The sequence below is a fragment of the Rhizobium sophoriradicis genome, assembly GCF_003939025.1.
Taxonomy (GTDB): domain Bacteria; phylum Pseudomonadota; class Alphaproteobacteria; order Rhizobiales; family Rhizobiaceae; genus Rhizobium; species Rhizobium sophoriradicis.
Genome location: NZ_RQIH01000026.1, coordinates 1 through 83530, shown reverse-complemented (window position 1 = coordinate 83530; position 83530 = coordinate 1). Strand labels below are relative to the sequence as shown.

Sequence of the window (83530 nt, the reverse complement as noted above, 5' to 3'; positions counted from 1 at the left end):
GAACACAAACCAGCAATCGCTAATCCGCTTGAGTTTCTTTAGAGCGAGAGACTTCGTCGCCAGCAGCGCCGCCGCCCTCGTTCAGTGAGTGGGCTTATAGAACCAACCCCTTTTCCAAGTCAACAGCCATACCAAAAGTTTTTTGACATTTTTGTAACAGGCTGAAAATCAAGGGGTGTTAGCAACCATCTCCAAAAACGACGGAATCCACCGCCCGAATGGGCGGTTTTGCAGATTCGTTTTCGCCTAATCCCGAAGAACGGCTTCGGCGAGGGAGACAAGACCTATATAGGAAGCCCGGCCCGGAATTCCAGGGCGCTTGCTTATAACGCGCCTCGCTCGCTAATTTGGCGATGAAGACGAACCGGCGGAGTGAAGAATGCTTGTCCTCGATGAACAACAGACGCGCGCGGCCCTACCCTGGCCGGAACTGATCGAGGCGATCGCCCGCATGTTCCAAAGCGACTGCGTCATGCCGGTGCGCCATCACCATGAGATGGATGTGCCTGATGAGGAGAGCGCGACGCTGCTGCTGATGCCCGCCTGGGTTCCCGGCCGCTATGCCGGCGTGAAGACCGTCTCGGTCTTTCCCGGCAATATGCGGCGCGGCCTGCCGGCGATCTTCGGAACCTATCTTCTTTCCTCCGGCGCCACCGGCGAAATGCTGGCCGCCATCGACGGCGGCGAGCTGACCGCGCGGCGGACGGCGGCGGCATCGGCGCTGGCGGCACGTTATCTCGCCCGCCCCGACGCGGAGGAGCTGCTTGTCTGCGGCACCGGCCGGCTGTCGCTCAATCTGATGCTTGCCCACGGCACGACGCGGCCGATCAAGAGGTACCGGGTCTGGGGCCGAAACGGGCAAGCTGCCGAAAAGATCGCGACTGAAGCACGGGCGCTCGGGCTGGATGCCGAGGCGGTCACCCATGTGGAAGCGGCGGCGCGAACGGCCGATATCATTTCCTGCGCCACGCTTTCCAGCGAGCCGCTGATTTCAGGCGAATGGCTGAAATCAGGCGCCCATCTCGATCTCGTCGGCGCCTTCAAGCCGAGCATGCGCGAAAGCGACGACGAGGCCATCCGCCGTGCTTCGGTTTATGTCGATACCCGCGCCGGCGCCGTCAGCGAGGCCGGTGATATCGTCCAGCCGCTGAAAAGCGGTGTGCTCAGGGAAAGCGATATCCGGGCCGAGCTCGCGGAACTGGTCAGTGGTGCCCAGGGCGGGCGCAGCCATGATGACGAAATCACGCTGTTCAAGTCGGTCGGTGCAGCGCTCGAGGATCTTGCCGGGGCGATTCTCGCCTATGAGACAGTGACGGGCCGAAAGTGACGATCAGCGCATCATTGCCGGAGCTTCCGGTTTCACACGTCCTGCCGGCCGTCGGTGCGGCGTTGGCCAATGAGGGGCGCGCCGTCCTTTCCGCGCCGCCTGGCGCGGGCAAGACGACGCTCGTGCCGCTTTACCTGCTTGACCAGGCCTGGCGCGGCGACGGCAAGATCATCCTGCTGGAGCCGCGGCGGCTGGCGGCGCGGGCGGCGGCAAGCCGGATGGCGTCGTTGATCGGTCAACAGGTTGGCGGCACGGTCGGCTACCGCATGCGCCTCGACAACCGGATCTCGGCGGCGACACGGATCGAAGTGGTGACTGAAGGGGTCTTTGCCCGGATGATCCTCGACGATCCCGAACTCACCAGTGTCTCCGCCGTGATCTTCGACGAATTCCACGAGCGTTCGCTCGATGCCGATTTCGGGCTGGCGCTGGCGCTCGACGTTCGATCCGCCCTGCGCGAGGATCTGCGCATCCTCGTGATGTCGGCGACCCTCGACGTCGAACGTGTGGCCGCCCTGCTCGACCATCCGCCTGTCATCGAAAGCCTGGGGCGCAGCTTTCCGATCGATATCCGTTACCAGGATCGACCGGGCGGCGAGCGCATCGAGGATGCCGTCACGCGGGCGATAGTCGACGCACACGCCAATGAGGCCGGCTCGATCCTGGCCTTCCTGCCCGGCCAGGCGGAAATCACGCGAACCGCCGAACGCCTGGCAGGACGATTCGGACCCGAAACACTGATTGCGCCGCTCTACGGCAATCTCAGCCAGAAGGAGCAGGATGCGGCGATCCGCCCGGCACCTGCCGGAACGCGCAAGATCGTGCTTTCGACGTCGATTGCCGAAACCTCGATCACCATCGACGGCGTCAGGATCGTGATCGACAGCGGGCTGCAGCGCCTGCCGGTATTCGAGGCGTCAACCGGAATTACCCGGTTGGAGACGGTGCGCGTGTCGCGGGCTTCCGCCGATCAGCGAGCCGGCCGTGCCGGCCGAACGAAACCGGGCATTGCCATCAGGCTGTGGCACCAGGGACAGACGGCGGCCCTGCCGGCCTTCACGCCGCCGCAGATCCTTTCCAGCGATCTCTCCAGCCTGGTGCTCGATCTCGCCCATTGGGGCGTCCAGGATCCGGCATCGCTTGCTTTTGTCGACCAGCCGCCGGAGACAACGCTTAAGGAGGCGCGGGCGCTGCTCGGCCAGCTCGGCGCGCTCGACAAGGATGGAGCGCTGACGGGGCGCGGCAAGATGATGCGCGATCTCGCTCTGCCGCCGCGGCTTGCCGCCATGGTGGTTTCATCAGGCGAATCCGGACATGCCAGGGATGCGGCGTTGATCGCCGTGCTTCTCACCGAACAGGGACTGGGCGGAACGAATATCGACATCGAGGAGCGGCTGCGGCGCTTCAAGGCCGAGCGCGGCGAAAGAGCAGAGGCCTCGCGGCGGCTGGCCGGGCGGCTGGCAAGCGGCCTCGACAGAGTTGCCGCAGCGGCGCCGGCGCTTGCGGGGCAGCTGCTGCTGCATGCTTTTCCGGATCGGATCGCGCTTCAGCGCGGCGGGCGCGGCCGATTCGTGATGGCGAACGGGCGCGGCGCCGAGCTGCCGGAAACCGAGAGGTTGGCCGGCAGCCAGATGCTTGTCATCGCCGACCTGACCGGACGGGCGGCGCAGGCGCGGGTTCTGGCGGCAGCCGAGGTAACCCGCGGCGACATCGAAGCCGAACTGCCGGGCGAGATCAAAACCGGCGATCAAATCTTATTCGACCGGCAAAGCCGGCAAGTCAGGGCGCGGCGAGCAACCCGGCTCGGCGCGATCGTCTTCGAAGAGACACCCTTGCCACGCCCCTCAGGGGCCGCGGTCACCCAGGCGCTGATGGAAGGCGTGCGCGAGCTCGGGCTCGATCAGCTTGCCTTCTCGAAGGAGGCCGTGCAGCTTCGCGAGCGGATCGGATTTCTTTACAGGACGATCGGCGATCCGTGGCCCGATGTCAGCGATGAGGCCCTGCTTTCCCGGCTGGAAGACTGGTTCGGCCCGTTTCAGACCGAAGCCCGCGGCCTCTCCGAAATTTCAGCGGCCGGGCTGTCGAACGGCCTGATGTCGCTGGTGCCGCACGCGTTGCAACGCGAGCTCAGCCGGCTTGCGCCGACCCATTTCGAAGCGCCGACCGGCCAGCGGCATCCAATCCAATATGAAGGCGAGGAGCCGGTTCTGACGATCCGCGTGCAGGAGCTGTTCGGCCTAAAGCAGCACCCGGCGATTGCCGGAGGCCGCCTGCCACTGCTGCTCGAACTCACCTCGCCGGCGCACCGGCCGATCCAGACGACACGCGACCTGCCGGGCTTCTGGGCCGGCTCGTGGAGGGATGTGCGCGCCGATATGCGCGGCCGCTATCCCCGCCATCCCTGGCCGGAGCGGCCGGAAGAGGCGTTGCCGACGACACGGGCAAAACCGCGTGGTACATGAGGCCCATTGAAGGAGCCCCTCGGCATGATTGACAAGACGGAAAGCCCCACGCTGGAGGATCGGCACAGCAGCCGCAGGCTGCGCCTGCAGACGCTGGTGCGGCTGCGCTGGCTTGCGGTCGGTGGGCAGGCGCTGACGGTTTTCGTCGTTGCCTTTTGGCTGAAATTTCCCTTGCCGCTGATCGCCAGCTCCTCGCTGATCGCCGCCCTTGCCGGGGTGAATTTCTACCTGACGATCCGCTACCCTCCGACACACCGGCTGGGACCACCGGCTGCATTTGCACTGCTCGGCTTCGATCTTCTGCAGCTCTGCGCACTGCTTTTCATCACCGGCGGCCTTGCCAATCCTTTCGCAGCGCTCGTCTGCGTGCCTGTTATTATCTCCTTTGCCTCGCAGCCGATCCGTTACAGCACCGCGCTGATCGGCGTTGCGATGGTCTGCATCACCGTGCTTGCCTTTTCCCCCTTTCCGCTGCCCTGGTTCGACGGGGCGGAGATCAACGTCCACAATGTCATGCAGTTCGGCGTCTGGTGCTCGATCGCCTCGACAATGGCGTTTGCCGCTTTCTATGCCTACCGGGTTTCGATGGAGGCCGGTCAGCTTGCCGATGCGCTGGCTGCGACCGAACTGGTGCTACAGCGGGAAAAACACCTTTCGCAGCTTGACGGACTGGCGGCGGCGGCCGCCCACGAGCTCGGAACGCCGCTTGCAACGATCAGCGTCGTCGCCAAGGAAATGGAGCGGGAACTCAAGGACGACGACCGCTTCCGCGAGGACGTGATGCTGCTGCGCAGCCAGAGCGAACGCTGCCGTGACATCCTGCGGCGACTGACGACGCTTTCCTCGGAAGACGAGGCGCATATGCGCCGCCTGCCGCTGTCTTCGATGATCGAGGAGATCGTTGCGCCGCACCGGGAATTCGGTATCCGATTGGAGCTGATCGAAAAAAGCCCGCGCAAGGACGAACCGGTGACCGACCGCAATGCTGGTATTATGTACGGGCTCGGCAACCTGATCGAAAATGCCGTCGACTATGCCCGGGAGAAGGTGACCGTGACGGTCGAGCATGATCACGACAAGGTGCGGATCGTCATCGAGGACGACGGCAACGGTTATGCGCCCGATATTCTGACGCGGATCGGCGAGCCCTATGTGACCAAGCGGCAGAAGGAGGATACGGCCGGCGGGCTCGGGCTCGGACTGTTCATCGCCAAGACGCTGCTGGAACGCTCCGGCGCATCGCTGATTTTCGAGAACCGCGACCCGGAAAGTGCCGGCGCGCGCATCCGCATCGAATGGCCGCGGATGCTGATAGATGCAAATTCGACAAAATGAAATTATGGGCATAAACAGGATTTGCGGTTGACCGAGCTCGGGCGCGGAACCGCCGGGACCGAAGACGATGACAGAACAAACTCATGAAAATCTCGCCGCCTCAGATGAAGACCATATCGGTCCCGACGCTAGCCTGCTGATCGTTGACGACGACGGGCCGTTCCTGCGCCGGCTGGCCAGGGCGATGGAGACACGCGGCTTCCAGGTGGAGACCGCCGAATCAGTCGCCGAAGGCGTTGCAAAATCGAAAGGGCGACCGCCGAAATATGCGGTGGTCGACCTTCGGCTCGGCGACGGCAACGGGCTCGACGTCATCGAAGCGATCCGCCAGCGGCGCGACGACACCAGGATCATCGTACTGACCGGCTACGGCAATATTGCCACGGCAGTGACGGCGGTAAAACTCGGGGCCGTCGACTATCTCGCAAAGCCCGCCGATGCCGACGACGTGTTCTCGGCGCTGACGCAGCGGCCGGGCGAAAAGGCGGAGCTTCCCGAAAACCCGATGTCAGCCGACCGGGTGCGTTGGGAACACATCCAGCGGGTCTATGAAATGTGCGAGCGCAATGTTTCGGAAACGGCGCGCCGGCTCAACATGCACCGGCGCACGCTGCAGCGCATCCTCGCCAAACGCGCGCCGAAATAGCAAACACGCCGCCGTCAGATTGGCGGCCTCAATCTCACTCAGGCGCAAGCCAAGCTGCGGCAGGCCGAAATAAATGAAGAAGAGCTGATGAGCTCCACATCGGCCGTTACGGCTTCAGCCGGGCCTCGCCAGGCTCCCGGGCCAGTCGCACGACCGGCCCAGCTTTTTACGGTCACAGGCTCTTGTCGAGCGGCTGGTGAAGCCACTTCATCGAGATGTCGTCCAACGTGCCGTCCTTCTTGGAGGCGGCGATGATCTCGTTAACCTTGGCCATCAGTTCCGGCTCGTTCTTGTTCATGCCGACATAGCAGGGCGAGTTCTTGATCAGGAACTTCAGTTCGGGTTTACGGGGCGGATTCTTGTCAAGAATTGCGGCGGCCACGACATTGCCGGTCACCACTGCTACGACCTGACCCGACAGGAAGGCCGAGATCGTGCCGATATTGTCCTCGTAGCGCTTGATGGTCGCATCGGCAGGCGCAACCTTCGTGAGCTCCAAATCCTCGATCGAACCGCGGGTCACGCCGACGACCTTTCCGGACAGATCGTCAAGCGATTTGATCGCCACGTCGTCTGGAGCGAAGACGCCGTTGAAATAGGGCGCGTAAGCATCGGAGAAGTCGATCACCGCTGCGCGTTCCGGGTTCTTGCCAAGGCTCGAGATTACCAGATCGACCTTTTTCGTCTGCAGATATGGTACGCGGTTTGCGGATGTTACCGGCACCATCTCGAGCTTCGCCCCGAGTTTCTCAGCGATGAGCGTCGCCATGTCGATATCATAGCCCTGAGGCTTCATGTCGGTGCCGACAGAACCGAACGGCGGGAAATCCTGCGGGACCGCTATGCGGACCGTCTTGCTGGACGTAATGTCCGACAACGTGTCGGCACGGGCTGCTGAAACAGGGAGGGCCAGGCTGAGGGCGGCGCTTCCCACGGCGGCGGCAAGGATAGCGATGAAGTGCCTCTTATGCATTGATTGTTCCTTTCCAGTTTGGCGTTCGTCAGTGGCAGGCGTGCAAATTCGACGTGCAGGGCACGTCTGCGGTGCGGCAACGAGCGACCAAGGCAGGCAAGACGAATCTTCCTTGCGCGACTGGACGGTCATGGGCTTATACGAAAGCGTGCGACGGCATGTGCAGTGCCGCGGCTCTGCCATTCATCCCAGTTCCCCTTTGGCGCGCCCATATTTTTCGGCGTCGTTCCCTGCTGGCAATTACGATACACAAATTTCAGATTGTCAACAGATCGATACTAGTGTTTTAATCCGACCACGAAATGAGGCCTTCATGACAGAAGCGACGCGCAAGCCGCGCATGCTCGAAAAACGCATCCAGAGCCAGTACGACGATCTTCCGGGCAGCGAGCGCGCGCTCGCCGATCTGATCCTGGAATTTCCCGGCGACCTCCTGGTTTATTCAGCGACGGAGCTCTCCGAGCGCGGCGGCGTCTCGAAAGCGGCCGTTACCCGTTTCGTCAAACGCCTCGGCTATCAGGATTATCGCGAGATGCAGCGCGAGGTCCGGGAGGCGCAGGAAGCCGGAGAGCCGGTTTATCTCAATACCGGCCTGCTCGGACCCGCGCCCGACAGCACCCGTCTGCAACAGCATCTCGAGCGCGATATCGCCAATCTGCGTCAGACCTTCGAGGCGGTGAGTCCTGACGATCTCGGCGAGGTCGTTCGCCGTTGCCTCACGGCTCGGCGAGTCTGGGTTCTCGGCTTTCGCAACAGCTACTTTTTCGCCGCCTACCTCCGCCGGCAACTGATCCAGGTCCGCTCCGACGTCACGCTTCTCCCGGCTGCCGGGCAGACGTTGATGGAGGAGCTGGCCGGCGCTACGCCTGACGATCTAATGATTGCCGTCGGCCTGCGACGCCGAACGCCGGCGCTGGGGCGCGCGATGAAGATCGTTCGCGATCTCGGCGTGCCCATCGCCTTTTTCACCGATCGCGTAGCGGTCACCACCCCGAAGTTTGCGACCTGGACCTTTCCCTGCCAGGTGCGGGGCATGTCGCTGTTCGATTCCTATGTCGCGGTGATCAGTCTTGCCAACTACCTCTGCACCGAAGTCGTTGCCGCGGCCGGCGAAGGAGGGCGCGAGAGGCTGAGCCGCATCGAAGATCTCTTTGCGCTGATGGAAGAGATCGACCCCAGCAATTGATGTCGCTCCGGCATTGGGGCCGGAGCAGAAGGAAATGCGATGCTGATTGATGAAATTGAGCTTTTCCACGTTGCGATGCCGCTCAAGGCGCCATGGCGGACGGCCTTTGGCGAGGAGACCACCATCGACTCGATCCTGGTTCGGTTGAGGGGAGAGGGCCAAGACGGCTGGGGTGAGACCGCACCTTATCGCCTGCCGCAGTTTTCGCCGGAATGGGCTTCCGGAGCTTTTGCGCTGCTACGCGACGTCATGGCGCCGGCACTGATCGGCAAGCGCATCGACAGTGCTGAAATTCTGCAGGAGGAACTGGCGCCGCTGAAGGGCAATCATTTCGCGAAGGCCGGCCTCGATACCGCCTGGTGGGATCTTGCCGCGAAGCTCGCCGGCGAGCCGCTCTGGAAGATGATCGGCGGAAAGGGACCGGACGCAATCGTCGGCGCCGATATATCGGTGCTGGATGATCTCGACGAACTCGTCGCAGCGGTCGGCAAGACGCAGGAGGACGGTTTCCAGAGGACGAAACTGAAATTCCGTCGTGGATGGGGGCTCGAAATGGTCGCCCGCGTGCGCGAAGCCTTCCCCGATGCGGTTCTGCATGTCGATTGCAACAGCGCGTTCACGCTTGATGATATCGCCATGTTTCGCGAACTCGACCGATTCGGCCTCGCGATGATCGAGCAGCCGCTTGCCTATGACGACCTCATAGACCACGCGCGTCTCCAAGCCGAACTGAAGACGCCGATCTGCCTGGACGAGAGCATCACAACGCTCGACCGGGCCCGAAAGGCGATTGATATCGGCGCCTGCGGCTGGATCAACATCAAGCCCGGCCGGGTCGGCGGCTTGACCAATGCAATCGCCATTCATGACCTCTGCGCTGCCCACGATATTCCCTGCTGGATCGGCGGCATGCTTGAATCCGCTGTCGGACAAGGACCGGCGCTCGCGCTGTCGACGCTCTCCAACGTCAAATATCCCTGCGACATCTTCCCAAGCGATCGGCTTTATCAGACGGATCTCTCGGAGCCGGAAATCGTCCTTAGCGGACCGGGGCGCATCACGGCATCGGATCAGCCTGGCCATGGGTTTTGGCCCAATTCAGAACGCCTGACGCGTGTTTCGCGCGCATATGCTGCCGTTTCCAATAAGGCGCGCCGCGATCCTTCCAGTTCGCGCCTTGCGCTTTAGAACTCTCTCGCATGTCGGATCGTTTGCAGGAGGGCGGATTCCTACGCCGTTAGACGTCGTCCACCGTGAACGGTTTTCCGTTCGCCCATTCGGCCATCATCAGCCTTTGGGCGGCGGCACGCGAGAAATTGAGCGTGACGGATTTGCGTGTGGCCGGCGCCATACGGTGTTCCGGCGCGTCGCGAAGCATATGGGCGCCGTAGCCGTCCGAGAGGAAAAGCCCGCACTCCTCCGGGAAGATGTCGAGCGGCACGCCTTCGTGAGTCGCGAAGAACAGCCGGTCGCAATGCAGCCTGTATTCCGGCCATTTGCGGTCCACCCTGAAATCCTCGATCGAGGTCTTGATTTCGATGATCCAGACCTCGCCCTTTTCCGAAATGGTAATCAGATCGGCACGGCGGCCGCTGGCGAGCGGCAGTTCGGGCAGCACGGCGTGGCGCATTTCATGCAGCAATATCTGCGTTCCCCGCCGCACCATCATGGCCCTGTCCGATTGCCGGCCATCGATTAACGGATTGTTATTGTAAACGCTCAAAATCGTCATGGATAACCATCCCAGGGGCTGGCGTGTTGTTGCAAAAAAACCATGCGCTTTTAATTTGCGCGGCAGACGGATTTGCCGCCCAGCAGCAGCCTTGCAAAGCGCAAGTTAATCGAAAATAAACCATAATCAACGATGGTCGAAAGACCGTTCTCCTTGCCCGAAAACTTCAAGAGTCATCTATGCGCATTCGCAATGCATTCCCTGTATTTGGCCTGCTGACGACGCTCGCACTGGCCGGCTGCTCCACGACATCAGACAGCGCATCCGTCGACGACAAGGGCGCAGGCCCGACGGTACAGACTGCTCAAATCTTCAATGACGCCTATGGCGTGACGAAGGATGCCGGATACTCCCTGCCGGCGATCCCGATCGACAGGGTCAAGCCGCAGTTCCGCCGCCAGGTCGTCAGCTACCAGACCACCGAGCGTCCCGGCACGATCATCGTCAACACGCGCGAGCGCTTCCTCTATTACATCCTGCCCAACGGCAAGGCGATGCGCTACGGCATCGGCGTCGGCAAGCAGGGCTTTGCATGGGCGGGCACCGCCTACGTCGCCTGGAAGCAGGAATGGCCGACCTGGCACCCGCCGAAGGAAATGGCCGTTCGCCGCCCCGACGTCGCCAAATATGTCGAAGACGGCATGGGCCCGGGTCTCAGCAATCCGCTCGGCGCACGCGCCATGTATCTCTTCAACGAGGACGGCAAGGACACGCTCTTCCGCCTGCACGGCACGCCGGAATGGGCTTCGATCGGCACCGCCGCTTCCTCGGGCTGCATTCGCCTGATGAACCAGGACGTCATCGACCTCTACAGCCGCGTTCGTCCCGGCAAGGGCACGTCCAAGGTCGTCGTCATCCAGTAAGGTAATTGCCTAATCGGTATAAAAAAGGCCGCCGGACCATCGTTCCGGCGGCCTTTCTTATTCTCGTCGCGATCTTCAGATTCGCTCGTTGCGCTTTAGCTCCTTGTTTTTGCGCCTGTCGTTGGCGCAAAACCGCTGCATAGTTTTGCGCGACATGCTAGGCGCTCAACCGGCCTGCTTGGCCTTGAGCTCGAGGCGGCGGCGGTGAAGCACCGGCTCGGTATAGCCGTTCGGCTGTTCCCTGCCCTTCAACACCAGCTCGAGAGCGGCCTGGAAAGCGATCGACCCATCGAAATTGCCGGCCATCGGCCGATAGGCAGGGTCCTGCTGGTTCTGTTTGTCGACAACGGTGGCCATTCGCTTCATCGTTTCGACGATCTGAGCTTCGCTGACCACCTTGTGATGCAGCCAGTTCGCCATGTGCTGGGCCGAAATGCGCAAAGTGGCGCGATCCTCCATCAGGCCGACATTGTTGATGTCGGGCACCTTCGAGCAACCGACGCCCTGATCGACCCAGCGCACGACGTAGCCGAGGATGCCCTGCGCGTTGTTGTCGAGCTCGCGCTGGATTTCCTCCTGAGACCAGTTCGGCCGCACCGCGACCGGCACCGAGAGAATGTCGGAGAGTTTGGCGCGGGCACGATCCTTCAGCCCCTGCTGGACACGGGCGACGTTGACGCGATGATAATGCGTCGCGTGAAGCGTCGCAGCCGTCGGCGACGGCACCCAGGCGGTGTTGGCGCCGGCTTTGGGATGGGCGATCTTCTGCTCCAGCATCGCCGCCATCAGATCCGGCATCGCCCACATGCCCTTGCCGATTTGAGCATGGCCGGCGAGGCCGCATTCGAGGCCGATATCGACATTCCAGTTCTCATAGGCCGATATCCAGGCGGCCTGGCGCATGTCACCCTTGCGAATCATCGGACCAGCTTCCATCGAGGTATGAATCTCGTCGCCGGTGCGATCGAGGAAGCCGGTATTGATGAAGACGACGCGCTCGCGGGCGGCGCGGATGCACTCCTTGAGATTGACCGTCGTGCGGCGCTCCTCGTCCATAATGCCCATCTTGATGGTGTTGCGCGCCACCCCAAGCGCATCCTCGACCCGCGAGAAGATCTCGACGGCGAAGGCGACTTCTTCCGGTCCATGCATCTTCGGCTTGACCACATACATCGAGCCGGTGCGGGAATTTTTCCTGCGGCCGGCCGGGCCAATATCGTAGAGCGCGATCAGGCCGGTGATGACGGCATCCATGATGCCCTCGGGCACTTCGTTGCCGTCACGGTCGAGAATGGCCGGGTTGGTCATGAGGTGGCCGACATTGCGCACCAGCATCAGCGAGCGGCGATGCAGTTCGAAGGCGGTCCCATCCGGACCTCTATATTCCAGATCGGGGTTGAGCTTGCGGATAAAGCTCGCGTCGCCCTTTGCGACTTCTTCCTGCAGATCGCCCTTCATCAGGCCGAGCCAGTTGCGGTAGGCGACGACCTTGTCCTCGGCGTCGACGGCGGCAATCGAATCCTCGCAGTCCATGATCGTGGTGATTGCCGATTCGAGCCAGACATCGGAAATATGGGCCGGATCGGTCTTGCCGATCGCCGTTGCCGGATCGATGACGATCTCGATGTGGATGCCGTTGTTCTTCAGAAGAAGATGCGTAGGAGCGGCGGCATCGCCGCGATGTCCGGCAAAATGCCCGGCATCCCTGAGCATTGCCTGTTCGCCGTCGACCGATTTGATGACAAGCGCGCCATCCCTAACGGCGAAGCTGCCGACATCCTTCCAGCTGCTCTCCTGCAGCGGCACCGATGCATCGAGGAAATCGCGCACCCAGGCGATGACCTTCTCGCCGCGCTTCGGATTGTATCGCTTGCCCTTTTCGGCGCCGTCGCTCTCGGGAATGGCGTCCGTGCCATAGAGCGCATCATAAAGCGAACCCCAGCGGGCATTGGCGGCGTTGAGGGCATAACGCGCGTTCATGACGGGAACGACGAGCTGCGGACCGGCGATCGAGGCGATCTCGGGATCGACATTCTGTGTCGAAACCTGGAAGTCCGACCCCTCAGGCAGGAGATAGCCGATTGCGCGCAGGAAAGACTGGTAGTCATCCATATCGGTCGGAGCGCCGTGCTGGCGATACCAGTCGTCGATCTTGAGCTGCAACTCGTCGCGCTTCTTCAGCAGCGCCCGATTCTTGGGCGCGAGATCATGGACGATCGCTGAAAAATCGGCAAAGAACTTGTCCGCATCGATCGCCAGACCGGGCAGAACCTCCTGGACGAGGAAATCATGAAGGACGGCTTCGACGGCAAGACCGTTCTTATCAATACGGCTCATTCGACATTCTCCCTGGCAACGACGTTGAATGCTGCCACTTTGCCCGGCTTTCATTCACAGTCAATTCCGCAATAATTCGAAAGATTTATGCCGCCTGGGAAATTATGCGTGGCGTCACGCGCATCGGTAGTCCGTTCTGCGGCTGCGTCGTCAGCTTCTGCACCGGCCAGGGGTTCGTCGCTTCCGTCTGGTCGAAGCGGAAACGGTGCATCATGACCGCAAGCGCGATCACCGCCTCCTGCAGGGCAAAGGTCGCTCCGATGCAGACGCGCGGACCGGCGCCGAACGGCAGGAATTGGAAACGGCCGATGCTGCCGCGATTTTCCGGGAAGAATCGTTCCGGCATATAGGCGCGCGGCTTGTCCCAATAGAGTTCGTGACGGTGCAGCGTCCAGGGCATGATGAGCACGGTGATGTCGGCAGGTATCCCGACCCTTTCACCCTTCGCATTGATCCAGACGTCATCTGCGATCGCGGCGCGATTGATCGAGGGTGCGGGAGGATAGAGCCGCAGCGCCTCCTCGAACGCGGCCCGCGTCACCGGCATCAGATCCAGCCATTCGACGGGGTCGGCGCCGGTTGCGAGAACAGCGTCGATCTCCGTTTCCATGGCTTCGCGAATATGCGGACTGTTTGCGACACAATAGAGCGTCCAGGCCAGCGCCCGCGCAGTCGTCTCGTGGCCGGCGCCGATGAAGGTCAGGATGTTGTCCTCGATCTCATCCTTGGTCAGGCCGTCGGGACCGGCCTGTTCGAGAAGCAGGGTCAGAAAATCGTCCGGTGCGCCGGCGCGATCGGCCTTCATCTTCGCAAGCCGCATATCCATCGTATCACGCACGATTGCCCTGAATTTCTCCAGCACCTTCTGGCCGCCGATGCGGGTAAGGCGCGGCACCCAGGAGGGCGCGCGCAACAGGTCCATCGGATCGACGCGGCCCATGCGGTGGAGAAGCTGGTTGACGTCATCGGCGAAATGGCCGCTGGAGGAGACGATTTCACCGGAGAAAAGCGTTTCGGCAAGAATCGCAAAGGTGAGATCGGTCATGTCGGCGGCGATATCGAAGACCTGGCCGGCCGGACCGGCGCCCTCGTATTTGCGGACGTATTCTTCGGATTGCCGCAGCATCTGGCCGGCGAAACCCTTTGCGTGGCGCGGCGTGAAGACGGGTGCGACCGCTTTTCGCGACCGTTTCCAGACCTGCCCCTCCGCCGTCAGCAGGCCGTCCCGCAGGATCGGCCGCAACACCAGCTGGCGAATGTCGGACATGCGATAGTTCGCTGCGTTGTCGACCAGCACGTGTTTGATCAGGCCGGGATCGTTGACGATCAGTGTGTGCTGACCGAAGAAACTCGTCTTGATCCAGGGCAGCGTGTAGGACGGCTCACCCCACAGTTCGAGCGGATTGCGCAGGATGATGCGGATGATCTCAAGCCGGCTCGGCGGCACGGTGCGCGGCAGCGGCGCCGGCGGAACGAAGGGATCAGGACGCATGTCCATCGGAAAAGCCTTTCGGGGAAGATCAACGCTTCCCGTCAGGCTTGAAGCTAGAGCAGGCCCATGAGTTCGTCCAGCTTGTCGTTGATCAGCCAGCCGTAATAATTCTCTTCGGGCCAGACGGTCGCACCGGAAGAACGGTTTTTCGCAGCAAGTGCCGCGGCGCGCTGGCGCGAATTGCCGACATTATACAGCGTCGCCGTCAGGCCGGGATTGCCCGAGATATCCATGCCGGCAATCTCCTTGTAATCGTCGATCGACCTGCGGATGGAAGCGGCGACGAAGGCGAGCGAGATATCGGGGTCCATAATCGCCCTGTAAACGGCGCCGGCATTCTTCTCGTTCAGCTTCGGATAACCCGACACGCGACTGACGAGATCGGAGAGCATCAGCGCCGTCAGCGGATTGACCTGGCCGAGGCCAAAAGTCTGGCCGGCATAAAAGGGCTGGAAGAAGACCGCGCTGAACCGGTTATTGGGGAAGCTCTGGCCGCCGACCGTCTTGCCGCGGAAATCGCTTTCCCAGACATCTTCCCGGCAGGACCAGAGCGTGTAGGAATCGCTCTTGCCCTTGCACTGAGCAAATTGCGGCCGCGCCACGAAATCATCGACGCTTTCGCCGTCATAGGCGAAGCGGAAGCTTTCTCCGGCGTAGGAGGCGGCCTTGACATAATAGGCCTGCAGCCGGTCATAGGCGTCGACATTATAGGTGTGCTCGCCGACAATCGCGCCGATGACATGGATGGGATTGATGCCGTAAGCGCCGGAAACCTTGCGGATCTTGGCCATCAGCTCGCGATCGGTCGCCAGAAGCTCATGGACCTTCTCGTATTTCAGATCGAAGCTGCTCTTGGTGCCCTTGGTGCGGCGAACGGAAGCGCCCGGAATATCGGGCTGCTCGGCGTGACGGTTGCCCGCCGGAACGGTCTGCATGGCGAAGGCCGGCGCCGAATTCACCAGGGCAGCGGCAATCAAAAGGCTTGTCAAAAGGCGTCGCACGATCCGCTATCCCGTCCGTTCATCGTCCTGTTCGCGATGCGGCTGACTGGACCAGAATCTTGGCCGAATAAAGCCGCAGCGGAAAACAAAACGGGCCTTCACTAGAAAGTAAAAGGCCCGCTGTCGAGAGTGGATTTCGTCACAATGCGGCAGTCACGCCGGTAAAGAGATGAAGCGGTGCGCCGACATCACAGAATGAAGCGCGAGAGATCGGTATTCTGTGCGAGATCGCCGACATGTTCGCGCACATAGGCTGCATCGATGGTGATGGCCGTGCCGCCGCGATCAGGGGCGTTGTAGGAAATATCGTCCAGGACCCGCTCCATCACCGTCTGCAGGCGGCGCGCGCCGATATTCTCGACCGAGGAGTTCAAATGCACCGCGACATCGGCCAGAGCGTCGATCGCGTCGTCGGTGAAATCGAGGCTCAGGCTTTCGGTTTCCATCAGCGCGCGATACTGGCGGATGAGGCTCGCTTCCGTCTCGGTCAGGATCCGGCGGAAATCCTCCTTGTTCAGCGCCCGCAACTCGACGCGAATCGGCAGGCGGCCCTGGAGCTCCGGGAGAAGATCCGAAGGCTTGGAGACATGGAAGGCGCCGGAGGCGATGAACAGGATATGGTCAGTCTTCACAGGCCCGTATTTGGTCGAGACGGTCGTGCCTTCGACGAGCGGAAGAAGGTCGCGCTGCACGCCTTCGCGGGAAACACCGGCACCCATGCCGCCGTCGCGGGCTGCGATCTTGTCGATTTCGTCGAGGAAGACGATGCCGTCATTCTCGGTCGAACGAACGGCCTCGCGCTGGATCACCTCATTGTCGATCAGCTTGTCGGATTCGTCGCGAATCAGATCGGTATAGGAGGCCTTGACCGTGGTGCGGACCTTCTTGGTGCGGCCGCCCATCGCCTTGCCGAACATTTCCGACAAATTGAGCACGCCGATATTGGCGCCCGGCATGCCGGGGATCTCGAAGCCGCCCATGCCGGTACCGGTATCTGCCACTTCGATGTCGATTTCCTTGTCGTCGAGTTCGCCGTCCCTCAGCTTCTTGCGGAAGTTTTCACGGGTGGCGGGCGACGCGGTCGTGCCGACCAGCGCATCCAGGACACGCTCCTCCGCGCTGACATGCGCCTTGGCCTGGACCTCTCCCCGCTTCTTTTCACGCACCAGGCCGATGCCGACCTCGACCAAGTCGCGGATGATCTGCTCGACATCGCGGCCGACATAGCCGACCTCGGTGAATTTGGTGGCTTCCACCTTGATGAAAGGCGCTCCGGCGAGTTTTGCCAGGCGGCGGGAGATCTCGGTCTTGCCGACGCCGGTCGGGCCAATCATCAGGATGTTCTTCGGCATGACTTCGTCTCGCAGGCTCGGGTCGAGCTGCTGGCGGCGCCAGCGATTGCGCAGCGCAATCGCAACGGCACGTTTGGCGTCATGCTGGCCGATGATGTAGCGATCGAGTTCGGAAACGATCTCGCGGGGGGAAAAGGTGGTCATTGCGTATCATTCTCCTGGCAGCACGGGGCCTTCAGCGGCGCCCGGCCGGAATTCGTCGTTGTTTCGTCAAGTCCCTGAAAGTCAATCCCGGCCCAGCGGCCGAAAAGCATAAGGTTCAGCCTTCGACATCCAGCGATTCCACCACGAGATTGTGGTTCGTATAAACGCAGATGTCGGCGGCGATTTCGAGGGCGCGGCGGGCGATCTCTTCGGCCGATTTGTCGGTGTCCATCAGCGCGCGGGCGGCGGCGAAAGCAAAATTGCCGCCGGAACCGATCGCCGTCGTACCATGCTCAGGCTCCAGGACGTCGCCATTACCCGTGATCGCCAGCGTAGTCGACTTGTCGGCGACGAGCATCATGGCTTCGAGATTACGCAGGTATTTGTCGGTGCGCCAGTCCTTGGCGAGCTCGACGGCGGCGCGCATCAGCTGGCCGGGATATTGCTCCAGCTTCTTTTCAAGCCTTTCGAGCAGGGTGAAGGCATCGGCGGTGGCGCCGGCAAAACCGGCGATCACTTCGCCCTTGCCGATGCGGCGCACCTTGCGGGCATTGCCCTTCATCACGGTCTGGCCGAGGCTCACCTGGCCGTCACCCGCCATCACCACCTTGCCGCCTTTTCGAACAGTAATGATCGTTGTCATAAAACACCTGTCTGCCCATGACGCGGGCTTTTACCTCGACCGCACATCGGCCTTGTTGAGCCCTATGTAAGCAGGCCGGAGCCGATTGCAAATGGGCCGGCTTTCTCTGCCCCGGCTTCTGGATATTTGCCGATGCGCCTGATAAGGAACGGCCTTATTCCGATGGAGGGCCAAATGGCCGAGACCGCAGCAAGCCGCACGGGCAGCGTTTCCCGCAAGACCAACGAGACCTCGATTTCCGTTTCCGTCAATCTCGACGGCACCGGCAAATCGAAGATTTCGACCGGCGTCGGCTTCTTCGACCATATGCTCGACCAGCTTTCGCGGCATTCCCTCATCGACATGGAAATCGACGCCAAGGGCGACCTGCATATCGACGACCATCATACGGTCGAGGATACCGGCATTGCGATCGGCCAGGCGATCTCCAAGGCGCTCGGCGACCGGCGCGGCATCACCCGCTATGCCTCGATCGATCTTGCCATGGACGAGACGATGACCAAGGCAGCGGTCGATCTTTCCGGCCGGCCTTTCCTCGTCTGGAACGTCGCCTTCAGCGCGCCTAAAATCGGCACCTTCGACACCGAGCTCGTGCGCGAATTCTTCCAGGCGCTCGCTCAGAATGCCGGCATCACTTTGCATATTCTCAACCATTATGGCGCCAACAACCACCATATTGCCGAGACATGCTTCAAGGCCGTCGCCCGCGCATTGCGCACGGCGACAGAGATCGATCCGAGACAGGCAGGCCGTGTTCCCTCAACGAAGGGCACGCTCGTCTGAGCCTCTCAAGGGAGCGGCGACAATGACATCCAGCTATATTTTCCTGACGCCGCCCGGCAGCGCAGGCACTCGCCTTGAGGAGACGCGGGTGATCCGCGACGCCTTCACATGGCTTGGTTTACTGTTTCCATGGGCATGGCTGCTGGTCCATCGGCTGTGGCTCTACGCGGTGGCGGCCTTTCTGATGCAGGCAATCGGCGGCGTGCTGATGGACGAACCGGGTCTCTGGCCGGCGGGAGCGGCAATCACGCTGGGCGTGAACCTGCTGGTCGGTCTGGAGGGCCAGAACCTGCGTATTCGCAACCTCGCCGGCAAGGGCTGGAACGAAGACGCGCTCATCGCGGCCGATACGATCGGCATTGCCGAAGACGTCTACTTCTCCGACAAAGCGGTCCAGCCCGATACTGACGCCGCCGTGCCGAGCTGGGACAACAAGACCCGACTGAGCAGCCCGCATGGCCAGGCCACATCGCTTGGTCTCTTTGGTTTTGATGGAGGACGCTGACGATGCGCGTCGCGATTATCGACTATGGTTCCGGCAATCTGCGCTCGGCCACCAAGGCTTTTGAGCGGGCCGCGCGCGAGGCGGGCATCGATGCGCAGATCGATCTCACCGACAAGGCTGAGGATGTTGCCGCCGCCGATCGCATCGTGCTCCCGGGCGTCGGCGCCTATGCCGATTGCCGGCGCGGCCTCGATGCCGTGCCCGGCATGGCCGAGGTGCTGGTCGAGGCTGTCGAAAGGAGGGCGCGGCCGTTCCTCGGCATCTGCGTCGGCATGCAGCTCATGTCCTCGCGCGGCCTCGAGAAGACGGTGACGCACGGTTTCGGCTGGATCCCCGGTGACGTCATCGAGATGACGCCTGACGATCCCGCGCTGAAAATTCCGCAGATCGGCTGGAACACGCTTGATCTGAAGCGAGAACATCCGCTCTTCGACGGCATTCCGACGGGAGCGCAAGGGCTGCACGCCTATTTCGTCCACTCCTACCATCTCGCCGCCGAAAATGCCGACGACGTCATCGCGACGGTCGATTATGGCGGGCCGATGACGGCTCTCGTCGGGCGCGACAACATGGTGGGCGCTCAGTTCCACCCGGAAAAGAGCCAGAAGCTCGGCCTCGCCCTCATCGCCAATTTCCTGCGCTGGAACCCGTAATACCGCCGCCTTATTTTTCCTTTATGGAAAAGGTGGAACAGGAGTGCGCTCGATGCCGGCTTCGCGGAAATCAGGCAAGGTGTTCTATACGCTGAGACCCTCCAGAGAGGGCCTGCCGCCCTTCTCGGACATCCGGCTTCCCGATGGAACGATCATCCGCCGCGTCGATGAGACCATTCACAGGAGAGCACTTTCCAATGCGGCCAAGGTGTTGACAGAAAGGCTGGACCGATGATCCATGAATTCCTTGCCGGCAACGAGAATTCGCAACTGCGCGCCAACGGCATCAACGCCAGCGACATCACTGAAGCCGTGCTGGAATTTTATATCGAAGGCGAGGACGATCTGATCGGCCTGCTTGCCTATGCCCTCTACGAGCGGCAGAAGCGCGACTTCGTGCTCAGCTACCGCAAGCGCAATGCCGGCCGTTCGCCCAACGAGGCCGAGCTTGCCGCCGTCTCCGGCAATTATCTCTCGACCGACCTGCGCAATACGCTGCGCGACCGCGCCTCGCAGATCCTTGCCAGTTATGCCGAAACCTATGTGGAGGCGATGGAGCCGGAGATCCGGCTCGCCGCCGTCAACAGCCAGGCGCTGCGGGAGGTTCGCGACATCGAGAAATCGATGAGGCGACGCCTCGGCTTCTGGCGTCAGGTTCGCGCCGGCTTGAGCATCACCCTGTTGCTGCTTCTGCTTTTCGGCGCGGCCACCATTGCCGCTGTCTTTTTCCGCTCGGATATCGTAGATGCGTGGAATGCGCTGATGATATCGACCAGTTTACGGACGTAAGACGACATGATCCTTTTTCCCGCGATCGATCTGAAGGGCGGCCAATGCGTCCGCCTGAAGCTCGGCGACATGCAGCAGGCGACGGTCTACAATACCGATCCTGCCGCCCAGGCGAAATCATTCGAAGACCAGGGTTTCGAATGGCTGCATGTGGTCGATCTCGACGGCGCCTTTGCGGGCCATTCGGCCAATGGCGAGGCCGTCGAAGCGATCCTCAAGGCGACGAAGAATCCGGTGCAGCTCGGCGGCGGCATCCGCACGCTCGATCATATCGAGGCCTGGCTCGCGCGCGGGCTGCGTCGCGTCATTCTCGGCACGGTGGCGGTCAGAAATCCTGATCTGGTCATCGAGGCCTGCCGGAAATTTCCCGGTCACGTCGCCGTCGGCATCGATGCCAAAGGCGGCAAGGTGGCGGTCGAAGGCTGGGCGGAAGCTTCCGAACTCGGCGTCATCGAGCTCGCCAAAAAATTCGAGGGCGCCGGCGTCGCCGCGATCATCTACACCGATATCGACCGGGACGGCATCCTTGCCGGCATCAACTGGGCTTCGACGCTGGAACTTGCCGGTGCGGTCTCCATTCCCGTCATCGCCTCCGGCGGCCTTGCCTCGCTCGACGACGTCAGACGCATGCTGGAGCCGGATGCAGGCAAGCTCGAAGGCGCAATTTCGGGCCGTGCGCTTTATGATGGCCGTATCGATCCCAGGCAAGCGCTGGCGCTGATCAAGGCCAGCAGGGCCAAGGAGACTGCGTAATGACCCTCAAGGCCCGCGTCATCCCCTGCCTCGACGTCAAGGACGGACGCGTCGTCAAGGGCGTCAACTTCCTCAATCTCGTCGATGCCGGCGATCCCGTCGAAGCGGCGAAGGCCTATGATGCGGCCGGCGCCGACGAACTCTGCTTTCTCGACATCACCGCCTCCTCCGACAATCGCGAGACGATTTTCGATGTCGTCTCACGCACGGCCGACCAGTGCTTCATGCCGTTGACGGTCGGCGGCGGGGTGCGCACCATCGCCGATATCCGCAAGCTGCTGCTCTGCGGCGCCGACAAGGTCTCGATCAACTCGGCCGCGGTCAGCAATCCCGACTTCGTCACTGAAGCGGCCGACAAGTTCGGCGACCAGTGCATCGTCGTCTCGATCGACGCCAAGCGCCGGCGCACGCAGGCGGTCGGCGGCGACAATCTCAGCGCCTGGGAAATCTACACGCATGGCGGCCGCAACGCGACCGGCATCGACGCCGTCGAATTCGCCCAGAAGATGGTGGCGCGCGGCGCGGGAGAACTCTTGGTCACCTCGATGGACCGCGACGGCACCAAGGTCGGCTACGACCTGGAATTGACCCGGGCGATTGCCGACGCGGTGCGCGTGCCAGTCATTGCCTCCGGCGGTGTCGGCGACCTCGACGACCTCGTCGCCGGGGTGAAGGAGGGTCATGCCAATGCGGTGCTCGCCGCCTCGATCTTCCACTTCGGCACCTATTCCGTGGCCGAGGCCAAACACTATATGTCGAAGTGCGGCATCGATATGCGTCTCGACTGAAGCTTGAAAGCGAACATATGAGCGGATTTTCCCTTTCCGATCTCGAAAGGATCGTTGAAGAGCGATCGAAAGCCTCGCCGGAAGAATCCTGGACGGCAAAGCTCGTGAACGCCGGCCAGCCGAAAGCGGCAAAGAAGCTCGGTGAAGAAGCGATCGAAGCCGTGATGGCGGCGGTAACCGGCGACCGCGACAATCTGACCTATGAAGCCGCGGATGTGCTCTATCACCTATTGGTCGTATTGAAGATTGCTGAAATACCGTTAGAGAATGTCATGGCCGAACTCGAGCGCAGAACCGCGCAGTCCGGTCTCAAGGAAAAGGCCAATCGGCAGAGTTCATGAGTATCGCGACTGAGATTATCGGGGTGCCGGAAACATTGGATCACTTCCAGTCGGAATCCTATTCGCCCTACCACTTCTTCTCTTCCGAACAATGGGCGAAGTTCCGCGCCGATACGCCGCTGACGCTGACGAGCGACGAGGTCAAGCGGCTGCGTTCAATGGGCGACCCGATCGATCTCGACGAGGTCAGGCGCATCTATCTGTCGCTGTCGCGGCTGCTGTCAGCGCATGTCGAATCCTCGCAAATGCTGTTCGAACAGCGCAACCGCTTCCTGAGCCTCTCCGACGTGACGAAGACGCCCTTCGTCATCGGCATCGCCGGCTCGGTCGCGGTGGGAAAATCGACCACCGCCCGTATCCTCAAGGAACTGCTGGGGCGCTGGCCCTCCAGCCCGAAGGTCGATCTCATCACCACCGACGGCTTCTTGCATCCGAACGCCGTGCTGCAGCGGGAAAAGCTGATGCAGCGCAAGGGTTTTCCGGAAAGCTACGACACGGCCGCGATCCTGCGCTTCCTCTCGGCGATCAAGGCCGGCCGGCCGGACGTGCAGGCGCCCTGCTATTCGCATCTCGTCTATGACGTGCTGCCGGACGAATACAAGATCGTCGACCGGCCCGATATCTTGATCTTCGAGGGCATCAACGTGCTGCAATCGCGCGACCTGCCGGCCGGCGGCAAGATCGTGCCGATGGTGTCCGACTTCTTCGACTTCTCGATCTATATCGATGCCGCGGAAGATCAGATCCACAACTGGTACGTCACACGCTTCATGCGGCTGCGCGAGACCGCCTTCCGCGATCCGAACTCCTATTTCCATCGCTACGCTTCGATCAGCGACGCGGAAGCGCTCGACATTGCCGGGGATCTCTGGGCGAACATCAACCTGAAGAACCTGCGCCAGAACATCCTGCCGACGCGGCCGCGCGCCGATCTCATCCTGAAAAAAGGCAAGGATCATCTGATCGAGCAGGTGGCGCTGCGAAAACTATAGCAGGCCATCATATCAGCCTATCAGTTCAGGGATTGACGCGGCGCAGCGTCAGATTGATGCGGCCGCCGTTCTTCAACAGCGTCGATGTTGCCGGATGAATCCGGTCGACGCCGTGGAAGCACAGCCTTCCCTCGCCGCCCAATACGACCAGATCACCGCTCGACAGTTTGAAAGATAGCGTGCGATCGTTACGGCTCAAACCACCGACGCGAAAGAGGCAGCTGTTGCCGAGCGAGATCGACACGACAGGCGCCTGCAGATTGCGCTCGTCCTTATCCTGGTGCAGGCCCATGCGCGCGTCGTCGGAATAGAAGTTGACGAGGCAGGCTTCCGGCGGTTTTTCATAACCCGATACGTCATTCCAGATATCGAGCAATGGCTGCGGTATGGCTGGCCAGGGCCTGCCGGTGACAGGATGCGTCGGCTGATAGCGATAGCCGTGCTCCTTGTCCGTCACCCAGCCGAGCGGCCCGCAATTGGTCATGCGCACCGACATCGGCTTGCCGGTGCCTGGCATGACGGGCACGAAGAGCGGCGCCTCGGCGACCACGGCACGGACCACCTCGACCAGCGCTTCCTGACGCGACCGGTCGAGATATTCAGGCAGATGTCGGACGCCGTTCGAGAGTTCGGGCATGTCAGTCGCCGCCGCCCGGGCGGCCGCGCATTTTCTTGACTTCCGAGCGGCCGGACTTTTCCTTCAGACGGCGCTCGACCGAACCCTTGGTCGGCTTGGTCTTCTTGCGCGGCGGCGGCGGCGGTTTGGCGGCCTGCAGAATCAGCTCCTTCAGCCGCTCGCGCGCGTCCTCACGGTTGCGATCCTGGCTGCGAAAGCGGCTCGCCTCGATCATCAACACGCCATCCTTCGACAGGCGCCGGCCGGCAAGCCTGATCGCATTGGCCTTGACGCGGTCATTGAGGGAGGGCGAATTCGCGACGTTGAAAAACAGCTGGACCGCCGTCGAAACCTTGTTGACGTTCTGACCGCCGGGGCCGCCTGCCAGAACGAACTGTTCCGTCAGCTCCCATCCTGAGATGGTGATCCTGTCGTCGATATAGAGCGCGTCGCTGGCCATGCGGCGTTCTATCTCATATCGGCAGCCGGTTGAAAATATCGGCCGTCAACGGAAAAACCCGGCAATCCTGTGATGCCGGGTTTCACGTGAGTCAGAGATCTGTTGTTCTATTCGGCTTATTCGGCAGCGACCTTGACGCCGGGTGCCGCATCGCGGACGCCGCCGTCGACGTGATTCTCGAACTTGGCGAAGTTGGCGATGAACATCGAAACCAGCTTTTCGGCCTGCGCGTCATAGGCCGGCTTGTCGGCCCAAGTCGAGCGCGGATCGAGAATGCCGCCATCGACACCGTCGACGGAAACCGGCACGGCGAAGCCGAAATTCGCATCCGTGCGGAATACGACCTGGCCGAGTTTGCCGCTGAGGGCGGCGGCGAGCAGCGCGCGCGTCGCCTTGATCGGCATGCGCTTGCCGGTGCCGTAGGCGCCGCCGGTCCAGCCGGTATTGACAAGCCAGCATTCGACGCCGTGGCGGCCGATCAGATCCTTGAGCAGGTTGCCGTATTCGGCCGGGTGTCGCGGCATGAAGGGGGCGCCGAAGCAGGTCGAGAAGGTCGCTTCCGGCTCGACGACGCCCTTTTCGGTGCCGGCCACCTTGGCGGTGTAACCGGAGAGGAAGTGGTACATCGCCTGGTCCGGCGTCAGCCGGGCGATCGGCGGCATGACGCCGAAGGCATCGGCGGTCAGCATGATGATCGTCTTCGGATGCCCGGCCCGGCCCGTTGCCGAGGCGTTCGGGATGAAATGCATCGGATAGGCGCAGCGGGTGTTTTCGGTCAGCGACCCGTCGTCGAAATCGGGCTCGCGGGCTTCGTTCAGCACGACGTTTTCGAGCACGGTGCCGAAGCGCTGCGTCGTTGCATAGATCTCCGGCTCCGCTTCGGCCGAGAGGCGGATGGTCTTGGCGTAGCAGCCGCCCTCGAAGTTGAAGATGCCGTTTTCGCTCCAGCCGTGTTCGTCGTCGCCGATCAGCGTGCGCGCCGGATCGGCCGAAAGCGTCGTCTTGCCCGTGCCGGAAAGGCCGAAGAAGACCGCCGCGTCGCCGTCGGGGCCGACATTGGCCGAGCAGTGCATCGGCATCACGCCCTTGGCCGGCAGCAGGTAGTTGAGCACGGTGAAGACCGATTTCTTCATTTCGCCGGCATAGGACGTGCCGCCGATGAGGACGAGGCCGTTGGTGAGATCGCAGGCGATCACCGTTTCCGAGCGGCAGCCGTGGCGGGCTGGATCGGCCTTGAAGCTCGGCAGATCGATGATCGTCAGCTTCGGCACGAAGGTGGCGAGCGCCGCCGTCTCCGGGCGGATCAAGAGATTGCGGATGAACAGCGAATGCCAGGCGAATTCGGTGACGACGCGGGTCGGCAACGCATGGCCTTCCTCGGCGCCGCCAACGAGATCCTGCACGAAAAGATCCTTGCCGGCGGCATGCGCCAGCATATCGTCGCGCAGCAGCGCGAAATGCTCCGGCGAGAGCGGCTTGTTGTTGTCCCACCAGATTTGGTCATCGGTATTGGCGTCACGAACGACGAATTTGTCGCGCGGCGAGCGGCCCGTATGCTGACCGGTGAGAGCCCTGAGCGCCCCCTGAGCGGTCAGTTCGGCTTCGCCCCGGCGGATCGCTTCCTCATACAGCGCTGCGGCGGAAAAGTTATAGCGAACGCTGGCTGCGCCGCCCAATCCAACCGTTGCCAGCTCCGTTGCCGGGTTACGAACTCCGAACATTTCCATGGCTACTTCCCTTCACTCAGGCGCGTTGCCGTTAAAACCGATCTCGAAAATAAGGGGAGAAATTTTAAAACACAAGAGACTAAAATTGAGAAAGTTCAGCAATATCAAACAATTAATCGATTTAAATTTGTTGCGACTATTTTAAATCGTTTGAAGAGGCGGCGTTGCAACAGTTGGGCACGCTACCTGAGATTGCCGGCGAATTTTACGACAATCCTCCCCTTTATCTTTGCCACAATTTGTTCCACCTTTATCCTCCATAAGCGCATCCGGTCACTGAGACCGCCTGGGGACGACGAAAATCCGGGAGATTGCGCACTGATGACGGAGACCAACACCATGCCGACAATCGCGCTCGTTGATGACGACCGCAACATCCTCACCTCGGTGTCGATCGCACTGGAGGCCGAAGGGTATAAGGTCGAGACCTATACGGACGGTGCCTCGGCGCTCGACGGGCTGCTGGCGCGACCGCCGCAGCTGGCGATCTTCGATATCAAGATGCCGCGCATGGACGGCATGGAGCTTTTGCGCCGCCTGCGGCAGAAGTCGGATATCCCGGTAATCTTCCTCACCTCCAAGGATGAGGAGATCGACGAGCTGTTCGGCCTGAAGATGGGCGCCGACGATTTCATCACCAAGCCGTTTTCGCAGCGCCTGCTGGTCGAGCGGGTGCGCGCCGTGCTGCGTCGCGCTTCGAGCCGCGAAGCCGCGGCCGCCGGCGGCACGAGCCCCAGCGGCACGCCGAAGGCCGGGGCCGTGCAACAGGCGCGTTCGCTGGAGCGTGGCCAACTGGTCATGGACCAGGAGCGCCATACCTGCACCTGGAAGGGCGAAGCGGTGACGCTGACGGTCACCGAGTTCCTGATCCTGCATTCGCTGGCGCAGCGTCCGGGCGTCGTCAAGAGCCGCGACGCGCTGATGGACGCCGCCTATGACGAACAGGTTTATGTCGACGACCGGACGATCGACAGCCACATCAAGCGGCTGCGCAAGAAATTCAAGATGGTCGATACCGATTTTGATATGATTGAAACGCTCTACGGAGTGGGATACCGCTTCCGCGAAGCAGCCTGAGCCCAGCGGCGCGGCGCGAGACATAGTTGAGGGTTGCGGGCTGGTTCATCCGGCCCCGCCCTTTGAAAGGGCCTGTCATTGGCACAGTTGGTGCAGGAAAGGGATCTGGACGATGCGGAGGGCGTGAGCACCCGTCGCGTCCGAGGCCGCCGTTGGTCGCATCCCTTCACGCTGATTCGCCGCATCTTTGGCAATGCGGTGTTTTCGAGCCTGACGCGGCGCATCCTGTTCTTCAATCTGGTCGCGCTGGTGGTGCTCGTCGGCGGCATCCTCTATCTCAACCAGTTTCGCGAGGGCCTGATCGACGCCCGCGCCGAAAGCCTGTTGACGCAGGGCGAGATCATCGCCGGCGCGGTTTCGGCCTCCGCATCGGTCGATACGAATTCGATCACCATCGATCCGCAGAAGCTGCTCGAACTGCAAGCCGGCCAGAGCATTACGCCGGTGCCGAACGACGAGGACCTGGAGTTTCCGATCGATCCCGAGAAAGTCGCCCCGGTCCTGCGCCGGCTGATTTCTCCGACGCGCACACGCGCGCGCATCTTCGATGCCGATGCCAATCTGCTGCTCGATTCGCGTCACCTCTATTCGCGTGGCCAGGTGCTGCGTTTCGATCTGCCGCCGGTCGAGGAAGAAAAGCAGACCTGGGGCGATTGGTTCGCGACCCTGTTCAACAAGGCGCTGCAGCCCGGCAACCTGCCGCTCTATAAAGAAGCGCCGGGTGGCGACGGTTCGATCTATCCCGAAGTGATGAACGCCCTGACCGGCGTGCGCGGCGCAGTGGTGCGCACCACGGAGAAAGGCGAACTCATCGTTTCCGTCGCCGTGCCGATCCAGCGCTTCCGCGCCGTGCTCGGCGTGCTGCTCTTGTCGACGCAGGCTGGCGACATCGACAATATCGTTCATGCCGAACGGCTTGCCATCATGCGTGTCTTCGGCGTTGCAACGCTCGTCAACGTGCTGCTTTCGCTGGTGCTGTCGTCGACCATCGCCAATCCGCTGCGCCGCCTTTCGGCCGCCGCCATTCGCGTGCGCCGCGGCGCCAAGGCACGTGAGGAGATCCCCGACTTCTCCGCCCGCCAGGATGAAATCGGCAATCTTTCCATCGCTCTGCGCGAGATGACGACGGCGCTCTACGACCGCATCGATGCAATCGAGAGCTTTGCGGCCGATGTCAGCCACGAGCTCAAGAACCCGCTGACCTCGCTGCGCAGCGCCGTTGAAACACTGCCGCTCGCCAAATCCGAGGATTCCAAGAAGCGGCTGCTTGATGTCATCCAGCACGATGTGCGCCGTCTCGACCGCCTGATCAGCGATATTTCCGATGCCTCGCGCCTCGACGCCGAACTCGCGCGCGTCGATGCCGCCTCCATCGACATGGAAGTGCTGCTGCGCGATCTGATCGAAGTGTCGCGCCAGATCAGAGGCAGCAAGAAGCAGGTGGAGATCGAATATGCGATCGAGCGCAAGCCGAACATCAAGACACGCTTCGTCGTCAACGGCCACGACTTGCGCATCGGCCAGATCATAACGAACCTGATCGAAAATGCCCGATCCTTCGTCCCTGAGAAGGGCGGCAAGATCACCGTGCGGCTGGTGCGCACACGGTCGCGCTGCGTCACCACTATCGAAGACAACGGTCCCGGCATCCAGGCGGAGAATATCGACCGCATCTTCGAGCGCTTCTATACTGATCGCCCGGAATCGGAAGGTTTTGGCCAGAATTCCGGCCTTGGCCTTTCGATCAGCCGGCAGATCGCCGAAGCCCATGGCGGTTCGCTGAGGGCGGAAAACATCACCGACGGCGAGAGCGGGCGCATACTCGGCGCGCGCTTCATCCTCGCCCTGCCCCTCGATGCCGCAGCATGAGCGAGGCTCCCAACATCCATGCGACGGCGATCGTCGTGGGCAGGACGGGGCTCCTGTTCAGCGGGCCCTCCGGCTGGGGCAAATCGATGCTGGCCTTTACCTGCATGACAGAGGCCCGCCGGCTCGGTTTGTTCACGGCACTGGTTGCCGACGATCAGGTGCTTCTGTCAGGAGAGGCAGGCTCGGTGATCGCCACCTGCCCGCCGTCGATCGCCGGGCTGATCGAACTGCGCGGCACCGGCATCGTCCGGCAGGATCATATTCCTCAGGCGGCCATGCATTATGCGGTGCTTCCGGGCAGCGCTTCCGGCGAAAACCGTGTACCCCCCGATGGCGAATTCGTCAGCCTTGCCGCCGGGTTTTCGCTTCCCGCATTGCGCTTGCTCACCGGTGTGCCGTCACCGCTTGCAGTCCTGATGGCGAAAGCGCCTGATATCGGCGATTGAGGGCTTCCGGATTGATCAATCTGCCTTATATGTTTGCATTTTTGTCTTGCACTTCGGCTTTTCATCGCCAAGATGTGCCCCCACCGGTGGACGTAATTGCTGCATTGCGATATCTCAGCCATCGTTTGCGTATAGGGGAGCAGTAATATCATGATCGGACTTGTGCTTGTCACTCATGGCAAGCTGGCTGAAGAGTTTCGTCATGCTGTCGAGCACGTCGTCGGTCCTCAGAAATTCATCGAGACGGTCTGTATTGGCCCCGAAGACGACATGGACCAGAGACGGCAGGACATTCTGCAAGCCGTTTCCGGTGCCGATGATGGCCATGGCGTCGTTATCCTCACCGACATGTTCGGCGGCACGCCGTCCAATCTCGCCATATCGGTCATGAGCAGCGGCCACACCGAAGTCATCGCCGGCGTCAACCTGCCGATGCTGATCAAGCTCGCCGGCGTGCGTGGCGAGAACAATATGGAGAAGGCGCTGGTCGAGGCTTCCGAAGCCGGGCGGAAATATATCAATGTCGCGAGCCGTGTGCTCAGCGGAAAATAACGGCGCTTCATGACATCGCTTTCCCGAGAACTCCTTATCATCAACAAGCGCGGACTTCACGCGCGCGCCTCCGCCAAATTCGTGCAGATGGTCGAGACCTTCGATGCCGCCATCACGGTCTCCAAGGATGGAATGACAGTCGGCGGCACCTCGATCATGGGCCTGATGATGCTTGCGGCGAGCCCAGGCTCCAGCGTCGTCGTCTCGGCGAGCGGCAGCCAGGCCGAGGAGGCGCTGGAGGCCTTGGACCAATTGATCCAGAACCGGTTCGGCGAAGAGATGTGAGCTACGGCTGAACTCATATAAACATATAAAGACTTCTTTATATCCTTATTGCCTTCCCATCAGAAGCCTGCTAAACGGCAGACATGCCGTGCGCTGAAGCGTGTCGCATCGAACCTGGTTCATGCAATGCGCTTTGGCTCTGTTATGCATCTCGCGTTCCCGGAACTGCTGCACATATCCGGGCGACATGCATCGGCACGCGGCCTATCCGTCGCGCGGTCATCTTCGCGCCTGCGCCAATTTTTGAGACGTTTTTCAGCCTGGAGACCTCTATGAGCACTGAAAAAGATTATGTCGTCGCCGATTTCGGGCTTGCGGATTTCGGCCGCAAGGAAATTACGATCGCCGAAACCGAAATGCCGGGGCTGATGTCCTGCCGCGCCGAATTCGGCGACGCAAAGCCGCTGAAGGGCGCGCGTATCACCGGCTCATTGCACATGACCATCCAGACGGCCGTGCTGATCGAGACGCTGGTGGCCCTCGGCGCCGAAGTCCGCTGGGCCTCCTGCAACATCTTCTCGACGCAGGATCATGCCGCTGCGGCAATCGCCGCTGCCGGCGTTCCGGTTTTCGCCGTCAAGGGCGAGTCGCTCGAGGACTACTGGGTCTACACCGACAAGATCTTCCAGTGGGCCGATGGCGGCCTTTCCAACATGATCCTCGATGACGGCGGCGACGCCACCATGTACATCCTGCTCGGCGCCCGCGCCGAAGCCGGCGAGGACGTATTGTCCCATCCGCATTCCGAGGAAGAGGAAATCCTCTTCGCACAGATCAAGAAGCGCCTTGCCGCTTCGCCCGGCTGGTTCACCAAGCAGCGCGATGCGATCAAGGGCGTTACCGAAGAAACGACGACGGGCGTCAACCGCCTCTATCAGCTCAGCCAGAAGGGCCTGCTGCCGTTCCCGGCGATCAACGTCAACGACTCCGTCACCAAGTCGAAGTTCGACAACAAGTACGGCTGCAAGGAATCGCTGGTCGACGGCATCCGCCGCGGTACCGACGTGATGATGGCCGGCAAGGTCGCCGTCGTCTGCGGTTATGGCGATGTCGGCAAGGGTTCTGCCGCTTCGCTCTCCGGCGCCGGCGCCCGCGTCAAGGTGACCGAAGCCGATCCGATCTGCGCCCTGCAGGCGGCGATGGATGGTTACGAAGTGGTGCTGCTCGAGGACGTGGTTTCCTCGGCCGACATCTTCATCACCACGACCGGCAACAAGGACGTCATCCGCATCGACCATATGCGCGAGATGAAGGACATGGCGATCGTCGGCAATATCGGCCATTTCGACAACGAAATCGAAGTCGCCGCGCTGCGGAACCTCAAGTGGACCAACGTCAAGCCGCAGGTCGACCTGATCGAATTCCCGAGGGGCAACCGCATCATCCTGCTTTCCGAAGGCCGCCTGCTCAACCTCGGCAACGCCACCGGCCACCCCTCCTTCGTCATGTCGGCTTCCTTCACCAACCAGACGCTGGCGCAGATCGAGCTTTTTACCAAGCCCGGCCAGTACGAGAACAAGGTCTACATCCTGCCGAAGCACCTCGATGAAAAGGTCGCGCGCCTGCATCTCGACAAGCTCGGTGTGAAGCTGACCCAGCTTAGCGAAGAGCAGGCTGCCTATATCGGCGTCTCGCCGAAGGGCCCGTTCAAGTCCGACCACTACAGATATTGATCTCATCATCGATATCCACAAGATGTAGAAGCCGCGGCATTGACAAATGCCGCGGCTTATTTTTTGGCCGCTCCCTTCCCGCCGATTCCCTTCCGAAGTATTGTTTTAAGACTTGATTCGTGGCGCCGGACCCCGTCCGACCGCTTCGAAAATGGGATGTCTTGTCGTAATGCGGCACATTGAAGGACGGAGACATACCGCGGATGTCGGAACTGAAAAACAGCCTGCCCGGTCAGGCGGACGACGGCGCTCGCGCCCATCGCCGCCCGCCGACGCCAGGCCAAGACTATAAATCTGCAACGGCACACGAGGCCGCAAAGCAAGAGCATGGATCATTGGCGCGCTTCCTGAAAACCTGCGCGGCCGGCACGGCGCTTGCCGCGCTGGCGCGGCCGGTTCTCGCACAAAGCGAGCAGCAGGCGGCAGCCTCGGCTCACCTCTTCACCTCCTCGCAGGTTATCGGCGTCTCCGTTGTCATCGGCGTCATATCGGCGGCCCTGCTTTCGACGCTCTGGCTGGTGCGCCAGCGCGGCAATCTGGAAAACGAGAGCCGGGAAATCCGCTCGGCGCTCTCCGATGCCCAGCAACGCATTTCACAATATCAGGCGCTGATCGCCGACAAGAACCGACGGATCGTCATCTGGGACGGCAATGCCCGTCCGGAGCTGCTCGGCCAGCTCCCGCCCGAGACCGGCGCGCCGCAGGACGGCGAATTCCTGGCCTTCGGCCTCTGGCTGAAGTCACGTTCGGCCTCCGAGCTGGAAAAGGCGATCGACCGGCTGCGCGACGAAGCGCAGAGCTTCGACATGGTGGTCGAGACCATCCGCGATGAGATCCTCGAGGCGCAGGGCCGGGTTTCCGGGGGACGCGCCTTCGTCCGCTTCGTGGCGCTCAACAATCTGCGCGCCGAACTTGCCGAACTCCGGATCGAGCGCGACCGGCTGATGACTTCGATCTCGGCCTTTCAGACGATGCTCGACGCGATCGACATGCCGGCCTGGCAGCGCGACCCGGCGGGTCGCCTCACCTGGGTCAACCAGGCCTATGGCGAGGCGGTCGAGGCGCGCTCGCCGCAACAGGCGATCAATGAAGGCCGCGAGATGCTGACGACGGTGGCGCGCGAACGCATTCGCGCCACGACGACGCCGGAATCGCCGTTTCACGACACGATTTCAACCGTCGTGCATGGCAACCGTACATTCTTCGATGTGGTCGACGTCACGCTTCCCGGCGGCTCGGCCGGCATGGCGGTCGACGTGTCCGATATCGAGGCGGTGCGCGCCGAGCTGGACCGGACGCTGAAGAGCCATGCCGAGACGCTCGACCATCTCGCCACGCCTGTCGCCATCTTCGACGGCGAGCGCCGGCTGCAATTCTACAATCAGGCCTTCGTGGCGCTCTGGGAGCTCGATATCGCCTTTCTCGAAGGCCGGCCGGACAATAGCGAGCTGCTCGAGCGCCTGCGAGCTGCCAAGAAGCTGCCGGACCAGCTCAACTGGAAAAGCTGGAAGGAAGCGGCTCTTTCCGTCTATCGCGCGCTCGATACGCAATCGGACCTCTGGCACCTGCCGAACGGTCAGACGCTGCGCGTCTTCGCCACCGCCCATCCGCAGGGCGGCGCCACCTGGGTGTTCGAAAACCTGACCGAACAGGTCGATCTCGAAACGCGCTACAACACGCTCGTCAAGGTGCAGGGCGAAACGATCGATCATCTTTCCGAAGGTGTGGCGGTGTTCGGCCCGGATGGACGCATCCGCCTGTCGAACCCGGCCTTCCGGGCGCTCTGGGGGATCACCGAAGCCGAGGCCAAGCCCGGCACCCATATCCGTGCGCTCGGCGAAGCCTGCGCCCCTTCCTACGACCAGCCAGACGGCTGGAAGACATTCGCGGAACTGATCACCAGCTTTGACGACGAGCGCCGCTCGAGCCAGGGGACGCTCGAACTGTTCTCCGGCCTCGTGCTCGACTACGCCGTCATCCCGCTGCCGAACGCCCAGACCATGCTGACCTTCGTCAACATGACGGACAGCGTGCGGGCCGAGCGGGCTCTGACGGAAAAGAACGAGGCACTGCGCAAGGCCGACGAGTTGAAGAACGACTTCGTTCAGCATGTTTCCTATGAATTGCGCTCGCCGCTGACCAATATCATCGGTTTCACCGACCTGCTGCGCACGCAGGGTGTGGGGCCGCTGAACGAGCGGCAGGCCGAATATATCGACCATATTTCGACCTCGTCCTCGGTTCTGCTGACGCTCGTCAACGATATTCTCGATCTTGCCACCGTCGATGCCGGCATCATGCGCCTCAACTATGCGGAAATCGATCTCAACGACCTGCTTGACGACGTCTCGATGCAGATCGCCGATCGGCTGCAGGAAAGCGGCGTGGCGCTCGAAATCACCGCGCCTGCCTATCTCGGCTCGATCGTCGCCGATCCGCAGCGGCTGAAACAGATTCTGCTGAAGCTTCTCTCCAACGCGGCGAATTTCTCGCCGGAGGGCAGCTCGATTTCGCTGGAATGCCAGCGCGAAGGCACGGATTTCGTCTTCTCCGTCCGCGATCGCGGCCCCGGCATCTCGCCCGACATGATCGCGACCGTCTTCGACCGGTTCGCCACGGGCGCTAAAAGCGGCAAGCGCGGCGGTGCCGGCCTCGGCCTCTCGATCGTCGACAGTTTCGTCAGCCTGCATCACGGCGACGTGACGATCGACAGCGAGCCGGGCAAGGGCACGACGGTCGTCTGCCGTATCCCCTCGGTTGATATTCCCCATACCGCCGCTGCCGAATGACCACCACCGATACGATCTCGCTTTTCCTGAAGGACGAGGCGGCCACCATTCGCCTCGGCGAAGATCTGGCGCTCGCCTTGAAGGCCGGCGATTACCTTGCGCTTTCCGGTGATCTCGGCGCCGGCAAATCGTCGCTCGCTCGGGCGATTTTGCGTGCCATGGCCGATGACGATGGGCTTGAGGTCCCGAGCCCGACCTTCACGCTGGTGCAATCCTACGACCTGCGGATCCCGGTTTCGCACTTCGACCTCTATCGGCTCGGCGACGCCAGCGAATTGACCGAACTCGGCTTCGACGAGGCGCTGCAGAACGGCATCTGTCTCGTCGAATGGCCGGAGATGGCTGACAGCGAATTGCCGGCAGAGCGCATTGCCCTGACGCTGGTGCATGAGGGCAGCGGTCGCCGGGCAACGATCGAGGCCGCCGGCCAGCAGGCGCAGCGCATCCGCCGGGTCTTCGCGATTCGCGATTTCCTCGACGGGGCCGGCTATGCCGAGGCCAAACGACGCTTCCTCACCGGCGATGCGTCGCTGCGCGCCTATGAAGCGATCTATCCGGATGCTGCCCCGCGAAAAATCCTGATGGACTGGCGCCCGCATCCCGAGGGACCGCCGGTCTACGACGGCAAGCCCTATCCCAAGGTCGCGCATCTGGCACAGAACGCCTATCCCTTCGTTGCGATTGCCGATGCGTTGCGCGAACGGGGGTTTGCAGCTCCGGAGATCTACAAGGTTGATTATGAGCAGGGCATCCTGCTGATCGAAGATCTAGGCACCGAAGGCGTGCTCGATGACGCCGGCCGGCCGATCGCCGAGCGTTACCGGCAAAGCGTCGCCTGCCTTGCCCATCTTCATTCCATGCAGTTTCCGCAGGATATCCCTGTTTCCGCCGCGCACACGCATCACATTCCCGACTTCGATCGCACCGCAATGAAGATGGAAGTGCAGCTTGTGCTAGACTGGCACATCGGCTGGAAGCGCGGCTCCGCACCCTCGGACGCAGAGCGCAAGGACTATCTGGCGATCTGGGACGCGCTGATCGAAGAGCTCGCCGCGGCCGAAAAGAACCTGCTGCTGCGCGACTTCCACTCGCCGAATATCATCTGGCGCCCGCAGGAGGCCGGCATCAGACAGGTCGGTCTCATCGATTTCCAGGATGCCATGATCGGCCCCACCGCCTATGATCTTGCCTCGATCGTCCAGGACGCACGCGTCACGATCAAGCCCGAGCTGTTCCGGCAGCTGATGGACGATTATCTCGCTCTTCGCCATGCGCAGGGCGGCTTCGACGAAGCCGGATTCATGAAGGCCTGGGCGATCATGTCGGCGCAGCGCAACTGCAAACTTGCCGGTCTCTGGGTGCGGCTGCTGCAGCGGGACGGGAAGCCCGATTATCTCAGGCATATGCCGCGCACACTCGCCTATCTCAACGTCGCGCTCGAGCATGAGGAGCTTGCCCCCTTGCGCGATTGGTGCGCAAGGGCTGGAATAGGCCAGAGCGAATCATAAATTCCGGATCAAGATGACCATCAGACAAGCCATGGTACTGGCCGCGGGTCTCGGAACCCGCATGCGCCCGATCACCGACACGATCCCAAAGCCGCTGGTGAAGATCGACGGCAAGCCGATGATCGATTATGCGCTGGACGCGCTGGTGGCGGCCGGCGTCGAACGGGCCGTCGTCAACGTTCACCACCATGCCGACCAGATGCTCGCCCATCTCGGCAATTATCGCGGCCTCGAGATCATCATATCCGACGAGCGGGACGGGCTGATGAATTCCGGCGGCGGGCTGGCGAAGGGACTGAGGCTGCTGGATCGGGACGATATCTTCGTCATGAATGCGGATCTCTTCTGGATCGGCGAGCAGCCCGGGCGGCCGACGAACCTGCAGCGCTTAGCCGGATTCCTCGACGCCGATCAGATGGACATGGCGCTGCTTTGTGTCGGCATCGAAGATACCACCGGTCACAACGGCAAGAACGACTTCAACCTTGCGGCCGACGGCCGGCTGATACGTTACCGCGATGATCCGTCCAATCCCGTCGTCTATGCCGGCGCGATCGCCATGAACCCGTCGCTGTTCGACGATGCGCCGAAGGATGCTTTCAACCTCAATATCTATTTCGACAAGGCGATTGCACGCGACCGGCTTTTCGGTCTGGTGCTCGACGGGCACTGGCTGACTGTGGGAACGCCGGAGGCGATCGGCGAGGCGGAGGAAACGATCCGCAGGTTGCGGGCGTTCGCGTGAGCCATGACGGAGCGGCACCAGCCACGCATCCTGACGATCCCGGCCGGCCTTCCCTTCCTGAAAACCCTGGCGACGACACTGTGCGACGGCCGATTGACGCCGCTCTTCCGGCATAATGTCGACGACCCGCTGTCGCTCGCCGGAGTAACCATCTACCTGCCGACGCGGCGCGCCGTGCGTGTGCTGCGCTCGGCATTCGTCGATCTGCTCGGCGGCCGGTCGGCGATCCTGCCTGTCATCCGCCCGCTCGGTGAAACCGACGATGACAGCGGCTATTTCGACGAGGTGCTGCCGACGACGATCGACCTCGCCCAGCCGCTGTCGAATACTGCGCGGCTGCTGGAACTGGCGCGCCTGATCCTTGCCTGGCGCAACAAACTGCCGGAGATCGTCCGCCATATTCATTCGGACTCGCCGCTGGTCGCGCCGGCAAGCCCGGCGGATGCGATCTGGCTCGCCCGCAATCTCGCCGAGCTGATCGATTCCATCGAAACCGAGGATCTCGACTGGTCGGAACTGTCGAAGCTCGACACCGGCGATTATGCCGCCTGGTGGCAGCTGACCGCCGAGTTTCTGCAGATCGCCAGCGCCTTTTGGCCGGCGCGGCTTTCCGAACTCGGCAAATCTTCGCCGGCACGGCACAGAAACGCCATTCTCAGGGCCGAAGCGGCCCAGCTTTCGGCGACCAAGCCCGGCGGTCCGATCATCATCGCCGGGTCGACAGGTTCGGTTCCGGCGACTGCCGATCTGATCGCCGCCGTCGCCCATCTGTCCGAAGGCGTGATCGTGCTTCCGGGCCTCGATCTCGCCATGCCGGAAGGACATTGGCAGATGGTCGCGCCCGAACCGGCGCCGGGCCAGCATCTCAATCCGGCCAGCCGGAGCCATCCGCAATACGGACTGTCATCGCTGCTGAAGAGGCTAAGGCTGACCCGGGCCGATGTCAGCATCCTTGACAGACCGGAGGCCGATCTTGACCGGCGCGCCGAAATCCTGTCCCGGGCGCTTGCCCCGGCAGAGGCGACCAGCGATTGGGGAACATGGAAGAGCGAGCTCCCCGGGGGAGCGCTGACTTCGGCCTTCAACGACGTTTCGCTGATCGAAGCCGCCAACGAGCGCGAGGAAGCAACCGCGATTGCCGTCGCGCTCAGACTGGCGCTGGAACGGCCGGGGCAGGACGGCGAGAGCCGGGCAGCCCTGATCACGCCGGACCGCAACCTCGCCCGTCGGGTGATGGCGGAGCTTTCACGCTTCGGCATCCTCGCCGACGATTCGGCCGGCACGCCGCTTTCGGCCACGCCGCAGGGCAGCTTGCTGCAATTGCTGCTGGAGGCGGCGCTGCGCCCGGGTGATCCGGTGGCGATCGTCTCACTGCTCAAACATCCTCTGGCCCGCTTCGGCCTCGAACGCGACGCCCTGATTTCCGCCACCGAAACGCTCGAGCTTCTGGCGCTGCGCGGCGGCGTGACCGAGGTGGATATCAGCGCGCTCGAGGTGCTTCTGACCCATCAGCTTGCCGAACAGGCCCTGGATCGGCACGCACCGCAATGGCGAAAGGCGCTTCCCGCCGACGCCGCCAATCTCGCATCCGAGCTTGCCCGCCGGATTACCCAGGCGACCGAGCCTCTCGCCTCTGCGCTCTTCCGGCACCGGCCGGAGGATCGCGGCAAGACGGCGAGTTTCACGCTGTCCGAATGGGCCGCGCGTACCGGCCGTGCTCTCGAAGCGGTCGCGGCCGATCCGCAAGGCAATCTTGCCGATCTCTGGTCGAACGAGGCGGGGGACGCACTTGCCTCCCTTCTCGGCGAAGTGATCGACACGGACGGGCAGATGGAGGCCGACGGGCCGCAATGGATCGACATCATGGCGGCGCTCGCCGCCGGCCATGCGGTGAAACCACGGGCGCTCAGCCATCCCAGGCTGTTCATCTTCGGCACGCTGGAAGCCCGGCTGCAGAGCGTCGATACGCTGATCCTCGGCGGACTGAACGAAGGCTCATGGCCGGGGCAGAGCGCCAACAATCCCTTCATTCCGCGAATGATGAAGACGGAGATCGGGCTCGAACCGCCGGAGCGGCGCATCGGCCAGCTGGCGCATGATTTCGAGATGGCGAACGGCACCCGCCACCTGATCTATTCCAGGGCGCTGCGTCAGGGCTCGACGCCGACGGTCGCCTCGCGCTGGCTGCAGCGGCTGCTGGCGCTGGGCGGGGAGGCGCTCGAAGCGGAACTCAAGGGGCGCGGCAGCCGGTTCTTGCAATGGGCCGGTCTCATCGATCGGGGAGAGAGCCAGGCGCCGGCGCAACGGCCTTCACCGAAACCGCCGCTGGCGCTGCAGCCGAAATCCTACTCCTTCAGCGAGGTCGGACGGCTGCGCCGCGATCCCTATGCCATCTATGCCCGCCGCATCCTGCGGCTGGATCCGGTCGACGCGTTCAATCGCGACCCCGGCGCAGCTGAACGCGGTACGCTCTATCACACGATCATCGACCGGTTCATCCGCGCGGCGCATGTGGCCGGCACGCCGGAGGCGGCAGCAGCGATGGAGCTTATCCTGACCGAGCTTTTCGACATGGAAAAGCTGCCGCCGCATATCGATGCCGTATGGCGGCCGCGTTTTCGGGAAGTGGCTCGCGCCTTCCTCGAATGGGAGGCCGGACGACGGCCAGCCATCCGCCGGACGCTGACGGAAGTGCGCGGCGGCGTGGAGCTGGAGGCGATCAATATCCGGCTCAATGGCGTCGCGGACCGGATCGACATTACCGGGCCGAACGCCGCCGACATCATCGACTACAAGACCGGCTACAACCCCTCGCCGGCGCAGGCACGCGCGCTTCTCGATCCGCAGCTCGCGCTGGAAGCCGCGGCCTTGCGCGCCGGCGCCTTTCGCGATGCCGGCAGCCTTACGCCGCAGGATCTGCTTTATGTCCGCCTGCGTCCCGGAAACCGATTCCAGGTCGATATGGTCAACAATGAAAACGCCGCCCGCAGCGACAAGGCGAAATCGGCAATCGACCTTGCCGAGGAATCGGTCGACCAGCTGATCAAGTTCGTCAGCCTGCTGCAATCCGGCGAAAAAGGCTTTACCTCGCGGCTCATCCCGGCGCAGCAATTTGATTTCGGCGGCGACTACGATCATCTCGCCCGCGTCTCCGAATGGTCGACGGCCGAGAATGAGGAAGGCGGCGGCGATGAGTGAGCGGAGCGACCTTCCTGATAACGACGATCCGGGGGCCTGGATCGGCTGGACCACGGTCCAACAGGCGATCGCCTCCGATCCGGTGCGCTCGGCATGGGTTTCGGCCAATGCCGGTTCCGGCAAGACGCATGTCCTGACCCAGCGCGTCATCCGGCTTCTGCTCGCCGGCGCGCGGCCTTCGGCCATTCTCTGCCTCACCTATACCAAGGCCGCGGCTTCGGAAATGTCGAACCGGGTCTTCGAACGGCTGGCCGACTGGGTCGTGCTTGACGATGACGATCTCAGCCGGCGGATCATTGAGATCGAAGGTACGGCGCCCGATCGGATAAAACTGGCCGAGGCCCGGCGGCTGTTTGCCAAGGCGCTGGAGACACCGGGCGGCTTGAAGATCCAGACGATCCACGCCTTTTGCGAGGCGCTGCTGCATCAGTTCCCACTGGAGGCCAATGTCGCTGGGCATTTTTCGGTTCTCGACGACCGCGCCGCCGCGGCGCTGCTTTCCGATGCGCGCCGGGCGCTGCTGACGGCGACTGCGCCGGAAGAAGGCGGCGCCCTTGCAGAGGCTTTCGCCTACGTTCTCAATCTCGGCGACGAATCCGGCCTGGAGAACCTGCTCGGCGACATTGTCGCCAACCGCAACGCCATCCGCCGCTTTACCGCGGCCGCCGAACAGCAGGGCGGCGTGGACATGGTTCTGCGCAAAAGGTTGGGGCTCGCCGCCGATGACACCGAGAGAGGGATCGCGGCGCAATACTGGCCGCTGCCGGAACTTTCATGCGGTACGCTGGAACTTTATCTGTCGCTGGCCGATCAAAAGGGCGGCGCCAAAGCGCAGGAGGTTGCCTATGGCCTGAGGCTCGCCGGCCGGGAGCCGGATGACGCCAGACGCGCTGCGATGCTTGAGAAAATTTTCCTGACGGCGAAGGGCGAGCAGAAAACGGACGCGCAGTTCCTGGTCAAGGCCATGCTTGCTGAAGCGCCGCAATTGGCGGAGGCCATCATCACCGCCCGCGCGCATGTCGCGGCAAGCCGCGACCGGCTGAAACTGATGCGGATGCACGGCGCCACGCAGGCCGCGCTCGTGCTCGCCGATCGGCTGAATCACGATTACGAGGAACTGAAGAAACAGCGCAGCCAACTCGATTTCGAGGACCTGATCACCCGCACCGCCGACCTGCTGACAAAGAGCGGCGTCGGTCCCTGGATCCATTACAAGCTCGACCGGGGTATCGATCATATCCTCGTCGACGAGGCGCAGGATACCAGCCCGATCCAATGGAGCGTCATCCAGTCGCTCGCCGAGGATTTCTTTTCCGGCGAGAGCGCCCGGCCGATCGTGCGCACGCTGTTTGCCGTCGGCGACGAGAAACAGTCGATCTATTCATTTCAGGGGGCGCGGCCCGAGCGTTTTTCGGAAGAGAGCGACCGGACGCGGCGGCGCGTCTCGGACAGCGGGCAGAGCTTTTCTTCCGTGCGGCTGCCGCTCTCCTTCCGCTCGACTGCCGACGTGCTCGAGGCCGTCGACGAGATTTTCAGGACATCCGACAATGCGCGAGGCCTCAGCGCTGTCGGCGAGCCGGTCGTGCATCGTTCCAGCCGCATCGGACATCCCGGCGCCGTCGACCTCTGGGAAATGGTCGCGCCGGAAGCGGTGGTGAAGGAAGAGGATTGGACGGCGCCCTTCGATGCGACGCCGGAAAGCGCGCCGGCCGCAATTCTCGCGCGGCGCATCGCCCATTCGATCGGCGCGCTCGTCGGCCGTGAAACGATCGTCGACAAAGGCAAGGAGCGGCTGATCGAGGCCGGTGATATTCTTGTGCTGGTGCGCAAGCGCGACGCATTCGTCAATGCGTTGACACGCGCCTTGAAACGTCGCGGCGACATTCCCGTCGCCGGCGCCGACAGGCTCACCCTGACCAGCCATATCGCCGTGCAGGATCTGCTCGCACTCGGCCGTTTCCTGCTTCTGCCGGAAGATGACCTGTCGCTCGCCGCCGTGCTCAAGAGCCCGCTTTTCGATCTCTCTGAGGAGGACATCTTTGCGGCCGCGGCACTGCGGGGCGACAATGAGAGCGTCTGGAGCCATCTCAAGAAATTCGCCGCCGACGGTAACGAGCGTTTCCGCGCGGCGGTCGAAAAGCTGGAACTGTTCCTCCGACAATCGAAAACCCTATCGGTGCATGATTTCTATGCGCGCCTGCTGGGCAGCCACGGCGGACGGCGGCAGTTTCTTGCCCGCCTCGGCACTGAAGTCAGCGATATCCTCGACGAATTCCTGACCTTCACCCTCGACCATGAGAGCTCCGGCCTTCCCGGGCTGCAATCCTTCGTCTCGACGCTCGAGCTCGAAGCGCCCGAGGTCAAGCGAGAGCAGGACAAGGGACGCAACGAGGTCAGGATCATGACCGTGCATGCCTCAAAGGGTCTTGAGGCACCCATCGTTTTCCTGGTCGACGGTGGCTCCAAAGCCTTCACGCATACGCATCTGCCGAAGCTTCGCCTGATCGAAACCGACCCGGATGAGCCGCCGATGCCCGCCTGGGTTCCCGTCGCCGACCTCGCCAATTCGCTGACGCAGAACGATGCCGCGCGAATCCAGATACTGGCCGAAGAGGAGTATCGCCGGCTGCTCTATGTCGCCATGACGCGGGCCGCCGACCGGCTGGTCGTCTGCGGCTACCGTGGCGTGCGCGCGAACAACGACACCTGGCATATGATGATTTCCACCGCGCTCAGCGAAGGTCATCCGCATGTGGAGGCAGCCAGCTTCTCCGACCCCGACGGGGAATGGCAGGGCATCAGATGGCGCGTGCCGCGGGTGGAGCGGAGCTTCGAGCGTATCATCCGCAGTGAGGCGCGCGACGACGAAATTAGGCTGCCGGAAGGCCTGTTGCGGCCATTGCCGCCACAGGCGGAACTGCCTCGGCCCCTCAGCCCTTCCGGCGCCGGGACGATCATCGACGAAGACGAAGGCGGCCTGGTTGTCGCTTCTCCGCTCTTTTCAGAGAAGCAACGCAGCGATCGCTCGCTGGAGAAAGGCAGGCTGCTGCATCGCATGCTGCAGGCGCTTCCCGATATTCCGCCGGAGGAGCGGCCCGGTGCGGCCCAGCGTTACGGCGAACGGGCGGCCCGTTTCTGGCCCGAGGCCGAACGGCGCAAGCTGGTCGATTCGGTTCTGAAACTATTGGACGAGAAGGACTTGCAGCCCGTCCTCGGCGAGCAGGCCCGGCCCGAGGTCTCGATCATGGGGACATTGACCCTCGACGGCAGGCGCTATGCCGTCTCCGGCCGCATCGATAGGCTGGCGGTGCTTACCGATCGCGTCGTCATTCTCGATTACAAAACCAATCGCGTGCCGCCGGCGTCCGAAGACGCCATCCCCTTTGCACACCGGGCGCAGCTGGCGATCTATCGCGAGATCCTGGCACCGCTCTATCCCGGCAAGCGCATCGACTGCATGCTCGTCTATACCGAGAACGCCTCCCTCTACACGCTGAGCGAAAGGGCGCTCGGTTTGGCGCTTGCAGGACTGAAGACAAAGTGAAATACCGGACATTGAAAATTTGGCACCGCAGCATCACATGTGGTTCAACATCCAATTCCGTCAAAGGAGCAGCCTATGGCTACCGTGAAAGTCGATATCAATAACTTCCAGTCGGAAGTTCTGGAATCTGCAGAACCCGTCGTCGTCGATTTCTGGGCTGAATGGTGCGGCCCGTGCAAGATGATTGCGCCGAGCCTCGAAGAAATCTCCGTCGAAATGGAAGGCAAGGTCAAGGTTGCCAAGCTCAATATCGACGAGAACCCGGAACTCGCCGCACAGTTCGGCGTGCGCTCCATTCCGACGCTTGCAATCTTCAAGGGCGGCGAAGTCGCCGATATCTCGGTCGGCGCCAAGCCTAAGACCGCTCTGTCGAACTGGATTTCGAACGCTGCCTGATCGATTGATGTCACATTACGAAAAAGCCCGGCTTTGACCGGGCTTTTTCATTTTGGGCTCTTCATTCGCCCCTCACTTGGGAGGCGTGCCGTTGTCGGAAAGCACGTCGCCGACGAGGTAGAGGGAACCGCCAACGAGGATGCGCGGCGGCAGCGCTTGCGGATCGCTAACGGCTTTTATGGCTTCGAGCGCTTCGCCGACCGTCGACATCGGTTCGGCAACCAAACCGGCATCATAGGCAGCATGCGAGAGTATCACCGGATCGATCATCGCTTCGCTACCGCGAATCGGCACGCAGAAAACTTTTTCGACCAGCCCGGCGAAGGCCTTGAAATAGCCGACCGGGTCCTTGGTGTTGATCATGCCGATGATCAGGAACAGCGGCCGGGACTGGCGTTCCTCGAAATTGGCCATGGCTTCGGCGATCACTTCGCCGGCACCGGGATTATGCCCGCCGTCGACCCAGATTTCGGCGCCGGCGGGCGCATGCTGCAACAGCCGGCCATCGCTCAGGCGCTGCAGCCGGCCCGGCCATTCCACGCAATTCATCGCCTTTTCCATCATCGTCTCGGTGATGGTGAAACCTGCCGCCTTGACGGCGCGGATGGCGGCGGCGGCATTGGCATATTGATGGCGGCCGGGAAGGCGCGGCAGCGGCAGGTCGGCAAGCCCGTATTCGTCCTGATAAACGAGCCGGCCATATTCCTCATGCGCCATGAAATCCTGGCCGAACACCGCGCTCGGGCAATGCAGCCGCTCGGCCGTCGACATCAGCACGTCGAGTGCCGCGTCATATTCCTGGTGGCCGATAACGACGGGCAATCCCGGCTTCATGATGCCGGCTTTTTCCGCTGCGATCAGCTCGACCCTGTCGCCGAGATAGGGCTGGTGATCGAGCGAGATCGGCATGATCACCGAGACGGCCGGATCGGAAATGACGTTGGTGGCATCGAAGCGTCCGCCGAGACCGACTTCGATGATCGCCGCGTCGGCCGGATGTTCGGAAAACAGAATGAAGGTGACCGCCGTCAGGATTTCGAAGACGGTAATATGCTGTCCGGCATTGGCATCGGCGACGCGGCGCACGGCATCAGCGAAAACGGCGTCATCGACCAGCTGTCCGCGTCCGCCTTTGACGCCGATGCGATAGCGCTCGTGCCAATTGACGAGATGCGGCGATGTGTGGACATGGGCGCTGTAGCCGCCTGCCTCAAGCAAAGCGCGGCAGAAGGCGGTGACCGACCCCTTGCCGTTGGTGCCGGCGACGTGGATCACCGGCGGCAGTTTCCGGTGCGGATTGCCGAGTTGATCGAGAAGACGAGTGATGCGATCGAGCGACAGATCGAAGCCCTTGGGATGCAATCCCATGAGTTTTTCGATCTCTTGCGCTGCCTCACTCACCGCGGTTTGGCCTCTGGGTATCAATTCGGCACCCCGCCTGCTTGTCGATTATCAGGCGCTCGCCGCCAGGGCGATCGCACCGGCATTCATGTCGTTGGCCGCCGAGACGGGTTTCTTCGTCAGGATCTTCAGGAGGCGCGCCAGCGTTTCCGGGATGTCGTGACGTTTGACGACCATGTCGACCATACCATGTTCCAGCAGGTATTCGGAGGTCTGGAAGCCCTCCGGCAGCTTTTCGCGCAGCGTCTGCTCAATAACGCGCTTGCCGGCAAAGCCGATTTCTGCGCCGGGCTCGGCCAGATGAATATCACCGAGCATGGCGTAGGAGGCGGTCACGCCACCGGTCGTCGGGTTCGTCAGTACGACGACATAAGGCTGGCCGGATTCCTTGAGCAAGTCGACGGCAACCGTCGTGCGCGGCAGCTGCATGAGCGAGAGAATGCCTTCCTGCATGCGCGCGCCGCCGGAAGCGGGGAACATCACCAGCGGGCACTTTTCCAATGTCGCACGTTCGAACGCCTTGACGATCGCCTCGCCGGCGGCAATGCCGAGCGAACCGCCGATAAAGTTGAATTCGTGCACGACGGCGACGAGCTTCAGGCCCTGCACCTTTCCGAGACCGGCGAGGATCGTGTCCTCCTGTTCGGTCTTCACGCGGCTGTCGCGCAGGCGATCGATATATTTCTTCGAATCGCGGAACTTCAGCGGGTCCTGGGCGACCTTCGGCTGCGGCAGCGATTCATATTCGCCATTGTCGAAGAGATCGGCCAGCCGGGCCTTGGCCGGCATCTTCATGTGATAACCGGACGCCGGAATGACCCATTTGTTGGATTCGAGATCCTTGTGAAAGACCATCTCCCCCGTTTCCGGGCACTTGATCCAGAGGTTCTCCGGCACTTCGCGACGGCCCAGCATGGAATTGATCCGCGGGCGAACGTAGTTGGTGATCCAGTTCAACTCGAATACTCCTGATTGACGAGTGCCAATGTGGGAAAACTATTCGGCAGCAACAAGGCGCGCCGAACGGGTTCCCGATGAGAGGCCGCGCACCAGCGTTGCGACCGCCTGAACGGTGTCCGCCGTCGCCTTGCCGTCCTTGGTCAGGCTGGTGGCGACCTGATTGACGATGGCGGTGCCGACGACGACGCCGTCGGCCGAGCCGCCGATGACCTTGGCATGTTCCGCAGTCTTGACGCCGAAGCCGACACAAACCGGCAGCTCGGTGTGCTGCTTGATGCGCTGGACGGCGCCCGAAACAAGCGACGGATCGGGCAGCGCCGAGCCGGTGATGCCGTTCATCGAGACGTAGTAGACGAAGCCGGAGGTGTTTTTCAGCACGGCCGGCAGGCGCTTCTCGTCGGTGGTGGGTGTCGCCAGGCGGATGAAGTTGATGCCTTTGCGGATCGCTGGAATGCAGAGCTCGTCATCCATCTCGGGCGGCAGGTCGACGACGATCAGGCCGTCGATGCCGGCGGCGATCGCATCGTCGAGGAATTTCTCGACGCCGTAGATGTAGATCGGATTGTAGTAGCCCATCATCACGATCGGCGTCGCATCGTTGGTCTTGCGGAAATCGGCCGCCAGCTGCAGCGTCTTCTTCAGCGTCTGGCCGCCTTTCAGCGCACGCTGGCCGGCGAGCTGGATCGCCGGACCGTCGGCCATCGGATCGGAAAAGGGCATGCCAAGCTCAATGATGTCGGAACCTGCCTCCGGCAGCGCCTTCATGATGCCGAGAGAGGTATCGTAGTCAGGATCGCCGCCCATGAAATAGGTCACAAGCGCCGGACGGCCCTCGGCCTTCAGCTCGGCAAAGCGTTTGTCCATGCGTGCGGTCATGTCTTACAGTCCCATTCCCAGAAGCTTGCCGACGGTGAAGATGTCCTTGTCGCCGCGGCCGGAGAGGTTCATCAGAATGATCTCGTCCTTGCCCATCGTCGGCGCACGTTTGATCACCTCGGCAATCGCATGCGCGGCCTCGAGCGCCGGGATGATGCCTTCGAGGCGGGTCAGGGTCTGGAAGGCCTCGAGCGCTTCGTGATCCATGATCGGCACATAATCGACGCGGCCGATATCGCTGAGCCACGAATGTTCCGGGCCGATGCCGGGATAATCGAGACCGGCCGAAATCGAGTGGCCTTCCTTGATCTGTCCGTCGCCGTCCTGCAGGAGATAGGTGCGATTGCCGTGCAGCACGCCGGGCGTGCCGGCAGTGATCGACGCGCAATGTTCATCGCCCTGCAGGCCCTTGCCGCCGGCTTCGACACCGACGATCTTGACGGAGGAATCGTCGAGGAAGGGGTGGAAGATGCCGATCGCGTTCGAACCGCCGCCGACGGCCGCGATGACGAGATCCGGAAGGCGGCCTTCGGCCGCCAGCATCTGCTCTTTTGCTTCGGCGCCGATCACCGACTGGAAGTCACGGACCATCTCCGGATAGGGGTGCGGACCGGCTGCCGTGCCGATCAGATAATAGGTGTCCTCGACATTGGTGACCCAGTCGCGGAGCGCCTCGTTCATGGCGTCCTTCAGCGTGCCGCTGCCGGCGGTCACCGGTTTGACTTCGGCGCCGAGCAGCTTCATGCGGAACACGTTCGGCGCCTGACGCTCGACGTCGGTGGCGCCCATATAGACGACGCAGGGAAGGCCGAAGCGGGCGGCAACGGTGGCGGAGGCGACACCGTGCTGGCCGGCGCCGGTTTCAGCGATGATGCGGGTCTTGCCCATGCGCTTGGCGAGCAGGATCTGGCCGATGCAATTGTTGATCTTGTGCGAACCGGTGTGGTTCAGCTCCTCGCGCTTGAAATAGATCTTCGCGCCACCGAGTTCGGCCGTCAGCCGCTCGGCAAAATAAAGCGGGCTGGGGCGGCCGATGTAGTGCGCGCCGAGATGTTTCAGCTCCGCCTGAAAGACCGGATCGGTCTTCGCCTTGTTCCACTCGTCCTGCAGATCGAGGATCAGCGGCATCAATGTTTCGGCAACGAAACGACCGCCAAAAATGCCGAAGCGGCCATCTTCATCGGGGCCGGAACGGAAGGAATTCGGTTTAGGCGTCTCGTTCACTCTCAACTCCCTGAGGCCATGACAGGCGCATCCGCCGTTTCGACCGCATCGAAAAATTCATCGATCATTGCAACGCTCTTCACGCCGGGCGCGCTTTCGACGCCCGAGGAGACGTCGATACCACGTGCCTTGGTATTCGCGAGCGCATCCGCGACATTGTTCTTGTTCAGTCCGCCGGACAGCATGTAGTCGATGCTCTCGTCGATCCAACCGAGAAGGCTCCAGTCGAAGGAAATACCGTTACCACCCGGCAGTTCGGAACCCTTCGGCGCTTTCGCATCGAACAGGAAGCGGTCGGCGATGCCGACATAGGCCTCGACCCGCTTCAGATCGTCGGCCGTGCGCACCGAAAAGACCTTCATGACCGGCAAGCCATAGAGCGCCTTGATGGTCAGCACATGCTCGGGGCTCTCATTGCCGTGGAGCTGCAGAATATCCGGCTTCAACAGCGAGACGATCTCATCCAGCTCGTCATTTGTGGCATCGACGACGACGGCGACGATCTTCGCCTTGCCGCGGGCCGGTTCGGCAAGTTTTGCCGCCAGGTCCGGCTCGATGTAGCGCGGGCTCTTTTCAAAGAAGATAAAACCGATATGGGTCGCGCCGCGTTTCAGCGCGCGATCGACAGCTTCCGGCGTCTTCAAGCCACAGATTTTGATATCCGGTTTCATGGCAGCGAAGTGACACGAAATGCGGCAAGAGTCGAGCCAATTTGCATGCAAAGCTGCATTTAGGGCGAGCTTCGATCAGGCGAAATCGATGGCGTGCAGCTGGCTACCGTGCCGCTTCAGCCAGGATTTCGCTTCCTCCATGCCGGGGCAAAGCTTCTTGCAAAGCGCCCAGAAGCGGGGCCCGTGGTTCATTTCCTTGAGATGGGCGACCTCGTGGGCGGCGAGATAGTCGATCACGGAAGGCGGCGCCATGACGATCCGCCAGGAGAAACTCAGATTTCCCTCCGACGAGCAGGAGCCCCAGCGGCTTCGGGTATCCTTCATCGAGATCGAGCGGATCGGCGCCCGGATGGTTGCGGCATGCGCTGCCGCCAGCCTCTCGAGATCGACGCGCGCCTCCTTCTTGAGGAAGGCCGCAATGCGCCGCCCGACATGTTCAGGCATGCCGCTGACACGCAACACCGGATCGCCGCCCACAGAGACCACCTCCGTCAAACCGCGCAAGCTGCCCGTATGCACAATGCGATGGGAAACGCCGCGCAGGAGGATCTTGCCGCCATCGCGCAGCCCGGTGTCGGTCGAAAACTTGGCAAGTTTGGTGAGCAGCCATCCCTGGTGCCGATCGAGGAAGGCGTTGACCTCACGCGCCGCAAGGCCCCTCGGCACCGTCATCTTCAACGCGCGGCCGCCTGGCTCGATGCGCAGCGTGATGCGCGTCGCCTGGTCATGATGCTTGATGGTGAGAGGCATGAGCCGGCCGGCGACATCAAGCGTCCGCGTTTCGGGCGGAGCCGGCTTTCGCACCTTTGGCCGTGTCTTCAGAAGCGGAAACATGGGTGTTTTCTATACGATTCGCCGGCGAACCTAAACGATTCAGCGGGAAGCCGGGCATGGAAAAACCGGCATCGGTCAAGATGCCGGTCATCGCTTCATCACTCATCCACTCACGGCGTCTGAAATTCCGCGACCGGCCCGCCGTTATCGTCGCGCTTGGCATTCTTGCGGTCACGCATGAAACGGTCGAACTCTTCCTGGTCCTTGGCGCGGCGGAGTTCGCGGAGATACTCGTCGAATTCCTGGCGCATTTCGTCCAGCTTGCGGCGCTCTTCCTCGATCCGGTCGAGCTCGGCCTTACGCCAGTCGTCGAAGGCGACGTTGCCGGTCGAGAAATGCGGGCGGTGATGGCCATGCGAACGGCGGCAGGAGGCAAAGAAGCCGTCGGTCGCCTGGTTTACGTCGCGCTTGAAGCCGCGCAGACGCTCGCCGAAGATGATATAGGCAAGCATGGCCAGACCCAGAGGCCAGAAAACCATGAAGCCGAGAATCATCAGGGCAATGGTAGCCGGAGTCCAATCCGGTCGAAGCAATGCTGACTGGTTCATCGTGCGGTATCCTCGCGTTCTGCGCCGGCAAGATGCCGAACGCTGAAATCGATGTGGTTACCGCAATAGCAGGCTTCAAGACGATTGCCCGGGAAATCGGACAAGGTCTTGAATCCACTTTTCTAATTCAGCTGGCCCTGATTTACGCCGTCCGGCCGCCCTTGATGACGCGCCGCACCGGGCGCTTGACCGCGGCACGCGAATGCTGGCGGACGAAATTGACGATGCGCGGTGCGATCTCGCGGCGGAAACGCGAGCCGTTGAAAACCCCGTAGTGGCCGACATCCGGCTGGAGATAATGCATACGCATATCTTCGGGAATGTTCACGCAGATGGTCTGTGCCGCCTTGGTCTGGCCGACGCCCGAGATGTCGTCATTCTCACCTTCAACCGTCAGAAGCGCGACGTTGCGGATCGCTGCGGCATCGACGCGTTTGCCGCGATGCATCAATTCGCCCTTCGGCAGCGAATGCTTCATGAAGACCTGTTCGACCGTCTGCAGGTAGAATTCGGCCGTCAGATCCATGACGGCGAGATATTCGTCGTAGAAATCGCGATGTTTTTCCGGTTCGCCATCGTTCTTCACGAGGTGCATGAAGAATTCCTTGTGGGCGACGACGTGCCTGTCGAGGTTCATCGACATGAAGCCAGAAAGCTGCAGGAAGCCCGGATAGACACGCCGCAGGAAGCCTGGCTGCGGCCAGGGCACATTCATGATGACATTATCGGAAAACCACTGCAGCGACCGTTCCTGGGCGAGCTTGTTGACGGCGGTCGGATTGATGCGCGTGTCGATCGGGCCGCCCATCAGCGTCATCGAGGATGGCGATAGTGGATCGTTGGCTTCCTCCATCACCGCGGCTGCGACCAGCACCGGGACGGAAGGCTGACAGACGGCGATCACATGCGTGTCGGGACCGAGGAAATGCAGCATCTCGATGACATAATCGACGTAATCGTCGAAATCGAACGTGCCCTCCGTCATCGGCACCATGCGGGCGTCGATCCAGTCGGTGATGTAGACGTCGGCGCTCGGCAGCAGCGCCTCGACCGTGCCGCGCAACAGCGTCGCATAGTGACCGGACATCGGCGCCACGATCAGGATGCGCGGGTCGCTGGCGCGGCCGGGCGGAACGTTGCGGGCGAAATGCAGCAGATTGCAGAAGGAGCGCGACCAGACGACCTCTTCACGGACGGAAACCGTCTGGTCGTCGATCGTCGTCCACTTCAAGTCGAATTCAGGCTTTCCGTAGCGGCGTGTCGTGCGCTCGAACATTTCGAGGCTTGCCGCGATCGTGCGGCCGAACGGCGTCTGGGCAAACGGGTTCAGCGGGTTGGCATAGGCAAAACGCATGATATCTGCCGCGGCGCGAAACGGCGCCATGGCAGCATGATTCAATTCATAAAGCTGATAAAACATACAAGGCGCTGCCTTTCTCTATCGGAAAGATGACGTCGATTGATAGACATCGAACCTTTCCGCACGCTGGCACGTAACATAGATTAACAGGTTTTTGTTGCACAGCAACATGGACGTGCCGAACCTGCACAGGAAATGCCAGAGTGTTGATCCCTGGCATCCCCATAAAACTGAAAGCTTAAGCTTCAGCGCTACTAGTGTCGTTAACGATCGGCGACGAAGCTCTGCTTCTGGCTGCCGAGGCCTTCGATGCCGAGCTCGACGACATCGCCGTCCCGAAGATAGCGCGGCGGCTTCATGCCCATGCCGACACCGGGCGGCGTGCCCGTCGAAATGACGTCGCCTGGATGCAGCGACATGAACTGGCTGAGATAGGAAACGATATGGGCAACACCGTAGACCATCGTCTTCGAGGAGCCGTTCTGCATCGTCTGGCCGTTGACCTTCAGCCACATGCCGAGGTTCTGCGGGTCGGCAATCTCGTCCTTGGTCACAAGCCAGGGGCCAATCGGCCCAAAAGTGTCGCAGGACTTGCCCTTGGTCCACTGGCCGGCGCGTTCCGTCTGGAAGGCGCGTTCGGAAACGTCGTGCGACACGCAGTAACCGGCGACGTAGTCGAGCGCGTCGGCCTCGCTGACATATTTCGCCGTCTTGCCGATGACGACGCCGAGCTCGACTTCCCAATCGGTCTTTTCCGAGCCGCGCGGGATGAGGACGGTGTCATTCGGCCCTACGATGGCCGACGTCGCCTTCATGAAGATCACCGGCTCGGGCGGCACGGTGGCGCCGGTTTCGGCGGCGTGGTCCGAGAAGTTGAGGCCGATGCAGATGAATTTGCCGGTGCCGGCAACACAGGCGCCGATGCGGCCGGCACCGAGTTCGGGAAGGCTCTTCGGATCGATCGCCGCGATCTTTGCAAGGCCGGCCGGCGAGATTGCCTCGCCGCCGATATCGCCGACATGACCGGAGAGATCGCGGATTTTGCCATCGGCATCGAGAAGTGCCGGTTTTTCGCGACCTGGTTCGCCAACACGCATCAGCTTCATGGAGTTCCTCCTCATCAAAAACGAAGTTGCGATCACCTATGAACGAATTATTCATCGGTGTCATTACGGCTTTGCCGGGAAGCGGTACGGCTTTCTAGAAAATTTCAGACAAGTCATGACCGGCGGAAACGATTTTTGTCGGTTTGAGGCTTTCCAGCGAGTAGTAGCCGCGCTTGATATGATCGAGATTGGCAGTTTCGGCGCATGCCCGGCCAATCGAGCATGCGACGATGCCTGCGCTTGCCAAGGCAGCGAAGCTGCGAAATATGACTTCTGAACGCAGCTCAAGATGAGATGGAGTTTTCTCGATGCACGTCTCCAAAGCCGTTGTGCCTACCGAACATGCAAGCCGCTACCTGCAGCAGCTTTGCAAACATTGGAGCCACAAGTTCAGTGTCGATTTCGACCCCCATAAGGGCCGGGTGCCGTTCAGCGATACCGCTGAAGTGACGTTCACCGCCGATGATGCGGCCCTCACCATGGTGCTTTCCCTTGCCGATCCAGCCCAGCAGGCAAGGATGCAGGACGTTATCGACGATCACCTGAAGCGCTTCGCCTTCCGCGAGGAACTCGACATCGTCTGGATGGACTGACCGAAGCTGACCCGAATTTCTGCTCCCAACCCCGGAACAAGCATGACGAAGAGCAATAACCGCGAATCCCAATATCCGATTGATCCGATGTTTCTCGATCGCTGGTCGCCGCGCGCCTTCACCGGCGAAATCATCGAGGAGGCGCAGCTTCTCGGCCTGCTCGACGCCGCCCACTGGGCGCCGTCTTCTTCCAACCAGCAGCCCTGGCGCTTCATCTATGCCCTGAAAGGTTCACAGCATTGGGAGAAATTCGTCGCATTGCTCGTCGATGCCAATCAGGAATGGGCGAAGAATGCGTCAGCGCTAATCTTCGTCGTGTCGCGCAGCTTCACCGGCGCTGCCGGTTCCGGCGAGGAAAAGCCGAGCTACACGCATTCCTTCGATGCCGGCGCGGCATGGGGCCACCTGGCGCTCCAGGCGCGCCTTTCCGGTTTTTACGCCCATGGCATGGGCGGTATCAAACACGAAGATATCATGAAGACCTTCGGCATCCCCCAGGGGTACAGGGTCGAGGCGGGTGTTGCGGTTGGCCGCCTGGCCGATAAGACCGTACTCTCCGAACGCAACCAGACGCGCGAATTCCCCAGCCAGCGCAAGCCGCTCTCCGAAGTCGCCTTCAACGGCCGTTTCGTCGCGAACTGAGCGCAACCGAAAAAACAAAAGGCCCCGCGGTTCGAGGACAGCGGGGCCTTTTGCTGAGACAATATTGATCAGATATCGAGGTTTGCGACGCTCAGCGCGTTGTCCTGGATGAATTCGCGCCGCGGCTCGACCTCGTCACCCATCAGGCGCGCGAAGAGACCATCGGCATCGGTGGCGTCCGCGACCTTGACCTGCAGCAGCGAACGGACGTTCGGATCGAGCGTCGTTTCCCAGAGCTGTTCGGCATTCATCTCGCCGAGCCCCTTGTAGCGCTGCATGGTGAGGCCCTTGCGGCCGCTGGCGAAGATCGCGTCGAGCAGGGCGCGCGGCCCCGAAATCTCGATGTCGCCTTCGCGCCGATGCAGCGACGGCGGCGTCTGGTAGATTTCCTTGAGACGTGACGTCAGCTGATCGATGTGCCGGGCGTCCGAGGAGCCGATCAGCGCCATATCGAGCACGACGATTTCCTTAACACCGCGGACCATGCGCTCGAGGCGCAGGCCGCCATCGCTGGTCAGATCGCCCTGCCAGCCGCGCTCGGTTTCCTCGGCGATAATATCGAGACGGCTTGCGACTTCGCTTACCAATGCCTGGGCTCTTGCCTGGTCACTGACGAGTTCGGCGTTGAGCGCGCCGGCAATTGCCGCCTGTTCGACAACGGCGCGATTGTAACGCGAATGGAGGTTGTCGAGCAGAGCGCGCATACGCAGCGCATCGAGAATGACTTCGCGCAGATCCTGACCGGTGCGGACCTCGCCGCTGCCGAGCCGCAGCGCGGCATCTTCCAGACCCTGGCCGATCAGATATTCCTCAAGCGCCTTTTCGTCCTTCAGATACTGCACCGACTTGCCGCGCGCGACCTTATAGAGCGGCGGCTGGGCGATATAGAGATGGCCGCGCTCGATCAGCTCCGGCATCTGCCGGAAGAAGAAGGTGAGCAGCAGCGTGCGGATATGGGCGCCGTCGACATCGGCGTCCGTCATGATGATGATCTTGTGATAACGCAGCTTCTCGGCATTGAACTCGTCCTTGCCGATGCCGGTGCCGAGCGCCGTGATCAATGTGCCGATTTCCTGGCTCGACAGCATCTTGTCGAAACGGGCACGTTCGACGTTGAGGATCTTGCCGCGCAGCGGCAGGATCGCCTGGTTTTCGCGCGAACGGCCCTGCTTGGCCGAGCCGCCGGCCGAATCGCCCTCGACCAGGAAAACTTCGGATTTTGCCGGATCACGCTCGGAGCAGTCGGCGAGCTTGCCAGGCAGCGAGGCGATATCGAGCGCGCCCTTGCGGCGGGTCAATTCGCGGGCTTTGCGGGCTGCCTCGCGTGCGGCTGCCGCCTCGACGACCTTGCCGACGAGGATCTTGGCTTCACTCGGATGCTCTTCGAACCAGGTGCTCAGCGCCTCATTGACGAGACTTTCGACAACGGGACGGACTTCCGAGGACACGAGCTTGTCCTTCGTCTGCGAGGAGAATTTCGGATCGGGCACCTTGACCGACAGGACCGCGGTCAGGCCCTCGCGGCAATCTTCGCCCTGCAGCGTCACCTTTTCCTTTTTGGTGATGCCGGAATTATCGGCATAGGACACGACCTGGCGCGTCAATGCCGCCCGGAAGCCGGCCATATGCGTGCCGCCGTCGCGCTGGGGAATGTTGTTGGTGAAGCAGAGCACGTTCTCGTGGTAGCTGTCGTTCCACCACATCGCCACTTCGACGGTGATGCCGTCCTTTTCGCCGCGGATGGCGACCGGCTTGTCGACCAGCGACTTCTTGGCGCGGTCGAGATAGGCGACGAAAGCTTCGAGGCCGCCGTCATAGCGCAATTCTTCCTGCTTAATATCGGAATGGCGCTTATCGGTCAGCAGGATGCGCACGCCGGAATTGAGGAAGGCGAGCTCGCGCAGGCGATGCTCCAGCGTGCCGTAGTCGAACTCCGTCATAGTGAAGGTTTCGCTGCTCGGCATGAAGCTCACTTCGGTGCCGGTCTCGTCTGGCGCTTCGCCCGTGACCTTCAGCGGCGCGTCGGCTACGCCATGAGTGAAGCTCATTTCATGAATCTTGCCATGGCGGCGGATCTTCAGCTTCAGCCAGACGGAAAGCGCATTGACGACGGAAACGCCGACCCCGTGCAGACCGCCGGAGACCTTGTAGGAATTCTGGTCGAACTTGCCGCCGGCATGCAGCTGCGTCATGATGACTTCGGCCGCCGACACGCCTTCGCCGGAATGAATGTCGGTCGGGATGCCGCGGCCGTTATCGGTGACCGTCACCGAACCATCCGGATTGAGGCTGACGGTAACGATGTCGGCATGGCCGGCCAGCGCTTCGTCGATGGCGTTGTCGACGACTTCATAGACCATGTGATGCAGGCCGGAGCCGTCATCGGTATCGCCGATATACATGCCGGGGCGTTTGCGCACGGCATCGAGGCCCTTCAGGACCTTGATGGAATCTGCGCCATATTCGGTGCTTACGCCGTTTTCCGTCGCGGATGTATCGCTCATTCTGTCGAGATTTTCCCTGTTGTCGTAAGCGGCGGCGCGCCTTGCGAATCACCGGCTTTCTTCACTCTCGTATATAGGTTTTTTGAGCCCTGTTCCCAATGGCAAGTCCCCTGAACAAGCCATAAAACAGGGGATTATGACGCTTTTCCGTCGCCTTTGCCGCTATTTTCGAGAAGAGCCGATAACCGGGCGATCTCAGCGCTGTCAAGCTCGCGGATCCGCCGGGCCAGCCGGTTGGCAAATACGGTATATTCCGGCGGTAGGCCCGAGGTGTCGATGACGACGCGCGGGTCGGAGGAACGGGCGAGCAGGAACAGTTCCTCGGCCTCATCCCAGATGATATTGAAATAGCCGGCGATGCGCTGCAGCAGATCGAATGTCGGCAGACCGCGCTTGCCATGTTCGAGCGCCGAGAGATAGGCGGGGGAGACGTTCAGCGCTTCCGCCATTTCCTTCTGCGAGACGCCCTTGCGCGCCCTCAGCCGGCGAACCGCCTCGCCGAAGGGGGTCATGGCCTTTCCCCATGCCGCCGCGACAGGCGGATATAGAGCGCGCCCTCGCCGCCATGATGCTGTGCGGCCGGCTCATAGGAAGAGATCAAATAGCGGAATTCCGGCTTTGAGAACCACAGCGGCACGGCCCGCTTCAGCGCACCGTCGCTGCCCATCGAGCTGCCTTTGCCGGTGATGACCAAGACATGGCGCAGGCCGCGCTCATGGGCGCGGATCAGGAAATCGAGAAGGATGACATGAGCCTCGCTCTGTACCAGCCCATGCAGGTCGATCCGCGCTTCGAGCGCCAGCCGGCCCTTGGCGATCTTACGCTTGACCGGATTTTCCAGCGGATGGTGCACACCGGCCGACGGTTTCGACGCCGAAGGCGCTGCCGGTTGCAGCGGCAGAGGCGCGGCGGATGCCTGCTTTCCGGCCTTCTCCTGTTCGGCGACGGCTTCGGCCTCGACGAGAAAGGCATCGAGTTCATTCAACTCACCCGCCTTTTCAGGCATCGGCCGGGTGCGGCGGGCAACCTTACCCCAGAGGATCCTCTCATCGGCGCTGAGCTTGCGATCCCTAGCCATCAGTCAAATCGTCCGGCGGCAGCATTGGGAATGAGAATGGCGAAATCGGCGTCGTTGCGGACGGTGCCGGCTCGTTCTCCTGCCGTATCCCCCGAACCGGTGAAGATGTCGCCGCGGGCCGGCCCGACGATCGCCGAGCCGGTATCGAGCGCCAACATCAGCCGGCGGAAAGGCCGGCCTCGATCGAGATGGGTGAGGCTTTCGGCGCGGATGAAAAAGGGAAAGCCGAAGGTATGGATCAGCCGGTCGACGGCCAGCGAACGGCCGGCAAGAAGCGGCACCTTGGCGGCCGCGATCGGACCGGCCTCAAGATCGGCGACCGCCGCCTCCCGGAAGAAAATATAGGAGCGGTTGTGCCATAACACTTCGTCCACCCGCTCGGGATTGTACGCCAGCCAAGCGCGGATCGACTGCATCGAAATCTCGGCTCGGTCGATTTCTCCGCACTCGATCAGCAGCTTGCCGATTGCCGAGAAGGGATGGCCGGCCTTCGCTGCGTAGGTGATGCGGCCGATCCGGCCATTTCTGTAACGCAGCCGGGCGGCGCCCTGCACGTGGACGAAGAAAACATCGACCTTCGACTTCGCCCAGGCGATTTCGAGGCCGCGGCCTTCAAGAAAACCCTGGTCGATCGCGCGGCGATCCGGATAGGCGCCGATCCCGCCGTCATCATGGCGGCGGCCGAACGCATAGGCCTCGTCCAGTTCGGCCGGGCGATTGCCGTCGTCGAGATCGATCAGATCGTCGGGACGGCGATAGAAGGGAAAACGAAAAACGTCATCCGGCGTTTCCGATACCTCGATCTCGGGCTCGTAAAAAGCGGTGACGAAGCCGGGATTGCCATCCTTGCGGCGGATCAGGAATGGCCGGCAGTGTGTTTCGAAAAAGCGGCGTGCCGATGCGGGAGAGGACGGCGTGAAATCTTCAGCGGCGATCAGAAGCGGAAGCAAGTCTTCCGAACTCAGGCCGAGCGAGCCGGCGCGGTAGGGTTTGACCTCGGTGATCTGCCGCCGACAGCATCGCATGACTTCAAAAAGGCCGGAGGGATCATCATCCTTCCAGCCTTCCAAAGTGTCGAAGCTTATGGCCTGCAGGACGAAGTCCGATGCGTGGTCACTCATGTTCCGATTCGGTCGCCACAAGTTTCCAGTTCGGGTCGCGCGAGCGGGTATCGCGGGCGAAGGTCCATAGGTCATTGACCTCGGCGACGTTCTCGGCATCGCCTTCGATCAGAGCATCCGCCTTGTCGTAAGTGGCCGATATCAGCTGGCTGACGATGCGCACGGTGATCTGCGCTTCGCTGCCCTTCGTCTCGGCATGGGTGATGTCGGCCTTGTCGATGCCGACGAAGGTGGACTTCACCTTCTCGCCGCGGCTTTCTCGCTCGCCGATCGCCGCATCGAAACCGTCATAGACTTCACGGGACAGCAGGTTCTTCAGCGTTTTCCGGTCGCCGTCGGCATAGGCCATGACGATCATTTCGTAGGCCATGCGGGCGCCGTTCAGAAATTCCTTCGGATTGAAGGAAGGGTCGGCCTTATTCAGGGCGCGCAGCGATTCGTTGAGCGGCGTTCCCGGTGCGGCAACGGCATCGATGGCGGCGAAGCGATCCTCGTCCTCCCCCGTCGCATCGCGCCGCGGCAGCGTCACGACCTTGCCGGCATCGGCAGCTTCAGCAGGCGCCGCGTCCCGGGGCGTATAGAGATCGCGCGGCGGCTTCTCGTTTCCCGTGCGGCGGCCGAGCACGGAGCGGAGCTGAAAGAAAATCAGCACCGCCGCCACCAGGAAGAATAATGTGATGAAGTCGTTCGAACTCATATCGTATCGCAACCGCCGTTAACATCTCTGATTTGTACTCCCATATAGTCCGCCTATACAGATGATTCAAATGATGGCTGGCATCTTCGCCGCCGCCAAGAGGAGACCGGCCAGTCCGGGACATGACGAATATGCGTTTTTCAATCCTGCCGGCTTTCATTCTGCTGCTGCCGCTTGGCGAAATAGCCGGTTTCGTCGTCGTCGGCCGGGCGCTCGGCTTGGTGCTGACACTGGCGCTCGTCATGGCGAGCTTTGTTTTGGGCGTGGTCCTGCTGCGCCGGCAGGGCATCGATATCCTGCGCCGCATGTCGAGCGAAGGACGGAACGGCGTGATGCCCGGCCGCGATCTGCTGAAGCCGGCGATGACGGTCATCGCCGCGCTGCTGCTGATCATTCCCGGCTTCCTTACCGATATCATCGCAATCCTCATTCTCATTCCGCCGGTGCGCGATCTCGTCTGGCGGTCGATCGCCAGACGCTTCGTCGTCGTCCAGGGCGGCTTTTCCGCCGGCCCGAAACCGCAGTCCCGCGACGGCAACCGGAATTCGAAGGTGGTGGATCTCGACGAGGAGGATTATCATAGGCAGCCGGATCGCAACTCGCCATGGTCCGGCAAACATCTCGGCGATTGAAGTGCTTCGACCGAGCAACGGCGCCCAGCGCTCAGGGTTGTAAGCCCCTCCCCGAAATGTTAGATGGCGGCACCATTCCCATGCCCTTCGAGGAAAAGCCAATGGCAGACGAAAACAACAGCAACGGTGCGACCAACCCCACCCTTTCGATCCTTGCGCAATATACGAAGGATCTGTCCTTTGAAAATCCGGGTGCGCCGCGTTCGCTGCAGGCGCGCGACAAGGCGCCGACGATCAACATCAATGTGAACGTCAACGCCAATCCGCTTTCCGACACGGATTTCGATGTCGTGCTGTCGCTGAATGCCGAAGCCAAGGATGATGACAAGACGGTTTTCCACACCGAACTCGTCTATGGCGGCGTCTTCCGCGTTACCGGCTTCCCGCAGGAGCACATGCTGCCGGTTCTCTTCATCGAATGCCCGCGCATGCTCTTCCCCTTCGCCCGTCAGATCATCGCCGACGTGACCCGCAACGGCGGCTTCCCGCCGCTGATGATCGACCCGATCGACTTCACGCAGATGTTTGCCCAGCGCGTTGCCGAAGAGCAGGCCCGCGCCAAGGTTCAGGCCGTTCCGAACTGATCGAATTCCGTCGGTTCTGACATGCGGATGCCCGGGCAAGTCCCGGGCATTTTTAATTCAGCGCCGCGCGTCTGAAAGACGCGAAAGGGACGCTGCGGCCCGATTTGTCACGCTGGCGAGCTGGCGAATTTCGACCAGATGCCTTTTTCGCCGAGCTTGGCGACCAGCGCCTCATGCGCCTGCGCTTCGGCCTGGCTGAGGCGGGGTGCAAGCGGCCGGGGCCGCTCAAGCACCGCTAATATCGCTCCATCATCTTCCATCGCCATTTCGCCGCCCGCCGCCTGGCCGGATTGTCCGAGGCCAAGGGCCGCCTGCCTGCCGCCGATCATTTCGATATAGACTTCGGCCAGCAGCTCGGAGTCGAGAAGCGCGCCGTGTTTGGCGCGGTGCGAATTGTCGACGCCGTAACGCCGGCAAAGTGCGTCGAGCGAATTTGGTCCCATCGGATTTTTCCGCCGCGCCATGGACAGCGTATCGACCACCCGTTCCGGCAGGATCGGCGGCAAACCGATCCGCGCGAATTCGGCGTTGATGAAGCCCATGTCGAAAGTGGCGTTGTGGGCGATCCACTTGGCATCGCCGAAAAAGGCGAGAATTTCCTCGGCGACCTCGGCGAAGGCTTTCTTGTCCTTGAGGAATTCATCCGTAATGCCGTGCACGGCGAGCGCATCCGGATGGACCTTCTGATCTCCCGGATTGATGTAGATATGAAGGGTGTTGCCGGTCGGGAAGTGATTGAAGAGTTCGATGCCGCCGATTTCGATGATGCGGTCCATCCGGTTGTCAAGGCCGGTGGTTTCCGTATCGAAAATGATCTCACGCATTCCGGAAATCTCCCTTGGCAATTCGCATTTTCAGATCGGCGACGATCTCAAGCACCCGTTCCCTCGTCTGCTCAATGCTGTGGCTGGTGTCGATCAGGTAATCGGCACGGCGCCGTTTTTCTGCATCCGGCGTCTGGCGAGAGAGAATCATGTCGAATTTTTCCTCGGTCATGTCGTCGCGCGCAAGCACCCTCTGACGCTGAATCTGTGGATCGGTGCTGACGACGACGATGACATCCACCCTTTCCCAAGCGTCGGTTTCGAAAAGCAGCGGGATATCGAGCAGAACCATCTCGGCGCCGGCGGCACGGTGGCGGGCCAGAAATTCCGTTTCGCGCTTGCGGACCAGCGGGTGGACGATTGCCTCCAGCCGTTTGAAGCCGTCGGGATCGTGCGCCAGTTGGCGGCCGAGTTCTTGCCGGTCGACCAAGCCGTCCTTCATCGTGCCGGGAAAGGCGGCATCCACCAGCGGTGCAGCCTCGCCGGCATAGAGATCGTGGACCACGGCATCGGAATCGTTCAGCGGAATCCCGGCCTCGGCAAAGAGCTTGCCGGCCGTCGACTTTCCCATTCCGATCGAGCCGGTCAATCCGATCTTCAGCATCAGTGTGCTTCCATATCCGCAATGATCAGTGCACGCAGTGCGGCGTCGACGACGGGGCGCTTGCCGAACCATGTCTCGAAGCCCGGCACGGCCTGATGCAGCAGCATGCCGAGACCGTCGACGATCGCAAAGCCCTGCTCTTGCGCCTGCGCCAGGATCGCCGTCTTCAGCGGCACATAGACGATATCGGTAACGACGGCGTCGGCAGCAAGTGGAGTGAAATCAAGCTGCGGCGCCGGCTCGCCGTCCATGCCGAGCGACGTGGTGTTGATGAACAGGCCGGCGTCTTTCATGACCTCGGCAAGCGCACCGGCCGGATGGGCCTGAACCTTCGGGCCAAAACGGTCGGCCAGTTCGTGGGCCCGTTCGACGGTACGGTTGACGACGTGGATCGTCTTGAAGCCGCGGTCGCGAACCGCCTGGATGACGGCCCGGCTGGCGCCGCCGGCGCCAAAGATCACGGCCGTGTCATGCCGGTCCCAGCCCGGATGGCGTTCGTCAAGATTGGCAGTGAAGCCGCGGCCATCGGTATTTGTCGCGTGGAGAAGGCCATCCTCCAGCCAGAGCGTGTTCGACGCGCCGAGTTCGAGCGACAGCGCGTCCGGTTTGTCGGCGAGGCGGAAGGCCAATTCCTTATGGGGAATGGTGACATTGCCGCCGGTAAAGCCGGAACTGCCATCCTTCAGCGAAGCGACGAAATCGGCAAAGGCTTCCGGTGCGACTTCATGAGCGCGGTAGCTGCCTGGCAGGCCGAGCGTCTTCAACCAATATCCGTGGATCAACGGCGAGCGCGAATGCTTGATCGGAAAGCCTGTGACAAACGCCTTCGGCCCGAATGTTTCACGTGAATCACCCATCGATCGCTCCGAGTTCGCGCAATTTCGTCAGAAGCGGCAGCATCGGCAGGCCGAGAATGGTGAAGTAATCACCTTCGATTTTCTCGAAGAGCTGAATGCCCTGCCCCTCCAATTGGTAGGCGCCGACGCTCGAAAGCGCCTTGTCACCGACCCGCGCCAGATGCCCGGCAATGAATTCCGCCGTCAGAGGCCGCATCGTCAGTTCGGCATGGGCGAGATGTTCCCACAGGACCACACCATTGTTGGCGATGGCGACGGCGCTGTTCAATCGATGCGTTCTTCCCGACAGGGCGTGAAGGTGGCCGGCCGCGTCGGCCATGTCCTTCGGCTTATGAAAGACCCGGTCGCCGAGCGACATCGTCTGATCCGAACCGATAACCAGGCTGTCCGAAAAGCGCCGGCTGACATCCTCGGCCTTGGCCCTGGCCAGAGCGAGGGCAACGGCATCCGGCGTCGCCCCGGCTTTTTCCAACGGCGCTTCCAGCGCCCTTTCATCGATCGTTGCGGCCTGCGCCTCGAAGGACAGGCCGGCATTTTCCATCAGCATCCGCCGAAACGGGCTCGACGATGCAAGGATGATTGTTGTTGTCATAGGCTCCTCGGAGTGCCGACTTTGCGTCAGCGCTTAGCGCAGCTTCGGGCGCAGGGCAACGATCGCCGCGGCGGTTTCCTCGATCGAGCGGCGGGTCACGTCGATCAGCGGCCAGTTGTGACGGGCGCAAAGCGAGCGCGCATATTTCAGCTCCTCGGAGATCGCGGCGCGATCGGTGTAATGTTCGCGATCGAAGCCCTGGGTCGCTCCGAGGATGCGGTTTTCCCGCACCTGGGAAATACGATCGGTGGTGGCGATCAGGCACACGATCAAGGGTTTGGTCGCGACAAAAAGACTCTCGGGCAACGGCACGCCATAGACGATCGGAATGTTGGCCGTTTTGATGCCGCGATTGGCGAGATAGATAGATGTCGGTGTCTTCGACGTCCGGCTGATGCCGATGATGACGACATCGGCATCGTTGTAATCGTCCGGCATCTGGCCGTCGTCGTGATCCATGGTGAAATTCAGCGCTTCGATGCGGGCGAAGTAACCGGCATTCATCACATGCTGGGCTCCGACCCGGCGGCGCGACGGAGCGCCGAGATAGATCTGAAACGCATTCATCACCGGCTCCAGAACATTGACCGAGGCGACGCCCATTTCGGTGCAGCGCTCGTCGATCAGGCTCGCCAGCTCCCGGTCGACAATGGTGTAGAGCACGATGCCGGGCGCATCGTCGATCGCCTGCAGAACCGGCAGCAACTGTTTGCGATTGCGGATCAGCGGATAGACATGCTCGATCGGCTGAGCGGATCGGAACTGCGCCGAGGCGGCACGGCCAGCGGAGATCAGAGTCTCTCCCGTCGAGTCAGAAATCAGATGCAGATGAAAGAAGTTCGTTCTGTTCTCCACGCTATTTTCCGCTGCCTGTTGAAAACACTGGATGATGGAGAGCTAAGGCGGCGAGGCTGCCTCGGGCAAGGGAAAACATGCCGCCTTATCCACATTTCGAATTTTGCGGACCGGTTTTGCCAGGTCCTGTGGAGGATGGGGACGAAATTGGTTTGTCGAAGGCAAGTCCACAAGCTATCCACAGGAAGGAGAAAATCGGCTGCCTGGCAAGATTTTGGAATCATTTTGGGATTCGCCTTCTCCCGGAAATTTCGAAGAATCGGAAAATTCTTTTCGAGTTTTGGTGCGGGCGCGCGACAAATGGCATCGGCAGTGGATGGATTTTAATCCTTGATAGACACCGACTCTAAGAAATAGAAACCTTTTAAAATATCTTTGATTTTTTATAGGGAAGAAGCGCTTGAGCGACACGCGCCGAAAGATCATGAGGGTTCTCGACGGCGAAAGCCTCAGCCCTCCGCCTCTCTGGCTGATGAGGCAGGCGGGACGTTATCTGCCGGAATACAGAGAGACTCGGGCAAAGGCCGGAAGTTTTCTCGATCTCTGCTACACGCCCGATTACGCCGTCGAGGTGACGCTGCAGCCGATCCGCCGCTATGGCTTCGACGCGGCCATCCTGTTCTCCGATATTCTGGTCATCCCCGATGCAATGAAACGGAATGTCCGGTTCACCGAAGGGCATGGGCCGGAGATGGATCCGATCGATGAAGCCGGGATCGGGCGATTGAATGGGGAAGAGGTCGTCGCTTATCTCAGACCGGTTCTGGAAACGGTGCGACGGTTGCGGGAGGAGTTGCCTGATGAGACGACGCTGCTCGGCTTCTGCGGTGCGCCCTGGACGGTTGCTACCTATATGATCGCCGGTCACGGCACGCCGGATCAGGCCCCTGCCCGCCTCTTCGCCTACAATTATCCCCGCGCCTTCGAGCATCTGCTGATGCTGCTTGCCGACGTGTCGTCAGATTATCTCGTCGCCCAGATCGATGCCGGCGCCGACGCCGTGCAGATCTTTGATTCCTGGGCTGGGGTTCTCGGGGAAAGGGAATTCGAGGCCTTCGCGATCAGGCCGGTTGCGCGAATGATCGCTTCGATCAAATCGCGGCGGCCGCATGCGCGCATCATCGCCTTCGCCAAGGGTGCCGGCTATCAGCTGAAAACCTATCGTCAGAAGACAGGTGCCGATGCGATCGGCCTCGACTGGTCCGTCCCATTGGCCTTCGCTGCCGAACTTCAGAAAGATGGACCGGTGCAGGGCAATCTCGATCCGATGCGTGTCGTTGCCGGCGGCCGGGCGCTGGAAGAGGGCGTCGACGATATTCTGCAGCATCTCGGCCATGGACCGCTGATCTTCAATCTCGGCCACGGCATCACGCCGCAGGCCGACCCCGATCATGTGCGTCAGCTGGTCGAGCGCGTGCGGGGGACGAAGTGACGCGGGAAAGGCAGACGGATCGGAAACCCGGCGCTTATGCCCGGCGCCGTGCTCATTTTGCCCTGGCCTTCTTCGCGCTGATGGCGGTCGGGCTTTTCGCCTGGAACCCCGACAATCTCTATCTCTGGATCAAGGCGCTTCACATCATCGCGGTGATTTCCTGGATGGCAGGACTGTTCTACATGCCGCGGCTGTTCATCTATCACACCGACGCGGAACCGGGCTCGGTGCAGTCGGAAACCTTCAAGGTGATGGAGCGCCGGCTGCTGCGGATTATCATGACGCCGGCGATGATGCTGACCTGGCTTTTCGGCCTCTATCTCGCCTGGTCGGTCTATGGATTCCAGGGCGGCTGGCTGCATGCTAAGATCGGTCTGGTCGTGCTGCTGACCGCTGTTCATGTATTCTTCAGCCGCGCCGTCGGCGCATTTGAGCGCGACGAAAATCGCCGCTCGGCGCGCTATTGGCGGTTCATGAATGAGGCGCCGACACTGCTGATGATCCTGATCGTGATCCTCGTGGTGGTGAAGCCGTTCTGAGGAAAATCTTCCTCGGGTTAAATTTGCTTCATTTTAATCAGCCCCCTTGCGGGGGCGATTGCGACTCGCTATTTTCCGCGCATCTCATCTACGTGGCATGTGTGAAGAGTTCAGTCGTCTGCGAGCCCCATTCGCAGTACCGAATACGACCCCCAACATCGCCTTTCCCCTTCGAAATTGAAAAGAGTATTGGTCACTTCATGGCTGAAATGAAGCTTCAGGAACTTAAGAGCAAATCCCCGACGGATCTTCTGGCTTTCGCCGAATCGCTCGAGGTCGAGAATGCAAGCACGATGCGCAAACAGGAATTGATGTTTGCCATCCTCAAGATGCTAGCCAGCCAGGATGTGGAGATCATCGGCGAAGGGGTAGTCGAAGTGCTCCAGGACGGCTTCGGCTTCCTGCGCTCGGCCAACGCCAACTACCTGCCCGGCCCTGACGACATTTATATCTCGCCATCGCAGATCCGCCGTTTCTCTTTGAAGACAGGCGACACGGTCGAGGGACCGATCCGCGGACCGAAGGAAGGCGAGCGCTATTTCGCGCTGCTCAAGGTCAACACCATCAATTTCGACGATCCGGAAAAGATCCGTCACAAGGTTCATTTCGACAATCTGACGCCGCTCTATCCGAATGAGCGCTTCAAGATGGAACTCGATATTCCGACTTCCAAGGATCTGTCGCCCCGCGTGATCGATCTCGTGGCGCCGCTCGGCAAGGGTCAGCGCGGCCTGATCGTTGCGCCGCCGCGCACCGGTAAGACCGTCCTTCTTCAGAACATTGCGCATTCGATCACGGCCAATCATCCGGAATGCTATCTCATCGTGCTTCTGATCGACGAACGTCCGGAGGAAGTCACCGACATGCAGCGTTCCGTCCGCGGCGAGGTGATTTCCTCGACCTTTGACGAACCGGCGGTGCGTCACGTCCAGGTGGCTGAAATGGTCATCGAAAAGGCCAAGCGTCTCGTCGAACATGGCCGTGACGTCGTCATTCTGCTCGATTCGATCACGCGCCTCGGCCGCGCCTACAACACCGTCGTCCCCTCCTCCGGCAAGGTTCTGACCGGCGGTGTCGACGCCAATGCGCTGCAGCGGCCGAAGCGCTTCTTCGGCGCCGCGCGCAACATCGAGGAAGGTGGTTCTCTGACCATCATCGCAACGGCGCTGATCGATACCGGCAGCCGCATGGACGAAGTGATCTTCGAAGAGTTCAAGGGTACCGGCAACTCGGAAATCGTCCTCGACCGCAAGGTCGCCGACAAGCGCATCTTCCCGGCGATGGACATCCTCAAGTCCGGCACGCGTAAGGAAGACCTGCTCGTGCCACGCCAGGATCTGCAGAAGATCTTCGTTCTTCGTCGTATCCTTGCTCCGATGGGCACCACGGATGCAATCGAATTCCTGATCGACAAGCTCAAACAGACGAAGAACAATTCCGATTTCTTCGACTCGATGAATACCTGATCCTTAGCCGGATTCATCCATTGAGAGCTGGCGCATCGCCTCGATGTCGCCAGCTTTTTATTTAAGAGGAATCGATTCGGATTCGAACTGACAAGCGGACGATGAGCCATGGTGAATGATACGATTTATGCGCTTTCGAGCGGCGCCCCGCCCTCGGGTGTTTCGGTCATTCGCATCAGCGGTCCGTTAACCCGAGAGCTCTTGATCAGGCTGGCCGGATCAGTGCCGGCTGATCGGCTGGCTTCCTACCGAACGATTCGGGCGCGCAACAATCAACCGATCGATAGCGGTCTGGTGCTGTTTTTCCCCGCTCCAAACTCTTTTACCGGTGAAGATGTCGCCGAGCTGCAGATCCACGGCAGCAAGGCCGTCCTGGCAGCGCTGTTTCAGGCGCTGGGTGATACTCCTGGTGTTCGTATGGCGATTGAAGGCGAGTTTTCGCGACGCGCTTTCGAAAATGGCAAGCTTGATCTTGTCGAGGTCGAGGGCCTGGCCGATCTCATCGAGGCTGAGACGGAGATGCAGCGCCGCCTCGCCGTGGAACACAGCGCTGGTGGTGTCTCGGCAGTATACGATTCGTGGGCGGAACGATTGACCCGCTCGCGCGCCCTGATCGAGGCGGAACTCGATTTTGCCGACGAAGACGATGTCCCGGGATCGGTGTCAGATATGGTCTGGGCCGACATGGATCGGCTTCGCAATGATATCTGGCATCATCTCGACGCGGCTTCGGCGGGCGAGATTATCAGAGACGGCTTTAAGGTGGTGATCGCCGGGGCGCCGAATGCGGGAAAGTCGAGCCTGTTGAATGCTCTCGCCCGACGCGACGTCGCAATCGTCACGGATATTGCCGGAACCACTCGTGACGTCCTGCAGGTCGATCTCGACATTGACGGCTATCTTGTCAAACTCTATGACACGGCCGGTCTGCGTGAGGCGGACGATCGGGTGGAGATGGAAGGCGTGCGGCGGGCACGCATAGCGCTTCGTGATGCCGATCTTGTGCTGTTGCTGGTCGATGTGAGCGATCCCGTCATTCCTGCCGACTTGGACCAGGCTGTGCCGCATGTTAGGGTCGGAACGAAGAAGGATCTCATCGAGACTGGCTCCGATCGATATGATCTGCGGATTTCGACGGCAACCGGTGAGGGCCTGCCGGAATTGCGGGCGCTGATCGGGCGCGTCGTCAAGGAGCGGTTTGCTGGCCTGTCTATGGCGATCCCGAGCCGACAGCGGCACAAGGATTCGCTGGCGAAATGTTTGGCAGCGCTAGATGCGGCAATCTCGCAGAGCGAGACGAATCTCGAACTGCGCACGGAGCAGCTTCGCCTGGCGGCTGAGTATTTGGGACGGATTACCGGGCGGGTGGATGTCGAGCAGCTGCTCGATGTGATCTTCTCGGAGTTTTGTATCGGTAAATGATTCACGTGAAACCTTTTCTTGAGGCTGTCGCCTGAGTTCACGTGAAACCCGCCGAGTTGGAGTTTGAGATGACCGGCAATGTCTATGATGTGATTGTGATCGGCGGCGGCCATGCCGGCACGGAGGCTGCCAGTGCAGCTGCGCGCCTCGGGGCGAAAACCGCCTTGGTCACCCACAGGCGAGACACGATTGGTGTCATGTCCTGCAATCCGGCGATTGGTGGGCTTGGCAAGGGACATCTGGTCCGCGAGATCGACGCGATGGACGGTCTGATGGGCCGGGTCGCCGATCTTGCCGGCATTCAGTTCAGAATGTTGAACCGGAAGAAGGGTGCCGCCGTCCGCGGTCCGCGAACGCAGGCGGATCGGAAGCTCTATCGACTGGCGATGCTGGCGGCGATCGAAGCGACACCAGGCTTGGATATCGTCGAGGGCGACGCATTCGATCTCGACGTCGTCGATAACCGTGTTGCCGGCGTGATCATGAAGGATGGCCGGCGGCTGAAAGCGCCGGCAGTCGTGTTGACGACCGGGACGTTTTTGCGTGGTCTGATCCATATCGGTTGGGATAAGACACCCGCCGGCCGCGTCGGCGAACCCCCCTCGCTGGGGTTGTCGGCAACTCTGGCCCGGTTGGGGCTGCGCTTGGGGCGATTGAAGACGGGCACGCCGGCCCGGCTGGATGGCAAGACAATCGACTGGCAGTCCGTCGGTCGGCAGGGTGCGGACGAGGATCTCGTGCCCTTTTCGTTCATGACCGATTCGATCACGACGCGGCAGATCGAATGTGGCGTCACCCGGACGACCGAAGCGACACATCGGATCATCATAGACAATATCAAACGCTCGGCGATGTATTCCGGGCAGATCGAAGGTGTTGGGCCGCGTTACTGCCCATCCATCGAGGACAAGCTGGTCAAGTTCGGCGAACGCGACGGCCACCAGGTCTTTCTCGAACCGGAAGGCCTCGACGACGATACGGTCTATCCAAATGGCATTTCGACGTCGCTGCCGGCCGAGGTCCAGGCGGACTTCATAAAGACCATTCCCGGACTCGAGACGGCGCGGATCCTCCAGCCGGGTTATGCCATCGAGTATGATCATGTCGACCCGCGGGAGCTTACGCCGTCGCTCGAAGTCAAGCGGCTGAGAGGCCTGTTTCTCGCCGGCCAGATCAACGGGACCACCGGTTATGAGGAGGCAGCGGCGCAGGGGTTGGCGGCAGGCTTGAATGCTGCACTGCGAAGCACCGATTCGGATCCGTTCCATTTTAGCCGAACAAATTCTTACATTGGGGTGATGATCGATGACCTCACGTCGCGAGGCGTTACGGAACCGTATCGGATGTTTACGTCGCGCGCGGAGTATCGTCTGACGCTGCGGGCCGATAATGCTGATGCTCGGCTGACACCACTTGGCATGCGGCTTGGCTGCGTCAGCCGTGCACGCGAGCGGCGATTCACAGTCTATCAAGCAGAAGTCGACGCCGGGCGCGCCCAGTTGATGTCGCTGAAGGTGACCCCCAATGAAGCGCGGCGCGCCGGCCTGAACATCAATCTGGATGGTCAGCGCCGGACGGCCTATGATTTATTGTCCTACCCGGACTACGACTTTGCCGCCCTCCGGCGGGTCTGGCCGGATGCTCTGGGCGCGATCCGGCCGACGGTTGCCGAGGCGTTGGAGATAGAGGCGGGCTACTCCGTTTATCTCGACCGGCAGGCTGCGGCCATTGCTGACCAGCAGCGCGACGAGGAACGGCGTATCCCCGATGATTTCGACTACTCTGCGCTTTCCGGCTTGTCGAACGAGCTCAAGACAAAGCTTAGTGCGGCCCGTCCGTTCAACGTCGCGCAGGCAGCCATTGTCGAAGGCATGACGCCCGCCGCTATTGCGCTGTTGCTGGTGCATTTGCGCCGCCGGAGCGGTGCAGAGCGCCAAATTGCCTAACACAAGATTTGAGAGTCTTTGAGAATGGAATTGAACGGTTTGCGTGTTTCACGTGAAACACAGGCACGACTCCAACATTTTGCGGCACTCTTTCAGAAATGGGCAAAAGCCATCAATCTCGTAGCGCCATCGACGCTCGATGATTTGTGGCGGCGTCATATCGCGGACAGCAGCCAGATTTTCCAGATTTACCCCGAGCCAGTTCGCTGGGTCGATCTCGGCAGCGGCGGCGGCTTTCCCGGCGTGATCACCGCAATCTTCCTGGCGGAGCTGCAGGATGGGTGGGTGCATCTTGTCGAAAGCAATCACAAAAAGGCAGCATTTTTGCGAACCGCACTGCGGGAGACAAACGCACGCGGGAGCGTTCACGCGATTCGAATCGAGGATGCCCATGCCGAGATCGGCGAGTGTGGTGCGATTTCAGCCAGAGCCCTCGCCGACCTCGACGGGCTGATCGGCTATGCAGCACCTTGGATGCTTGGCAAGGGAAATTGTCGTGGATTTTTTCACAAAGGCCGGGATTACCTGAGGGAAATCGATGAAGCGCGTGGCCGGTGGGAATTCGATCTGGTAGAACATAAGAGCGCCGTCGAGCAGGAATCCGTGATTTTGGAAATATCGAATCTCCGGCGCTTGGTTTAACAGATCGGATATTGCGGCAATGGCTGGCGAACGACACCGGATAATCACCATCGCAAATCAGAAGGGTGGCGTTGGCAAAACGACCACCGCCATCAACCTGGCAACAGCGTTGGCCGCCATCGGCGAGCGCGTCCTGATCGTGGATCTCGATCCGCAGGGCAATGCCAGCACCGGCCTCGGCATCGACCGTCGCGATCGCAAACTTTCCTCCTATGACCTGATGGTCGGAGAGCGCGGAATCAGCGAGGTGACGCTGGAAACTGCCGTTCCCAACCTCTTCATCGTGCCATCGACCATGGATCTGCTCGGCATCGAGATGGAAATCTCGCAGCAGAGCGATCGCGTCTTTAAATTGCGGAAGGCACTGTCGTCCGCCGAAGCCATGGCATTTTCCTATATCCTTCTCGATTGCCCGCCTTCGTTCAATCTGCTGACGATGAATGCGATGGCGGCGGCCCATTCGGTGCTGGTACCGCTGCAATGCGAATTTTTCGCGCTCGAGGGACTGAGCCAACTGCTCGAAACCGTCAGCCAGGTGCGTCGGACGGTCAACCCGCGGCTGGATATCCAGGGCATCGTCCTGACGATGTTCGATGCTCGCAACAATCTTGCCCAACAGGTGGTCAATGACGTGCGCACGCATCTCGGCGAGAAGGTTTATCATACGTTAATTCCGCGCAATGTCCGGGTGTCCGAAGCCCCGTCCTACGGCAAGCCGGCCATTCTCTATGATCTGAAATGCGCGGGCAGCCAGGCCTATCTGCAGCTGGCCTCTGAGGTCATTCAGCGGGAGCGCCAGAGACTGGCTGCGTAAAATCATTTCAGGATGCAGGTGAGTGTAGATCATGAATGACGATGTATCGAAAAGGCGATTGGGCCGTGGTCTTGCGGCGTTGATTGGTGAAATGGATCAACCTGTTCCGGTGGAGGCTGAGCGAACTGTCAGCGCCGATCGGATGATCCCGATAGAATTCGTCAGTCGCAACCCCCGCAATCCCCGTCGTTTTTTCGACGACACCGAGTTGCACGATCTTGCCAGCTCCATCCGTCAACACGGCATCGTGCAGCCGATCGTGGTGCGCACGATGGAGCGGGACCGCTATGAAATCATCGCCGGCGAACGGCGATGGCGGGCAGCGCAGCTTGCCGGCCTGATCGAAATCCCGGTGATTATCCGTGACGTCGACGACAAGACGGCGCTTGAGATTGCTATTGTCGAGAACGTGCAGCGCGCGGATCTCAATCCTCTGGAAGAGGCCCTTGGCTACGAGCAGCTCATCGCGGAATATGGCTATACCCAGAATGATCTCGGCGAAATTATCGGCAAAAGCCGCAGCCATGTGGCCAACTCGCTGCGTTTGCTGAAACTACCGGATCCGGTTCGCGATCTGTTGGCCGCCGGCAGTCTTTCGGCCGGCCATGCGCGCGCGCTGGTGTCGACCCCCGATCCGGCAAGCCTTGCCCGCACGATCGTTGCCAAGGGCATGTCGGTGCGTGATGCCGAAAAGCTGGCGCAGAACAATATCAAGGCGCAATCGGAGCCGCAGCAGACGGCCTCGCGCCGCGATCAAAAGGACTCGGATACGCTGGCGCTGGAACGCACGCTGTCCGATGCCCTCGGGCTCGAGGTGTCAATCAATCACAAAACCAGCGGCGGCCAGATCAAAATTTCCTACAAGTCGCTTGAGCAGCTCGAGGAAGTCTGCCGCTTGCTGGAACGGCGATAATCACGCCGACTTGCGGCCAGATTGCAGGGTGGTGGAGAGAAGTGTTTGCATCGCAACGCTGTCTTCCAGCACCTGCCGACGCCGGCTCTGAAGAATAGCCGCCTGCAGACGGTTGGATTCACGCGCGATGCTTTCCGCGGACCACTGGCGAAGCGCCTGCTCTAGGATCGGCTTGCGGCGAAAATGCAGATGTCGTCCCATTGTATGCATCACCTGCGGCGCCTGTAGGCGCTTTTCTTCCATCTCTGCACGCATGGTATCGAGAAGCTGGAACTGCTTCAGGCAGGCCTGAAGCACGAGAAAAATCGCTGTTTTTGAACTGCTGATCTTCTGCATGGCGTGGAGGAAGCCGTTGAGATCGCCGCCCAGGATGGCGTCGACGGCATCATCAACGGAGGTCGCGCTGGCATCGCCGATTATTTCGGTAACGTGATGTTCTTCGACCGTATCAAGGCCGCGGCAGTAGAGGGCGAGTTTGCGCACTTCATTGCGTGAGGCGATGCGATCGCCGCCGATCAAGGCGATCAGCGCTTGGCGCGCCGCCGGTGTAATGCCGAGCTTTTCCGCCCCGAGTTCGGCATCGATCAAGCCGTTCAAGGCGCGGCTGTCATCGGCATAAGACGGTACCGTCATGACGGCTCGCGCGGCTTCCGCTGTCTTGCGCAGCAGCGATCCCTTTTTCAGATCGCCGGCCTCGACGATCAGATAGGTGGCCTCGAGCGGTTTTTCAGCCAGGTGCGCCAGCGAATCGACAAGGTATTTTTCGTTGGCGGCGCCGCGGATCCAGATGAGTTTTTCGCCGCCGAACAGCCCGATGGATTGCGCCTCGTCAACCAGTCGCCCGGGATCCTTCTGCAAATCGGCGATATCGAGTTTTGTCAGCGAAAAAGGATCGTTCAGCGCGACGCCGGTCTTGCCGGCGAGTTGACCGGCGCGCTCGGACACCAGACCCCGATCCGGGCCATAAATGACGAAAATCCGGTAGTTCTGCGCCGATTTCTGCAGAAAGGTCTCGAACTCGTGCGACTTTATCTCCGCCATCTGCCCGCCCTCAGCGGCTGAGGGCAGCAGCGAGATCGGCGCCTACGAATTCCGCCGTCTGATCGGCGGCGCGATTCTCCGCATCTCGGATCGCCCTTTGCTTGGCAAATTCCTGCTCGGAGAAGTCCACCAGTGAGGTCGCCTGGCGGCTCCCGGCCTTGATGACGCGACCGTCGGCGACAGCGCTCAGCGTATAAGTGACGGTGACGGTCACACGGCCGGCGCGCGAGGTATCGCCGGATTGCCGCAGAAGCGTATCGGCGACGCTCGACGTGGTCCGCAATTCGACGTGATATTGCGGATTTGCCGTTTCGCCGGCGCCGCGCGACGCCAGGAAGATCAGCCGGTTGCGGACCTGCTGTCCGACGCGGCCGGATGCCTCGGAAAAGCCGACCGAGGACAGCTTTTCGGTGACGCCCGAGCTCTCGGAATAAAGCGGCCGGACTTGGCAGGCTGACAGCAATGCCGAGGCGGCAAGGATCATGGCGATGCCGGCATTGCGGGCCAGCTTGCGGGTGATATCAGACGACAATGTTCACAATCCTTTGGGGAACCACGATGATCTTCTTCGGCGCCTGACCGTTCAGCACGTTCTTCACCGCATCTAGTTCCAGCACGGCGTTGGTGACGGCATTCTGATCGGCATCGCGAGAAATTGTCAATTCGGCGCGCTTCTTGCCGTTGATCTGCACGGGCAGCACAACGTCGTTTTCAACGACGAGCGCTTCGACAAAACGCGGCCAGTCGGTGCGGGCAAGCAGCTCCGTATTGCCGAGCGTGGCCCAGCATTCCTCTGCAAGATGCGGCGTCATCGGCGCGACAAGTTGGACCAGGATCTCGGCAGCATCACGCACGGCGGCACGATAGGCGATATCGCCCTCGCCCGCCGCAACTTTCGTCAGCGGCGCAGCAAGTGCGTTGACAAGCTCGTAGATGCGGGCGACTGCCTTGTTGAACCAGAGCTTGTCATAGTCGTTCTGAACCGCTTTGAGCGTCTTGTGCGCCGCCTGCGAGATTGCCAGCGCCTCGCCCTCGCTCGCCGGTGCGGCCTCAACGGCGGACAGGACACCGGCAGCTTCGGAAATCAGCCGCCACAGGCGCTGAGTGAAACGATGCGCACCTTCGACACCCGCCTCGGACCAGATGACGTCGCGCTCCGGCGGCGAATCGGACAGCACGAAGAAGCGGGCGGTATCGGCGCCATAGGAGGCGATGATATCGTCGGGATCCACGACGTTCTTCTTCGATTTCGACATCTTCTCGATAGAGCCGATGGCGACCTCCTCGCCTGTCGCCAGCAGCAGGGCCCGGCGCTTGCCATCGATCTCCTCGATGCGGATATCGGCGGGAGCCACCCATTCACGGCCGGCGCCGGCGCTGCGGCTGTAGGTCTCATGAACGACCATGCCCTGGGTGAACAGGCCCTTGAAGGGTTCGCTCGCGGCGACGTGACCGGTCTCGCGCATGGCGCGGGTAAAGAAGCGCGAATAAAGCAGATGCAGGATCGCGTGCTCGATGCCGCCGATATATTGATCGACCGGCAGCCAACGATTAGCCGCCTCAGGATCGGTCGGCTTTGCTTCCCACGGCGCGGTGAAGCGGGTGAAATACCAGCTCGAATCGACGAAGGTGTCCATCGTGTCGGTTTCGCGGCGGGCATCCTTGCCGCAATTGGGGCAGGCGACGTGACGCCAGGTCGGATGGCGGTCGAGCGGGTTGCCCGGCTGGTCGAAGGTCACGTCTTCCGGCAGTTTCACCGGCAGGTCCTTTTTCGGCACTGGCACGACGCCGCAGGCATCGCAATGGATGACCGGGATCGGGCAGCCCCAATAGCGCTGACGCGAAATGCCCCAGTCGCGCAGGCGGAAATTGATCTTCCGCTCACCCTGGGGCGTATTGCCGAGCGAAGCGGCCGACAGCCGGTCGGCAACGATATTGAAGGCTTCTTCGGTCGTCTTGCCGTCGAGGAAGCGAGAATTGATCATGACGCCATCGCCGTCATAGGCGGTATCGCCGACGGAAAAGCTCGCAGCGTCGCCATCCCTCGGCATGACCACGGGCACGACCGGCAGGCCGTATTTGCGGGCGAAATCGAGGTCGCGCTGGTCGCCGGAGGGGCAGCCGAAGATCGCGCCCGTGCCGTAATCCATCAGCACGAAATTGGCGATATAGACCGGCAGCTCCCAGGCGGGATCGAGCGGATGGCGGACCCGGATGCCGGTGTCCAGGCCCTTCTTTTCAGCAGTCTCGAGTGCTGCAAGCGAGGTGCCGGCGCGGCGGCATTCCTCGCAGAAGGCCTCGATCTCGACATTCTTTGCGGCCGCGTCCTTGGCCAGCGGATGGTCGGCGGCAATCGCCAGGAAGGAGGCGCCGAACAGCGTATCAGGACGGGTCGTATAGACGGTAATCTCGGTCTCGCCGGCCGGCGCCGTTTCCGGCACGATCTCCCAGCGCACCGTCAGACCTTCCGAGCGGCCGATCCAGTTCTTCTGCATCAGTCGGACTTTTTCCGGCCACTGGTCGAGCGTATCCAGCGCGTCCAGCAGGTCCTGGCTGAAATCGGTGATCTTGAAAAACCATTGCGTCAGTTCACGCTGTTCGACCAGCGCGCCGGAACGCCAGCCGCGGCCGTCGATCACCTGTTCGTTGGCGAGCACCGTGTTGTCGACCGGATCCCAATTTACCTTCGACTGCTTGCGGTAGACCAGGCCCTTCTCGAGGAAATCCACGAAGAGATGCTGCTGGTGCTGGTAATAGTCGACGTCGCAGGTGGCGAATTCGCGGCTCCAGTCCAATGAAAGCCCCATGGCCTTCAACTGCGCCCTCATCGAGGCGATGTTCTGGTAGGTCCAAGAGGCGGGGTGGACGCCGCGCTCCATGGCGGCGTTTTCCGCCGGCATGCCGAACGCGTCCCAGCCCATCGGGTGCAGCACGTTATAGCCGCGGGCGCGCTTGTAGCGGGCAACGACATCGCCCATGGCGTAGTTGCGGACATGGCCCATATGGATGCGCCCCGACGGATAGGGGAACATTTCGAGGACGTAATATTTTTCGCGCGGATCGGCGTTGTCGGTCTCGAAGACCTTGTCTTCGTTCCATTTCTGCTGCCAGCGGGGCTCGGCATCGCGCGGATTATAACGTTCGGTGGCCATTGTATTCGAAATTCCGGAAAATCAGGGGAGGTTGGTCGAGACCTTCACCATGAAACCACCTTAGCGTCAAGTTTTGCAGGCGCTGCAAGCGCCCGATCTTCGTCCCGGCCGGGCGATTTCGCGGCAGCGGGTCTTGGCAAGCACAGAATGGCTGGCTAGTTCATTGCCTTCACTCTCATGCGGAAATGTCGAGGCAGAACGATGGAACTTCAAGAGCGCCTGAACGACGTACGGTCAAGGATTGCCGCCGCGGAACGCGCGGCCGGTCGTCCGGCCGGCTCCGTTCGGCTCGTTGCGGTGTCGAAGACCTTCGAGGCGGAGGCGATCCGCCCGGCCATCGAAGCCGGGCAGCGCGTCTTCGGTGAGAACCGGGTGCAGGAGAGCCAGGGCAAGTGGCCGGCGCTGAAAGCCGAATATCCCGACATCGAGCTGCATCTGATCGGGCCGCTGCAATCGAACAAGGCGGCGGACGCGGTGGCGCTTTTCGACGTGATCGAGTCCGTCGATCGGGAAAAGATTGCCCGGGCCCTTGCCGAGGAGATGAAACGGCAAGGCAAAACACCGCGGCTCTACGTCGAGGTCAACACCGGGTTGGAGCCGCAGAAGGCCGGCATCGCGCCTGACGACACGCCGGCCTTCGTCTCGCTTTGCCGCGACGAGCTCGGTCTTTCCATCGAGGGCCTGATGTGCATTCCGCCGGCCGAGGAAAATCCCGGGCCGCATTTCGCCCTGCTGGCAAAGCTCGCGTCGAAATGCGGCGTTGAGAAACTCTCCATGGGCATGTCGGGCGATTACGAGACGGCGATCGCCTTCGGCGCCACCAGTGTCCGCGTCGGATCGGCGATTTTCGGCGCGCGCTGATACGCTGCTTTGGTCGGGCTTCCCGTTCCCCTCCCCTCTCCCTAGATTAACATCGAGGCTTGCATGTCCTGGGGAGGAGCAGATGCAGAACGGCTATCATCAGGCCTATGCGGCCTGGAAACGCGATCCCGAAGCCTTCTGGCGCGAAGCCGCCGCCGAGATCGACTGGTTCAAGCCGCCGGAGCGGGTGTTTTCGCCTGATGACGGTATTTACGGCCGCTGGTTTGCGGGGGCGGAAACCAATACCTGCCACAATTGCCTGGACCGGCATGTCGCGGCCGGACGCGGCAGTGAGACGGCCATCATCTTCGACAGCGCCATGACCGGCGAGAAGCGCCGCTTCTCATATGACGAGGTCCTCGGCGAGGTGAAGGCCATCGCCGCGACGCTGCTGGCGCTCGGCATCGGCAAAGGCGACCGCGTCATCCTCTATATGCCGATGCTGCCGCAGGCAGTGTTTTCCATGCTTGCCTGCGCTCGTATCGGCGCGGTCCATTCCGTCGTATTCGGCGGCTTTGCCGCCAGTGAGCTTGCGGCCCGTATCGACGACAGCGGCGCCAGGCTGGTGATCACCGCGAGCTGCGGGCTCGAGCCCGGCCGCGTCGTCGCCTATAAGCCGCTGGTCGATCAGGCGATCGAGCTTGCCCGGATGAAGCCTGAGCGCTGCCTGGTGCTGCAGCGGCCGCAGCTTCAGGCAGAACTCGTCGGCGGCCGTGATGAGGATTTCGAAGCGGCGGTGGCGCCCCACCGTGGCGCCGAGCTGGCCTGTGTTTCCGTCAAGGCGACCGATCCGCTCTATATCCTCTATACCTCCGGCACCACCGGCCAGCCGAAGGGAGTGGTGCGCGACAATGGCGGGCACTTGGTCGCGCTGAACTGGTCGATGCGGAATATCTATGGGCTGAAGCCGGGCGAAGTCTTCTGGACGGCGTCCGATATCGGCTGGGTCGTCGGTCATTCATATATCGTCTACGCACCGTTGATATCGGGCGTGACGACCTTGATCTTCGAGGGAAAGCCGGTCGGCACGCCCGATGCCGGCGCATTTTGGCGCGTTGTTGCAGAGCATGATGTGCGCGTGCTCTTCACGGCGCCGACCGCCTTTCGTGCCATCCGGCGAGAGGATGGGGACGGCGAACTGATCGCGCGCTACAGGATGCCCAATTTGCGGGCGCTGTTTCTTGCCGGCGAGCGGGCGGACCCGGAGACTTTGAAATGGGCCGAACGCATGCTCGCCATCCCCGTCATCGACCACTGGTGGCAGACGGAGACGGGCTGGCCGATCGCCGCAAATCCGCTCGGCCTTGGTGCCCTGCCGGTCAAACATGGTTCGCCGGCGCTGCCGATGCCGGGTTATGAAGTTGCGGTGCTCGACGATGCCGGCCATCCGATCGAGGCGGGAACGCTCGGCAATATCGTCATCAGGCTGCCCCTGCCGCCCGGCTGCCTGCCGACCCTCTGGCATGCGGACGACCGTTTTCGATCGGCCTATCTCGATGAGTTTCCCGGTTATTATAAGACCGCCGACGCCGGCTATGTCGATGAGGACGGCTATCTCTTCATCATGTCGCGCACCGACGACATCATCAATTGCGCCGGTCATCGGCTCTCGACCGGTGCGATGGAGGAGGTCTGCGCGCGGCATCCCGATGTCGCCGAATGCGCTGTCATCGGTGTCATCGATGCGCTGAAGGGTCAGGCGCCTTGCGGTTTCCTGGTGCTGAAACGGAGTGTCGCTCGCGAATCGGCAGCAATCGAATCAGAGGTGGTGGCGATGATTCGCGATCAGATCGGGCCTGTCGCCGCCTTCAAGACGGCCATTACAGTGAACCGATTGCCGAAGACGCGATCGGGCAAGATCCTGCGCGGGACCATGCAGAAAATTGCCGACGGCATACCATGGAAAATGCCTGCGACCATTGATGATCCGGCGATTCTGGAGGAGATCGCCGAGGCGCTGCGCAAGCGCGGTTTCGGCTCTCTGCCGATGTAAATTAAGGATTCTATAAGCTCAATTGAGGAATTGTTAACCAAGTTGCGCAAGGATTTGTTAACGGCAAAGGCTTGCACATGAGGCTTTGCATGACGCAGTCGCCGTTACCGGCCTGCTGCATAATTCCTTAAGTCGGAATCGATTTAGGAGAAAATTCTGCAGCAGTTGAAGTGCTACAGTGTCCTTTGCGCGTCTGAAGGACGCGCGGCGCGTAGTCCGGAATGCCCCTTTCTCCTGTTGTGGAACGGATCATGACGAGCATCCTCACCAACAACGCTGCCATGGCAGCGCTGCAGACTTTGCGCGGCGTAAACGATAGCCTCAAGGACACCCAGGGTCGCGTTTCCTCCGGTTATCGTGTCGAGAAGGCTGCCGACAATGCCGCATATTGGTCGATCGCAACGACCATGCGTTCCGACAACCTGGCGCTTTCCGCCGTCTCCGACGCCCTCGGCCTCGGTGCGGCCAAGGTCGACACCGCCTATGCGGCCATGGACAGCGCCCTAGACGTCGTCAGCGAAATCAAGGCGAAGATCGTCGCCGCCACGGAAAAGGGCGTCGACAAGACGAAGATCCAGCAGGAACTCGACCAACTGCAGGAGCAGCTGCTCAGCATCGCCCAGTCCGCCTCCTTCTCCGGGGAAAACTGGGTGGCCGGCGCTTCCGGCACGAAGAGCGTCGTCTCCTCCTTCGTCCGTGACGGCAGCAATGCCGTGTCGGTGAAGATGACCGACTACGTGCTCGATTCAGGAACGCTCGGCAATGTGCTCTTCGGCATGACCAGCACGGGTGCGATCGAGACGAGCAGCGGCATTATCGGCACCGCTTTTAACGGCACTTATGGCGGCACCGTCATCGTCATGCCGTCAATCTATGATCTCGACATTACCGGTTTTACCCAGGGTCAACTCGACTCAGCCTTGACCGGGATCGAACTGGTTCTCGGCGCCATGACCGCTGCCGGCTCGGCTCTGGGATCGATCTCGACGCGCATCCAGCTGCAGGAGAATTTCGTCAGCGGCCTTCACGATTCGATCGACTCGGGCATCGGTCGCCTGGTCGATGCCGATATGGAAGAGGAATCGAGCAAGCTCTCTGCATTGCAGACGCAGCAGCAGCTTGGCATCCAGTCGCTTTCGATTGCCAATAGCTCGGCACAGAACGTCCTCACCCTGTTCCGCAGCTAAATCGAAGCAGGCAATCCGCAACAAAAACCCCGCCGGTCAGCTCATACCGGCGGGGTTTTTCATGAGATCGTCGATCTCTCAGTAGTGATCGTCGTCGTCCTCGTCCTTCGGGGCCGAGCGGAGCGAGCTCAGCTTGCGGAAGACGGCATCGGCGTCGATTTCCTTTTCCTTTTCTTCCTCGCGCTCGTAGCTCGGGGTCAGGCGCTCGGTTTCCTGCGCCGATTGCAGCGTCGCGCCGAGTTCGGCGGCGGTCGGTAGCGGACGGCCCTTGGAGGCCTTTTCCACTTCCATGTCGAGGTCGATCTGGCTGCAGAGGCCGAGCGTCACCGGATCCATCGGCGCCAGGTTGGCGGAGTTCCAGTGAGTGCGCTCGCGGATTTGCTCGATCGTCGATTTCGTCGTGCCGACGAGGCGGGAAATCTGCGCGTCCTTCAGTTCCGGATGATTGCGAACGAGCCAGAGAATGGCGTTCGGGCGATCCTGGCGCTTGGAAACCGGCGTATAGCGCGGGCCGCGGCGCTTGGATTCCGGCACGCGCACCTTCGGCTCGGAAAGCTTCAGCTTGTGGTTCGGATTGGCTTCGGCGCGGGCGATCTCGTCGCGCGAGAGCTGTCCCGTCGAGATCGGATCAAGGCCCTTGATGCCCTGCGCCGCTTCGCCGTCGGCGATTGCCTTGACCTCGAGCGGATGCAGTTTGCAGAACTGCGCGATCTGATCGAAAGACAACGCCGTGTTGTCGACAAGCCAGATGGCGGTCGCCTTCGGCATGAGCAATGTTTGAGCCATGGATATAGTCCTTCTATCGTCCGCGCCGGTCGCGGTCCGTGGATTGTCACCACAATGTCCGGGAAATATGCCGCTATATAACCGGACTGTCGCAGAATTGCAATTCTTCCGAAATCAAATGACCTTTGTCTAATTGCCGTGGCGATGCGACCTGCTATGAATTGCCCTGATTTGAAGTCCGGGCTCATAAATTGCTTGGCCCGTCGCATGTCCCATGAGGAGGAGTTGCATGTCGGAGAAGATCCATCCGGTGCCGAAGTCGGTGAAGGCGCGTGCCCTGATCGATAAGGAGAAGTACCTGAAATGGTACGAGGAGAGCGTCGAGGATCCGGACAAGTTCTGGGGCAAGCACGGCAAGCGGATCGACTGGTTCAAGCCCTATACCAAAGTCAAGAACACCTCCTTTACCGGCAAGGTCTCGATCAAGTGGTTCGAGGATGGCCAGACGAACGTCTCCTATAACTGCATCGACCGCCATCTGAAGACGAATGGCGACCAGGTGGCGATCATCTGGGAAGGCGACAATCCCTATATCGACAAGAAGATCACCTATAACGAGCTCTACGAGCACGTCTGCCGGATGGCGAACGTCTTGAAGAAGCACGGCGTCAAGAAGGGCGATCGCGTCACCATCTATATGCCGATGATTCCCGAAGCGGCTTACGCGATGCTCGCCTGCGCCCGCATCGGCGCGGTGCATTCGGTCGTCTTCGGCGGCTTCTCCCCCGAGGCCCTGGCGGGACGCATCGTCGACTGTGAATCCACTTTCGTCATCACCTGCGACGAAGGTC

The 83530-nt window shown here is 61.4% G+C and carries 78 protein-coding genes and 1 pseudogene; 44 read left to right on the top strand and 35 right to left on the bottom strand.

Features of this window, described 5'->3' with window-relative positions; translation table 11 throughout:
- Positions 1-379 precede the first annotated feature (379 nt).
- The 4 genes from lhpI to EFR00_RS30875 all read left to right on the top strand — a co-directional run bounded on the left by lhpI (position 380) and on the right by EFR00_RS30875 (position 5770).
- Positions 380-1327, top strand: coding sequence for a bifunctional Delta(1)-pyrroline-2-carboxylate/Delta(1)-piperideine-2-carboxylate reductase (lhpI, locus tag EFR00_RS30890; protein ID WP_009997176.1), 948 nt, complete (start codon positions 380-382; stop codon positions 1325-1327).
- Positions 1324-3789: an ATP-dependent helicase HrpB gene (hrpB, locus tag EFR00_RS30885; RefSeq protein WP_077992816.1), complete on the top strand. Its 2466-nt coding sequence runs from the start codon at positions 1324-1326 to the stop codon at positions 3787-3789. The genes lhpI and hrpB overlap by 4 nt, the downstream gene beginning before the upstream one ends.
- A 24-nt stretch (positions 3790-3813) precedes the next feature.
- Positions 3814-5124: an ActS/PrrB/RegB family redox-sensitive histidine kinase gene (locus tag EFR00_RS30880; RefSeq protein WP_039622956.1), complete on the top strand. Its 1311-nt coding sequence runs from the start codon at positions 3814-3816 to the stop codon at positions 5122-5124.
- A 67-nt stretch (positions 5125-5191) separates the two neighbouring features.
- Positions 5192-5770, top strand: coding sequence for an ActR/PrrA/RegA family redox response regulator transcription factor (locus EFR00_RS30875; RefSeq protein ID WP_077992815.1), 579 nt, complete (start codon positions 5192-5194; stop codon positions 5768-5770).
- Between the two features lie 172 nt (positions 5771-5942).
- Here EFR00_RS30875 and EFR00_RS30870 read toward each other — a convergent pair whose 3' ends face one another.
- Positions 5943-6743, bottom strand: a complete 801-nt coding sequence (locus tag EFR00_RS30870) for a transporter substrate-binding domain-containing protein (protein WP_077992814.1) — start codon at positions 6741-6743, stop codon at positions 5943-5945.
- A gap of 313 nt (positions 6744-7056) precedes the next feature.
- Between EFR00_RS30870 and EFR00_RS30865 the strand changes: the two genes are divergently transcribed.
- Both EFR00_RS30865 and menC read left to right on the top strand, forming a co-directional pair.
- The gene (locus EFR00_RS30865; protein ID WP_164519015.1) at positions 7057-7929 is read left to right on the top strand and encodes a MurR/RpiR family transcriptional regulator; all 873 of its coding nucleotides are present in this window, start codon (positions 7057-7059) and stop codon (positions 7927-7929) included.
- Between the two features lie 39 nt (positions 7930-7968).
- Positions 7969-9117 carry an o-succinylbenzoate synthase gene (gene menC, locus EFR00_RS30860; protein WP_077992812.1) on the top strand — a complete coding sequence of 383 codons (1149 nt, stop codon included), beginning with the start codon at positions 7969-7971 and terminating at the stop codon, positions 9115-9117.
- 49 nt (positions 9118-9166) lie between these two features.
- On the opposite strand, the gene EFR00_RS30855 is transcribed toward menC, so the two are convergent.
- Positions 9167-9661, bottom strand: coding sequence for an MmcB family DNA repair protein (locus EFR00_RS30855; RefSeq protein WP_009991089.1), 495 nt, complete (start codon positions 9659-9661; stop codon positions 9167-9169).
- Between the two features lie 179 nt (positions 9662-9840).
- On the opposite strand from EFR00_RS30855, the gene EFR00_RS30850 reads away from it, so the two are divergent.
- Positions 9841-10524: a L,D-transpeptidase gene (locus EFR00_RS30850; protein ID WP_038685935.1), complete on the top strand. Its 684-nt coding sequence runs from the start codon at positions 9841-9843 to the stop codon at positions 10522-10524.
- A 165-nt stretch (positions 10525-10689) separates the two neighbouring features.
- On the opposite strand, the gene EFR00_RS30845 is transcribed toward EFR00_RS30850, so the two are convergent.
- From EFR00_RS30845 to hslV, 5 genes are all read right to left on the bottom strand, one after another.
- Positions 10690-12861, bottom strand: a complete 2172-nt coding sequence (locus EFR00_RS30845) for a malate synthase G (RefSeq protein ID WP_077992810.1) — start codon at positions 12859-12861, stop codon at positions 10690-10692.
- Between the two features lie 85 nt (positions 12862-12946).
- On the bottom strand, positions 12947-14359 hold the full coding sequence (locus EFR00_RS30840; protein WP_077992808.1) for a cytochrome P450: 1413 nt from the start codon (positions 14357-14359) through the stop codon (positions 12947-12949).
- A gap of 47 nt (positions 14360-14406) precedes the next feature.
- Positions 14407-15354: a DUF1402 family protein gene (locus EFR00_RS30835; RefSeq protein ID WP_077992806.1), complete on the bottom strand. Its 948-nt coding sequence runs from the start codon at positions 15352-15354 to the stop codon at positions 14407-14409.
- A 188-nt stretch (positions 15355-15542) separates the two neighbouring features.
- Complete coding sequence (gene hslU / locus EFR00_RS30830; protein ID WP_038685927.1) at positions 15543-16850, bottom strand: ATP-dependent protease ATPase subunit HslU; 1308 nt, start codon at positions 16848-16850, stop codon at positions 15543-15545.
- A 115-nt stretch (positions 16851-16965) separates the two neighbouring features.
- Positions 16966-17493 carry an ATP-dependent protease subunit HslV gene (gene hslV / locus EFR00_RS30825; RefSeq protein ID WP_009984477.1) on the bottom strand — a complete coding sequence of 176 codons (528 nt, stop codon included), beginning with the start codon at positions 17491-17493 and terminating at the stop codon, positions 16966-16968.
- 174 nt (positions 17494-17667) lie between these two features.
- Between hslV and hisB the strand changes: the two genes are divergently transcribed.
- The 9 genes from hisB to coaA are packed head-to-tail and all read left to right on the top strand — an operon-like array spanning position 17668 to position 23097.
- Positions 17668-18276: an imidazoleglycerol-phosphate dehydratase HisB gene (gene hisB / locus EFR00_RS30820; protein ID WP_010033258.1), complete on the top strand. Its 609-nt coding sequence runs from the start codon at positions 17668-17670 to the stop codon at positions 18274-18276.
- Between the two features lie 22 nt (positions 18277-18298).
- A complete protein-coding gene (locus EFR00_RS30815) occupies positions 18299-18781 on the top strand; it encodes a DUF2628 domain-containing protein (RefSeq protein ID WP_077992805.1) in 483 nt (160 codons plus the stop codon).
- A gap of 2 nt (positions 18782-18783) precedes the next feature.
- Complete coding sequence (gene hisH / locus EFR00_RS30810; RefSeq protein WP_009986217.1) at positions 18784-19434, top strand: imidazole glycerol phosphate synthase subunit HisH; 651 nt, start codon at positions 18784-18786, stop codon at positions 19432-19434.
- A gap of 52 nt (positions 19435-19486) precedes the next feature.
- Entirely contained in the window at positions 19487-19669 is a 183-nt protein-coding gene (locus tag EFR00_RS30805) for a hypothetical protein (RefSeq protein WP_077992803.1), read from the top strand.
- On the top strand, positions 19666-20223 hold the full coding sequence (locus tag EFR00_RS30800) for a hypothetical protein (RefSeq protein ID WP_077992801.1): 558 nt from the start codon (positions 19666-19668) through the stop codon (positions 20221-20223). The genes EFR00_RS30805 and EFR00_RS30800 overlap by 4 nt, the downstream gene beginning before the upstream one ends.
- 6 nt (positions 20224-20229) lie before the next feature.
- Positions 20230-20976 (top strand): 1-(5-phosphoribosyl)-5-[(5-phosphoribosylamino)methylideneamino]imidazole-4-carboxamide isomerase, encoded by a 747-nt coding sequence (gene hisA / locus EFR00_RS30795; protein WP_077992799.1) that lies wholly within the window; start codon positions 20230-20232, stop codon positions 20974-20976.
- Complete coding sequence (gene hisF / locus EFR00_RS30790) at positions 20976-21764, top strand: imidazole glycerol phosphate synthase subunit HisF (RefSeq protein ID WP_077992797.1); 789 nt, start codon at positions 20976-20978, stop codon at positions 21762-21764. Before hisA ends, hisF begins: the two co-directional genes overlap by 1 nt.
- 17 nt (positions 21765-21781) lie before the next feature.
- On the top strand, positions 21782-22105 hold the full coding sequence (locus EFR00_RS30785; RefSeq protein WP_009991382.1) for a phosphoribosyl-ATP diphosphatase: 324 nt from the start codon (positions 21782-21784) through the stop codon (positions 22103-22105).
- Positions 22102-23097 carry a type I pantothenate kinase gene (gene coaA, locus EFR00_RS30780; protein ID WP_077992795.1) on the top strand — a complete coding sequence of 332 codons (996 nt, stop codon included), beginning with the start codon at positions 22102-22104 and terminating at the stop codon, positions 23095-23097. Before EFR00_RS30785 ends, coaA begins: the two co-directional genes overlap by 4 nt.
- Before the next feature lie 25 nt (positions 23098-23122).
- On the opposite strand, the gene EFR00_RS30775 is transcribed toward coaA, so the two are convergent.
- From EFR00_RS30775 to EFR00_RS30765, 3 genes are all read right to left on the bottom strand, one after another.
- The gene (locus EFR00_RS30775; RefSeq protein WP_077992793.1) at positions 23123-23734 is read right to left on the bottom strand and encodes an alpha-ketoglutarate-dependent dioxygenase AlkB; all 612 of its coding nucleotides are present in this window, start codon (positions 23732-23734) and stop codon (positions 23123-23125) included.
- A gap of 1 nt (position 23735) precedes the next feature.
- Positions 23736-24173, bottom strand: coding sequence for an alternative ribosome rescue aminoacyl-tRNA hydrolase ArfB (arfB, locus tag EFR00_RS30770; RefSeq protein ID WP_009987587.1), 438 nt, complete (start codon positions 24171-24173; stop codon positions 23736-23738).
- A gap of 116 nt (positions 24174-24289) precedes the next feature.
- Entirely contained in the window at positions 24290-25900 is a 1611-nt protein-coding gene (locus EFR00_RS30765) for a phosphoenolpyruvate carboxykinase (RefSeq protein ID WP_077992791.1), read from the bottom strand.
- 339 nt (positions 25901-26239) lie between these two features.
- Here EFR00_RS30765 and EFR00_RS30760 point away from each other — a divergent pair, with 339 nt between their 5' ends.
- From EFR00_RS30760 to trxA, 12 genes are all read left to right on the top strand, one after another.
- Positions 26240-26977: a response regulator transcription factor gene (locus tag EFR00_RS30760; RefSeq protein ID WP_190233656.1), complete on the top strand. Its 738-nt coding sequence runs from the start codon at positions 26240-26242 to the stop codon at positions 26975-26977.
- A 78-nt stretch (positions 26978-27055) separates the two neighbouring features.
- A complete protein-coding gene (locus EFR00_RS30755; RefSeq protein ID WP_038685906.1) occupies positions 27056-28846 on the top strand; it encodes a sensor histidine kinase in 1791 nt (596 codons plus the stop codon).
- Positions 28843-29292: an HPr kinase/phosphorylase gene (locus tag EFR00_RS30750; protein WP_077992789.1), complete on the top strand. Its 450-nt coding sequence runs from the start codon at positions 28843-28845 to the stop codon at positions 29290-29292. Before EFR00_RS30755 ends, EFR00_RS30750 begins: the two co-directional genes overlap by 4 nt.
- A gap of 150 nt (positions 29293-29442) precedes the next feature.
- Positions 29443-29844: a PTS sugar transporter subunit IIA gene (locus EFR00_RS30745; protein WP_004672623.1), complete on the top strand. Its 402-nt coding sequence runs from the start codon at positions 29443-29445 to the stop codon at positions 29842-29844.
- A 9-nt stretch (positions 29845-29853) separates the two neighbouring features.
- Positions 29854-30129 carry an HPr family phosphocarrier protein gene (locus EFR00_RS30740; RefSeq protein WP_003544133.1) on the top strand — a complete coding sequence of 92 codons (276 nt, stop codon included), beginning with the start codon at positions 29854-29856 and terminating at the stop codon, positions 30127-30129.
- A gap of 272 nt (positions 30130-30401) precedes the next feature.
- Positions 30402-31802, top strand: coding sequence for an adenosylhomocysteinase (gene ahcY, locus EFR00_RS30735; RefSeq protein WP_077992786.1), 1401 nt, complete (start codon positions 30402-30404; stop codon positions 31800-31802).
- 203 nt (positions 31803-32005) lie between these two features.
- Positions 32006-34591 (top strand): sensor histidine kinase, encoded by a 2586-nt coding sequence (locus EFR00_RS30730; protein ID WP_077992785.1) that lies wholly within the window; start codon positions 32006-32008, stop codon positions 34589-34591.
- Positions 34588-36099 carry a tRNA (adenosine(37)-N6)-threonylcarbamoyltransferase complex ATPase subunit type 1 TsaE gene (gene tsaE / locus EFR00_RS30725; RefSeq protein ID WP_077992784.1) on the top strand — a complete coding sequence of 504 codons (1512 nt, stop codon included), beginning with the start codon at positions 34588-34590 and terminating at the stop codon, positions 36097-36099. The genes EFR00_RS30730 and tsaE overlap by 4 nt, the downstream gene beginning before the upstream one ends.
- 13 nt (positions 36100-36112) lie before the next feature.
- Positions 36113-36844 carry a nucleotidyltransferase family protein gene (locus EFR00_RS30720; RefSeq protein ID WP_077992781.1) on the top strand — a complete coding sequence of 244 codons (732 nt, stop codon included), beginning with the start codon at positions 36113-36115 and terminating at the stop codon, positions 36842-36844.
- A 3-nt stretch (positions 36845-36847) separates the two neighbouring features.
- A complete protein-coding gene (gene addB, locus EFR00_RS30715) occupies positions 36848-40042 on the top strand; it encodes a double-strand break repair protein AddB (protein ID WP_077992780.1) in 3195 nt (1064 codons plus the stop codon).
- On the top strand, positions 40035-43586 hold the full coding sequence (addA, locus tag EFR00_RS30710; protein WP_077992779.1) for a double-strand break repair helicase AddA: 3552 nt from the start codon (positions 40035-40037) through the stop codon (positions 43584-43586). The genes addB and addA overlap by 8 nt, the downstream gene beginning before the upstream one ends.
- Before the next feature lie 75 nt (positions 43587-43661).
- A complete protein-coding gene (trxA, locus tag EFR00_RS30705; RefSeq protein WP_004672616.1) occupies positions 43662-43982 on the top strand; it encodes a thioredoxin in 321 nt (106 codons plus the stop codon).
- 72 nt (positions 43983-44054) lie between these two features.
- Here the strand turns inward: trxA and EFR00_RS30700 are convergent, their stop codons facing one another.
- The 11 genes and pseudogenes from EFR00_RS30700 to EFR00_RS33770 all read right to left on the bottom strand — a co-directional run.
- Positions 44055-45407 (bottom strand): bifunctional folylpolyglutamate synthase/dihydrofolate synthase, encoded by a 1353-nt coding sequence (locus EFR00_RS30700; protein WP_170961485.1) that lies wholly within the window; start codon positions 45405-45407, stop codon positions 44055-44057.
- Between the two features lie 27 nt (positions 45408-45434).
- Entirely contained in the window at positions 45435-46340 is a 906-nt protein-coding gene (gene accD, locus EFR00_RS30695; protein WP_077992776.1) for an acetyl-CoA carboxylase, carboxyltransferase subunit beta, read from the bottom strand.
- A gap of 39 nt (positions 46341-46379) precedes the next feature.
- A complete protein-coding gene (trpA, locus tag EFR00_RS30690) occupies positions 46380-47219 on the bottom strand; it encodes a tryptophan synthase subunit alpha (protein WP_039617059.1) in 840 nt (279 codons plus the stop codon).
- 3 nt (positions 47220-47222) lie between these two features.
- Positions 47223-48443: a tryptophan synthase subunit beta gene (gene trpB, locus EFR00_RS30685; protein ID WP_039617057.1), complete on the bottom strand. Its 1221-nt coding sequence runs from the start codon at positions 48441-48443 to the stop codon at positions 47223-47225.
- A gap of 2 nt (positions 48444-48445) precedes the next feature.
- Positions 48446-49114 carry a phosphoribosylanthranilate isomerase gene (locus tag EFR00_RS30680; RefSeq protein WP_009994168.1) on the bottom strand — a complete coding sequence of 223 codons (669 nt, stop codon included), beginning with the start codon at positions 49112-49114 and terminating at the stop codon, positions 48446-48448.
- Between the two features lie 75 nt (positions 49115-49189).
- The gene (locus EFR00_RS30675; protein ID WP_077992774.1) at positions 49190-49948 is read right to left on the bottom strand and encodes a M48 family metallopeptidase; all 759 of its coding nucleotides are present in this window, start codon (positions 49946-49948) and stop codon (positions 49190-49192) included.
- Positions 49881-50054, bottom strand: coding sequence for a hypothetical protein (locus tag EFR00_RS33210; RefSeq protein WP_164519006.1), 174 nt, complete (start codon positions 50052-50054; stop codon positions 49881-49883). The genes EFR00_RS30675 and EFR00_RS33210 overlap by 68 nt, the downstream gene beginning before the upstream one ends.
- A 4-nt stretch (positions 50055-50058) precedes the next feature.
- A complete protein-coding gene (locus tag EFR00_RS30670; RefSeq protein ID WP_077992772.1) occupies positions 50059-50496 on the bottom strand; it encodes a DUF2852 domain-containing protein in 438 nt (145 codons plus the stop codon).
- A 142-nt stretch (positions 50497-50638) separates the two neighbouring features.
- Positions 50639-51916 (bottom strand): polyhydroxyalkanoate depolymerase, encoded by a 1278-nt coding sequence (locus EFR00_RS30665; protein WP_077992770.1) that lies wholly within the window; start codon positions 51914-51916, stop codon positions 50639-50641.
- A 203-nt stretch (positions 51917-52119) separates the two neighbouring features.
- Positions 52120-52962, bottom strand: a complete 843-nt coding sequence (locus tag EFR00_RS30660; protein WP_077992768.1) for a fumarylacetoacetate hydrolase family protein — start codon at positions 52960-52962, stop codon at positions 52120-52122.
- Between the two features lie 94 nt (positions 52963-53056).
- Positions 53057-53192: pseudogene (locus EFR00_RS33770) on the bottom strand (glutathione S-transferase family protein); the annotation flags it as partial.
- 78 nt (positions 53193-53270) lie between these two features.
- Between EFR00_RS33770 and EFR00_RS30650 the strand changes: the two are divergent.
- Entirely contained in the window at positions 53271-53555 is a 285-nt protein-coding gene (locus EFR00_RS30650; RefSeq protein ID WP_077992766.1) for a DUF2218 domain-containing protein, read from the top strand.
- A 42-nt stretch (positions 53556-53597) separates the two neighbouring features.
- Entirely contained in the window at positions 53598-54197 is a 600-nt protein-coding gene (locus EFR00_RS30645) for a nitroreductase family protein (RefSeq protein WP_077992763.1), read from the top strand.
- A gap of 68 nt (positions 54198-54265) precedes the next feature.
- Here the strand turns inward: EFR00_RS30645 and gyrB are convergent, their stop codons facing one another.
- From gyrB to EFR00_RS30620, 5 genes are all read right to left on the bottom strand, one after another.
- Positions 54266-56701 (bottom strand): DNA topoisomerase (ATP-hydrolyzing) subunit B, encoded by a 2436-nt coding sequence (gyrB, locus tag EFR00_RS30640; RefSeq protein ID WP_038685872.1) that lies wholly within the window; start codon positions 56699-56701, stop codon positions 54266-54268.
- Positions 56702-56835: 134 nt separating this feature from the next.
- Positions 56836-57213: a helix-turn-helix domain-containing protein gene (locus EFR00_RS30635; RefSeq protein WP_038685869.1), complete on the bottom strand. Its 378-nt coding sequence runs from the start codon at positions 57211-57213 to the stop codon at positions 56836-56838.
- Positions 57210-57779 (bottom strand): Smr/MutS family protein, encoded by a 570-nt coding sequence (locus EFR00_RS30630; RefSeq protein WP_077992761.1) that lies wholly within the window; start codon positions 57777-57779, stop codon positions 57210-57212. Before EFR00_RS30630 ends, EFR00_RS30635 begins: the two co-directional genes overlap by 4 nt.
- On the bottom strand, positions 57779-58900 hold the full coding sequence (mltA, locus tag EFR00_RS30625) for a murein transglycosylase A (protein WP_077992758.1): 1122 nt from the start codon (positions 58898-58900) through the stop codon (positions 57779-57781). Before mltA ends, EFR00_RS30630 begins: the two co-directional genes overlap by 1 nt.
- Positions 58893-59597, bottom strand: a complete 705-nt coding sequence (locus tag EFR00_RS30620; protein ID WP_077992756.1) for a Tim44/TimA family putative adaptor protein — start codon at positions 59595-59597, stop codon at positions 58893-58895. The genes mltA and EFR00_RS30620 overlap by 8 nt, the downstream gene beginning before the upstream one ends.
- A gap of 131 nt (positions 59598-59728) precedes the next feature.
- Between EFR00_RS30620 and EFR00_RS30615 the strand changes: the two genes are divergently transcribed.
- Positions 59729-60229, top strand: coding sequence for an FxsA family protein (locus tag EFR00_RS30615; RefSeq protein WP_077992820.1), 501 nt, complete (start codon positions 59729-59731; stop codon positions 60227-60229).
- Between the two features lie 101 nt (positions 60230-60330).
- Positions 60331-60813 (top strand): protein-export chaperone SecB, encoded by a 483-nt coding sequence (gene secB / locus EFR00_RS30610; protein ID WP_039617034.1) that lies wholly within the window; start codon positions 60331-60333, stop codon positions 60811-60813.
- A 107-nt stretch (positions 60814-60920) separates the two neighbouring features.
- On the opposite strand, the gene dnaQ is transcribed toward secB, so the two are convergent.
- From dnaQ to EFR00_RS30585, 5 genes are read right to left on the bottom strand one after another with little or no spacing between them, the layout of a single operon-like run.
- Complete coding sequence (gene dnaQ, locus EFR00_RS30605) at positions 60921-61637, bottom strand: DNA polymerase III subunit epsilon (RefSeq protein WP_077992754.1); 717 nt, start codon at positions 61635-61637, stop codon at positions 60921-60923.
- Positions 61630-62241 carry a dephospho-CoA kinase gene (coaE, locus tag EFR00_RS30600; RefSeq protein WP_009993201.1) on the bottom strand — a complete coding sequence of 204 codons (612 nt, stop codon included), beginning with the start codon at positions 62239-62241 and terminating at the stop codon, positions 61630-61632. The genes dnaQ and coaE overlap by 8 nt, the downstream gene beginning before the upstream one ends.
- On the bottom strand, positions 62241-63098 hold the full coding sequence (locus EFR00_RS30595; RefSeq protein WP_077992752.1) for a shikimate dehydrogenase: 858 nt from the start codon (positions 63096-63098) through the stop codon (positions 62241-62243). The genes coaE and EFR00_RS30595 overlap by 1 nt, the downstream gene beginning before the upstream one ends.
- Positions 63091-63690, bottom strand: a complete 600-nt coding sequence (locus EFR00_RS30590; protein WP_077992750.1) for a Maf-like protein — start codon at positions 63688-63690, stop codon at positions 63091-63093. The genes EFR00_RS30595 and EFR00_RS30590 overlap by 8 nt, the downstream gene beginning before the upstream one ends.
- Positions 63691-63723: 33 nt before the next feature.
- Positions 63724-64545: a pyruvate, water dikinase regulatory protein gene (locus EFR00_RS30585; RefSeq protein ID WP_038685850.1), complete on the bottom strand. Its 822-nt coding sequence runs from the start codon at positions 64543-64545 to the stop codon at positions 63724-63726.
- Positions 64546-64945: 400 nt separating this feature from the next.
- Between EFR00_RS30585 and hemE the strand changes: the two genes are divergently transcribed.
- The 8 genes from hemE to EFR00_RS30540 all read left to right on the top strand — a co-directional run bounded on the left by hemE (position 64946) and on the right by EFR00_RS30540 (position 73719).
- Complete coding sequence (gene hemE, locus EFR00_RS30575; protein WP_077992748.1) at positions 64946-65977, top strand: uroporphyrinogen decarboxylase; 1032 nt, start codon at positions 64946-64948, stop codon at positions 65975-65977.
- Complete coding sequence (hemJ, locus tag EFR00_RS30570; protein ID WP_039622940.1) at positions 65974-66516, top strand: protoporphyrinogen oxidase HemJ; 543 nt, start codon at positions 65974-65976, stop codon at positions 66514-66516. The genes hemE and hemJ overlap by 4 nt, the downstream gene beginning before the upstream one ends.
- A 200-nt stretch (positions 66517-66716) precedes the next feature.
- Positions 66717-67982, top strand: a complete 1266-nt coding sequence (gene rho, locus EFR00_RS30565) for a transcription termination factor Rho (protein WP_003571435.1) — start codon at positions 66717-66719, stop codon at positions 67980-67982.
- Between the two features lie 108 nt (positions 67983-68090).
- Positions 68091-69404 (top strand): tRNA uridine-5-carboxymethylaminomethyl(34) synthesis GTPase MnmE, encoded by a 1314-nt coding sequence (gene mnmE, locus EFR00_RS30560; protein WP_077992746.1) that lies wholly within the window; start codon positions 68091-68093, stop codon positions 69402-69404.
- A gap of 68 nt (positions 69405-69472) precedes the next feature.
- Positions 69473-71350 (top strand): tRNA uridine-5-carboxymethylaminomethyl(34) synthesis enzyme MnmG, encoded by a 1878-nt coding sequence (gene mnmG / locus EFR00_RS30555; protein ID WP_077992744.1) that lies wholly within the window; start codon positions 69473-69475, stop codon positions 71348-71350.
- 24 nt (positions 71351-71374) lie between these two features.
- Positions 71375-71992: a 16S rRNA (guanine(527)-N(7))-methyltransferase RsmG gene (gene rsmG / locus EFR00_RS30550; RefSeq protein ID WP_009996162.1), complete on the top strand. Its 618-nt coding sequence runs from the start codon at positions 71375-71377 to the stop codon at positions 71990-71992.
- A gap of 19 nt (positions 71993-72011) precedes the next feature.
- On the top strand, positions 72012-72806 hold the full coding sequence (locus EFR00_RS30545; RefSeq protein WP_038692104.1) for a ParA family protein: 795 nt from the start codon (positions 72012-72014) through the stop codon (positions 72804-72806).
- A 31-nt stretch (positions 72807-72837) separates the two neighbouring features.
- A complete protein-coding gene (locus EFR00_RS30540; RefSeq protein ID WP_077992742.1) occupies positions 72838-73719 on the top strand; it encodes a ParB/RepB/Spo0J family partition protein in 882 nt (293 codons plus the stop codon).
- Here EFR00_RS30540 and holA read toward each other — a convergent pair whose 3' ends face one another.
- The 3 genes from holA to leuS are packed head-to-tail and all read right to left on the bottom strand — an operon-like array spanning position 73720 to position 77912.
- On the bottom strand, positions 73720-74760 hold the full coding sequence (holA, locus tag EFR00_RS30535; RefSeq protein WP_077992741.1) for a DNA polymerase III subunit delta: 1041 nt from the start codon (positions 74758-74760) through the stop codon (positions 73720-73722).
- A gap of 10 nt (positions 74761-74770) precedes the next feature.
- Complete coding sequence (gene lptE, locus EFR00_RS30530) at positions 74771-75292, bottom strand: LPS assembly lipoprotein LptE (RefSeq protein ID WP_077992740.1); 522 nt, start codon at positions 75290-75292, stop codon at positions 74771-74773.
- Positions 75282-77912 carry a leucine--tRNA ligase gene (leuS, locus tag EFR00_RS30525; RefSeq protein ID WP_077992739.1) on the bottom strand — a complete coding sequence of 877 codons (2631 nt, stop codon included), beginning with the start codon at positions 77910-77912 and terminating at the stop codon, positions 75282-75284. The genes lptE and leuS overlap by 11 nt, the downstream gene beginning before the upstream one ends.
- 201 nt (positions 77913-78113) lie before the next feature.
- Here leuS and EFR00_RS30520 point away from each other — a divergent pair, with 201 nt between their 5' ends.
- The 3 genes from EFR00_RS30520 to EFR00_RS30510 all read left to right on the top strand — a co-directional run bounded on the left by EFR00_RS30520 (position 78114) and on the right by EFR00_RS30510 (position 81953).
- Positions 78114-78773, top strand: a complete 660-nt coding sequence (locus EFR00_RS30520) for a YggS family pyridoxal phosphate-dependent enzyme (protein WP_009992697.1) — start codon at positions 78114-78116, stop codon at positions 78771-78773.
- Between the two features lie 82 nt (positions 78774-78855).
- Entirely contained in the window at positions 78856-80766 is a 1911-nt protein-coding gene (locus EFR00_RS30515) for a propionyl-CoA synthetase (RefSeq protein ID WP_077992738.1), read from the top strand.
- A gap of 251 nt (positions 80767-81017) precedes the next feature.
- Positions 81018-81953 carry a flagellin N-terminal helical domain-containing protein gene (locus EFR00_RS30510; protein WP_077992737.1) on the top strand — a complete coding sequence of 312 codons (936 nt, stop codon included), beginning with the start codon at positions 81018-81020 and terminating at the stop codon, positions 81951-81953.
- A 78-nt stretch (positions 81954-82031) separates the two neighbouring features.
- Here EFR00_RS30510 and EFR00_RS30505 read toward each other — a convergent pair whose 3' ends face one another.
- Complete coding sequence (locus tag EFR00_RS30505; protein ID WP_003571448.1) at positions 82032-82739, bottom strand: DUF1013 domain-containing protein; 708 nt, start codon at positions 82737-82739, stop codon at positions 82032-82034.
- 229 nt (positions 82740-82968) lie between these two features.
- Between EFR00_RS30505 and EFR00_RS30500 the strand changes: the two genes are divergently transcribed.
- On the top strand, positions 82969-83530 hold a 562-nt coding region (locus tag EFR00_RS30500), incomplete at its 3' end, for an AMP-binding protein (RefSeq protein WP_148102825.1).

What these genes read in the sequence shown, in the direction of transcription:
- lhpI (WP_009997176.1), top strand. Translation starts at nt 380, where the DNA reads ATGCTTGTCCTCGATGAACAACAGACGCGCGCGGCCCTACCCTGGCCG.
- EFR00_RS30880 (WP_039622956.1), top strand. Translation starts at nt 3,814, where the DNA reads ATGATTGACAAGACGGAAAGCCCCACGCTGGAGGATCGGCACAGCAGC.
- EFR00_RS30875 (WP_077992815.1), top strand. Translation starts at nt 5,192, where the DNA reads ATGACAGAACAAACTCATGAAAATCTCGCCGCCTCAGATGAAGACCAT.
- EFR00_RS30870 (WP_077992814.1), bottom strand. Translation starts at nt 6,743, where the DNA reads ATGCATAAGAGGCACTTCATCGCTATCCTTGCCGCCGCCGTGGGAAGC.
- EFR00_RS30865 (WP_164519015.1), top strand. Translation starts at nt 7,057, where the DNA reads ATGACAGAAGCGACGCGCAAGCCGCGCATGCTCGAAAAACGCATCCAG.
- menC (WP_077992812.1), top strand. Translation starts at nt 7,969, where the DNA reads ATGCTGATTGATGAAATTGAGCTTTTCCACGTTGCGATGCCGCTCAAG.
- EFR00_RS30855 (WP_009991089.1), bottom strand. Translation starts at nt 9,661, where the DNA reads ATGACGATTTTGAGCGTTTACAATAACAATCCGTTAATCGATGGCCGG.
- EFR00_RS30850 (WP_038685935.1), top strand. Translation starts at nt 9,841, where the DNA reads ATGCGCATTCGCAATGCATTCCCTGTATTTGGCCTGCTGACGACGCTC.
- EFR00_RS30845 (WP_077992810.1), bottom strand. Translation starts at nt 12,861, where the DNA reads ATGAGCCGTATTGATAAGAACGGTCTTGCCGTCGAAGCCGTCCTTCAT.
- EFR00_RS30840 (WP_077992808.1), bottom strand. Translation starts at nt 14,359, where the DNA reads ATGGACATGCGTCCTGATCCCTTCGTTCCGCCGGCGCCGCTGCCGCGC.
- hslU (WP_038685927.1), bottom strand. Translation starts at nt 16,850, where the DNA reads ATGACCACCTTTTCCCCCCGCGAGATCGTTTCCGAACTCGATCGCTAC.
- hslV (WP_009984477.1), bottom strand. Translation starts at nt 17,493, where the DNA reads ATGACAACGATCATTACTGTTCGAAAAGGCGGCAAGGTGGTGATGGCG.
- hisB (WP_010033258.1), top strand. Translation starts at nt 17,668, where the DNA reads ATGGCCGAGACCGCAGCAAGCCGCACGGGCAGCGTTTCCCGCAAGACC.
- EFR00_RS30815 (WP_077992805.1), top strand. Translation starts at nt 18,299, where the DNA reads ATGACATCCAGCTATATTTTCCTGACGCCGCCCGGCAGCGCAGGCACT.
- hisH (WP_009986217.1), top strand. Translation starts at nt 18,784, where the DNA reads ATGCGCGTCGCGATTATCGACTATGGTTCCGGCAATCTGCGCTCGGCC.
- EFR00_RS30805 (WP_077992803.1), top strand. Translation starts at nt 19,487, where the DNA reads ATGCCGGCTTCGCGGAAATCAGGCAAGGTGTTCTATACGCTGAGACCC.
- EFR00_RS30800 (WP_077992801.1), top strand. Translation starts at nt 19,666, where the DNA reads ATGATCCATGAATTCCTTGCCGGCAACGAGAATTCGCAACTGCGCGCC.
- hisA (WP_077992799.1), top strand. Translation starts at nt 20,230, where the DNA reads ATGATCCTTTTTCCCGCGATCGATCTGAAGGGCGGCCAATGCGTCCGC.
- hisF (WP_077992797.1), top strand. Translation starts at nt 20,976, where the DNA reads ATGACCCTCAAGGCCCGCGTCATCCCCTGCCTCGACGTCAAGGACGGA.
- EFR00_RS30785 (WP_009991382.1), top strand. Translation starts at nt 21,782, where the DNA reads ATGAGCGGATTTTCCCTTTCCGATCTCGAAAGGATCGTTGAAGAGCGA.
- coaA (WP_077992795.1), top strand. Translation starts at nt 22,102, where the DNA reads ATGAGTATCGCGACTGAGATTATCGGGGTGCCGGAAACATTGGATCAC.
- EFR00_RS30775 (WP_077992793.1), bottom strand. Translation starts at nt 23,734, where the DNA reads ATGCCCGAACTCTCGAACGGCGTCCGACATCTGCCTGAATATCTCGAC.
- arfB (WP_009987587.1), bottom strand. Translation starts at nt 24,173, where the DNA reads ATGGCCAGCGACGCGCTCTATATCGACGACAGGATCACCATCTCAGGA.
- EFR00_RS30765 (WP_077992791.1), bottom strand. Translation starts at nt 25,900, where the DNA reads ATGGAAATGTTCGGAGTTCGTAACCCGGCAACGGAGCTGGCAACGGTT.
- EFR00_RS30760 (WP_190233656.1), top strand. Translation starts at nt 26,240, where the DNA reads ATGCCGACAATCGCGCTCGTTGATGACGACCGCAACATCCTCACCTCG.
- EFR00_RS30750 (WP_077992789.1), top strand. Translation starts at nt 28,843, where the DNA reads ATGAGCGAGGCTCCCAACATCCATGCGACGGCGATCGTCGTGGGCAGG.
- EFR00_RS30745 (WP_004672623.1), top strand. Translation starts at nt 29,443, where the DNA reads ATGATCGGACTTGTGCTTGTCACTCATGGCAAGCTGGCTGAAGAGTTT.
- EFR00_RS30740 (WP_003544133.1), top strand. Translation starts at nt 29,854, where the DNA reads ATGACATCGCTTTCCCGAGAACTCCTTATCATCAACAAGCGCGGACTT.
- ahcY (WP_077992786.1), top strand. Translation starts at nt 30,402, where the DNA reads ATGAGCACTGAAAAAGATTATGTCGTCGCCGATTTCGGGCTTGCGGAT.
- EFR00_RS30730 (WP_077992785.1), top strand. Translation starts at nt 32,006, where the DNA reads ATGTCGGAACTGAAAAACAGCCTGCCCGGTCAGGCGGACGACGGCGCT.
- tsaE (WP_077992784.1), top strand. Translation starts at nt 34,588, where the DNA reads ATGACCACCACCGATACGATCTCGCTTTTCCTGAAGGACGAGGCGGCC.
- EFR00_RS30720 (WP_077992781.1), top strand. Translation starts at nt 36,113, where the DNA reads ATGACCATCAGACAAGCCATGGTACTGGCCGCGGGTCTCGGAACCCGC.
- addB (WP_077992780.1), top strand. Translation starts at nt 36,848, where the DNA reads ATGACGGAGCGGCACCAGCCACGCATCCTGACGATCCCGGCCGGCCTT.
- addA (WP_077992779.1), top strand. Translation starts at nt 40,035, where the DNA reads ATGAGTGAGCGGAGCGACCTTCCTGATAACGACGATCCGGGGGCCTGG.
- trxA (WP_004672616.1), top strand. Translation starts at nt 43,662, where the DNA reads ATGGCTACCGTGAAAGTCGATATCAATAACTTCCAGTCGGAAGTTCTG.
- trpA (WP_039617059.1), bottom strand. Translation starts at nt 47,219, where the DNA reads ATGACCGCACGCATGGACAAACGCTTTGCCGAGCTGAAGGCCGAGGGC.
- EFR00_RS30680 (WP_009994168.1), bottom strand. Translation starts at nt 49,114, where the DNA reads ATGAAACCGGATATCAAAATCTGTGGCTTGAAGACGCCGGAAGCTGTC.
- EFR00_RS30675 (WP_077992774.1), bottom strand. Translation starts at nt 49,948, where the DNA reads ATGTTTCCGCTTCTGAAGACACGGCCAAAGGTGCGAAAGCCGGCTCCG.
- EFR00_RS33210 (WP_164519006.1), bottom strand. Translation starts at nt 50,054, where the DNA reads ATGAGTGATGAAGCGATGACCGGCATCTTGACCGATGCCGGTTTTTCC.
- EFR00_RS30670 (WP_077992772.1), bottom strand. Translation starts at nt 50,496, where the DNA reads ATGAACCAGTCAGCATTGCTTCGACCGGATTGGACTCCGGCTACCATT.
- EFR00_RS30665 (WP_077992770.1), bottom strand. Translation starts at nt 51,916, where the DNA reads ATGTTTTATCAGCTTTATGAATTGAATCATGCTGCCATGGCGCCGTTT.
- EFR00_RS30660 (WP_077992768.1), bottom strand. Translation starts at nt 52,962, where the DNA reads ATGAAGCTGATGCGTGTTGGCGAACCAGGTCGCGAAAAACCGGCACTT.
- EFR00_RS30650 (WP_077992766.1), top strand. Translation starts at nt 53,271, where the DNA reads ATGCACGTCTCCAAAGCCGTTGTGCCTACCGAACATGCAAGCCGCTAC.
- EFR00_RS30645 (WP_077992763.1), top strand. Translation starts at nt 53,598, where the DNA reads ATGACGAAGAGCAATAACCGCGAATCCCAATATCCGATTGATCCGATG.
- gyrB (WP_038685872.1), bottom strand. Translation starts at nt 56,701, where the DNA reads ATGAGCGATACATCCGCGACGGAAAACGGCGTAAGCACCGAATATGGC.
- EFR00_RS30635 (WP_038685869.1), bottom strand. Translation starts at nt 57,213, where the DNA reads ATGACCCCCTTCGGCGAGGCGGTTCGCCGGCTGAGGGCGCGCAAGGGC.
- EFR00_RS30630 (WP_077992761.1), bottom strand. Translation starts at nt 57,779, where the DNA reads ATGGCTAGGGATCGCAAGCTCAGCGCCGATGAGAGGATCCTCTGGGGT.
- mltA (WP_077992758.1), bottom strand. Translation starts at nt 58,900, where the DNA reads ATGAGTGACCACGCATCGGACTTCGTCCTGCAGGCCATAAGCTTCGAC.
- EFR00_RS30620 (WP_077992756.1), bottom strand. Translation starts at nt 59,597, where the DNA reads ATGAGTTCGAACGACTTCATCACATTATTCTTCCTGGTGGCGGCGGTG.
- EFR00_RS30615 (WP_077992820.1), top strand. Translation starts at nt 59,729, where the DNA reads ATGCGTTTTTCAATCCTGCCGGCTTTCATTCTGCTGCTGCCGCTTGGC.
- secB (WP_039617034.1), top strand. Translation starts at nt 60,331, where the DNA reads ATGGCAGACGAAAACAACAGCAACGGTGCGACCAACCCCACCCTTTCG.
- dnaQ (WP_077992754.1), bottom strand. Translation starts at nt 61,637, where the DNA reads ATGCGTGAGATCATTTTCGATACGGAAACCACCGGCCTTGACAACCGG.
- coaE (WP_009993201.1), bottom strand. Translation starts at nt 62,241, where the DNA reads ATGCTGAAGATCGGATTGACCGGCTCGATCGGAATGGGAAAGTCGACG.
- EFR00_RS30595 (WP_077992752.1), bottom strand. Translation starts at nt 63,098, where the DNA reads ATGGGTGATTCACGTGAAACATTCGGGCCGAAGGCGTTTGTCACAGGC.
- EFR00_RS30590 (WP_077992750.1), bottom strand. Translation starts at nt 63,690, where the DNA reads ATGACAACAACAATCATCCTTGCATCGTCGAGCCCGTTTCGGCGGATG.
- rho (WP_003571435.1), top strand. Translation starts at nt 66,717, where the DNA reads ATGGCTGAAATGAAGCTTCAGGAACTTAAGAGCAAATCCCCGACGGAT.
- mnmE (WP_077992746.1), top strand. Translation starts at nt 68,091, where the DNA reads ATGGTGAATGATACGATTTATGCGCTTTCGAGCGGCGCCCCGCCCTCG.
- mnmG (WP_077992744.1), top strand. Translation starts at nt 69,473, where the DNA reads ATGACCGGCAATGTCTATGATGTGATTGTGATCGGCGGCGGCCATGCC.
- rsmG (WP_009996162.1), top strand. Translation starts at nt 71,375, where the DNA reads ATGGAATTGAACGGTTTGCGTGTTTCACGTGAAACACAGGCACGACTC.
- EFR00_RS30545 (WP_038692104.1), top strand. Translation starts at nt 72,012, where the DNA reads ATGGCTGGCGAACGACACCGGATAATCACCATCGCAAATCAGAAGGGT.
- EFR00_RS30540 (WP_077992742.1), top strand. Translation starts at nt 72,838, where the DNA reads ATGAATGACGATGTATCGAAAAGGCGATTGGGCCGTGGTCTTGCGGCG.
- holA (WP_077992741.1), bottom strand. Translation starts at nt 74,760, where the DNA reads ATGGCGGAGATAAAGTCGCACGAGTTCGAGACCTTTCTGCAGAAATCG.
- leuS (WP_077992739.1), bottom strand. Translation starts at nt 77,912, where the DNA reads ATGGCCACCGAACGTTATAATCCGCGCGATGCCGAGCCCCGCTGGCAG.
- EFR00_RS30520 (WP_009992697.1), top strand. Translation starts at nt 78,114, where the DNA reads ATGGAACTTCAAGAGCGCCTGAACGACGTACGGTCAAGGATTGCCGCC.
- EFR00_RS30515 (WP_077992738.1), top strand. Translation starts at nt 78,856, where the DNA reads ATGCAGAACGGCTATCATCAGGCCTATGCGGCCTGGAAACGCGATCCC.
- EFR00_RS30510 (WP_077992737.1), top strand. Translation starts at nt 81,018, where the DNA reads ATGACGAGCATCCTCACCAACAACGCTGCCATGGCAGCGCTGCAGACT.
- EFR00_RS30505 (WP_003571448.1), bottom strand. Translation starts at nt 82,739, where the DNA reads ATGGCTCAAACATTGCTCATGCCGAAGGCGACCGCCATCTGGCTTGTC.